Origin of the sequence: Sphingomonas panacis, assembly GCF_001717955.1 — a bacterium.
Lineage (GTDB): Bacteria > Pseudomonadota > Alphaproteobacteria > Sphingomonadales > Sphingomonadaceae > Sphingomonas > Sphingomonas panacis.
Genome location: NZ_CP014168.1, coordinates 4,248,229 through 4,362,372, shown reverse-complemented (window position 1 = coordinate 4,362,372; position 114,144 = coordinate 4,248,229). Strand labels below are relative to the sequence as shown.

Sequence of the window (114,144 nt, the reverse complement as noted above, 5' to 3'; positions counted from 1 at the left end):
GTGGCTGGAACCACGGCTGCGACCTCTACGCGCTGATGGATGCGGCCGAGGATCTGGTGCGGCCGCTACAGGATCGGCCGGTGCGCGTCGATCGCGAAACGCTGACGCTGGGCTATGCCGGGGTTTATTCCAGCTTCCTGCGCCATGCCGAGAAGGCGGCGCACGATTATGGTCTCGATACGCGCGCCATCCTGACCGAAGTCGGCCGTCGAAAGATGGTGGGTGGGCAGGAAGATATGATCGTCGATGTCGCGCTCGACATGATCAAGGACTGAAGACTGAAGTCGGAGGCCGGCGCGGGTGTTGCCGCGCCGGTCTTCAATGCTGGCCCGGGCCATCCGCGTTGCGGTTCGTCAGCAGTGTCGCAGCCAGCAGCAGCGGCCATGTCGCGATCGTGATCGCCAGCAGGCCAACCCGCAATTCGCCGGTTCCGGTCGTGAGGATCTTGCCGAGCTCGCTGGCGGCGAGCGGACCGACGCCGTAGCCGAGCACCGAGATGATGAGAAAGTTCATGCTCACCATGCGTGCCCGCATCTGCGCGGGTGTGTAAAGCTGGATCGCGATCGGCGTGAGGACGGCGAACGCGGTTCCGGCGAACATCCCGCCGGCGAACCCCGCAAGTTGCAACGTCGGAGAGTTGCTGATCGCGCCGACGACAAAGCATGGCCCCGCAATTCCTGCAGCCGGCACGAAGCTGCGCAGGACACCGCGCCGCGCGTCGCGGCGCTGCAACCGCGTTCCGCACCACTGCCAGAAGAAGTTTCCGAGCAATCCCGCCGGCACGCCGACCATGCTGATCAGATAACCGGCGCGGGAGGCGGTCATGCTATGTTCGCGGATCAGGACGGTGGGCAGCCAGATCACCGTCGAGAGACTGAACAGAGCGTTGAGTCCGGTGAGGCTCAGCAACGGGCCAAGGAACGCGAAGCGCTGTTGAAAATGTTCGATCAACGCGCGCATGCTGACATCCGGAACGGTGTTTTCGGCCGCTCCCCCGCGCGCGGGCACGGTGGCGGTCAGCGCGAAGATCAGCGCGAAAGCCAGTCCGGGAACGCCGACCAGGATCAGACTCGTCTGCCACGCGGCCAGCCCGGTACCCGGACTGATCGCCCCGGCAACGCCGATCGCAACCGCCCCCGCGGCGTAGGAGCCGATCGTCATGACCCCGCCGATCGAGGCGATGACGGCGACCGGCAGACCGCGGCGTTCCTGCGGAAACAGATCTCCGATGAGCGAGATCGCGGCGGGCATCAGCACGGCTTCACCGATTGCTACCCCGCACCGTAGGACGAGCATCACTCCGAACGACGCGGCGAAGGCGCTGAGAATCGTCGCCACACTCCAGGTGACGATGCCGACCGTGACGACGACGCGGCGGCTGCGCGTATCGACGAAATGCCCGAGCAGCAGGCCCCCGACGGCATAGAGCAGTGCGAAGCCGAGCCCCAGCAACAGCGCCATCCGCCGATCATCCAGGCCAAGCGCCTGAGAGACCGGCTGCGCGAGCAAAGCCAGGATGTTCCGGTCGATCCAGGAGATGATGTAGAGCAAACCCAGCAGCGTGACCGTGTACCAGGCCCGCCGCCGTGACGGCCACGAGACGGATTTGGGTGCGTCGGCGGCGGGGCGATCGAGGTCAATGTGCGACACGCTGGAACTCCGTGGCGATGAACGGGATATGAAAGCGGCAGGCGATGGGTGGCGCTGACGCGGCTGTTGTTGCCTGACGGCAAGTGCCGCTCACGGCGCTTGCAGGGTCGATTGCAGATGGCTTGTCACCGGATAGCCGCAATGGTCGGGGATCGAGACCCACGGTTCGCCATCTGCATCGTGATGAACGCGCGGCGAGATGGGACGACAGGGAATGGTCGCCAGATGCGCCGCGGCGGCGTCGAAGCGCGGATAGGCCGCCAGCCGTTCGAGATTGCAAAGCGTCGGGAAGATGACCTTCGCGCGCTCGGCCTCGGCGTCACCGAGCGCTTCCGTAGCCGACAGCCAACGCGCGGCCCCGACCTCATCCACGTCCGTGCAGACCGCGTGATCGCCATCGTACCGGGCGATGTAGAATTGCGTGTCGAACCGGCGATGCGACAATCTCGGGTGCCATTTCGCCCATAGCAGAAGCGCCTCCATGTTCAGCCGCGCCTTCGCGTCGCGCAAAAGGCGGCTGAACGGGGTTGCGGCCTTCAACGCCGACTGCATCGCGCCGGCGTCGATCACGGTCCTGAAGGCGATCGCAACGCAGGTCTCCTCGAGGGTTTCGCGGATCGCGGCGACGCGATGCGCGCGTTCGATCGGATCGCCGGCGCCGGCATCGACCAGACCGGGATCGGCCGCGATCAGATGATCGTCCGCGTCCACCTGCCCACCGGGAAACACCAGCGCGTTCGGAGCGAAGCGCATCGTTGCACTGCGCTGGATCATCAGATGCCGCGCGGGGACGCCGGGGCGCTCCGAAAACAGAATCAGCGTGGCAGCGGCCACACCCGGAGCCGAATCCGCGGCGCCGCTTTCATCGCTCATCCTCATCCTCCCGGCGGTGCTCGCCGCATTTGAGTGTCGGGAGTAGATCAAATGACCTAGCGGCACCAGACAAACGCGCTCGTATGCGCGGATAACCCTTGGAACTTGTATGATTTCCATATAAGCGTTGTTTGGTGCCGACATCGACACGGCGCTTTACCTTTCGCTCCCAGCCTCGATTATGCCCACGCAAAGAAGGCCCGTGGCGTCGACATTGCGGGCGGAGAGGAAAGATCATGCTGGATACCCGCAAGCGGACCGGGTTCGATGAGAGCCACGAGCAGTACCGGGAGACGGTGCGCAAATTCATCGCCAGGGAGGTCGAGCCGTATCTGGATACGTGGGAGGCGGACGAAATCACCAGCAAGGCGTTCTGGCGCGCCGCCGGAAACGCCGGCTTGCTGTGTACCAGCATGCCGGAGGAATATGGCGGTGCCGGCCTCGATGTTTCGTATGATCTAATCTTTCAGGAAGAGTTGTTCTACGTCAACGCGCCGGTCGGCGTGAGCCTGCAATCGCTGATCACCGCGCCCTATTTGCTGCGGTACGGCTCCGACGAGCTGAAGGCGCGATATCTGCCGGGCATGGTCAGCGGCGAGATCATCAGTGCGTTGGGGATGACCGAGCCCGGTGGTGGCTCGGACGTGAAGAGTCTCCGCACCACCGCGCGGCGCGATGGCGATCATTATGTCGTCAACGGCAGCAAACTTTACATATCAAATGGATTGCTGTGCGATCTGGTCTTCCTGGCGGTACGAACCGGTGAAGAGGGCGCGAAAGGCGTGTCGCTGCTTCTCGTCGAGGCGGATTCGCCCGGCTTCGAGCGGGGGCGCAATCTGGACAAGATCGGGCTGAAGGGCGCGGACACGTCCGAACTGTTCTTCAACGACGTCCGGGTTCCGGTATCGAACCTGCTTGGCGAGGAAGGGCAGGGGTTCCGCTACATGATGTCGGAACTCGGCCAGGAGCGTCTCGGACTGTCGATTGCCGCGCAGGCGCAGGCGCAACGCGCCTTCGACGAGGCGGTTCGGTTCGTGAAGGAGCGCAAGGCGTTCGGCACGCCTGTCTTCCAGTTCCAGAACACGCGTTTCACCCTCGCCGATATGTCGGCGCGCTTGCAGGCCGGTTGGGCATATCTCGACTGGGCGCGACTGCAACTCCTGCAAGGCACGTTGACATCCGAAGAAGCGGCTGCGTCGAAATTGTGGCATTCGGAAACGCTATGGCATATCGTCGATGCGGCGCTGCAACTGCATGGCGGCGCAGGCTATATGAATGAATATCCGATCGCGCGGCTGTGGCGCGATGCGCGTATTCATCGCATTCATGGCGGCACGTCGGAAATCATGAAAGAAGTGATCAGCCGCAAGATCTGACGTCAGGCTGTCTGCGGTCACGGCAATTTGGAAGGGGCGGGCGTGAGCGGCTTCATCGACGTACATTCACATGTTTCCCCGCTCGTCTTTCCACCCGCGCCGCACGGCGGCGTCGCTTCGCGCTGGCCGTGCATGCAATGTCAGTCGTCGGTCGAGGGAACCTTGCTGATCGGCGAAACGCCGTTCCGGAAGCTGGATGCCCGGTCGTGGGACGTGGCGCGCCGCATCGAGGATATGGACCGCGACGAGATCGACGTTCAGGTGCTGTCGCCGATGCCGGAATTGTTGTCCTATTGGCTCGATACCGCCGACGCGATGGTGCTGTGCGACGCCACCAACCATCTGATCGCCAGCATGGTCCACGCAGCGCCATCGCGTTTTCGCGGCCTCGGTCTGGTGCCGTTGCAGGAACCGGAGGTCGCTGCGCGCATGGTGCCGCGGCTCAAATCGGATTTCGGGCTGCTCGGTGTCGAGATCGGCAGCAACATCAACGGCGCCTTGCTGGGGTCTTCCGAGTTCGATCCCTTTTGGCAAGCGGCGGAGGCGGAGGGCATGGCCGTGTTCGTCCACGCGCTGCACCCGATCGCCGCGAAAGGGATCGTGCCGCCCGACCCAAGCTACACGGGTTTCGCGCTGTTTCCGGTCGATACCGGTATGACAGCGGCGTCGATCATCATGGGCGGGGTGCTGGACCGCTTTCCACGTCTGCGCATCGCGTTCAGTCATGGCGGCGGCACGCTGGGCGCTATGCTGGGACGACTGCAACTGGGCTGGTCGACGACCAGCGGCTTCGATGGCAAGAGTCCCACCGCCCCGGCAGATCAGGCGCGGCGCTTTTTCTACGATACGAACGTCTATGATCCCGACTACCTGACATATCTGGCAACGCGCATGGCGCCGGGGCAGGTTTTCGGGGGCACCGATTATCCCTACCTCATCATGCAGAAGGACCCCGCTCGCTGGGTCCGCTCGCTCGGACTGCCGTCGGATGTGGAGCACAGCATCTGTTCCGGCGCGGCGGGCCGCTTTCTCGCCGGGGCGTTGTAATCCCGGATCGGCCGCAATGATGGAGCACGGCGGAGCGTGACATCCCCGCGCGTCGGTACGCTGATGCTCTACGCGCAGGGGCTGGGCGCGTCCGGCGATCTGCTCGATCCGCGCGAACGGGCGTAGGCCCGCGAGAAGGATTTGGCGAGTCTCCCTACGCGTCCGCAGGCCAATTAGCGCCCTTATGGCAGACTCTGCGACGCGGCGAACTCGCCCATTGGCAGGGCCGAAGAACGTTCGTATTAAAACAGGTGAATAAAAGTAGCCGCCTGAGCGCACGCGTTGCGTGCCCGCGATGGCCGAAGGAGAAGATGACGATGGCTGACGACGCGAGCCGTGGCTCTCTTGCCGGTGTGAAGGTGCTGGAGTTCACTCAGATGGTGGCAGGTCCGCTTGCGGGCACGATGCTTGCTGATCTGGGTGCGTCGGTCATCAAGCTGGAGGGCCTGAAAGGCGATCCCCTCCGTTTCGTGCGTCCGCAGTATAAAGGGATGTGCGCCCATTTCTTCGCGGTGAACCGGCAGAAGCGGAGTATCGCGCTCGACCTGAAAACCGAGGAAGGTCGCGACGTGGCGCGCCGGCTGGCTACGGAATGCGACGTCGTGGTCGTCAATGCCCGCCCGGCGGCGATGACCCGGCTTGGCCTCGACTATGAGCAGCTCAAGGCGATCAATCCCAACATCATCTATGTCATGATTACGGGATTCGGGCTCGACGGACCATATGTGGACCGACCCGCCTACGATCAGGTCATCCAGTCGCTCACCGGCGCGATGACGCTGCAGTCCCCGGAAGGCCCGCCCGCACCGCTGCGTTCCATGTTCGTGGACAAATACGCCGCCACGGTCGCGGTCAGTGCGGTCAACGCCGCGCTGTTCCATCGCGAGCGCCATGGCGAAGGGCAATTCATCTCGGTTCCGCTGATGAAGTCCTTCGCGTTCTTTTCACTCGTCGATAATTTGCACAATCAATGCTTTGTCGAGGGTGAGGATCGCACGCCCATCATCAACATCACCCGTCCCTTCCGAGCCTCGGATGGGACGTTCATGGGGCATGTGCAGACCGATGAGCAACTCCGACAGATCAGCCATGCGTTCGGTCTCGAGGATCTGACGCAGGATGAGCGGTTCAACTCTGCGGTGAAGCGTGTCCAGAACTACCAGGCGCTATGGCAGGAACTCGAGAAGGGGTCGATCCACCTGACATCCGCCGAAGTCGAAGAGATGGCGACGCGTTACGGACTGCCCATCGGCAAGGTGAAAACCGTCGACGAGTTTCTGGAAGATCCGCAGGCGATCCATCTGGGATGCGTCAAGCGCTACGATACCGAGGAATATGGCCCCGTCCGTGCGGCCGCTCACCCCGTCGATTTTTCGAAGACGCCGGCAGATACTGATGGCGTCGCGCCACGTACAGGCGAGCATACCGTCTCGATTTTGCAAGAGCTCGGTTTCGACGACGAGCGCGTCGCTGCGCTGCGTCAGGCCGGAGCGATCCAATGATTTCGGCGAAAAAGTACCGCATTGAAAGGACGACATATCATGGCTGACGTTTTGGTCCTGGGGATCAGTCACTATCCGATGTTGATCTGGCCGGACAAGGCGATGTCCGGTCTGCTGCAGAAGATGCTGACCAATCCGAACCTGCCCGAGGCGTTGAAAACGCCAGCCGGCTGGCCGGAGGCGATGCAGAAGGAATGGAGCGACGATCAGGGCGAAGCCGCCGCCGCCAAGCATCGTCAGGAGATGATGGACTGGACGCGGCAGGCGCGACAGGCGCTCGACGAATTCAATCCGGATTTCGTGTTGATCTGGGGCGACGATCAATATGAAAACTTCAAGGAAGACATCATACCGCCCTATTGCATCAACGCGTATCCCGAATTTCGTTTCCACAATTTTCCGAACAACATCTGGGGGGAGCCGGTCGAGAAAGAATTCGTTCTGCCCGGCGTTCAGCAGGCGGCGAAGCATCTGACGACGAAACTGATCGAGGCCGGGTTCGATGTGCCCTATTCGTACAAGCGGCTGCATCACGCGCTGGGGCACGCTTTCACGAACGCGATCTTCTATCTCGATTATGATCGGAAAGGATTCAACTATCCGATCCTTCCGATCTCGATCAACTGTTACGGCCGTCAGGTGATCGCGCAAAAGGGCGGCCTGCCGAGCTTCGACAAGGAACTGTCCGAAGATCAGCTCGATCCGCCGGCGCCGACCCCCGGCCGCCTGTTCGATCTGGGAGCGGAAACCGCGCGTATCCTGGCGGAATCGCCCCATCGCGTCGCGCTGATCGCTTCGTCGAGCTGGTCACACGCCTTTCTGACGAAGAAGACGCATTACCTGTGGCCCGACATCCCGGCGGACAAGGTGCTGTTCGATGCGATGGTCGCGGGCGACTTTGATGTCTGGCGGAATTACACGTCCGCGCAGATCGAGGACAGCGGCCAGCAGGAGGTGCTGAACTGGTCGTGCCTGGTTGGTGCGCTGAGTGCGCTGGGCCGCACCAAGCCCGACATCGCGGGCTTCGTCGACACCTGGATCTTCAACTCGTGCAAGGCTTTCCTCGTTTCGAAGCCCTGAGCGTTCGCAGCGCGTCTCGGGTCGCTTGGCCGGCCCGAGACAGTTGACAACGACCGATTCCACGGACACATAAAACAAACGTACTAATATTATCCTCCGCCGAGTCGATGCGGAGTGCGCTTTTCCCGGAAACGCGGTGCCGACCAGATAATCGCCGGCGAACAGGCCGCGCCACATGGAGAGATGTGATGGACTTCAACCTGCCTGCTGACGACGATCCCCGCCGCCTTGAGGTTCGCAAGTGGTTTCGCGACAATCCGAATGCGTCTTACGAGGACTTGGCGAAGCGCGGCTATACGGTGCCCCACTGGCCCGCGCCGTGGGGCCTGTCGGCCGATCCGGAAACGCAGTTGATCATCGAGGAAGAGATCAAGCGTTCGGGCATGGCGCATCCGATGAGCATCAATGCGATCGCGGTCAACCAATGCGGTCAGTCGCTGCTGGTTCATGGCACCGAAGAGATGCGCCAGAAATTCCTTCCGCCGGCTCTGGCGTGCAAGGAGATCTGGACGATGCTGTTCTCCGAGCCGTCGTGCGGGTCGGATCTCGGCGCGCTGCGGACGCAGGCGCGACGCGATGGTGACGATTATATCATCAACGGCCAGAAGATCTGGAACTCCAACGCGCACATTGCGCAAGTCGGCGTGGTGATCGTCCGTACCGACCCGAGCGTGCCGAAGCATCGTGGCCTGTCGATCTTCCTCATCGACATGAACGCGCCGGGCGTCGAGGTCCGTACCATCCTCGACATGTCCGGCCACGCGCCGGAATATAACGAGGTTTTCCTGACCGACGTTCGCGTTCCCGCGAAAAACCGTATCGGCCAGGAGGGGCAGGGCTGGCAGATCGTTATCGAGCAGCTTCAGACCGAGCGCATGAGCATGTCGAAACCCGGCGCCGTGTGGGGGCAGGGCCCGACCGCGCACGAACTGGTGAGCGGGTTGATCGAGACCGGCAAGATCAAGGACCCGCTGATCCGCGAGGAAGCGGCGCGGCTGTATGCGGAGGGTGAGGTGTTGCGTCTGTTGAGCGCGCGCAATCTCAGCAATCGCATCAACGGCACGCCGGCGGGGCTCGAGGCGAATCTCGGCAAGATGATCTCTTCCCCCCACGGTCAGGCACTCTCCACGCTCGCCAAGCGCGTCGAGGGCGTCCGGGGCATGGTGCGGGACGATGATGAGCTTCCGCTGCCCAAGGGCGATTACAGCATGTGGGATACCTGGGATTATTGTTATTGGTTCGGCCCCGCGTCGTCGCTCGGGGTGGGCACGCAGGAAGTCCTCAAGAACACCATCTCGGAACGCGTGCTGGGCTTGCCGCGCGATATCGATCCGACCGTGAAGATGCCGTTCAACGAAATCAATCGGCCGCAGCTCAAGGCTGCCAGCTGACCTCCGCAACCGGCGATCGTCTGCGTTGTCGAGCCGCGACGATCGAGCACGAAAGATTATGCCATGAATTTCACGCTTAGCGATGAACATCTCGCGCTCAGAGAGTCGGCGCAGACGTTTCTTTCGAAGGAAGTCAATCTTGAGCCCTATCTGCGCCCGGATGCGAACGTGCATCCGGTCGCGCGCGACGGGCTGTGGCAGTCGATCCAGGGACTAGGCTGGCCTGGCATCGTCATCCCGGAGGCGTATGGCGGGCTCGGAATGAGCTATATCGATCTGGTCATGGTCGTGTCCGAACTCGGCCGCACGCTGGCGCCGTCGCCGTTCTTCGGAACGCTCGCGGGGGCATGGGCGATCGAGCGCTGCGGCAGCGAGGCGCAGAAGCAGACGCTTCTGTCTCAGGTTGCGTCGGGCGAGTTGACGCTGGCGCTCGCGGTCGCGGACCCCAATGGGGACGTCAATGGCCTGTCGGCGGGCGCGAAGGCGACGCGGCAGGGCGATGAATGGAAGATCGCCGGCGAGAAGTCTTTCGTCGTCGAAGCGGGGTCGGCGGACAAGATCGTCGTGGTCGCGGACGTCGATGGCACGCAAGGCTTTTTCGTGGTGGATGCGAAGGCGGCGGGCGTTCAGATCGAGCGGTTGGACTGGCGCGACATCACCCGGGAAGTCGATGCGATCACCTTCAAGGATGTCGCGGCGGAGCGGCTCGATCAGGCGGACTCAGACAGTTGGCTATGGATTCGCGACCGCCTCTATCTTGTCCTTGCGGCGGAGAGTGCCGCGGGCTCGGAACAATCGCTGGCGGACGCGGTGGCATATGCCAAGGAGCGCGTCGCCTTCGGTCGGACGATCGGCTCATATCAGGCGATCAAGCATGCGTTGGCCGAACTGGCCGGTGGCAACGAACTGGCTACCGCAGGAGTGCAATATGCCGCCTGGGCGCTGACCGAGAATGATCCCGGCGCGCGCAAGGCTGCGGCGATCGCACAAAGCTATGCGAGCGATCAGTACCGTGCGACCACCTTCCGCAATATTCAGGTCTTCGGCGCGATCGGCTTCACGTGGGAAATGCGCAACCACCTCTTCTACAAGAGGGCGCGCGCCAATGCCGAACTGCTCGGTACGCCCGAGGACCAGCGGGAACAGCTGATTCAGTTGCTCGAAGCGGAGCATCGCGCCGCTGCATAGTGACGCCAGGCGCCTGCGCGGTGCCGGAGTGAGGATGGAGAGTGTTGATGGCTTTGCTGAAGTTCGTCGATTTCGGTGGTGCGGAAGCCCAGGTCGAGATTGACGACGGGTTGTCGATCATGGAAGGCGCGGTCGGCGCGGGTATTGACGGGATCGATGCGGATTGTGGTGGGCAATTGTCGTGTGCCACCTGCCATGTCTATCTCGGCGAGGACTGGCTGGATCGCGTCGAGCCGATGAGCGAGGAGGAGGATGCGCTCCTGGACTTTGCTGTCGATCGGCGACCCACGTCGCGCCTCTGCTGCCAGATCACGGTTCATCCCGAAATGGACGGCATGACTATCCACATCCCCGCCACGCAGGCCACGGCCTGATCCGACAATTGTGTAGCTGGTCGGCCCCCGAACTCGGCCGGCAGCTTCCCCTGTTCCGTTTTAACGACCGGGCGCGTAGGAGTGTCGTCAGCAAACGCCCGTTGCTGCGGGCCAAAAGGATGGACTGTCACCCGATGGCAACTGCTCGTAGCGCGATTCAAGATCTGGACGACCGCATCGATACGCGCAGGAACATCAAGGTTGCCGCGCGCAGATTGTTCGCTGAACATGGACTTGAAGCGGTCACCGTCCGGGAGATCGTTGCCGCCGCCGGTGCGAAGAACGGCGGCTCGCTCAACTACTATTTCAAGTCCAAGGACGGTCTGATCCTCGAACTCATCAACGAGGTGTTCACCGATCTGAGCAAGGTGTGGCTTGAGCGTATCTCCGAGCTGGATCGAAAAGGCGGGCCGACCAACGTCAGGGAAATCGTCGATATCATCGTCCGCGCGCACGCATCGGATGCGTTTTCCGATCCGTCGCCGACGGTGAACCGGTTCCTGGCGGCGGTGCTGTTCAAACGCCGCAAGGAGCTGTCCACCTACCTCGAGCAGATGAACATTCTCGTCTTCCGTCGCTTGCTCCAGATGATCAGCGATCTTTGCGAGGATGTGCCCAAGCCAGTGATGCGACAGCGCCTTATCTTCCTGGCGTGGTATCTGTTATCCGTGAATGCCGCGCACGAGACTTGGCGCGTCAGCCGTAAGCGAAGCGATGTCTGGACCGACACCGATCCACTGGTAAACCTCGTCGACACCGCCACGGCGCTGCTCAACGCCGAGGTGAGCGACATGACGATCGCGCTGCCCGAACACCGCCCGCGCGGCACGAAGCGCGCGACCAGGTCCGCGAGCAAGGTCGTCGGTTCCGGCGCCTGACGGAATCATTCCAGGGCCGGCCGCGCCGCGACCGGCCGCTCGAACACGGTGGCGGCGTAGGTCGATCAGATCGCGGCCGACGCTGACCGGCCGGCCAGCATTCCGAAGGTGGATGACGACGACAGCGAGGTGCCGCTGAGGTATCCGGCGCCGTGGAACCCGCCCACCACTTCTCCCGCCGCGTACAGGCCAGGCACCGTCTCGCCCAGCCAGTTGATTACCGCCATATCGCCATTGGTGGTGATGCCGCCGTAGGTCGACGTCAGTGCATTCGTCGTCGCCGCGATGTAGTAGGGCGGTGTATCGACCGCCAGGAGGTTGTTGGTGCGCCCGAAATCCGGATCGCTGCCATTACGCACGTGTGCATTGTAACGCTCGATCGTTGCCTCAAGCGCGGCGGGATCGATCTGCATCGTTGCCGCAAGATCTGCGATCGTGTCGGCAGTGCGGATATATCCGGCGTTGATCCCCTCGGGATAATTGTTGACCGAGCTGTCGTCGAACGACTTCTCGAACACTTTGCGATCGAAGATCTGGAAGGCCACGCCATTGGTCTGCCTCATGCCGGCGCCGCCGAGCGCCTTGTACGTCTGCCCCTCGTTGACAAAGCGCTGTCCTTCGAGATTGACCATGATGCCGCCGGACATGAAGCTGAACAACAGCGGCGGCACTTCCTCGGCGCCTTGAACGCCGTGCGGATAGTTGCGGATGGCGCCACCGAACGATCCTGAGACATATCCCAGATCGGCCAGGCCGGCACCAAGATCACACGCCATCATCAAGCCGTCGCCCGTGTTGGCGACGCCGCCATGTTTGACACCGTTGAGCAGTTCGGGCGCGAATACCCCGATCAGTTCGCGCGATCGGGAGAAGCCGCCGGTCGTCAGCACCACGCCGCGGCGCGCTTCGATCGACATGATCTCGTCGCCATAGGCGACGAGGATCGCATTGACGCGTCCGGTGTCGCTGTCGCGGGAGAGTTTCATCGCGGCGCATTTCGAGGCGAAGGTAATGTTGGCATGCGCCTGCGCGGCCATGTGCATGTTGGTGATGACCCGCCCGGTGCCCGTTTCGTGGAGGCAGCGATCAGCGCCGTTCAGCCGGAATTTCGCGCCGTGCCGCTTCAGCAGCGCATAGGCTTCGAGCTGGTGGCGGACGAAGGCGTCGACCAGCACCGGATTGTTCTTGTTCTTGCCCGAGGCGAACAGACGTTGGCGAAGGTGCTCTGGCCCGTCGTTGATGCCGGCTTCGTGCATCAGGTCGGTGCCGGCGAAGATAAAGCCGCCACCCGCCATCGCCGAGCTTCCACCCGCCTGGGAGGCTTTTTCCAGGAACAGGACTTGCGCGCCCCGCTCCGCCGCTTCCAGCGCGGCGCAATGTCCGGCAATGCCTGCCCCAAGCACGACGACGTCGGTCGAGGTCGGGATCTCACCTGTTTCACGCATCATGGTCGTTCTCCCGTTCAGGCGTGAAAGCCGCCGCCGTGGCCCGTGGCCATGCGGGCGATGTCGTCGGCGCTCGTCGGCGTGCCGCGACCACGCCAGGCGATGTGCAGGTCGGGCCGAAGCAGGAACACCGAACCCTTCAACACCGCGCGGACATGCGGCTCGTCGAGCCGCACCACCTCCAGCGGCGTCCCGACCGCCGCGAAAGCCGCTTCCAGTGCGGCGCTGTCATATGTGCCTTCAAGATCCAGCAGCGTGTAGCCGTTCCCAAGCCGATCCTGAAGCGCGGTGCCATCTTCCAGCCAGAAATGCGGAATGCGGACTCCAGGGCGCCCGTGCGGCACGATCCGGCTGAATTCCCAGTGCGGCATATTGCCGGGTTCATGCGCGACGATCGTCGATCCGGCATAGGAATAGCAGGTCTCCGCGCCCACCATGCCATGCATCCGGCCATGCTCGCGCCTGAATGTCGCGGCAAGGCGTTCGCGTGCGGCGTCGCCCGCCGGAGTCAGTTCGTAAACCTCGCGCGTGATGGTCTGGGGCCAGAAATTGGCGCCATCCGCCGCCCAGCCCGATGCTTCGATATTGCGTTGCGCGACGGGGCGGCGCTCGATCTCGTAAGAGTCGAGCAGCGCCGGGCCGCCCCATCCCTGAATCGTACCCGCCAGCTTCCACGACAGGTCGATCGCGTCGCCAATACCGGTGTTCATGCCCAGGCCGCCGGTCGGGATCACGAGGTGAACGGCGTCGCCCGCCATCAGCACGCGCCCCTCACGATAGCGCTCGGCGAGGCGCAGGTGCGGGCGCCAGGTCAGCACGTGCTCGACGTCGATCTCGCAATCGAAGCCGATCAGGTTGTGCAGAACCTTCTTGAAGTCCGTGTCTTCGGGGAGTGGCGTATGAAAGGTAAATTCGGTCCGGGACCCCTGCGCCACCAGCGCTCCGCCGGACAGGAAGCTGTAATGCCGTCCCTTCGGCGCGCCCATCCGAGCATACAGATCCTTGGATTTGAAGATCACCTGCCGCAGATCGGCCGGGGCCGACACGCCGGTCAGGTGGATGCCCAGATGCTTGCGCACGGTGCTGCGGCCTCCGTCGCAGCCGACAAGATACTGGCTGCGGAAGGTCTCGATCGTATCGCTGCCGTCGGTTCGGCGTGCCCTTACCGTCACGCCCGCCTCGTCCTGCTCGAAATCGACCAGCTCCAGTCCGTAGCGGACGGTCGTGTTCGGCGTCTCATGCTCGGCGACCTCGCGCAGCAGGGGCTCGATCGCATTCTGTGAAACGAGTTGATACGGCTCCAGCGGTATCGTCCCGTCGTTGGTGGCCGCGACCAGCGCGCGCTTCTCATCGACCGACGCGAACGGAATGTTCGCGATCGCCGGCTCGTTCATGGTCCGAACCAGCAGCACGTCCATGGGGTTGTCGCCGGGGTAGCCCAGCGCGCGCACGCGATCGACGATGCCCAGCCGCCGATAGATCTCCATGGTACGCGCGTTGGAGCGGTCCATCTTCGGCCAGGGCGCCGTGCTCGGGTCGCGCTCCATGATGAGCGTCCGGATGCCGCGACGACCGAGGTCGATCGTCATGGTCAGGCCGACCGGCCCCGCACCGGATATGATGACGTCAAAATCGAATGCCCCGTTCATGCCGATCCTATCCTAAAGCTCTGGTGTTTGACGATCAGCGTGCCGCCTTCCGCGCGCTGGTGGCAGTAACATTTTTATCAAACCCGGTATGCGCCAGCGTATCATGACGGCCATCCGGGCGTCGCGAATGCCCAGCGCCGGCGTTGCATCGCTTTTCACATCGGCGGTAGAACGTACCGATAAAGACGCGGGCGTGATGGAGTACCGAGAATGCGTTATCGCTTGCCGTCGCTGAATGCGCTGCGCGCCCTGGAGGCGGCGGGTCGGCGGGGAAGCCTGTCGGCGGCGGCGAAGGAACTCGGCGTCTCGGTCGGTGCGGTCAGCCGCCACATCACCTTGCTGGAGGGGCATTTCGGTCGCACCCTGCTTCGGCGGCAGACATCCGGCGTCGAGCCGACGCCGGATTGCGCCGCCTATCTGCTGTCGCTGGGCCGGGCGTTCGAGGAAATCGATATTGCCAGCCACCGGCTCGCCACCGAACGACAGCAGGACAACAGGTTGCGGCTGCGCTTCTATTCGACCTTCACGACCGAATGGCTGTCGGGGCGGCTTGCCGGATTCCGGTCGCTGCATCCCGAAATTCACCTCGACCTCAGTCTGTCGATCAAGGATGCCGAATGGCGCGACGATGATTTCGATATGGCGCTGACCGGACGTCCACCGCTCGGTGACGACTTTCGCTGCGATGCGTTGTTCGAGACCTATCTGGCGCTGGTGTGTTCCCCGGCGTTTCTGGACGGGCGTGACCGGATCGCGCCGGAGGATATCCGGCGCGAGATACTGCTGATATCCCCGCGCGAGGCGGAGTTGTGGCCCCCGCTGCTTGAGGCCCTGCGGGTGCCCGACCACGACAATCAGCAGCGCATCGTTTTCGACTCGCTCAGCATGACCTATCAGGCCGCCCGGCGGGGCGCCGGGCTGGCGATGGGCAATTTATTCCTGATCGCCGACGATCTGCGCGAAGGGCGGCTGACGATACCGATGGATCACATCCTCGCCGTGCGTCTCCCGCACTATGTCGTCACGCGCAGGGGGCGACCCGACGGGCCGGCGCTGAACGCGTTCCGCCACTGGCTGCTCGAATCGACGCACGAAGCCGCGGCGCACCTCGACGAGTTCATGAAGTGCCGCACGATACAAACCCTGCCATTGGGTCGCGGGGCATCGCAAGCCTTGGCGACCGAGGTCTGACGCGCACAACGGCACCGAAGGCCAATCGCATCGCGGTATTCCCGAGGAACCGTCGCCGGACCCTCATTCGCGGCGCGTCATCCGTGGCCGCCGCTACAGGTCGTCCGTCGATGCGATGTACCGTTAGCGGACCGACACCGGCACCAATCTGCCTTCGCGTGTCCAGTCGTTCAACACGAACTTCTGGATCTTGCCGGTGGGGTTCATCGGAAAGATGTCGGTCTGCGCCCACAGCGCGGGCACCTTGAAGCCCGCGAGCCGATCGCGGCAATGCTGATGCAGGTCTTCGAACCGAAGTGGACTGCCGTCGATCGACTGCGCCACGGCAAGGACGATTTCGCCCCATTTGTCGTCCGGAAGGCCAATCACCGCCGCCTGGGCGACCGATGGATGTTCGAAGAGCACGTCCTCCACTTCGCGCGGATAGATGTTGATCCCGCCGCGGATGATCATATCCTTCAGCCGACCGGTGATCGACACATAGCCACGTTCGTCGAGCATCCCGAGATCGCCCAGTCGCAGCCAGCCGTCCGGGGTCATGGCCGAGCGGGTTTCATCTTCCCGGCCATAATAGCCCAGCATGATCTGCGGGCTCTTGATGCACATTTCGCCCATCTCTCCGGGCGGCAGCGTGGCGTTGGTTGCAGGATCGCGAATTTCGAGCTGCATGCCCGGTAGCGGTCGGCCCAGCGTGTTGGCGAGTTCGTGCGGCCCGTCCCCGGTCGCGGTGTTGCTGATCGGACCGCCGGCCTCGGTCTGGCCGAAGCAGATCATCGTCCGGCAGCCGATGCGCTCGGTCAACCGCTCGGAAAGCGCCGGCGGCACCGGCGCCGCCCCGGCGAGAATGAAATCGACAGTCGAGAGATCGTGATCCGCGAACGTCGGATGATCCAGCATCGCCACGATCATCGTCGGCACTAGCAACATGCCGTTGCAGCCTTCGGCCTCGATCAGTTCGAGCGCCAGACCCGGGTCCCACTCCCGCATTTGCACGAAGGTGCCGAGCACCGATATGGTCGCCATCAACGATACGACAGCGCCGCCGATATGGTACATCGGCATCGCGTTCAGCCACACGCCAAAGCGCTTGAACCCGCAACAGACGGCGACGTTGGCGGGCGGGTGAATCAACCCGTGGTGCAGCATCGCGCCTTTCGGACGACCGGTCGTTCCCGAGGTGAACTGGATGATGACGGGGTCGCGCGGTTTCACGTTCGGCAACGGCACTGGTTCAGCGCCGCTCGCCAGGAACGTGTCCCAGTCCGAAAAGGAGATCAGCGCGAGATCGGGCATCAGCGTGTCACGAATCGAAGCGGCGATCGCACCCACGGCGCTTGAGCGCCACGTATCGATGTGGAAGAGCGCCGTCGCCTCGCAATCCTGCAGGATCGCTGCCAGTTCCGCTTCACGATATGCCGGGTTGGCCGGCACCATGATCATCCCGGCGAGCGCCGCGCCGAATTCCAGAATGACCCATTCGGGGCAATTCGCCGAGCAGACCGCAATCCGGTCGCCCGGTTGGAAGCGACGAAGCAGGGCATAGGCGACCGTTTCGGCTTCGCGCAACAGCTCCGCATAGGTCCAGCGCCGCCTCAGCGCCCGATCGGCAACACCATTCACGAGCGCGACGCGGTCTCCCGACTCGCGCGCCGCTTCGCGCAACAGTTCACCCAAAGTTACATCGCGCACGGGCGGGTAGGATTGCTCGCCGGTCGGCGGAATCGGCTGTTGCACGCCGGATACCTGCGGCTGATAGGCAACATCCTTCGCCACCATCACTCTCCTGATTTCTGCACCGTGCCATGGAAACCGGCAGCGTGTCGTTCATCTTCCCGATCGCTACCATGCGGATGTTCGATGCAAGACAAAGATGCCCGTCGGTCGAAATCCTATGGCAACTTCTTCCGTATGCTCGGGCAATCCGGTGTCGACTGTCAATTAAGCCTGCCGAACTACCGCATATCCGGCAGTTTCCCGTTGAACTCGTCCTGCATGACGCGCGCTGATATCGATGCGCGCTGAGGTGTCGCCGTGATGAAACTTTTTGATATCGCCGGGAAGGACGTACTGATCACCGGCGGGGCGCAGGGGCTGGGCCGCATGATCGCCGAGGCGTTCCTGCGTGGCGGTGCAAGCGTGACGATCACCTCGCGAACCGCGGAAGTCAGCGAAGAGGCTGCCAGAAGCCTGCGTGCGCTGGGGGATTGCACGGGTCTGGTGGCTGATCTGTCGACGCCAGGCGGAGCCGTCGCGCTTGCCGATCAGGTCAAGGCGCGCGGACGCACCGTGCATGCCCTTGTCAATAACGCCGGCAAGAGCGCTGGCGGGCGCATCGAGCAGTTGGCGGACGCCACCTGGCCCGATCTCATGGCGATCAACGTTCAGTCGCCCTTCACGCTGGTGCGCGAGTTGCTGCCGATCCTGCGCGCGGCTGCGACGCCGGACGACCCCGCGAGAATCGTCAATATCGGATCGTTCGTCGGCCACGCCGTCCCGCTGCGGCCGACTTTCTCCTACGGTGCCAGCAAGGCCGCGATCCATCATCTCACGCGGATGCTCGCCGCCGAGCTGGCCGGGTCGCACATCTGCGTCAATGCGGTAGCGCCCGGATACTTCCCCACGCGCATGACGGCCGCGATCGACAAGGCGCATATGGCGGAAATTCCCAATCGCGTGCCGCTCGGGCGACTTGGCAGACCCGAGGACGTAGCGGGCGCGTGCATCTATCTCTGTTCGCCAGCCGGTGCCTATCTGACTGGCACCATCCTGCCGGTCGATGGCGGCCTGAGCGGATGCCGTTGAGCGCGAGCGCTCGATCTTCGACTTCGCGATCCATTGAGGAGAGGACAATAATGAACACGACGCGCGAACCAACGTCGCTCACCTATGTCGAGCGGCGCGGTCCGATCGAGATCATCACGCTCAACCGGCCGGAGGCGCTGAACGCGATGAGCCCCGAACTGGCGGATGAGCTATCGGCCTATTTCGGCGGCTTGCAGGCGCGCCGTGATGTCCGGGTCGTATTGCTGCGGGCCGAGGGCAGGGCGTTCTGCGCCGGCGGCGATCTCGACTCGCCGGCTTTCGCTGCGCCGGGGCCGGGGCGCGTTCAGCGGCAATATGATATCCAGATCCGTTATTCGAACGTCATCCGGACGATGCGTTCGTGTCCGCAACCGATCATCGGGCTGATTCAGGGGCCGGCGGCGGGTGCCGGCTTTTCGGTGTCGCTGGCGTGCGATGTCCGTTACTGCACGCCGCAGGCGAAGTTCAACGCCGCCTATATCCGGATCGGTGTCGGCGGGACCGACATGGGCTCGGGATATTTCCTGCCGAAACTGGTGGGTCTGTCGGCCGCGTCGGAATTCCTGCTGACCGGCCGCTTCATTCACCCGGAACGGGCGCTCGCGATCGGGCTGGTGAGCGAGATTGTTGCCGCCGAGGACTTGCTGGACAAGGGGCTCGAACTGGCCAACGACATGCTGCGCACCGCGCCGATGGGCCTGCGGATGACCAAGGAATCGATCAACGCCCAGGCGCAGCTCGGCAGTATCGAGGCAGCTCTCGCGCTTGAGGACCGGCAGCAGATCCTGTTGATGGAAACGGCGGATCACCGCGAAGCGATCGCCGCCTTCAAGGAGAAGCGCATGCCGAGCTACACCGACAGCTGATCTGCTGCGGGTGCGGGACGGCGGGCGCGCGACCGGCGGCCGCCCCGCCGATCCGCACCTGGCCTCAGATCGCCAGCGCGAGCCGCGTAGCCTGATCGATCGCGCGCACAGCGTCGAGTTCGCCCGCCACATCCGCCCCGCCGATAATGTGGACGCTGGGCACGGCCGGGTGGCCGATCAGCGTGTCGTACAAGGACCGTTGCGATTCCTGTCCCGCACAGACGATGATGGTGTCCGCCGCGACGGTGCGTTCCACGCCCTCGATCGCGATGACCAGCCCCGCCGGTTCGATCCGCCGATACTCGACGCCCCCCAGCATCTCGACCTGCGCATTTTGCAACTTCGTGCGGTGTATCCAGCTGGTCGAGACCGCCTGCGCGATACCGGACGGACGTGATGGTTTCCGCTGCATCAGCGTGATCCGGCGACGCGGTGTCGAGACCTCCGCGCGCGTCAGTCCACCGGGTGAACGCAGCGTCCTGTCCAGCCCGTATTCTTCCGCGAAAGCATCGATCAGCGGGACGTCGCCCGGTTCGCCGAGCAGATACTCCGCGACGTCGAACCCGATTCCACCCGCGCCGATGATCGCGACATGTGCGCCGACAGGCTTGTGATCGCGCAAAACCTCCGCGTAGCTGAGCACGCGCGGATCATCGATGCCCGGGATGTCGAGCAAACGGGGACGGACCCCGGTTGCAATCACGATCTCGTCATAGCCACCGGCTGCGAGTTCGTCCGCCGAGACGGTATGGTTGAGCCGAACGGTCACATTGTCCACGTCGAGGCGGTTCTCGAAATAGCGGAGAGCCTCGTTGAATTCGAACTTCTCCGGCACCTCGCGGGCCATCAGCAACTGCCCGCCGAGACGTGAGCCGGCCTCGAACAGGGTGACCGCATGCCCGCGCGATGCCGCATTGAACGCGAAGTTCATGCCCGCCGCGCCGCCGCCGACCACCGCGATCCGCTTCGGCTCGCGGGCAGGCGTCAGCACGAGATCCAGTTCGTGCCCGGCGCGCGGATTGATCATGCACGACACTCTCTTGCCGCGCAGCACACGGTCGAGACAGGCTTGATTGCAGGCGATGCACGTCGCGATACGCTCGGCCTGGTTCGCCTTCGCTTTGGCTGCAAAGCCGGGATCGGCGAGCAACGGACGTGCCAGCGAGACGAAATCCGCGATACCGTCCGACAAGAGCCGTTCGGCGACATGGGGGTCGTTAATTCGGTTCGATGCTATGACAGGCACGTTCACCGCCTCTTTCACCTGTCGGATGGCGTAGGACCAGGCCGCGCGCGGCACCATCGCAGCGATCGTCGGTATGGCCGATTCATGCCAGCCGATGCCGGTGTTCAGCATGTTCGCGCCAGCCCGCACGACCTCGATCGCGAGGTCGCGCGTTTCTTCCAGCGTCGCGCCGCGCGGCACCAGATCGACGGCCGAAATCCGGTAGATGACGAGGAAGTCGTCCGGCACGTGCCGCCGCACGGCAGCGACGATCTCACGGGAGAAGCGCCCCCGCTTGTCGGACGAGCCACCGAATTCGTCCGATCGGTCGTTCGTCGCCTCGGCGGTGAACTGATTGATCAGATACCCTTCCGATCCCATGATCTCGATGCCATGATAGCCGAGTTCACGGGCAAGCCTCGCGGCCTGGGCGAAGTCCTCCACCGTCTGCCATACCCGCTCCGTCGATAAACGGGTCGGCGCAAAGCGGTTGATACGCGCCGGCTGCGCCGATGCGCCGACGCAATCGGTATGTTTGGCGTAGCGACCGGCATGAAGCAGTTGCAGACAGATCTTCGTGTTCGTGCCGCGCACGGCCTCGACGCTGGCGCGGTGCCAGGCCTCGTCCTGTCCGGGGGCGAGATAGGGATCCGCCAGATCCATCCGGCCCTCCGGGTTCGGAGAGATGCCGCTGGTGATGATAAGCCCGATACCACCCTCGGCACGTTCGCGGTAGAACGCGCGGATACGGTCTTCCGGCCGGTCGAGATGCTCGATGCCGGTGTGCATCGCGCCCATCACCAGCCGGTTCGGCAGCGACAGCGCTCCCGACTGCCAGGATCGGAAGAGGTGCGGAAAGGGCTCGTCGGTCAACATCGCCTGGTTTGCCTTCGATTGCTTGCACGGTGCGCGGGCGCCGACGATGCGGGATCGGGATGCGGTCGCTCGGCCGGCGGCGGAGATCGATCGCGGATTGGCCGGTCTGGTGCGATCACGTCGTTACGACGACGCGCACCATCCCCGCCGGACGCTTCTCGAGAACGTCGAACGCTTCTTCGACATCCTCCAGCGCGAAGCGGTGGCTGACCAGACCCGCCAGCGAGAGGCGGCCGCTGCCGACCAGCTCCGTCACCGCGCGCAGATCGTCGATCGTGGACGAGTAGCTGCCGACGATCTCGATCTCGCGGGTCATCAGCCCGGTCCACGTGGTCGCGAGCGAAACCTTCTCGTCGCGCACCGAGCCGAGCACCAGCCGTCCGCCCTTGCGCAGCATGCGGATCGCCTCGCTCGGCGCGGCCTCCGCGCCGCTGAAATCGATCGCGGCATCCATCGCGCCGAAGCGGTCCCGCATCGCGCGTCCCGCCCCGTCGAGGCCCTGCACTACGGGAATGCCTAGCGCTTCAATGCGTTTCGCGGTGCCCGCACTGTGCACCACGGCCGCGATCGTAACGTCTGGATCGATCGCGCGGGCGATCTGCAGGACGTTCGTTCCCACGCCGCCCGATCCGATAACCGTCAGCTTGCCACCGCGCGGCAGGTTGGAGCGGCGTAGCGCATGATAGGCGGTCGCCACCGCATCGGGCAGCAACGCGGCGTAATCCGGATCGAGCGCGTCCGCCGGCACGAGCCGATCGGCGCGCCAGATCATTTCCCGCGCCAGGCCCCCGGCGCGATGGACGCCGAGCATCTCCGCCGATGCGCAGTGGTTTTCGCGCCCCGACAGACAGTCGTCGCAACCACCACAGGGCAGCAGCGGATGCAGCACGACTCGGGAACCCGGCACGAAACCGGAGTGAACGTCCGCCTCGATCACTTCCGCCGACACTTCATGGCCCGGATGGACTGGATATTCCGCCCCCAGCGGCATCTTCATGCCGTGGAGCAAATGGAGATCGGTGCCGCAGATGCCGCAGGCCAGCACTTTCAGTCGCACCCAGCCTTCCGGGCGCGGCGCGACCTCCGCGCGTTGAAGCGACAGGCTTCCGGGTGAGATCGTCAGACGGAGATTATCGCCGATTGTGGTCATGGGTTCAGGGTATCGCAAACCCGGGTGGCAAGCAGCGCCTAAGGCGATTGGCCGGGCGATAACGGGTTTGTGTTATCGGGGAAGGGCGGCGGGTGATCGGCATCAACGCCGTTGACGCCAGCGCCCGATTAAAACTAGCGTTTTCATCAAGGCGATGGTCGCTGGGCGACGTGCCCCGTGCTGTGCCCGTATGACGCGGGCCGGACAGCCGGCGACCTGAAAGCGATCATGGAGTGGATGGCGATGAGCAAGGTGATCGATCTCGACAAGTTTCGTGAGTTTTTTCTGACCGAAGTCGAGGAAGCGTATCCCGAAGTGGAACGTACCGATTCGCTGCCCGAGGCTATACACAAGCGGGCGGCCGAGATCGGGTGTTACCGGCTTACCCTGCCAGTCGAATACGGCGGCTACGGCATGAGCGTGACCGAGTATCTGCCGTATCTCGAAGCATCGGCGGAGGGGCCGGGCGTCGGCCGCATGCTGGTGCATACGACCAACGGGATCTGGCGCCCGGTCCACAATTTCGGCAACGCGGAGCAGCGTGCGCTCCTGCCGAAAATGGGGGCGGGCGAGACGGTGATCGCTTTCGCGCTCACCGAGATGACAGGCGGCACCGGGCGCGACCTGAAATCGGTCGCCAGGCGCGAAGGCGACACCTGGCGGCTGAGTGGCGAGAAGCATCTCATCACCTGGGCGGACCGCGCCGACTGGTTCCTGATCGTCGCGGCGACCGACGATGGCAGCGCGAAGGACTCGCTTACCGCGTTCCTGATCCCGCGCGACATCGAAGGATTCGAGATCGACGCGACGCAGCATACGATGGGCCTGCACGGAACGGGCCACGCGTTCCTGCGGTACAAGGACATGGTCGTTCCGGACAAATATCGTCTCGGCGAGGTCGGGCAGGGGCTCGAGGTCGCACTGTTCTTCCTCGATTACAGCCGCGTCTCGCTGTCGACCACGATGGTCGGTCTGGCCAAGCGTGCGCTGGATGAATCGGTGAAGTTCGCCAAGCGGCGCGTCACCTTCGGCAAGCCGATCGCGACCCGCGCGCAGATGCAGACTCATCTCGCGATGATGCACGCTGATATCGAAGCGGCGCGCTATCTCGTCCGCCACGCCGCGAAGCTCTGCGAGGACGGCAAGGATTTCACCCCGCAGGCGGCGACCGCGAAGCTGTTCAACCTGAATATGGTCGGACGCGTCACCGATCTGGCGCTTCGCGTCCACGGCGGCTGGGGTTACACCCGCGAAGCGCCGATCGAGCGAATCTATCGTGACGCCCGCGGCTATTGGTTCGAGGAAGGCACTGCCGAGATTCAGCAGCTCGTGGTCGCGCGCCACGTCCTGGAAACCAGCGCGGCGGCCTGACGCCGGTGGCCGGCTTCGGCGACACGCGATGTCGGCGCTCATCCGGGCGCCGGCACGGCATCGCCGACGTGATCTGAAGAGGGAGCAGTGGAGTGAGTGGCGTAGAAGCGCTCTTTCAGCCGTTTACGCTGGGTGATCTGACACTGCGGAACCGGATCGTCATGCCGGCCATGACGCGGCATCGTTCTCCGGACAATGTCCCCGGCGACGATGTCGGCGACTATTATGAGCGCCGCGCCGCGTCGGCGGGATTGATCGTGACCGAGGGCACGTGTGTCAATCATCCCGCCGCCAACGCGTATGAGAAGGTGCCGTTTTTCTACGGCGAGGAGTCGCTGGCCGGCTGGAAGCGCGTCGTGGATGCGGTTCATTCGGTGGGCGGACGGATCATGCCGCAGTTGTGGCATACCGGATCGGCGCGCCACCCGGGCGCTTCGCCGGACCCGTCGGTGCCCGCTTTCACCCCGTCCGGCCTGACGCAGAAACTCGAGCCGGGGTGCCACGAGATGACCGGGCGGGATATCCGCGACGTCATCGACGCGTTCGCCATCGCGGCGGCCGATGCGGTGCGGCTCGGCTTCGATGGCGTCGAGGTGCATGGCGCGCACGGCTATCTCATCGACGAATTCTTCTGGGAACGCAGCAACCGGCGCACCGATCACTACGGCGGCAGTATCGCGAACCGGGCGCGCTTCGCGGCGGAGATCGTCGCGGCCATTCGCGAACGGGTCGGCCCCGACTTCCCGATCATCCTGCGGTGGTCACAGTGGAAGCAGCAGGATTATCGGGCGCAGTTGGTGACTGATCCCGCATCGCTGGAGGCTTTCCTCGATCCACTCGTTGCGGCGGGAGTCGATATCTTCGATTGCAGCACGCGCCGCTACTATCAGCCGGAATTTCCGGGCAGCGACCTCAATCTTGCAGGCTGGGTCAAGCGGTTGACGGGCAAGCCGACCATCACCGTCGGGAACGTCAGCCTCGACAGCGATTTCGTGTCCGGCAACGACACCCGCGTCACCTTTCAGGCAGCGAAGACGGGATCGCTCGACAACTTGCTGGAACGGCTGGCTGCCGACGAATTCGATCTCGTGGCGGTGGGACGGGCGCTGCTCGCCAATCCGGATTGGGCGGACCTCGTTCGCACCGGCCGGATGGCGGCGTTGAAGCCGTTCGAAAAAGAGATGTTGCGCCAGTTATATTGATCTAAACGCCCGCGGTTTTGTGCGCGGGTACGCGGTGTTGCATCGTCGGATGCACCCGAACCCGGCGCCGATACGATTGATCGATGGCGATATTACGATGATGACACAGTGCGATTTTGCAGGAGACGTGAGGTGAGGATTGATCGGGGCGCGGCGATCGTTACCGGCGGAGCATCGGGCCTCGGCGCGGCGACCGCGCGGATGCTGGCGAGGAACCGGGCGAAGGTCGCGCTGTTCGATCTGAACGCGGATGCTGGCGAGGCGCTGGCGCGTGAGATCGGCGCCCGTTTCTTCAAGGTCAACGTCACGGATGAGGTCAGCGTCGGCGAGGCGCTCGGGGAGGCCGAGGCGGCAAACGGCCTTGCACGGATTTTGGTCAATTGTGCCGGCGTGGCCCCGGCGATCAAGACTGTCGGCAAGGAGAATGTTCCGCATCCGCTTGATGCCTTCCGGCGAGCGATCGAAATCAATCTGATCGGCACCTTTGCGATGATCGCGCAGTTCGCCGCGCGGCTCGGGGCTGGCGAGCCGATCGGAGAGGAGCGCGGTATCGTCATCAATACCGCTTCGGTCGCGGCGTTCGACGGGCAGATCGGGCAAGCGGCCTATTCGGCATCCAAGGGCGGTGTCGTCGGCATGACTCTCCCGATCGCCCGGGATCTGGCGCAACACCGCATTCGCGTGATGACCATCGCGCCGGGAATTTTTCTGACTCCGATGCTGATGGGCCTTCCGGAGGCCGCGCAGAGCTCGCTCGGACAGCAAGTACCGCATCCAAGCCGTCTCGGCCATCCGGATGAATATGCGCAGCTCGTCGAAAGCATCATCGCCAATCCGATGCTCAACGGCGAGGTGATTCGCCTGGATGGTGCGATCCGGATGGCGCCGCGCTAAGAGGCTCGCGGGCTGCCCTCGTAATCCGTGGGGTAGTACCTGTAGTGTGCAGTATCGGTCATCCGTTGAAGTCTGTCTGGCCGCTGTACTGAACGTGACATAAACTATTCTTTGAGTATGCTGATACGGCGATGAGTCCATAAGGGCATGCCGTTCAGCTTTTCGTCGAAAACAAGCATTGGGAGATGCGGGCATGGCCTTAGACGGCGACATGAAGGTCCATGAGGCGACCTATCACAAGGTGATCGGCCTGCTGAAATATGGCGCGGTGGCGTGCTTCCTGCTCGTCTTCGTCATCATCTATTTCGCGCTCGCCCCCGCCAGCAAGTGAAGATCGCAATCCTGAGGGAGAGCGCTCCAGGTGAGCGCCGCGTTGCCGCGACTCCGGAAACCGTCAAGAAATTCATCGGCTTGGGCGCGAATGTCGCGGTCGAAGCCGGCGCCGGCCTTACCGCCGCGATTGCCGACGCCGAGTATGCCGCCGCGGGCGCAAGCGTCGGGGACCGCGCGGCCACGCTCGGCGGCGCCCGCATCGTGCTCGGCGTGCAGGGGCCGGACCCGGCTTCGCTCGCCGGAGTCGCGCCGGGCGCCTGGGTGGTCGCGAGCCTCAACCCGTTCGGAGAGCGCACGCGAGTCGACGGCTATGCGGCCGCCGGTCTCGAAGCGCTGGCGATGGAGTTCATGCCGCGTATCACCCGCGCGCAATCGATGGACATCCTCTCCTCGCAATCGAACCTGTCGGGCTACAAGGCGGTGCTCGACGCCGCGAGCGAATATGGCCGCGCCTTCCCGATGATGATGACCGCGGCGGGCACCGTCTCCGCTGCGCGCGTGTTCGTGATGGGCGTCGGCGTTGCCGGCTTGCAAGCCATCGCTACCGCGCGGCGGCTCGGCGCGCAGGTCTCGGCGACCGACGTCCGCTCCGCCACCAAGGAGCAGATCCTGTCGCTCGGCGCCAAGCCGATCTTCGTCGAGAACATGAAGGGCATCGAGGGCGAAGGCGCCGGCGGTTACGCGGGTGAGATGAGCCCCGAATATCAGGCGGCGCAAGCCGAACTGGTCTCGGCGCACATCGCCAAGCAGGACATCGTCATCACGACGGCGCTGATCCCCGGTCGCCCCGCCCCCCGCCTCATCTCCGCCGCACAGGTCGCGAGCATGAAGCCCGGCAGCGTGATCGTCGATCTCGCGGTCGAACAGGGCGGCAACGTCGAAGGCGCGGTCGCGGGCGAGGTGGTCGAAGTGCGCGGCGTCAAGATCGTCGGCCACAGGAACGTGCCGAGCCGGCTGGGTGCAGACGCGAGCGCGCTGTTCAGCCGCAACCTGTTCAACTTCCTCAGCGCCTTCTGGGACAAGGACAAAGCCGCCCCGGTCCTCGACGAAGAAATCGGCGACGCCGTGCGCCTGACCAAGGGCGGCGCGGTGGTGAACGCGCGGCTCCTGTCATGATCCTCCCCGGCACGGAGTTCCGGGGAGCAGCCATGACCTGTCCTACACGGCGAGGCGCCAGTACCCTCGCCCGGCCCGAATCTCACGCGCGATCGGCGCGAATTTTATGTGCCGCATGGGCGAGATTAGTGAAATTCTAGAGGATGCGCTGACATGGACTTCATTTCGATCATGTCGATCTTCGTCATGGCCTGCTTCGTCGGCTATTATGTCGTCTGGTCGGTCACGCCCGCGCTGCACACGCCGCTGATGGCCGTCACCAACGCGATCTCGTCGGTCATCATCGTCGGCGCGCTGATCGCGGCGGCGGCGGTGGGGATCGGCGCGGGGGGCGCGGTGTCGAAATGGCTCGGGCTGCTCGCGGTGGTGCTGGCGAGCGTCAACATCTTCGGCGGCTTCGCCGTCACCGCGCGGATGCTCGCGATGTACAAGAAGAAGGACCGGCCGGTGGCCGGCAAATAAGGTCGTCGCCGCGGCGCGGGCTCCATCAGGGTACGACTTTGATGGGAACCCGCTGGCCGGGGCCGCGCGCGGCTCTGTTTCCGCGCGCGCAACGGGGAAATGCCGGCCCGAGCTGGCATGACGAGGTAGGGGAAGTATGGAACACGTAAGCGTAAATCCGTGGGCGGCCTTCGCCTATCTCGTCGCGGGCGTATGCTTCATCCTCGCGCTGCGCGGGCTGTCGTCACCCGCCACCTCGCAGCGCGGCAACCGCATGGGCATCATCGGCATGACCATCGCGGTGGTGACGACGCTGCTGACCCACGTTCCCAGACTGGCGATGTACGTCCACGCCGACCTGCCCGACGGGAGGCTCGGAGCGGCGCTGTTCGTTCCCGATTATCTCACCATCGCCGAAATCCTCGCCGCAATCGGCGTGGGCGCGGCAATCGGCCTCCTCACCGCGCGGCGCATCGCGATGACCGACATGCCGCAGCTCGTCGCGGCGTTCCACTCGCTGGTCGGCCTCGCCGCGGTGCTGGTCGCGGCGGCGGCGTTCCTCAATCCGCAGGCGTTCGGCATCGCCGACATGGTGATCCCGCTGATCGGCAAGCCGTTCTTCGCGATCTACCCGCAGAGCCGCATCGAAATGGGCCTCGGCATCGCGATCGGCGCGATCACCTTTTCCGGCTCGGTGATCGCCTTCCTGAAGCTCAACGGCAACATGGGCGGCGCGCCGATCCTGCTGCCCGCGCGTCACATCATCAACCTCACCGTGCTCGCCGCGATCCTCGGCCTCGTCGCCTATTTCACGCAGGATCAAAGCCCGTGGATCTTCTGGACGATCACCGTCTTGTCGTTCGCTATCGGCTTCCTGCTGATCATCCCGATCGGCGGCGCGGACATGCCGGTCGTGGTGTCGATGCTCAACAGCTATTCGGGCTGGGCGGCGGCGGCGATGGGCTTCACGCTCCACAACACCGCGATGATCATCACCGGCGCTTTGGTCGGCTCGTCGGGCGCGATCCTCAGCTACATCATGTGCAAGGCGATGAACCGCAGCTTCATCAGCGTGATCGCCGGCGGCTTCGGCGCGGCGGCGGCGAGCGAGGGCGGCGCGGCCAAGGTCGATCGCCCGTGGAAGCGCGGCTCGGCCGAGGATGCCGCCTTCCTGATGAGCCAGGCCGAGCAGGTCATCATCGTCCCCGGCTACGGCATGGCGGTCGCGCAGGCGCAGCACGCGCTGCGCGAGATGGGCGACAAATTGAAGGCGCGTGGCGTGCGCGTCAAATATGCGATCCACCCGGTCGCCGGCCGCATGCCCGGCCATATGAACGTTCTGCTCGCCGAGGCGAACGTGCCCTATGACGAGGTGTTCGAGCTGGAGGACATCAACGGCGAGTTCGCGCAGACCGACGTCGCCTTCGTAATCGGCGCCAACGACGTCACCAACCCCGCCGCCAAGACCGACAAGACCTCGCCGATCTACGGCATGCCCGTGCTCGACGTCGAAAAGGCCAAGACGGTGCTGTTCGTCAAGCGCTCGATGGGCGGGGTCGGCTATGCCGGCGTCGACAACGACGTCTTCTACATGGACAACACCATGATGCTGCTCGCCGACGCCAAGAAAATGGTCGAGGAAATCGTTAAATCGCTCGATTGAACGCTGGCTCAGTCGACCGGGTCTTACAGAAGAGCCCTTCACTGGCCAGCGCTGTTCGCGGCATGGTTGCTGCACGATCCGCAGGCCGCGCACCAGATACCACATCCGCAGAATATGGTGCGCGTCCGACTAGGTCACTTGTTTTAGAGTCGAAGTCCCGACAGGTTTCATCTGAACCGAGTCCTTCAAGGGGCCGGCGTGACAAGAGGATGTCCGACCATGGAAGCGCTTTCACTTCGGAAAGGGGCCGGCGAATACATCTCATTCTGCCGGATTTGCACCGCGGGTTGTGGCACGCGCCTGACCGTGGACGAGCGGGGTCAGATCACGCGCATCGTCGGAGACGACCGGAATGAACTGTCGTCCGGATATGCGTGCTTCAAAGGGCTTCAATCTTCCCAGGCGCACCGCGACCCACAGCGCATCCTACGGCCCTTGAAGCGGCAGCCCGATGACAGCTTTAGCGAGATCGGGATCGAACAGGCGCTGGACGAGATCGCCGCGCGCATGGGCGAAATCATGGGCGAATCCGGTCCTGACGCGATCGCGCTGTTCGCGGGCAATGGTTCGATGATGAATCAGACGGCGGTCGGAATGAACCGTCATTTCCTGCACGCGATCGGATCTGACCAATATTTCACCACGATCACGATCGATCAGTCGGGCAAGATGGTCGCAGCGGGCCGAACCGGTAGTTGGGCGGCCGGGCCTCTGGACCTCGTCGATATGGACGTATTGATGTTGTTCGGGGCGAACCCGTTCATCGCCCACTCGACGATGTCGGTCCTCGGCGTCGATCCGGTCAAGCGGCTGAAGCATGCGAAGCAGCGCGGGTTGAAGCTGATCGTTGTCGATCCGCGCCGTACCGAGACAGCGGCCCATGCCGATCTCACGTTTCAACCCTATCCGGGCGAAGATGCGGCGATCGCTGCGGGACTCATCCGTCTCATTCTCATGGAGGGCTGGCACGACGCGGAATTTTGCGACCAATATGTCGGCGCGGACCGTTTGGCCGCGCTGCTGGAGGCGGTCGAACCATTCACGCCAGAGGTTGCGGAGGCACGTTCCGGGCTGGAGTCGGAATCGATCCGGGCGATCGCCGAGATGTTCGCACACCAGAACAAGCGCGGTCACGTGATGACCGCCACTGGTTCGAACATGGCCCGCTATTCCAATCTTGCCGTTCATATGGTTCAGCTACTCAACATCATCTGCGGGCGTTTCCCGCGCGCCGGTACGAGAATTACCTCGATCGACATGCTCAATCCGCCGAAAGAGGTGTACGCGGAGGTCAATCCAGCGTCGCGGCCGTGGGAAAACCATCCTCCCAGCCGAATCCGGGGTGCCGGCAACTTCTTTGGCGAGCGCGTTTCGGGCACGCTAACGGACGAGATTCTCACGCCGGGGCCGGGCAAAATCCGCGCACTGATCGTCGATGGCGCCAATCCGATGACATCGCTGCCCGATCGCGACAAGGCCCATGACGCTTTGCGTGCGCTCGACCTGCTCGTCGTCATCGACACCTGGCCCACCCCGACGACCCAGCTCGCCGATTACATCCTGCCCGCCAAGCTGCAATATGAGCGACCCGACATGTCGCCCGCGCATCCGGCGCTGAAATTCTATCCCGGTGCATGGGCGCAATTCACCCCGGCGATCGTCCCGGCGCCGGAAGGCGCGGACGTGGTGGATGACTGGTACGTATTTTGGGCGTTGGCCAAGCGCCTGGGGATCACCATCAACTTCGCCGGCATGCGCGCCATGGATGGCGACGAGCCACCCACCACCGAGGATTTGATCGAGATCCTGCTGGAGCGCAGCCAGACGTCGCTCGACGAGTTGCGCACCCATCCACACGGTCGGCAGTTTCCGATGAAGGAAGATTTCGTCAAGCCGCCACCGCCGGGGCGTGATGCGAAGTTCGACGTGATGCCGGCCGATGTGCTCGGCGAGTTGAACCGCTATCGGAACGAACCCTTTGCACAGCATCGTGCCGGGCCAGGCCGTGACTTCACGCACTTGTTGTCGTCTCGGCGCATGCGCGATCTGTACAACAGCTATGGCGTTCTGATGCCGACGGTGCGGAAGCGCAACAAGTATAACCCGGCGTATCTCAACGGCGAGGATATCGCCGAACTCGGCCTCGAGTCGGGCCAGTTGGTCGAAGTCGTATCGGCACACGGCCGTACCAGGGCCATTCTCGAGCACGACGATACGATGCGGCGCGGCGTGGTGGCGTTGAGTCAAGGTTGGGGCGGCACGCCGGGGCAAGAAGACATCATGGTCGATGGCAGTTGCGTCAACGCGCTTGTCGATACCGACACGCGTTTCGAGAGCATCAACGCGATGCCGCATATGTCGTCGGTTCCCGTGCGTTTCGAGCCGGTTCGCTCAGCGACGACCATTGCGGCATGAATCGGCGTCACGCCGCGCAACTGAAGTGGCTGCTTATCGCAGCCACGTGGGCTCATGTTGACCGCATCGGCTTGAGCAAAGCCCTTCGCGGTCTGGCCCGGCCGGGAGAGGCAAAGCAACTTTCACCTGCCTGCGGGGGCGATTGTCGCGGTACCGCTGTTAATCTTCTGAGCCGGTCAATAATATGGGTCCGGCACCCCGTCTCGCCTCCACAATTAAGGTAAGATCAAACGCCGGAACCAAATCGCAGGAACCGCATCTTGCTGCAAAACTGTTTCCTGCACGATGATCTCGTGCTTCAGGGGCGAACCGTCAGCTTCAGCAAGATTTCACGGCCACGTGAGATCGGTCCCTCAAAAGCTGACAGAACACCGACATTTGTGCCAGCGCCGCTACCAGTACCGGGCGTCTGGAAGCCGGAGATCGGATAATATTTGTTGGTAAAGTTCCGGCCCGATAAGAGCGACTTTTAATAAGCCAGACTTCGGTCCTACCGAAATGGAACTATCGACGAGGAATCTCCGTCCGGCAACGCCCGCCGGGTGCTGGCGACATTAAGTGCATTATAATGGCAGTAATTCCACTGAGCTGCTTTTTGTTTTGTGTTCCGCAGTATTGGCCTTTTCTGAAATATTTTCGTTGATCAGGTCCGGATCTGAAAAGGTCGGAAACAGGCGGGATGAATCCAGGAATCCGCCAGAGGGTACTTGGCGTTGCTGGGGCAAATCGTCGATGCCGCCCCTGAGAGCGCCTGAGCGGCGGGATCAGGCGGCCTACACTCCTGCGGCGTTTCGCGACGTCGGCACAGCTGAATTGGCGGAGGCCTGTGATGTCCGACCGAATGCTGAACCTCGCGAGCAGCGATGAGGGCTCGCGAATATGCGAGCCGATCACTTTGATGCGATCGATCTTCCGCTGAACCGGGCTGAGTAGACTGCTTTGCAGTTGGACCCCAACACGGTTGACGCGCCCGTATCGCAGGACAGAATGGTGCTGTCATCGATTGCGCGAGCGGTAGATATGTCCAGTATCCTGGCCTCCGGCTCATCAGGCGACAATGAAAGGAGGTCACCGCTGACCGATTCACTCTCTGCAGTTCACTCACCTGGATCGAATGGCGCGCGCCGATCGGCACCCATATCGAAGCGTTCGCCACGCTTTGGAGGCGTGCAGTGAGGTCGCTCTTGGTCCGGCCAAAGCGCTGCTCGAGAACTGCGACCGGATGAGATGAACGACGAATCTAGTAGCAGTTCGACGCCCGGGGATAACGAACAAGGGGACGAAAGGGGCGGCTCACCGGATTCCCTAGCGGAGTTGCTTGCTGTTCTCGAGCGGGAATATGCGACGCTGCTCATCAAGCTTTCGGCCCACCTTCGTTCGCCTGAGGCCGCGGCTGACGCACTTCACGATACGTACGTCAAATTACGATCGCTGCCTCCCATTCGCGACGTTCGGCAGCCAGTGGCCTATGTCTATCGCATGGCTATCAACCTCGCATTGAACCGCATGCGGAGGGACGCTCGCGCAATCTCGGTCCAGATGTCGCAGCTGGAAAACTTGCCAGACGGTATGCCGGATCCGGAGCGATCGGCCCTCGCGGTGAGGGAAATGGAGCATGCGTTCGGTGCGCTCAACGCTCTACCATCGAAGCGCCGCGAGATCTTTTTGGCGCGGTGGCGCGACGGGAGGACCAACGAAGAGATCGCGGTCGCCTTCGGGATGCACAAGCGCTCCGTTCAGAAAGTACTCGCCCGGACAGAATTGCATCTCCGCAGCTTGCTTGGGCGGCAGAAAAAAGGCTGATTACCGCCCGGCCGCGCGGCAGACATATGGTGAGACTGGGTGGGGGTACGACAAAAATATTTTCTGGGCGAGGGCGCTCCTGAGGCTGCCCAGGTGTCACGTTGTTGGGAATAGAAGGACTTCCTCCCAAACGCGCCGCAAGCATTGGACCAGTGGCGGAGGCGGGTGGTGGTCAATGAGGCGGTGCGCCGATCTCCCACGGCGTGGAAAGTCCGCCTCCCAACATACGGGGGGTCGCCATGGCGACAGAATACGTATGACAGCGACCGCAGTCGCCGTTCAATGTCCGTCTCTCGCGCCGGCGGCGGACAGATTTGGGAAACCAGGGCGTCCAAACAGCTCTCGCTCGGATCATCGTCCCGTACTGGCGCCCTGGCAGGTCAGCATCGCAAAGGGCTTTATGCTCAGGCAGCTCGCCAAACCGCCGCATGTGTCCGAACTTGCCCGAATGTGCCGGCTATCCCCGGCCTATTTCGTTCGGGCGTTCGCTAACACCGTTGGCGTGGCTCCCTACGCATGGCTCCTGAAGCGTCGCATCGCTCAGGCGGAATACCTACTTACCAACAGTAGACTGCCTCTCGCGCAGATTGCCCTTGAATGCGGCTTCTCTGACCAGGCCCATTTCACCAACGCTTTTAGCAAGGCGACCGGAGCGACGCCGGCGCGTTGGCGCAAGGCGCAGCTAAAGCCGTCAAGCGATAGGAGGCAAACATCTTGAGCATCTGGAGCCCCGTTCCTTCCTGACCAGCGACGACGCCCGTTTCGTCACCGGCCAGACCCTTGTGGTCGATGGCGGCTGGCTCAGGCTCTAACATGGCCGGCAACACCCGCGGCGGGGCGGCATGCGGGCCTAAATCGCGGATTGGACCGACCGGATCGGCGTTCGGTCAGTGGCTCCGGGTGCTGACCCGCATACTAAAGGTGGCGGGCGCTGTTCTCGTGGTGGCGCCGCGCACCGTCGTCTGGGCAGCGTCGCTGCTCTCCGCCATCGTGGTCGGGGTAGCCCTCACGCGACTGATGGTGTTCGGCGGCAACTGCCCGGCCGGGCTGATGCCTGACTTGAACGCGCAAATATCGACGCCAAAATGCCCTCGCGAGCCTGGCCCGGCGTGATCCAAGGCGATTTCATACGACGGTCGGGCTAAATGCCCTTCCCTGCGCGCGCTTTGGCTCGACGCTGAGCGGTTTCAAGCAGGGCAGGGTCGTGCTCCGGCCGATCCCAACGGGCTGCGCTCTGCAACGTCAAAAGGTCCTCCATGCGGGTGAGAAACGTGAAGACCCTATTGACCACCTCTACCATCAGGGCCTTCATTTCCGGATCCGAAATCCGCGATACCTCTGCCCAGGGGATTTCCCCAAAGGGTGTGACAACCTTCACGTCGCTGTAGTCGCCAGACAGACTTTCCGGCACTTTCCCCGCGTGAAAATCCTCAAGGCGAGTGTTCCGCACGCACTGCTCTACCAGGGCGAGGGCGATCCGCCGCGCGGCTCGATCGGAAATTTCTTCTGCCACCGGGGTATCCTCAAAGCCAACAAACGGCTCGTCCATCATTTGCGGTAATACCTGTGCGGATTCCGACGATGCCGCCCGCCTAATCCGAGATGATCGCGCCCAGCATTCCGGGATGATCGCGCCCACCTGAAGGGTCGTTTGGTCGATGGTGCGTGGTTGGCATTTTTGGCGGTGGAACGTCAACCTGCGGCGGTCGGCTTTGCCCGGCGCAAGGAGTCCCCGGTGAGTTCGATACGGTGGGCGTTGTGAAGGAGCCGATCCAGGATCGCGTCGGCGTAGGTTGGGTCACCGATGGCGCGGTGCCAGGATGCGATGTCGAGCTGGCTGGTGACGATGGTGGATTTACGTCCGTAGCGGTCCTCGAGGATTTCGAGGAGATCGTGGCGGGCCTGAGCGTCGAGCGGCTGAAGTCCCCAGACGTCCAGGATCAGGAGCTCGACCTGGCCAAGGCTCTTGAGCTTGCGCGCGATGCGACCATCGCCGCGCGACAGCGCCAGCTCGTCAAGCAGGCGCGGGAACCGGGTATAGAGGACCGAACGATTGTCGCGGCAGGCCTTGTGGCCGATCGCACAGGCAAGCCAGCTCTTGCCGATCCCGGTCGGGCCGCAAAGCGCTAGATTGTCGTGTGCGTCGATCCAGTCGCCCTTCAGCAGCTTTTCAACGAGCCGGCGGTCCAGCCCACGCGCGCTACGATAATCGATGTCCTCGGGGGCGGCATTGTGCCGGAGCCTGGCGTGGCGCAGCCGCGCGCCGAGCCGCTTGTCGTGGCGATGGACGATCTCTCGGTCGAGCAGCAGACCGAGCCATTCGGCGTGCGCGAGTTGCGGTGTATCGCCGTGCTTGCCGAGTTCGCCGAACGCTTTGGCCATTCCGTACAGGCCAAGGGCATGGAGTTGGTCGAGAGTAGGATGGGTCAGCACGACAGGTCTCCTCAGTGGTAGTAGCTGGAACCGCGGATGTTGGGATGGTCGATGCCCGCTTCGTCCGGCGCGCGGGGCTCGTGCAGCGGCTGGCCGTCGAGCTTCTTCTCGAGGATGGATTTCACCGATCCGTAATTGCGCACGCCGATCTCGAGTGCGCGTAGCGCCGCGGCATCGAGGCGGGCGGCGCCGTAGGCTCGTGCCAGTCGCAAGATCCCCAGGCACGACCGATACCCCTGTTCGGGATGCGGGCGATCCTGGAGGATCATTTCGCACAGCAGTTTCACCGAAGGGCCAAGCCCCGCCGCCTCCGCGACGATCCGCTCGATCGTCCAGTCCGCGTAGCGCCGGTGGCTTGAGGGCATGTGATCGTTGATCGTGGTGTGGCGGCCATTGCCGGAGCCGCGCATGTGCGCCGCGATCCGTTCGCCGGCAGCGAAGATCTCGATGGTTCGTGCCGTCAGCCGCACCTCGACCGCCGCACGGGCGTGGCGATAGGGCACCGAGTAGAAGTGCTTCTCGACCTCGACATGATAATCGAGCCCGACCCGGGCTCGGCGCCACTGCGCCAGAACATAGGCCGTCGTCGGCAGTGGCTTCAGGTGTGGCGCGTCGATCTCTTCGAACAGCTGGCGGCGCGTCCGCCCGAACCGCCGCAACACACGCTCGTCATTGAGGCGCGCGAGCAGGTCGGCGATCGCGGCATTCAGTTCGCCCAGCCCATACCAGACCCGGTAGCGAAGCCGCCCCAGCAGCCACCGCTCGATGATGCCGACGCATGCCTCGACCTTCGCTTTATCGCGCGGGCGATACGGCCGCGCTGGCAGCACAGCGGTGTCGTAATGCGCCGCGAGTTCGGCATAGCTGCGGTTGACCTGCGGATCGTACAGGCACGCCTTGATCACCGCGACTTTGGCGTTGTCTGGTACCAGCAGGCGAGCGGCACCGCCAAAGAACGCGAACGCCCGCACGTGCGCGTCGCTCCAGTCCTGCAGCGTCTCGTTCCACGTCGCGAACGCGAACGACAGGCTTGATGCCGCCATCACCGCCACGAAGATGTGCGCGTCGCGGATTTCCCCGGTCAGCCGGTCTACCACCACCGGCACTGTGTCGCCGGCATAATCGACGAACAGCCGATCGCCGCCGATGTGGTTCTGCCGCATCGTCACCGGCAGCCTGGCTTCCCAGCCGCGATACAGTTCGCAGAACCGGCTGTAGCGATAGCCGTCGGGATGAAGCTCGATATACTCGTCCCAAAGCACCTGCAGCGTCACGTGCTTGCGCTTGAGCTCTCGGTTCACTGCCGCCCAGTCAGGCTCCGCGCGCCATCGATGACCCTGCTTCGACCCCGCCGGACCATACAGACGGCTCTCCAGCGCCGTATCGTTCAACCCCGGTGGCAGCGGCCATTCCATCCCCGACGCATCGAACCGACGCACCGTCTCCCGCACCGTCGAGGCCGCCACGCCGAGCTGGCGGGCAACCGCGCGGGCCGGCATGTCCGCGTCACGGATCAGCCTCAATATCTCGCGTACACGACGCATGCTCAGTCTCTCCGTCGGCATCGGACCTCCCCAAAAGGAGCGATCCTCGACGACCGAAACTGACCTTCCAAACACCGCACCAAGTGGGCGGCATCATTCCGGAATGATGGGCGGCATCATCTCGGAACGGTGGGCGGCATCATCTCGGAAAGCCGGGCGCGATCACCCCGGAATCCGCAAATACCTGATTATGCCGGCCAGATATCACGTCACGAGGTCCCACGCAGGCTGTGGCGAAGATGTCCTTCGATCAGATCGATGATGGACGTTTGGTGACGCAATTTGGCGCGAAGGTGACGCGAGGTCTCGCGTTTGGACCGGAGGCGTCTGCTCGCAAGCCCCCGGTCCCATCGCTCACGCGTTCAGTTTGTCCTTGACCGCCTTAGCGGGAGCGAAGGTCAATTTCTTCGATGCGGCGATCTGAATGGTTTCGCCAGTCGCGGGATTGCGGCCTTCCCGGGCCGGCGTGTCCTTGACCTTGAACTTGCCAAAACCATTGAGAGAGACTTCTTCGCCGGCGGCTGCTGCCTGTGCAATGGCAGTGAACACGGTATCGACCGTTTTCCGGGCATCGGCCTTGCTGACTCCGGTCTCGGCAGCCAGCTTGTCGGCGAGATCGCTGTTATTCATTCGCAAAACTCCCTTCTTGGAACGATTTATCTTGCGTAATTAAACGCCTATAGCTTGGCCTTCCATTCAGCCAGCTTTTCCACGCAAAGTTCGTTGACGATTGTACCCAGAAGCTCGACGCGCTCGGAGAGGTAGGTAAATTCTTCTTCCGACATATTGAAGTGGTCGGAGTGTCGGGCTTTTACATAGGCATCCTTCAACTTGAGAAAACGTGCCTCAAGCTTACGGGTGTCGCGCGGCCAGACTTCGACCAGCCGAGGTGATAGCTTCTCCGCCTGCTGCCGGAGAAATTTGAGATTATGGCTGTATGGCGTGTAGAACGTGAAAACGAGCAGAACACAGTAATATAGTCGTTCGCATGCCTGTTGAAGATTGTAGGCGGCGTCCGGATACAGTTTGTTGGAGTAACAGAATTGGAAAGTCATCCGTGAGGATACTGCCAAGCCAAACCACTGGTCATAGTAGCCCTTTGCCATGTCATAGGCCTGCTGTGGCGTCTTGGGCTTGGGCTTGTGGAGCTCGCTGTCGTCGGCCTGGTAGAGCGCGATGCCATCGCGTGCGATGTCCATAAAGAAATACCGACCGTGCGCCAGCCCGTCGTTCACCTCTTGGAGAGTGTGAATGATGAAATTGACAGGAGTCCGCAGCCGGTTGAGGATCATGGTCTCAACGTTGATGCGCTCCTCGGCCTTGTCCCAATATTCAAGACGGTTGGTCAGCTCCTTCTGGTTGACGATGATGAGCAGGTCGAAATCCGACCGATAGCCGCGCTCGGTGTGAGGCTCATGCACCCAGCGACCCGTCGCATAGGAACCGTAGAGGATGATTTTGAGGATGCGGCCGAGCTTGCGCTCACCGGTCGGGTTGCCATGGGCATCGTCGAATTCCTCGAACAGGATCTGAATGACCCGATCAAGCTCGCGTCGTTTGTTGGCAGGAAGATTGTCGAGTTCGGTCTTCATTGCAGCGTTCGCTCGGTCACGTCAGAGGAAATCTGGTCGGATCGTCTTCCCAAGGATTGAAAATGGGTGCGCCGCTGTGGCGCGTGTCCTTCAGGTTGCGGGTGACGAGGCAGATGTCATGTTCGAGCGCGGTGGCGGCGAGTAGCGTGTCGATGACGGGTGGAGCCTGCCCGGTCGTGCGTTTGACCTCGCCCGATATGACGCCCCAGCGATAGACAATGGCGTCGTCGAGCGAGAGTAGCCTGTCGCTGAAGCGATGCGCGAGTGCATCGCGCGCCGCCATGTAGCGGGAGCGATCAGGATGATCGGGCTCCAGATTGTGAATGCCCTTGTCGAACTCGGCGAGAGCCAGGACGCTGAGGTACATTCGATGTTCGGGCTGCCCGCTTGCCCAGGTCTTCACGCTCGGTGCGCCGTTGGGGCTCGCCAGCGCTGAAACAACATGTGTATCGAGCAGCCAGCCTTTCACAGAGCGACATCCCGCCCAAGATCGACATCGCGCTCAAGGGTGAGGCCGTCCAGCCCGAGGCCTTCGAGGAAAGGGACGAATGCGGGTTTGCTAGGGTCCGCAGGGAGCAGGCGATCGAGCTCGGCGACGCTGATCACGACGACGGCGTCGCGGCCGCGAACAGTGACGCGCTGCGGTCCTTCGCTCTGTGCACGCCTGACCACTTCACTGAATCGAGCCTTGGCGTCCTCCAGCTTCCACGCACCGAGCAAGCCGGATTTTTCCTTGCTTCCTTTGCGAACGGCGCTGCCCACTTAATCTCTCCTGACTAGCTAGTCAGCTATAGCAGTGAGAGAACGGCCAGGCAAGCGTTTGGGTGTCCTATCGCGTGAAAGTCTTCGACGCTGCTTTACGACCACGAAAGTCCATCCGAGCTAGGATGCCACGCTCAACCAAAAAACATCGGCCTGCTAAATCGTAGCTGTGCAGTCTTCCTATCGGCCTCAACTTCTTCCATTCTGCCACGCTGCGGTGATCATGCCAGAACAATCGCAGACAATCTGTCGGGATTGCCGTGCATAGCTTGATGGTCGGATGCTTCCCTGCCGGCCGGTCTACACCTATGATGGCGCCATGAAGCAGAAGGGCGATTCGGGTCAGGGTTCGCTGTTCCTGGACCGTGAACTGCCCCTAGTAGAGCAGGGGCGAGTGCCATCGTCCAATAACGCTCCGGTTGCCCTCCCTGCGGAGGCGCCAACCGAGCCTGTGCGCCTTCATCTTCGCCGCCGGTCTGAGAGCCGATTTCCGTTTGCACGATGGTGGCGTGCTCTGGTTGGCGGCCGCTAGCGTACGCCGAATATGGCTTGAGCGATGGTTCAGGGCTCGACAAATTGCTTCCCAAAGTGATGGGCGAGCACAGTCGCCTGCGCAGCGCCGATCGCGATGCCTTTGATCGTTGTCTCCGCAACAGCGTCAGCGGCTCGGTCAAAAAGTGCTATGCAGCGCTGATTGTCGAATCTGGACGTGTAGAGGATGCCGTCCGCGGCGGTCATTGAATGTATCTCTGCGCTAAGGGCCCAGGTCCGGATATAATCGGCGCCGTGAAGATCGGTGAAGGACAGGCCGTGCGCGGAGACCCCGGCATCGACTAAAGGGTAGAGCTTTAGCGGCCTTGTCGTCGCGAGTTCGCTACGTATCCGGGTTCCGACGCTCGGGGAGAGGACGTACGGAACCTCCGGCGTGCGCACGAGCGTCTCACCGAATGCCGTTTCCAACGTTCGTGCTGCATAAAGAACTTTATAGCTGCCGTCGGGCGCATCGTAGCGGGACTGCGGTGCATCGCCGGAGGGCCCGAAGAAGATGGGGGAATGCGTCGCGCGGTGGATGCGATGGAGGCGAACGCCGGTCTCGACGCGCCGTAGTCGAACAGATGTCACTGTCGATCAGGCCGTCCAACTCGCAGCAAGACCCGCGAGACGTTTCACAACGATCGTATCCGGCCGTTTGGCGAGCGTCTGGAAGATTGTCTCGGGATGGGATCCGAACCCCTCAAGCGGCGTGGTGAGCATCATCAACTGCTCCCAGGGGTTCATGTCCGCAAAACCCTCCAGCACCACCTTGAGGCTTGGCAGTACCTCGCCATCGCCAAATTGCGCGGCGGGGTAGCGGATTTCCGCGCCGTACGGGACGCCCAGTATCTGCTTGCGCTGACGCTGCTTATCGATCGCGGCGGCCGACACGCCTAGCATTTCCGCGACATGGCTGCGATCGAACATGCCGCCGGCACGCTTCGCTATGTCTTCCCGAAACTGGCCGGTCCGCTCACGCGCAGCCTTGAGCGCCTCTAGATCAGCCGGCGCTTCCGGGGCGATGTCTCGCGGCGCGACCACCAGCGCATGCCGCAAGTCATGAGAGCCTACGATATCGGCCAACGTCTCATCGCTCGCGGACTCCACCGCCTTGGCGATCGCGAGGGTGAGTTTCTCAAGGGCCTTCCGGCGAAGCGTGTCTGCCGCAGAAACAACCGGACGAGCCGACGTTCGCCGAGCGGCTCTGGCGAGGGAAGCGTTGCTGGCCATATTCGTCCTTTCTGTCCCGATGATAGGGTGTCGGACACAAAAGACAAGGTGCGTGAGTGATTTTTCGATGACGGGAAGCGCCGGATATGCTATGCGACGCCCGAAAGGATTTCCCGATGGATGCCACCGTCGACAGCCAGGAACAGGGTGACCCCGCCAAGCATCCGCAGCTGTCTGCGTGGCTTTGGAAACCGTCGTATGCGAAGCTCTGGTGGTCCTTCATTCCACTATGGTGGGCGGGTATGGCGATAGCAACGCGTGTGGAGGTCTTGGAGTCCTTTTATCGCACCGGTTTCGCGGGCTATCTGAATGTCCTGTTCTTCCCGATGACAGCGCTCATGGTGCTCGGTATCGGCTACGTTCGCGAACGGTTGGACAGCTTCGTCGGCCAAGGAGGTGCAACCCCGCAGGGCAACGCCGGAGCTTCGGATGCGACCAAACGCATATGGGAAGAGTACGATCACGCGATGGAAGACGTAGCCGCTACGACAGACATGTTCGACCCGCGGTCAGGTGCGCTCTGGATCGGCAACCCGCTGAACCCGAACAATTCGGGTTATATCGATCCACATACGGGCAAGCACCGCTAACGCTTTTTGAACGCGCTGTCGCCGTCGCCAGGGCTGCCTTTGATATCGTTCGAGAAGCTCCCCTTCGAAAGAACGGAGTTTTGCTCAAGTGAGGTCAACGGGCCCGTAATATCGAAAGTCGCACGGCCATCATCCGCATCCTGGAGGTAGCGATTGCGCAAGCCTTCCCCACCAAGAATGCGTTTCGACAGCTCAAGGGAAAAAGTTGCGGCGGGATCGCTGGAATGCGCCGCCGCACGCTCCGCGCCGGCGATTGATTCCCGCACATCATAGTTGACGATATCCAGCGTTGAACCGGCAGTTTCACCCGTCGAACCAGTGTCTCTACTGCTAAATCCGATGCCTGCGTTGATCCGCCCGGACGTCGATAGAGCGTTTCGTGGCCCTTGAGATCGCCCGCCCTGAGCTCCGCTGCTGGCTCCTCCAAGATCTTCGTTCTCAGTCACTCCGACCGATCGCCCGACATCGATTCCGACGTTGGTTCCCATCGTGGTCTGATCCTGCGCAGACCGTGACAGTGTCCGCTGCCAACCCGTCTGAGCCATGATCGCCTGTACGTCGCGCTGGAGCGTGTCAGCGACCTGCGGTTTCAGGCGCCATTCGCCCTTGCGATCCATCTCGAACCCGCCGCGCAGCCAGTTGGAAAGCATGGCTTGGCCCTCCGCTCCGCCGCCCATGAAATGCTCGATCGTGTCTGGACCCGCCTGCTTGCCCGCCTCGAACCGGGTGCTCGTGTCACTGCGCGCCGAGCGGCTGAAATCCGTCCCGCTCGAAACCAGCAGGTCATTGTGCGCGAAGCTGAAGCGCGCATGCCCGCCATTGGCGATCGCGCCAAGCTGGCTTTCGTTGATGAGCCCCGCTTTCCACATCGCGGCGGCCGCCGCGGGCGTGAGATTGAGGCTGAGATCGCCATTCTGATCCATGGCGATCTGGCGCTTCGACATCTTGATGCCATTCTCAGCGAGCAGCCCCTGCATGCGTGTCAGCCGCTCCCGATCGACGATGGAAGTAAGCCGCTCGTTGCGCGCTCGATCGGCGACGCCCCCGGCGCCGCCCTCCGCCATATCAACCTGGTTGGCGGCGGTGCGGCTCAATGCCTGGATGAAGCTGTCGAGGCGCGCTGCCTCTCGCGTGGAGACGCCCGCTGCCGCCGCGCCCTCGGCAAAGCCGAAGTTCTCAGACTGCCGCCGCTGCTCTCCGATCCGCGCGGCGCTTCGCGTGCCCGATGTTCCGACCTCGTGCTGCGCATCGAGTTTGCCGGAACGCTCGGCAAAGTCGTAACCCGATGCCTCCCGTGTGCGCCCGTAGACGCTTGTGCCTTCAAGGCCAGCCTCGGCAGTCGCGCCATCGGCGGTCCCGACCTGCACGGCCGCATTATAGCGTTCGAGCGCCCCCTCGACCTGCGCCTCATTGCGCCCGGTCGCGCGGGCCAGTTGCGTGATCGCGGAGCTGCGTGCCTCACCGGATAGCGCATTGATGAATCCGATCTGGCGCGACGTTTCGTCGACCGACAGGCCGAGCATCGAGGCAGCCTGGCGCTGGCCATGATTACTGCCGCTGCGCCAGCCCTGCTCGGTCGTGACGTTGGTCCGCTCGACCCCTGCGACATTGACGCCGGCATAATCGCGGCGCCCTTCCATTGCGCCGACCTGGACCTGCGCGGAAGTGAGGTCGTTCCGCAGCATCTGCTCCTGGTCATAGGTGTTGGCGATCAACTTGGCGAAGGTCGGATCGCTCTGGGCCTCACTGATCACGCCGGAGGCTTTGAGCGCGGCATCGCTCGGCGAATATCCGGCCCGCTCGAAGTGGCGGCTCGCACCTTGCATCATCATGTCATAGGCCCGCTGGTCCCCGAAAGCCCTCCATTGGACGAGATTCTGGCTGAAGGCCGCGAACGCTTTCTCGCCCGTTTCGCCCTGTCCGAAATAGCTGGTGCCAAGGCTCCGAAGTGCATCCTTCTCGGCAAACTGGTGGATCGCCGAGGTCGCCGCATTAGCCTGGACCGCACGCGCGACGGCCGGATCGGCAAAGTCGCGGCCACCGAGCGCGGGGGCGAGGCTACCCAGTTGGCGCGAGCCTTCGATGCCGCCGAGCGCGAACGCGGTCCCGCCTGGTGTCCCGGGGCGCTCTCCGAGGATGTGGCCCGCCTCGCCATAGGTGCGGTTGGCGTTGAACGTGGAGCGCTCCCCAAAGTCTCCGAAGCTCGAAGCCGCCGCGACGCGGGCACGGGTGCCCGTTGCAGACGCCTGCGCCTCAAGCGCGGAGGCCCGCCCTTCGACGGTGCCCATCGGGGCGGCCGCCGCCGTTCCCTGGCTTGCAATCCCAAGGGATCCCGAAGTGAGCGAGGTGAACACATTGCCGCTGAAGCGGAAGACCGTGAAGACGAAGGCCCCGGCGAGGCCGGCGGCCGCCGTTCGGAAGCTCCCAAAGATCGCAAGCGCCTTCATCGCGGAGGATGGAGCCAGCAGCCAGACGTTGGCCGCCAGCGCGTTCGAGCGAAGCTCGGCAAGGGTAGCGGTCGCCCGTCCAAGGGTGAGCTGGTAGATGCCGGCGTCGATGACGCCCCAAAGCGCCACGAAGACGAACATGCCGAGCGCGAAGCTCGCCACGCGCAAATTGACCGGCGTCAGGATGAACAGCAGCGCGATCGGGATCATGAAGAGCATGATCCCGAACACCGTCGCGCGGATCGTAGGCATCCATTCGTTCGCGACCGCCATGGTGGCTAGGCCGTTCGAGATCACGGCGCGGTTGGCCATGACCCTGGCGGCGCTGGCCGGCGAGTCCTCGAACAGGACATCGCCGACCGTGTTGCCGAGGAGGATGTGGGACAGGAAGGCTTGCGCGGTTAGCGGTCGGCCAAGCATCATCTGGCCCATCTCGCCGAGTTGCCGGCGGCAACGCGTCATCTGCTGGGCGTCGCCGATATTGTAGCCGGTACGCGCGCAGATCTGGTTCGTGTAATTGTCGAAGAGCGCGGGGTCGGACAGGCGATCCGAGATATGTGTCCAGGCGTCGCTGCAGCTCACCGTCGTGCCGCCTTTGTCTGCCTCGGTATAGACGGTCGAGAAGGTAGCGGGGCCAGCCATGGCCGCGAACGATGCCGGCAGATCGGTAGAGGTCCGGAACAGCTGATCGTCGTCGACGCCGTAAGCGGCGGACACGCGAGCGACAGGATAGCATTGGCGGACATAGTCCTTGATCGTCGCATCGAGGAACACATCGGTCATGGGGCCGCGTGGCGAGACGGCGTTAAGGAACAGGTCGAAACTGTGACCGCCGGCGCCGAACTCTATCTTCGCATTGGGATCGAGCGTGTTGTCGTCGATCGTCTCAACCATCGCTCGCTCGATCATATTGGTCGCGCCGGCGACAAGTACGAGCAGGTTCGGGACGCCGCCCACCGGCTGATAGGCATTGCGCACGCGGTCATAGACATGGACCGTACCCGTCGTGGCGATCAGCCCGACAAACAGTCCCACGCCGACCAATATCTGGAAGCCGAAGGCGACGAGGCCCATGCCGGTGCCGCGTACGCTGGCGATGATCGCGCCAAGACCGATGCCGACGGTCGCGACGATCATCACCAGTGTCTCGTAGCGCGGATCGCCGAAGATCATCGACACGAGACGGAAGGCGTCGACCGTCTCGGCGAACCCGTCATAGGTGTGGAAGCTCGTCTCGACCGCCAGCGCGGGCGAGGCGAGCATGAGGGCGGGAAGGGCGGAAAGAAGCCTCAGAAGCCTGCGCATGGCGGTTTGATCCTACTGATTTCGGGCAGCAGCACCGGCGGCGTCGCGCGCATCGCGATCGCGCTCCCGCAGGAGGCCGGCATAGCTGGTGGAGAGGTTCGCCTGGTTGAGGGCCGCCATGTAGCTCTGCCGCATCTGTGCGCGCTGCCGAAGCACTTCGTCCCTGAGATCGCGGAGCTGCTCGATCCCCTTGGAGAGGATCCGCGTTTGGCAGACATTCTTGTTATTGCCGTCAGCCGAGCCAGCGACGGTTGCTCCGCGCTCGGCATTGGTGACGGTGAAGTCGATCGTACGGGTGAGGTCGTTCAGCATCTGATAGGCGAGGGTAAGCGCCACCAGTTCGTCGGTGTCGGCAATCACGGAATCGACGACGCCCTGACGGACGCCCCATTCCAGCATGCGATAGACCGGAAGTGTGCGGACATTCGCAACGAACTGCTTCTCGTCGGCCGACAGTGCCGCGCGTGTCCGGATCTTGGTGGCGATCGACTGCATGCGCTCGCGGGCGAGCACGAGGGCGCCACGACCTGATCCGTCCTGCGCGCAGTCAGCGCCGGTTGGCGGGAAGTTGAGCGTCCGGCGCTGGACGCGGCCGGTCAGGAAATCCTGCGCGCTTTCGGTGTCCTGCGCCGCGCATTGCGGGATCGCCGTGAACAAGGGAACCCGGTCGCCATCATCCCAGCGCATGTAGACGTCGCCGACCCGCGCACGCATGACGCTCGCCCAGTCGCCGGCGCCGACGCGCGAGGCGGCATGGGACAGCAGCGAGCCGGTGCGGAAGATGTCGGTCACCTCAGCCGGGCAGTTGGCGAGAGCGTCCTTCAGGTCCTCGGTCGGATTGTTGTTGTTCGCTTCGATCTTCTCGCGGCTTTGCTGATAGCTCTTGGCGAAGCCCTGTTTGACCGAGCGATAGCCGGTCATCTCCTCGATGATCCCGGACATATTATCATCGCCCTTGGCGATCTGGACCATGCGATTGGCGAGCCGGCAGTCGTTGACCTGGATCGAGTTCAGGAAATTGGTCGCTGCCTCCATTTTGGAGATAATGTTGCCCATCTTCTCGTCGAGCGTCTCGAGCAGATACTGGAATGCCACCGCCGGCGCCGCCTGGAGGATGCTCTCGAGCTTCTGAACCAGATAATCTGGATCGAGGAACGACATGCCGCCCAGGAACATGTCGATGCCGCCACACCCTGCTTTCACCTTGGGCAGGCTCACCGACATAAGATAATCATTGTGGACGTCGACCCGGCCGGACATGCCGCCGGCCGTCACGTATCCGCGGGTCTGATCCTCGAAACTGCCGGGTGATGTATAGGTGACATTGTCGAACCAGCTCTCCGCCCAACTCTGGGCCTGAGCAGGCGCCACGGACAGGCCCATGGCGATGATGAGAGCGATCAGCGCGCGGAGCGCTGCACGAGGCCTGACAGACATGGCGGACTCCGGACAATCTGAGATGAGGGGGGAAAGGCTGAGGCCGCCATCGCTCAGCGCTTTCCGGTTCGGGTCGCCGGCAGCCCCACGATGCCGGTGAACTTGGACATGGCCCGCACGCCGACGGCGGGTCTAACGCCAGTCAGCATCTTCGCAGCCAGGTAGAGATTGCGCGCAAGATTGGGCGCATGATCGGTACCGATCGCCACGGGTATGACGCGGCTATCGTCCGAGACCGGCCGCACCCATGCAACGGGATGCCCGACCCATGGGAGGCCGAGCCGCCCCGATCGGATCATAGCCTCCTGAGCGCTGATCGTGCGGACCTGCCACCCATAGCGCACGCCCAGTCCCGTCAGCTTCGTCCAGAGATCGCCGCAGGGGACACAGCCGGGCGTCGTCATCTCGATGACGAAGGCTGCGCCATGGCCTCTCAACGTCGCCGTGAAATCATCGGGAAACTCCCGCGTCACGGGAACACGCGAAAGCCAGGCCTGCATCGTTTTCGCGTCGCCCACCGGATGGATCGCGGCACGCATTGCGTCGTCACGGGCGACGGTCTGCGCGGAGGCAGACCCCATGCCGATGACAAGCCCCGGGATGCCGAGGAGGATGAGCGCGCGCATCAGGGTTTCGCTCCAAGGGAGGCGTCGACCAGATCGCCACCGAGTGCGCGGGGGTCAGTCGCGGATACCGGGCCATTGCCCAGCGCATCGAAGAAGCCCGCGTCTTCGCCCGGTCCGGTCATGAACTGCTCCGGCCGGATATCTCCGCGCAGCAGGCGCACGCCCTGATAGGCCATCTGCGCGAGGTTGGGGTAAGCCTCGACGCCGGATGCGATGATCATCCGCTGCTGGCTGCCGCGCCGGATCAGCATCGTCGTCGGAGTGATCTCGACGCCGAACCGCGCGCTAAGGTCGGGACGCTTGTCGAGGTCGAGAAGCGTGACCTGCCAGCCCATCTCTTCCTGGAAGCGCTGGATGATCGGCCACTGGACCCGGCAATAGCCACAGGACGAGCGCGAGAACATGACGAGAGCAAACTCGTTTGCCCTTGCCCGGAGATAAGATCGCCGGATCGCGTCTTTCTCCGCCGACATTTCTGACCGGGCATCGCCAACCATCGGGTTTGCGGACTTCGAGTTGAGCTCGGGATGTTGCAGCATCGCAATCTGCGTGACACCAGCGAACGCACGCGCCTTGCGCCGCGCGAAATCCTGAAGCCGCCAGAAATCAGCAACGGCATCAACCGTCAGCACGGTCGCCGCATAGTCGCGCTGCTCCTCGATAAGCTTGCGGATCTTCGGCGGCGTCCAGGTCGCCAGTTCCGCCATCGGCGGGATCACCGGTTTAGCGAGCGCGTCCGGCTCGGCTTTATCTTCTGCCTTGGGCCTGGGTGCTTCATACCACCAATAGCCCTGCCTGGATGGGTTATCAGGCGGAGTTCCCTGCGCACTGACCGCTGATGGAAGCGTAAAGAGCGTCGCCAAGGTGAAGCTGACGACAGCGAACCGACGGCGTGGTTCGTCGATGTGTATTGACATTGTCGTGGCAAATGACCAAATATCGCGAAGGAGTTTAGCGACATGGCACAGCACGCTCATACCGATCGAAGCGCCTCCGGGCGCAAGGACGATGTCATCCAGATCAGGGCCGCTGCGGAGCTCAAAGCGATGCTCAGCCGAGCCGCTTCCTTGCGCGGGCAGAAACTGTCCGAATTCATGCTCGCGAGCGCGCGAAGAGAAGCCGAGGCCGCGATCCTCGATCAGCGCACCTTTTTCCTGGATGCCGAGAGCCATGAGAAATTCCTGGCTATGCTCGATGCGCCACCCGCTCCATCGCCAGCTCTTGAAAAGTTGATGAAGCGCGAACCGCTCTGGAATCGATGATCGAACGCGTCGTTCGTTTCCATGTCCACGCGCCGTGTCACGCCCCCCGAACGCCTGAACGCCGATCACGAGGTCGCCACGTTCGACAATGGGCGTCACGCCTCGCTCAACGACTGGCTCGTTGAACGTGCGCTCGCCAGCGAAGGCGCCTCGGCACGAACTTATGTGGTCTGCGATGCCGAGCGGCCCCGTCAGGTGGTCGGCTATTATACGATTACCACCGCCATGGAGGAGCGCGCGGCGCTTCCAACCGCAAGGCTGCGTAAGGGCATGCCCGACAAGGTACCCCTGCTGTTGATTGCGAGGCTGGCCGTCGCGTCCAGCTTCCAGGGGCTCGGGCTTGGCGCTGATCTGCTCGTCGATGCGCTGCGCCGCTGCGCCGCCGCCTCGGAGATTGCCGGGGTTCGCGCAGTCGTCGTCCACGCGATCGACGATGATGCGGTCGGCTTTTACGCGCGGCATGGTTTTATTGGCTCGCCGCTGGGCGAGCGCGTTCTGCTCATGCCCATCGAAGCTGTTCGGGCCCTGCAAGGCTAACCACATTCTGCACTGCTTGCAGCCTGGCGGGATCGTTCGCGGATCGCAGGCAGGCCTGGGTTCCTGGCGGCGGCTGGTGAGCCTTTCCTGATCGCGCGCGCTCACAGGATCCGCTCCATGCGGATGAGGCTGGAGATCGGCAGCAGCCCGAAATAGCGACTGTCGAATCCACGCGGATGCGTCGAGCCGACATAGGCCATGCCGGCGGGGATGATGCCGCTCCACTCCATATGGGTGAGCTTCAGCCCGTTATGGGCTTGGGGCAGGCTCACGCCGAGCAGCTGCCCGTTGCAATAGTAATGACCGTCCCAGCTGTTGGAGGCGAGCGGTGAGGGGGTCTCGAACATGGTCAGTCGGTCGCCCGGCAGGCAGAGCGCATGCTTTGTGACGGAGACCGGCCTTGGCCCGGCGATCGGGTGATGCAGCGTGAACATCACATAGTCGCCGCGGGCAATCGGTCCGGAGCTTTTGCGCACGGCGAAGGCCTCGATCGACGGGCTCATCACCAACGTGACCTGTGGCATCACCAGCGCCGCGACCAGGGCCAGTGGCAGCACCACCAGCATGGCGCGCCAGAGGCGGTCGGGCCGGGCGGGCTGGTCCGCGCCGGGCGCGCCCAGTGCCATCGCCGCCTTGCGCGGCAGACGGCGCAGGCGTGGCCAGAGATTGGCAATCCACCTAGCGAGCAAGCAGAAGAGCCTGAGCATGGCTGACCTCCTCCTTCCCGCCGAGGCGGGCATATTCTTCGAGCATTCCGGAAAGAGCGCTGTCGCCGAAAACGACATGGGCGGCGCGGGGACTATCGTCGTCGCGCTCGCAATAGGCTTGGGTCGGATCACCCGGGAGCATCGCAAGCGCTGGAACCTGCGTGATGCCGTGCTGCCGGAACACGATGGGATCGACGATCAGTTGGACGTCGCGCATCACGCAGTTCGGGCCCTCGCACCCCGGATCGAGCCGAAGGATCTGCGCGGTGAGCTTTGCCATCGGCCCCATCCTCTTGAGGCCGCCCGGAACGCCGCGAAACGCCATCACTCCGTGCGCACGCTCCAGTTGTGCCGCATAGCTGCGCAGCGTTGGGATCGGCATGGACGAAGACACGAACAGCACTGGTACCCAGCCCTTGGCGGCGACCGCCGGCGCTGACTTGGCGAGGGCCTGTTCCTCGGCGGGCTCGAGTCCGAGTGCCTGCCGAAGCGCCTTGGCCTGTCGCTCCCTCTCCGCGGCAAGGTTGGCTTCGCCCTTCGCCTGTGCGGCACGGGCCCGCGCTTCCATCTCCGGCATAGGCACGCGCTCGCGCAGGCCTTCGAACGCACGCCGGCGATCGGCCGGATTGTCGGTGCGGGGCAATTGTGGATCGGGCATCCGCCCACCGGTGTCCTTGGCGCGCGCAACCGCATTCTTGAGCCGGTCCATGGATATCTGCCCTTGATCGGCGGTGGATTGCCTCCCGCTGCCGGACCGGGCATCAGGCGCGGCATCCTGCGCCAACGCGGCGGTTGCCGCACCCATGAGCGCGAGAAGCGCGGCGTTACGGATTGACGGCTTTGAGATACGCATTGACGCGCTCCCCCATGTCTATCTGGATATCGGATTGGGCGCGGGCTTCGATGTCCGCATAATATTCAGAAAGGTCGATCTTGCTGAAATCGAGCGCCTGGAACTCCTCCGGCGTGAACCCGCGGCACATCGGATGCTTGGCCGTTCCCCACAGATTACCGTTGAAGGCCTTGAGCTGAGGACGACCCTGCTCCTGGATGATCCGACCCAGCTTGGTGTTGAAGCAACAATGGCCGCGAGCCTTTTGCAGGCAGATTCCGAGGAAGCTCGAGGTGCAGTAGCTGCCGATCTCATGGCACATGCCCGACGAACGGAGCATGGCGATTTCCATGTCCTGTTGGTCGCAGCCGGCGAACAGGAATTCCATCATGAAATTGATGGCGAGGCTGACCGCGATCGAGGTCGGATCGAGCCCGACGATCAGCGCATGGGCGCCAGCGCTCGCTGCCTGGCTTGCTGTCGCGCCGGCCTTGAAGGCGACATAGGCGGCCTTCATGCCGGTGAACACACCCTTGGCGACAGCGATCTTGGTGCCGATCGAACCGATCGACGAGCCCATGCCGTCCTTGACGATCTTCCCCTTATCCTTGCAGCAATTGGAGAAGGTGGTCGAAAGCCCAGGCGGCCGGCAACGGACGCCGCGGCCTGAGAAGATTTCGATCTGCCCGAGGCAATTGCCGTCGGCGTCGATACCGCCGTTGGGCTCGCTGCCCGGATCGTCGATCGGCGGCTCTTCGACGATGGGGTTGGTCGCGAGATCCGCGCACTGATTGGGTGAGCAGGCCGGCGGACCGCCGGTGCTCTTGACCACGCAGGCATATTGGGCGCCCACCGGGCAGCTATATTGCCCGGCAGCATCCGCTACGCAGTCGACCTGCTGGATCGGGCAGAGCCAGGCGCCGCTGGTCGTGGCGAGGCAGCTTGCCTGCTCGCCTTCATCGGCGGCATCGCCATTGTTGTTGAGATCGGCTGCGCAGATTTGCTGTGCGCTGGCGATACTGGGGCAGGCGAGGGAAAGCCCCATGCCGAGCACCAGTCCAAGCGCCGCGCCGCGAAGATCCAGGCGCCGGTGCCTTGTTGTGGCCGGGCGGATCATTGCACGCTCCCCGTGCAGACCATGTCGGCGCCGGCGAGCCGGACCGTCTGCATCATCACGACGGCTTCAGGAAAATCATCGAGGCAGCCGCAGGCGGACACCACTTCCTCGCCGGGGCCCGCCGGGCACTGATTGTTGGCGGTGCAGGCGTGGAAGAAGGTGTCGTAGCCGGTCGGCACATTCTGCTTCGCGCCGACCACGCCATCTGGCGCAGCCTCGTTGTTCGCTTTGGGCGCGCGCGTCTTGCACACCGGCTCGCATACCGGCACCGAGCCGCGATCCGGCAGGCTGAATGGGCGTGTCGAGCTCGCGAAGCTGCCGTCGCTCTGCCGCGACCGATCCGCCAGCATCGTTTCGGTCGAATGGTCGATGATATAGGTGCCGCGGCTGGTGTCGGGCTTGGCGACATCATCGACCGAACAGCGATAGGTGCGATCCTTCAGGAAGAAGCCGCGGGTTAGGTCGGTTGGGCAGGCCGGGCCGCCGAGGATGCGGGTCTGCGGCAGGGGCTTGAGGCCGGTGGCGACGCCATTGATCCAGGTCTGCACCCCATCGACCAATTCGCTGTCGAGCTTGCATTGCGGATCGGACGCGATCGAACCGCATCCGTCGACCAACTGCTCCAGAGTCCTGCAGCTGTTGTCGACATCGACATGGATCTGCGCAAAGCCCTCGCCGCCTTCCGCGACCGCTACCCGAAGCCAGATCTCGTGATCGCCCGCGGTAAGCCAGGGCTTCAGGTCGAGGTTGGGAAAGGCGTAGAAGGTCCTTTTGAGCTCGCATTTCGAAGGCGGCAGACCCATCGACGTCCAGGGCGAGGGGCCCGATCCAACGAGTTGCCCGTCGATGCGTACCTGTCCCCAATCATCGGCGAAGAATTCGGTAAGGTGTGCTGCAACGATCCGGTCGGGGTCGGTGACGTGCAACGTCATCCGGAAATCGATGAGCGTGCAACTCCCACCGGCCAGACTGTTGTCCGCGGGCGAGCCCATCAGAAAATCGAACGAGGATCCATTCTGGATCGTCGAATAGCCGCCAGAGGTCCGACTGATGATGTCTTCGGCGGCAGGCTTGAGCACCGTCACCCGCCGCTCGATCGTGCAATGCCGATATTGCAGCGATGTCCCTGTCCCAACCGAAGATCCCTTCAGCGCCTGGAACACGGCGCTGCCGGTCGAGGCGGCATATGCGTCGGAGGCGATGGTCGCGGGATTGGACCGATAGGCGGTCTGGGGCAGATTGGGGTCGGAGGAGCAAGCGGTCGATTGCGCGCCGACATAGCGGATGGCCGGACCATCGATCACCGCCTCGGCCACGCCGTAACGCGGATCGGCGGTCGTCAGCGCGCCAATCATGCCGCCGCCCAGATCGCGCAACACCGAGGGCATATTGCCCCAGGCGAGATTGGCGCCGCAGCTATTGTTGATGCAGTAGCAGCCGGCGAGCTTGGGCATGTCCACCGCCGTCAGCTTCAGGGCCTTCGCGGCATCGACATCCCAGCGGTAGAAGCTGCAGCCATTCCAGCTACCGGGCTGGCAGGACACCACACCATTGGCGCAGATCCCCGATACCGGAACCGGCAGCTTGTACGTGCTGTCGACGGTCCCATCGAGATCGGTGTCGCGGGCGATCGTGACCGTGCCGAGATCGCCGGTGCCGGACGGCTGGACCAGTACCTCGAGCATCGTCGCCGTCTTCTGGCACGCGATATTGGGCGCAAAGGTCCGGCTGTTGTCGACGGTGGAGATCGACTGGCCGGCAAGTCCTGGCGTCACATAATTCTTCTGAAGCGCATCACTGTCGCTGGTCTTGACGCGAGATGCGTCTGCCGCAGCCCGCGCACGCTCCTCCATCGTCTGAGCCGAGGCCGACGATGCGAAAGGAAGAGCCAGCGCGACCGCGACGATGGAACAGGCGGAGAGGATACGCCAGTCCCATCGAGGGGGCATTGCGGCCGCGCTGGCCGGGGGTGGAGCGACGCCGCCAGGGTGGCTCGGCAGCGCCGCTCCTGTCCCGCGCAGCAGCCCTCGACCGTAGGGGCCTTGGCGGACAGACCTCCGGATGGATGGGTTGTCGTGCGCGGGAACGGGGGAGGGTGATCGGCTCATGGCACGGGTATCCCGGCGCAGCAGATCACCTTTTCGAAGAGCATGAACTGGGCATTGTCCTTGCCGGGCGCATGCTTGGCCGAGGACCACAGCGAGCCGGGTCGGCCGATATTGACGCACTTGCCGCCCTTCACGGGCTCCATGATCTGGAGCTTGTAGCGCGACTTGGTCCAGACGGGCTGGGGGACGAACGAGCAGCCGTCGGCCGAGCTGATGGTGAGCGCCCCCAGGCGTCCCATCATGAACGCGCCGCGCGCGGCAAGCCCAGCCCAGGCCTCGACGCTGTCGTCGAAATGGATGTCGCCAGCGATCGGATAGGTCGCGCCCCAACTCCCCATGCACCAGAAGAGCGGGTCGATGACCTTGCCGGCCGACGCGGCCGCGCTGTCACCCATGCAGGCAAGACCAGCGGCAGGATTGCCGAACAAGATGCCTTCGGGCTGGATGATCGCGCCCAACGTGCCCGACTGCCAGGTCGGCAGCACCTCGGTCATCAGGGCGACATCGAAGCCGTCATTTTCGAGGCATGGCAGGTCGGTGAACATGTCGAGCATCGCCCAGACCGGCGAGATGTAATAGTGCATCTGCGCGAACATCTTGCGCGTGTTGGTGCCGTCCGCGATTGAGGACTGGCTGCCTTGCAGCTTGCCGCCGGTCGGCATGAGATCGGCGCCGAGCGCCATCATGCAGCCAGGCTCGGTCACGACATCGACCATCCGGTTGGGCGACCAGTAGGAGACCTTGACCCCGAACCAGAACTGGACGCCCTTGCGGCAGGCACAGAGCGGCTTGGACGCGGATTGCGCGTCGAGCGCCTTGTCGAGTCTGTCGAAGCTCCCCACCCGAATGCCGCCGATCGTGATCGGGAAGATGCAGGTCCAGCGCACCTTGGTGATGGGGTTGAAGACGGTGCCTGCCTCGCACTTGGAGGCGTGTGCCTGGCTCGGCCAAGCAAGCGTCATCACGAGACCGATCAGCAGTCCGACGACGAAGACGGGGAGGCGACCGATCATCGGGTGGCCCCTTTCGCTGCGGTCGTGATCGCCCGGCTCTTCGGCCCATATTCGGTCAGCACGAGGCGCGTGCCCGACTGCTCGACGATGACCGGTGCCACCGTCAGCCCGAGCCGCTGCTTGACCCGCTCCTCGAGGATGAAGATCGGCCGCCCGGTCTTTTCGGACAGGTCGATCGCATCGCCATTCTGACTGCCCAGCGCCGAGAGCAGGATGAAATCGCTGGCCCGAGCGTTGTGCAGTGCCCAGCCGAGGTCGCGGGGATGCACGACCACGAGGCGCTGCGGCAGCTTCACATAGGTCAGCGGGTTGAAGGTGAAGCCCTTGGGATAGAGCGTCTTGCCGTCCGGCAGCGTGATATCGAAATCGAGCGTGTAAAAGGGCACGACGCTGCGAACGCGGTCGGCGCTGGCGACCCCAAGCGGCGCGGCCTTGAGCGCGGTCCATTTCTCGCGCGGGCCAAACGCCTTGCTCATGTCGCTCGGCAGCGTCGAGACCTTGGCTTCGATCTCCGCCAGCGCGTCCGGCTCTGCGATCGGCCAGGTCCGGCCGATCGTGCTGCGAGAGGCGATCGAGCCGGTGGGAGCGGCGAGCGCCATCGTGCCGGCAACTGCCAAGGCACTGCCAGTGGCCAGAATGGCGAGGATCTCGACGATGGGGCCGCGGCGAATCCCGCCGACAAGACTATCGCCCATGAAGCTGCCTCCAATGCGCTTCAGGCGGCTCGGGAATGCCGATCAGGGCGGCGAGGAAGGCCGCGGCAGCCAGGGGCGTGAGGATCCAGATCAGCAGGCCATTCTCGGAGCTAAGCGAGGACGACATCAGCAGGAGCCCGCTCTGGACGAGCAGCAGCAGGAAGCCGCTCACCGTGAGCCGGATCGCTGAGGCCGACGGGGTCGACGAGGTGAGTCCGTTCATCGCCGCCTCCACCGCCGCAGGCGGCTCATCAGCTTCGCGGTGCCGGCCGAAAGGCTGAGCAGCAGCAGACCGGTCGCAAGGCAGGAGCCGGCGACCAGCAGAGAGGCGCGCAGCACCATCATCATCGGCTGCTTGAGCAGGAGCCCCGCCACGAGCACCAGCGTGCCCATCATCACGGTCTCAATCATCACCAGCCGGAAGCGCCACTGGAAGGATTCCGCCTCGAAGCGCTCGGCGAGCCGTTGCTCTACAATCACGTCGATGGCTTCGTTGTCGGACCAGTTGAGCGGCAACTGATCGGGGTGCGGGGTGAAGCGCGCCATGGCGATCACGCTCCCACCAGACCGGGCGCAGCCGGTGCGCCCAGGATCTCGGACGGGTCGACGCCAGCGAGCCGGCAGATCGCTTCGAGCGGCGAGAGACCCTGGCGCATGAGCGCTTCGAAGGCCGCCACCTCATCGGGTGCCGAGGTGTTGATCCAGTAGGAAAAGGGATCGACGACCAGCCGGGCAATACCGAGGCCCAGCGGCGAGTCGATGAAGACCTCACTATAGTTGGGCTTGGAATTGCGGACCGACTTCAACAGATCGAGAACGAAGCCCGAATAATCGAGGATCTTGTTGTCGACGGCGCGGTCGTAGGTCGAGCCCTGCAGCAGGAAGCGGGTCGCGGCATTTTCGAGGATGACCTGGCCTGTGCCGCCGAACAGCGTGAGGTCGTTCATCGACTGCAGCACGATGCCGAACGAGCCGCGATATTTGCGGGCGCGCCGGTAGCCCTGGCCGAAGGCCTCGGCGAGACGCGAGAGGTCCTGTCCGTCGGTCCTCGTCATGAACTGCGCGGCTTCGTCGCAGAGCACGAAGCGGGGCTTGTCGCGCGCCGAGAGATAAAGTTCCTGCGTGACCGCGTTCACCACCACCATGACGATGACGTTGAACAGGTCGGGCATTGCCTTCAGGCGCTCGAGTTCGAGCACGACGAACTCGTCGTGGCGGATGTCGAGCGTCGAGGGGCCGTTGAAGTAATGGCCGTAGGCGCCTCCCGACCCGAAGTCGCGCAGGTTGAAGGCGAGCTCGCGCGATACGGGTACGAGATGGTCCACGCTGTCGAGCGCGGTCTCCACCTGCGACGGATAGGTGCCGAGCCATTCGCGCACGGCATCGATGCCATGGTCGGCACGGCCGGTGTCGATCGTCCACTGGACCGCGGACTTCAGCAGATTCCATTCCGAGGTGGTGACGCCCTTGCGGGTGGACGCATTCGCCATCTCGGCGACGATCGCCACCGCCATAGTGATCGCCGACTGCTTGTCGTCGCCATCGAGCGCCAGGCCCATGTCGAACGGATTGAGGACGAGATGCTCTTCGCCGATGTCGATATAGCGGCCCGAGCAGAGCGTGCAGAGCTTCCTGTAGCTGCCGCCGATGTCGATGATCCGGATCAGCGAGCCTTGGGCATAATATTGCTGGCAGAGGTTATTAAGCAGGAAGCTCTTGCCAGCACCACTCTCGGCCGAGACGATGAAATTGTAATTGTTGATGCGGGGATCGAATACGTCGAGCGTGACGAGCTGGCCCTTGCGTCCGGCATAAAGCAGCGCCGGGCGTCCACCGCCGCGGAAATCCGTCTGGATTGGCGCCATCAGCACCGCGGCCTTGACCGGCATACGGAAGTCGCGCTCGAGCAGGCGTAATGTCGTGCGGTCGGGGTAGAGCCCGAAGGGCAGGCTCATCACCAGCAGGGTGGGATTGAGATAGCTCTCCTCCTGCATCGAGAAGGGCAGGGGCTCGCCCTCCCATAGCCGCTTGGCCCGTGCGGCCAGGTCGCGGGCATGCGCACGGTCGCGTCCGAACACCCAGATCGTCGGGATGACACGAACGAACTTGCTGTTGCCCGCTTCGTCGAGGATCCAGCCGATCTCTTCGATCTGTTTGCCGACCTCGACCGCGAAACTGCCCGCGGCTTTTTGCGCCGACAGTATCTGTGCGCGCTTGTGGATCTCGAACTGCGAATGATCGAACAGGATGTTGAGCGTGTAGAGAAACGGCCCGCCGATCTGGTCGCTGTCCTCGGACGCGCCGCGCATGCCGCCCATGAAGCGATTGGCCCGCTCGGCTGTAATCCGCCGCGCCGGCGCCTTGGGCGTCAGGCAGCGCGCGACCTGGTTGCCGAGAAACACCTCCGCGCCCTCGAACACGAGATCGGGCCCCGCATCGATGATCTGTTTCGCGATTGGAGGCGCGCCGACGGTGGTGCCGTCGGCAAACACGCCGGGCGCCGGGTTTGCCACACCGTTGAAGATGCGGCGATAGAAGGCGACCATCTCTTCTGGCGGAAGCCGGCGGATGCCGAGCTTGGACAATTGCTCCTCGACCTGCCGGCGCAGATCCTCGCCCAGCGGACGTCTCGTCTTGATCGACAGCAGCGTCCGAAAGTTGCGGACCGGAATGCCGTGCAGGGCCTTCAGGCCATGACGGCCTTCGCTCAGATAAGCGTGGGTATGGCGCGCCGAAGCCTGAATCAGCGGATCGTCGCGGGTCTTGAGATCGAGGAAAGCGTCGAGCGCGTCATCGATCAGCGGGTCGGCAAAGGTGTGAAGCTGCAGGACCGTCCCATCAGGGAAATGGACGTTGAGCAGGCCCTGCAGCGCGCCCTGAACATGCGCGAACATATAGGCGGACGGCACCAACTCCCAGGCGTGACCCCAGGTGTCGTCGATGCACAGGAACGCCTCCGTCTCCCCGTCCCAGGCGACGAGCGGCAAGTGATCCGAGAAGCTGTCTCGCCGGACCGCGCTGCGCAGCCGCGCGTAGCTGAGCCCGCTCATGGCTTCTGCTCCGGGGCAGGCGGGATGATTGCCGGGGGAGCAGGAACCGTTACGCTCTCCGGCGCCGACGGGGGCTCGCCGTCGGGTGCCGTGGAGTCACGGACTTGGCCGAGGATCGGGGCCTGCGAGGCGCGATCGGGCGCGGCGACGAACGCGCCGCCGACCACCCAGACGGGCTTGTCGATCACCGAATAGACGTAGCGCGGCATGTAGAGGCGATCGGGCCGCTGCCGATCGGCATAGGGCAGGATCAGCGTGCGTACCGTGCGCGCCGGCTTCAGCATCGGCGTCACCGGCGCCTCAATTAGGCCCTTGAGCTCCTGATAGACACTGTCGCGGTAGCTGCCATAAGCGGTGCTCGCGGCATTGTTGCCGGATCTGCCCTTGGCCTTCTCCTTGTCGGGGGCTTGGTCACGAAGCATGGCGCGATCATTGGTGACCCTGGGGTCCGACTTCGACGCAACGCCGGCAACCGCGTCCTCATAGGCCCGGTCGGGATGAATGCACTGGCCGTGGTCGCTATTCTTACAGTCGAACTTTTCGGAATAGGGCGACATCATCGAACCTACGGCCGCGCAGCCGCTGAGTGCTGCAAGCAGGCCCAGCGAGAGTAGCGAGCGGTGGAGAGACGGACGGGACACCGGCTGCATGGCGGGACCTCCTTTGGGGCGGGGCGTCGGGCGCATCAGAATTTGCTCCCGACCGACGGCTTGATCTCGAGGGCGAGGCCCTCCTGGATGACGACCACGACATCCTTGGCGGCGCCGACTTCGACGACCGGTCCGGCCTGGCGGGCGAGATCGAGGTAGAAATCGGTGAGCTTGTCCGACGATTTGGAGAGGCCGCCGGCAATGCCGGTCTTGACCGCGTCGCCGGCATCGAGGCTGCGCACGCTGCCGAGCGCCGAGGTTGAAAGGCTCCCGAACGATCCTTCCACGCTCTGCGAGATGCCGGCGATCGTGCCCGCGATGAACGAGCGGGCAAGCGTCGCCCCGGCCCGGGTCACGACCTTGCCGGAAAGCCCCTTCTTGCCGTCAGCATCGACGAAGAAGCCCTTGATCGCCTGGTCGACCACGGCATGGCTCTCGAAATCCACGCAGGAAATCGACACCAGCTGGATCTCGACCCGCTCCTTGGCGAGGCTTCCGGTCGCATTGCCGATGACGAAGCAGCCGGCGAGATTGGCCTTGACCTCGTTGGGAAGCACGGCGGGTGCCTGGACCCTGGCGATGATCGGTTCGGGATTACTGGTCGCGTCCCGGCTCGCCAGCGCGTCGATGCCGGTCAGCAGCCGCGCCTTCATGAAACCAGGCGGCAAATAGATCGTCCGCTTCCCTTTTTTTGATGCAGCCCCGCTGCTCGCGCCTCCCTCCGCAACCTGGGCTGCGGTCGCGGCACCGATCGCGCCGATCTGGCGCTCCGTGGGCGGAGCAGGCGGTGCCGGGGGCGCGGAAGGCGGGGTCGGCGGCGCTGGAATTTCGTCCGCCGCGCCCTTCGCCTCGCGCGGAGCCGGCGGATAGGCGGGCGCCTCGCCCGGGATCGCGGGCGGGAGATCACCCCCGTCGCCCGCGGCGGGCGTGTGGGAGCCAGCGCCGCCGCCGGGAACGACCTTGCCTTCCTCGATCGCGGTGACGCGGTCCCCCAGCAGGGTCTGCCCGTCGAGGATCTTCTGGAGATCCCCGCGCAGCTTCACCTCGAGGCTGTCACCGCGAAGCCCCGCGCCCATGTCGAGATTGCTGGCTTGGGGCGCCTTGGGCGCCTCCTTCTTTCCGCTCGAGCTGGCGGTGTAGAGGCCGAGGCCGAGCAGCGCGATCGTGGAGACCACGCCCAGCTGCTTGGCGCGCAGCTTCTGATCCGAGGTCAGCTTCGACCATTGCGCGCGCATATCGAGCAAAGCGGGCCGGGCCGTTGTGTCGATCGTGGCATCGTCCGCGCCGACTCCCGGCGCTGCGGTCGGAGAGACTTGCGGGCTGTCTTCTGGTGTCGTCATGACTGCACGCTCCGGCGGACGACGATCAGCCGGGCGGTCTCGTTCGGACCCAGTGTGAGGCGATCGATCGTGATGGCAAAGATGTCGGCGCCGAGCGCGCTATCGAGGAAGTCGCGCTCATCGAGCGTGATGGCAACGCTCGCCCGGACGAGATATTCGCTGACAGAGAGGCCGGCACCCTCGACTTCGAGACGCCGCCGTTCCGACAGCGACGCGGTAGGGAGGTCGGCAAGCACAAGCCGATCGCGCGAGGGCGCCACTTCGGAGAAGGACGCGGGTACCCGATCCTGCAGGATCGCGAGCGCGATCCCGACAGCCCGCTCTTCCTCGACCAGCGGCCCGAGCAAAGCGTCATTGGCGTGGGCGCGCTGTGCGCCACCGGGCGCCAGCGTCACGGTCTGCGCCGGAATGTCGGCGGGCTCGGCGTAGAGCGGGTAGATCGCGCCATTGCACGACACGAAGAATTCCGAAGGCGTCGTCACATAGGTGCGCGTCTTGCCGGCTCCGCCCGCAACGTTGGGATCCTCGGTTTCGAGCACGAGGAACTTGATCCAGGCGTCGGCGCCACCGCGTTCGACCGCGAGGCCCTTCTCGGCCGAGAATTTGACGTCCTCGATGTCACCGCCGACGCAGACGACGTGATTGACGTCGCGGTTGGAGAGCCGGATGCGGCTCGTCTGGTCGGGCAACGCCGTGATGGCCTGAGCCAAGGAGGGCGGAGCGGCGGGAACGGACGCGATGAGCGCCCCGGCGAGGCAGGCAAGCCTCGCCCGATTACCGGACATCGGCACTGAAATTCTCCTCCTGGAGGGCGGTCAGCCAGAAGCGGCCGTTCTCGAGCGCGTAGCGAATGCGCAGATTGCCACGGAATTTGCGGATGACGCCGCCGATCACGCGCACCTTCTCGACGGGAACGAGTATCTCGCTCCCCGTCCAGGTGACGGGCTGATCTCCGCGGATGTAAGTCGCGATCGAGAGCGTCGGATTGTTGCCGAGCTCATCGAGCAGGCGGTTCAGGCTGTCGCGCAGCCCGTTATAGGCGCTGGGGTGCGCGATGCGCAGCAGTTCCTGGAACTGCCGATCGGCTGAGTAGGCGGAATAGGTGCCCGCAAGGCCGACGATGTTGAAGGTGATCGCGCGCAGATAGGTCTCAGACGGCTTGTTGCCCGTCACATAGAGGTCGCCGTCCGCGCCGAACGGCACGATCACGGTGCGCGTATTCTGGTGCGAGGTGTAGATGACCGTTCCGAGTACCGCGGTGATGCCGAAGAGGCCCGCGATCGCCACCTTGAGCAGCCGATTCTCCTCGAAGAGATTGGCCGATCCCTGCAGGTAGCGGTGCAGGTGCCAGCTCGGCCGCATATCGCCGATCATGTCGGCCTGGGGCTTGCGCCTGAAGGGGTTTGCCATCGCGCCTACTCGAAGAAGCGGGTCTGGGTCGGACCCGGATAGTGGCGGAAGCGGGCGAGGCCCCAGCGCCAGGCCAGATGCGGGATGAACCCACGCGGCTTGGTCCGCTTCCAGGGAATGAAGAGAAGAAGGGCGCCGATGAGCAGCCAGCCGATGATCCCGCCGACGATGACCGCGACGAAGATCGTGGACATCACGACGATGAACTCCTGGCTGTCGAACCAGAGGATCTGGGTCGGCTTATGCAGGAACTGCGGCAGACGTTCGTCCACGCCCTTCTCCCTTGCTTCACCACGTTGTTGAACGTGGGGTCCGGAAGGCGCCCATCGCCTTCCGTCTCGTGAGGGCGGCCGACCCAGCCGGCGCGCCCGGTCCCGGTCTCAGATCACCATGCCGAAGGTCCGGAGAATCGAATCCGCCTTGATGAGGCAGACCGCCGCCACGATCGTCGGGATGCCGATCATGATGTTCGAGAAGAGCCGCGAAACGCCGAACAGGAAGGCGGCGACGCCGCCCACGAAGCCGAGCGGTCCCTTGACGCCCTGGTTCACGACGATGTCGTAGATGTCGTAACCAAGGTCGCCAGCGGCCGGCGCCTGGAAGGCGTAGGCGACGCTCGTGCCAGCGATCGCGGCCAGGAGGAAAAGGACTGCCGCGTCGATCGTGCGGAACGTCCTTCCCCGAAGCGAAGTCAACATAATCAGTCTCCTTGTCGTCGGAGCCGTCCGGATCATGCTTGCCGGTACCGATCGGTGGTCGAGTCCGGCCGGCGATCGCGCTGGACGGCCCCTGGAGGCGCGCTCCCGCCGGCATTCCGGTCCCGGCGGCGCGTTAGAGCGCTCACGCGGTCCGCCAAAAATCGTCTCGGACGCCTCTTAAGGGCTGGGCTTGGCCTTACGGCTCTGCGCGTCGATAAAGGCTTCGAGCTCGGCCTGCTGGAAGCCCGACACGAGCTTCCCATCCACAAAGAGCGTCGGCGTGCCCGACACGCCCATCTTGCGGACCGTCTCCGCGTCGCGCGCCACCTTCTCGGCGCCCGCCCGACATGTGCGCAGCGATGCGGGCTGTGCGCCGGCATAGATCGCCTTGAACGTCGCCTGCGGATCAGGAGAGCAGAGAATGTGCTCAGCCTTGGCGGCTGCCTGCGGATGAATGCCGCTCACGAAATATACGAGGCGCTGGACCGGCTTGCCCTCTGCCTCCTTCGCCAGCCAGAACCGTTCGAGCGCCTGGCAATAAGGGCAATCGGGATCGGTGAACTCGATTACCTTTGGGGCGCCCGGAGGGCCAATCACCAGCGCCTCGGCAGGATTGACGGCGCCCAGGCGTTTCCTCGCGCTCGCGTCCTGGGCAAGCGCCGTCAGATTGACGCCGTTCTTGTCGTAGACCGCGGCAAAGAGGAGATGCTGGCTTTCGGGGGCGTAATAGATGACTCGTCCGCCCGCGATTGCCTGATATATTGGGCCTTTGACAGGCGCCGGACCGAAGTCCTCGAACGTCAAGTTCGTGAAGGTCTGGTGTAACTGGCGCTGAGCCTCCTCCGCTGCGATCGTGAGCGGCTCGCCGCTGTTGTCCTGGGCGTAGGCCGGCGCCGTTGCGAAGAGGAGCGCTGCCGCGACCAGCTTAGCGTTGCGTGACATGGGCGGGCTCCGGGCGAACGAGGGAGGTGGGTGCGAAAAGTCGGCGGTCGAGGGTGAGCGAGTTGCCGATCTTGATTGCGGTCGCGGCGGCTGGAGCCGTGGGCGAGGACGCCTTCTCGCGGATTGAAAAGCCGAGATCGTTCTGCACGATCGCGAGCTGGGCGTGGCGAGCGCAGGGGTAAGCCTCAGCGTCTGGATCATAGCTCTGAGCGTTGGCCGGCACGGCGCCCGCGCAGAGCAGGAGCGCTCCGGCAAGCGTGGGCAACGAGCATGGAAAGTCCATGGCACACATCTCCTCGTGGCGCCGCGTGGCGCTCAGGCTTGGGGTTTGAATGGGCCGGACAGAAGGCCTGGACTAAGTCCGTGGTGGCCGTTGATCCGGTGTGTCCCAATGCATGACGATCACGAATGTTGACCGCAATAGGGAGGGCACTGAAGTGCCGAAGCGGCGAAACAAAGCATCTTTTGAGCGAAGGTAGCCAGATGATCCCGGCAAGCGTTGAAAAGAGCAGGTATAGGCAGAAGCGGCACTATAATGCCGCTTTTGCCTCCATTGGTCGTGGGAATGCGCCCGTTCGAATTCGCGGACGGGTCTAGCAATCAGTAGTTCAGGCAGGAGAAGGAGTGATGGGCCGAGCTAGACGCAGCTTCAAGCTCCGGCTTTCGCCGGCGGGCCTCGACGTTCTCATCGACTCACATTGCCATCTAATTCGCGTGACGCGTTCGCTGATCGCCTGGGGCACCACCCTTCACGTTGGGATCGAGCATCTCAGCACACTGCCGACCAGCGAGATCATAGAGCAGTTGAAGGTGCACGAACCTGAATGTCTCGGAGGCGCTGAAGAACACCACGTCGGAGCGTCAATTCGGCTATGGGATATCGCCACCAGTATCACCGAAAGGGTTCAGGAGACATGGCCTGGCGGACGCCAACCCAATCTCGGTAACATTTATCTGCTGGCGCTGATCCAGATTCCCAAAGCAGGCAGATCAGACTTGATGAGCGCCTTTGATCGCGCTTTGCAGTCTGGAGCGCGAACACCGGCCGCCGGTGAGGTTAATGATTTTGCTGGGTAACTTACGACAAGTTGGCCGAGGTTGTATCTTGATCTGGTGGTAAGTACACCTTAGCACTCGACTTACGGAATTGCCTTGGCGGGCGGTATCTCCCGTAAGGAGACGCGGACATGTCGCACTGTTTAGCGACTTCCGTTGCCGAAAGTCCAATTCTGTACGTCAAAGTGCAGTCGGGGCGACAAATTGAAGAGGCACGGAAGAAGAGGCGCCTGACGCAACGCGATCTGGCGCGTGAGCTTGGTATGGGTGTTCGCTGGCTTCGCGAGATCGAAGGCGGCAATCCTCGTTCACGGTTGGACGATCATCTCGCCTGCGCCTACCGCCTGGGCCTCTCTACGGGTCATATCCTCATCCCTCTGCTCTTCGCTGGCCAGAAGATGTGCTTTCCCCGCCAACTGGCGATGGGCGATCTCAGCGACCTCGAGCGGATGTGTATCGAGCTGATTGCTCGACGCAATCTCGATCATCTAACGCAAGCCCTGACGCCGGCGTGGCCGACTGCGAATGTTTCAGAAGCCACCAATCTATGATGTCGGCGATGGATCCTCCTCTTCATGAGCGTGTCTACGGGGGGCTGAAGGCCGATTACCTCGCCGGTCTTTTCGTGCCGGGGAAGAAGATTGATATTCAGGAACTCGCGACCCGGCATCGGTCGAGCAAGACACCGGTGCGAGAGGCTGCGTTTACTATGGTGGGCGAGGGGCTTCTTACCCATCACGCGGATGGCGGATTTCTCGTTCCAATTCTCGCTCCCAAAGAACTCGTCGAGCTTCTTTATTGGCACATGCAGTTGTTGATTACAGTCCTAGCGACGGTCAAGGAATCTACGCTTCGTCAGGCCCTGCAGCCCTACGCGGTCTTTGATCAGGAAACATCAGCAGTTGGCATCGCAATCCGGACGAATGAGATCTTTTTAGCAATGGCCGAGGCGACGGGAAACCGCGAAGCAACTTTGGACGTCCGAAGGCTTAATGATCGTCTTCACTACAGCCGGATCGCAGAGGCGACGGCGCCGATCTACTCGGCGAAGGAGCTGGCAATATTCACCAGCATGGAAGTCGAGAGTTTCCGTAAAGCAACGCGACGGCGGGTCGAAGCCTACCACGTGAGGAAAATCGATCGTCAGCTCCAGGTTATCCGCAGTGAACGGCAAATCTAGAACCTTCGGTATTTCAGCCACTTGTGGCCAGAAGTTATCGGGAGAAAACGGCAGTCCGACAGCAACAGCGTCCATGGGGGAATATCGGGTCAATCTGTCGCGATATATTCGCCCCATGCGCTGGTCCACCCGAGCTACCTTTGACCCGCCGCGATTTTCGCGGTTGTTGAAGAGGAGAATTGTCATGGAACGTAATGAGGATCGCAACGTCGACAAGCTGATCGACCTTGGCTCGGTGGTCGCCGAGACGAAGGGCGGCGCGAACAGTGGCGACGACAGCTTCCTCCAGCGGCAGCCCAATGGGATCGGCCTGGAAGACGACTGAGTCGGTGGCGCGCGCCGTCACTGGCGCGCGTCATCCACAGAGGGGCTGCCAATGCGCTATCGATTAAAAGAGGGACTCTACCACTGCATCGCAGGCCGGAACGTTATCTTTCTTGACCTGTCCAGAAACCGGTATTTTGCCTTGCCCTCGACCAGTACTGTGACGTTCCGGCAACTTGTGGCCCGGAATGGTGAGACAGTCGCCGGGGCTGAGGCGGCATTGTCATCACTGATCGACGCAGGGTATCTGTTGGAGGCGGCGGATTCCGACCTGAGCTTCAAGGTTTTGGAAATTGAGGCTCCAGCTGGCGATGCCTATAGCCGCAATGAGGTTCCCCACAGGTTGTGGCCACTTCTGGTCGCCGTATATTCTGAGTTGCGTACTTCACTGAGGATACGGCTGTTCCCGTTGCATTCGGTGTTTGCACGCTCCGCAATTTCCAGACGGGTCATAGGTCGCGATGAGCATGAGAGGAAAACCGAGGTCGACCTGTGGGTGTCCGCATTCGAAAGGGCAGCTCTGATCCTTGGCCGGTCAAATCGCTGTTTGACGCGGTCTCTAGCAATGTTTTCGGTTCTTCGTGCGCGCGGCGTGACTGCAAATCTAGTTATCGGGGTAAGGTCAGAACCGTTCTCCGCGCATGCCTGGGTGCAATATGAAGGCACCGTTTTGAACGACACGTTCGGGCAAATCAATAACTACTCACCAATTCTGGTGCTGCGGTGACCATAGCTTTTTTGGCGAGATTGAGCCGTGATGCGCAACCTGCTCGATCCTTCGGCGGGGGACCTCCTTCGCCGCTACGATGGTACCGCATCGCGGAGCATTCATTGTTGGCGGTAAATGACCCGACGGCTGTTATCGTTCTTCCAGGCGGTGCGGGATTCATCGTTGGGACACTTTTTCACCGTTATGGGCCATCTGAGCCCGTTTTTCGACTCGAGGCTAATGACGCCGAGGCGATCGAGAGGACGCAGGGTCAACATTTAGTTGATCGCTTCTGGGGGCGCTACGTTGCCGTCATTCGAACGCGCCGGCAATTGCTGGTGCTCCGGGATCCGTCCGGTGCGCTACCCTGCTATTACTCCGTATCACGTGACGACCTCGTACTAGCCACCGACCCTTCCATGCTTTTCGCGCCAACCGGTAGGGAACCTGAACTCGACCGCGCGCAATTGGCCAGAGCGCTCGCACTTGGCGGCTTTCCTGAGGAGCGGACGGCACTCGAAGGAGTAGGGCAGATTCTCCCGGGAACCGCTTTGCGGGTTCTTGAGACCGAGATTTCGACGGACACACGTTGGAATCCCTGGGAGTTCGTCGTCGAGCAGTTGGATAGCTCCGCGGAAGAGCATGCTGAGAAGCTCCGCCGATCGACGCAGCTCTGCGTAAGCGGATGGTCCAAAGTCGCGGGGCGGGCCCTCCTAGGCGTTTCCGGGGGTCTGGACTCTTCGATCGTAGCCGCCTGTCTTCGATCATGTGGTAATGACTACGCCTGCGTGACGCTGGCTACCGATGATCCGCTTGGGGATGAGCGTTCGCATTCGCGCGCCCTCACGTCACATCTGGGCTGCACCCTTTTCGAAGAGAGTTATGCCCTCGAAGACGTTGATCTAGACTCTTCGTCAGTCCGCCATCTCGCGAAGCCATTCGGACGCCCGGACCTTCGAGCATATGACAGGGCGATCCTACGCGCCGCGAAGCAGATCGATGCCCAAGCAATCTTCACGGGAAACGGCGGGGACAACGTTTTCTATATGAGCCATTCGGCGCGCCCGTTGGCCGATCGTTTCCTATCGAAAGGATGGTCGCTCGGGCTGCTGAAGACCATTAGCGATATATCGTTAATGACGGGCGCGAACGGCGCCAACGTCATCTTCCACGGTGTCCGGGCTTGTCATGGATACCCCAACGGATACGTTTGGAAGCCCGAGCTCGAGTTTTTAACTGATCCAGTCATAGAGGCATTGGCTTCAAATCCGATTTCCCATCCCTGGCTTGAACAAGCAGGAAGATACAAGCTGCCTGCAAAGTCCGCCCACATCGCGATGCTCATCCGCATGTATCACTCGCTAGATGCCTATCGCGAACGTGATGGTATCCCGATATTTCATCCTCTGACCTCTCAGCCTTTGTTGGAGACTTGCCTTCAGATCCCCGCTTGGTTGCAATGCGAGCAAGGCTTTGACCGATCCGTGGCCCGGAAGGCCTTCCGCTCGGCTCTCCCTGACGTTGTAGTAAATCGGAGGACCAAAGGTGGTCCGCAAGGATTCAGCTTCCAAATCTTTTCTAACTTTCGAGAAGAGATGAAAGATAGACTGATGAATGGCTTTCTCGCAGAAGAGAGGATTGTTGACAGACGTGCAATCGAAGCGGCCTTTGGTCCGAGCGTCAAGTCAAGAGCGGGTGATATTGCACGGTTGTTGATGTTGGTCGACGCGGAGGCGTGGATACGTCATTGGCGCGGAATGCGCCAAGGTCCAGGCTCAATGTCACGTGACATACCTGGCATCGGAAACGATGGAATTCGTGAAACGCTCCCCTGAGCCGCCTAGCGAAAGCCAGCAGTAGCTAATTGTCTGACTGCCACTCGCGTCCGTCGCCAATTCCTCTCAGCCAAAAGTCGAACCAACGAAGATTTCGTTCGTAGGCTGCCAGCTTGTGAGCCGGTTGCCATTTTACGTGATGTTCGTTCGGAAAAACGAAGAGCGCGACCGCGCGCTTGGCCTGTTTGAGAGCCGTATAGCTAGCAATTGCGCCCCTGAACTCATCGTCGGATTGCTGTATCAATATAGGAGCCGCAATTCTGCGCGCATTTTCTACAAGGGATATGTGCGACCAGAAGACGGAGTTGTAGTTGATCAGTTCTGGCCAACCGCTCTGGTGGTATGCCTCGGCAGCCCCCGGTCCGACGATCGCATCCTGATACGGGTCCCAGCAGCACCCACTGACTGAGGCGGCCTTAAACATCGAGCTGTTAACGAGTGCGAATTGGACTGTGGACGATCCATCGCTCAGACCGGTGATGCCGATCTGACGAGGATCCGCGATGCCTCGGTCGATAAGGCTCTGAACGCCAGTTTCAATCGATGACAGTACGTCTCTTCGGTCGGCAAGCTTCGCTTTTGATCGATCGTCCTGTGCCTTTTCCGTGATGGACGCGCTTGGGAGAAGGTTTCTATCTGGGCGTTGAACACTTAGGACCGCGTAGCCTCTGTTCGCGAAAGCCTGAATGGGAAACTCATCGCCAACGCCTCCTCGGAGAAAGCCACGCGAGATGTACTGGACAACCACTAATGGATAGGCATGCCCGCGCACATATCCAACGGGATATACGAGATCGCCGAAAGTTTCGGTTCCAAATTCGTTGCGCCAGTGCAGACGCTCGATTTTGCCCAGGGATCGCCGGCGAAATTCCTCATTTGGATCATAGATAGTCCTGGCTTTGCCGCTCCTGGGATCCAGAACAATGATATGCCGTGGGTCCGCCGATCGCTCACGGGCGCAAACCAGCCGATCGTCCACCGGCTGACAGTCGATAAGCAAATCTTGTGTAACATATAGGCGCTTTGGATGTGCGGCGCCCGGTTGCCACTCATAAATGGCTGTCTCGTCGTTGCCCCAACCCTCCCGCCGAATGAACCGCACGCGATTTCCGTCCTTGGTCCACCAGACGGCCGTTGGACCCGAGCATTCCAATGAGCTGCAAATTTGCTCCAGGCCGTTCGCCAGCCTGACAGCAACCCTTCTAGTGCCGTGATCGGATTCAGATATAAGGGCGGTCTCACCCGTTCGGGATGTAACTGCGAACCCCTTGCGGACGATCTGGACTTGCCTGTCGAAAGACGCAGCTTCAATTATTGTTGCGTCCCGAGCGAGATCGGTTCGGAGGTCAATCACTCTCGTGGTCGGCTTCGTGACTGACTGCTGCGGCCTGTCATCGAAGAGCGGGACAAAGCGTGTGTCGTATTTGAACCCCCTCAAATACTCCGCTCGAAGACTGGCTTGGAGATCGGCGTCCAATCGGCGTGATGTGTAGGTCAGCTGGTCGCCATATTTGGAAATGATAAAATCGTCCACCCCCTCTGCGTCGTGAGTGACGGCCACACTACGACCGCCGCCTAACGCGGCGCGCCATACCTGTGCGGTCGTTCCGAACCTTTTGAGGAAATAGACCCAAGATCCATCCGGCGACCAGATGAGTGGGGTTGCGGCCGCGTACCCCGTGCTTACTGTTCTTCCCCCAATCCCACTAACATATTGCAGCGCCACATCACCGCCTTCGTCTATTGTCCTCGGGGCATCGCGAGAGCTGAGGTCTATAACGTCGATACGAATTCGGTATCGGTTGATTGAAGGATCTGCTGTCCTCACCTGTACCGCTGCAAATCGCTTATCGGGGGACAGGCCTATAACATGCTCGCCCGGAGCGGGAGAGGAGGGGCCAAGATCCGATAGGCGGACGAGATCGTCAGCAGTTACGCCAACTTTCGACTGGGTCGGCACAATCGTTGAGCTCGGCGCGACGTTGCTCCAGAATAAGCCGCTGTAGATCGCGAGGCGCAAGCCGCCTAGCGACGCGGCGTCCAACACACGGAAAAGTCGCATTAGAAGCTCTTGGCAATCGTGAGGCTAAGGAATCTGCCTGTAATCGGATAGTTGCTAGCATCGTAATGGTACCCACCCTCGCTCGTGGTGCGGATGAACGCCGGCTTTTCATTAAATATGTTCAACGCCGAAACTGAGATGCTTATATTCGAGAACGGCCCTAAAGTGGCGCCAGTCTCATATTGAGCGATCAGATCAAGCGATTTATAGGAGCCGACCCGCACATGAGGGGGCACTCGATTGTCGAGCGAGCCGCCAATGTAGGACAGGACCCCGGTCACTGACAGACTGGAGTGCTGCCACTCGATCGAGGTGGACCCCCGCCAGTGAGGGGGCCGATACAAGATTCCCGCGAGTTGTACGATCGGTTGAGTGGCGCTTAGCTGCTGCTCGCTCTCGAGATAGCTCGCTGAAGCGTGCAAATTGACGCGGTCCCGCGGCCCGGCCGGCAAGCTATAATCCATCGTGAGATCGACGCCATCGATCTTTTGAATAGCTGCATTTTGCAAATAATTGGTGACGATCGCGACGACGTTCGCGGTCCTCGGATCACCACCGCCTTGATCGAAGAGTGTGGTTATTCCGGCAAGCGCAGATATGACCTGCTCTCTGCTGGGATTCTGCGTTACATAGGCGCTGTAGATCGGATCGAATGCCAGCGAGTTTTGTGGGATCGGTGACACGGCGCGCGACCGATAGTCAATTCGGAAATAGCTTGCATCAATTCGCAGTTTGTCGGCGATTGAAGGGGTCAGAGATACCGTGGCCGTCCAGCTTGTTGCGCGCTCGGGCTTCAGATCGGGATTGCCTCCGGACACGTAGAGCACGGTGCCCGGCGCGGGGCTGGGAGGAAAATAGGCTGTCTCGCCGATCTGAGAATAGCCGCTCCTGGGGCGGCTGGACTGATATTGCGTAGGCGCTTTGAAAGACTTACCCCAACTAAACTTAAATGCGATGTCGCGGATTGGAGCATAGATCACGCCGAATTTGGGTGTAGCAACCTCACCGACATGTCCTACGTTCTCATAGCGTAGCGCCGCCGTGAAACTCAAACGACTTACAAAAGGTACATTGTTCCTCTGCGATATGACCGGAAGAGATATCTCGCCGTAACCGTAGCCGGTGGTTCTGTCGTTCACCAAATGCTGCACGGGGACAGCGTTTCCGTTCTCCAGCGACGCAATATAGAGGATGAACTTTGATTTTCGGACGCCGCCTCCCAAAGCAAGACGGGCGCTGCCTCCGGGCAAGCTGAAGAGCGGGCCCTCCGCGCTTGCCTCTATGGATTGCACGCGATTGGTGTAGATGCCCCTTTGCGCCAGATACGGCGATCCCCCCAGCGCGACGTCCGCGAGTTGCTCAGCTCGGCTCTCGCCAACGACGGAGCCAAGCCTGACATCCCATTTGTTCGGGAGGGCAAGCTTCAAGCTCGGCGAAGCTGTCCAGGAACGCGTATGGATGTGTATGTCGGCGCCTGTTCCATGGCAGCCGTCGGTCTCGGTGTAATTGACGCAGAGCCGGCTGGATCGGTCGTTGAACTGTCCGTCGAACTCGAATGATAGTTGCTCCGTAATCCTTTGATGCCCGACGCCGACCAGGCTGTGCTGCCGTTCACCGCTTTGTAGCGTTTCTGACGGATCGTTGCTTTGCGTGTACGAGCGTTGTCTGGCCGTAATGGGGGTTACGTGTCGGAAATCGTAAGCGACCATGAGGCCGCCGCCGGACCATCGCTTACCGGTCACGATGTTATATTGTTGCTCAATGTCGCCGCCATCTGTCGAGCCGCCGAGCCGTGCGGATACGGTTGCGCCATCATAATCTTTGCGGAATATGACATTGGCCACCCCGCCTACTGCGTCTGAACCATAGAGAGCAGACGAGCCGTCCGTGACGATTTCCACGCGATCCAAGGCCGCGAGAGGGATCGCGGAAATGTCTACGCCTTGACTCATCGCATCATAAGCCACGCGATGGCCATTGAAGAGGGTGAGCGTTGCATCAGGTCCTATCCCTCGGAAATTCAAAGTCGAGGATGAGCTGACGTTTTCGGAAGTCCCCTGTCCGCCGCCTGGGATGCTTGGATTTTGACCGCCTGAATAGTTTTGAACCAAGCTGCGTGCGAATGTACCCAGATCGCTCATGCCCTGCTTTTCGATCTGGCTCCGCGTGGCGACCACGACCGGCGAAACCGGCTCGCCCCCGCGGATGCGTGATCCCGTCACCACGATATCAGTCGGTACCGCCGAGCGATCGGCTAGATCCCCCGACGGCTCGGATCGCCCCCGAATGATTATGACATCCTTGCGGAACTGCGCGACGAGATTGGAGCCGCGCAGCAACGCCCGGACGGCCTCATCTGCATTATAGGCTCCGTGAAGCGCGGGCGCCGTCCGTCCCAGTATTGCCTCGGAGGTGAAAATGATTTCCTTGCCGGATTGGCGGCTCACGGCCTTGAGGGCGTCACCCAAGTCCCCGGCATCAATCTGGTATTCGACGCGGCGCTGCGCTTGCGCAAATGCTGTGGCGGTCGGTGCCAAGGTTCCGATCGCCACAGCAGTCAGGAGCACACTACGAAACCGAGACCCCATCCGAACCATTCTCGCCCCCTTGGAAATTCCCGACAATCTGGCGGGACTTTCAGGGGGCATCGCAACAAAACAGCAATCTACGGGGTAGGGAGTAGAAGAATCTCCGGCTATTTTTTGTGGAGGGTGATTTCATCCGATTTGGTCCGTTCGACATCGAGGTCGAACAGCACCGCCAAGCGATCGGCAACCTGATCGGCATTGTCGACGCGGAACCGTCCGCTGACCCTCATCGTGCCGATGCTGGGATCTGCGAGCCGAATAGAAGTCGCGGAATCCCTGTTGGCCTCGGCAACGACAGCGGACAATGGGGTTCGCTCATACTCCCGGATGACCGGTTGTCCGGGGTTGAGCGCCGCTGGCTCGATCCCGGGTTTTCCCAAGCTGACTGGAAGGATCGTTGGCGCTACCGCTGCGAAACTCAGGACTTCGCCGGGTTCCAATCGCGCGACTGCGGCATTGTCTCGACCGTCTTTCGGGCCTTGCGGCCTCTCGACGTCAACCACCCCTCGCAGCAATCTTACGGTGACGCGCTTGTTGCCGCCAAGAATGACATCGAAGACCGTACCGCGTGCGGTGACGCTTCCCCCTCCGGCAAACACCACGAACGGACGTCCTTCATGCGCGACCTCGAATCGCGCGCGACCTCGCTTGAGGTTCAGCTCGCGTCTGGCGTTCGTGAAGTCCGTCGCCAGCTCACTCCCTTCGTCGAGATCGACAACCGATCCGTCAGCTAGGCGAATGTTGCGCCGACCACCGACCACCGTGTCGTAGATTTGCCGCTCCGAGGTGGCGGCGCCTTCCGATTGAGCCACCTGGACGGGCCGATATGCGGGGCTCCGCATCTCGCCGCCGAGGAACCAACTTCCAACACCGACGGCAATGAGAATGCTCGCCGCTAATCCGGTCCATCTCCATTTTGGTCGGACGGGCTCATTGTCGTTGGCCTCGCTCGCGCCCTCATTTCCCTGTGCGGCCAGAAACCGCCCAAGCGCAAAGATTTCGCCCGCCCGGTCGTACGCATCGCGGTGTGAAGCGCCGAGCGTGAGCCAGCGTTCGAACTCGGGGCGATAGCTCTCGGCATCAGGGCCGCGCATTCGGGCGAACCATAGCGCCCCTTCGCGCGTCAGCTGATCCATGCGAGGCATACCTTCCGGCTGTTTGTTGTCAGCCATTGGGGTTTCCGATGGTCTTGCCGATCCGCACAATGGCCTCCGCCACATGCCACTCCACAGTTCTAATACTGATGCTCAGCTGCTCCGCTATCTGCCTATAGCCGAGTTCTTCCACCCTATGTAGCAAATACACCTCTTTTGTCCGCGGCGGGAGACCATCGATTGCGACACGATAGCGCTCCCGCATCTGGTTCAGCTCCGCAGCTTCGTCTGGCCCGGCAACCTCCTGAGGGACCGGGCAGGAAACCGGGTCGAGAGATTGGCTTTTCGCCCAGGCTCGCACACGATCCGCGAGAAGGTGCCGAACGATTCCGTGCAGATAGGCGCCGGGATTGCTCCAGGCGCTTGCCGATTGTGAAGCTGCCAGCCTGGTGAAGGCCTCCTGCACCATGTCATCGCGGTCGTCTTCGAGCCAAATACGCCTTCGGAGGAAGGAGCGCAGTTTGGGCGCCTCCTCTCGATACAAGGCGACGAACTGCTGTTCCTCATAGATCGCGGCGGCTGGCGCGCCGGCGTCTTCGCATTGCTGCGCCTGAAACATGGGTTCAGGCGCACATGATGGGATCGAACGGCGCTAACGTGAAACCGCAGCTTTGAGCGAGAGACAGCATGATCGTACCACCCAAGGGTGGCGGGCATTGTCCAATACCTGCGCTCAACCGCCGTGGATGAGCCCGTCATCATGCCTGGAAGGATTAACCTACAGCCGGGCCCCAGCCTTTTCCCGAGCTGCACCCGAAATCTGCCTTGAATTCTCCCTCGTGACAAGAGGTCATACGAGGGTGGCTGCACGCTTAAATGCAGCATGGAAATCTTCATTTGGAATCGCATTGGCGGGCTGACGAACCAGCAGCCATTTCCACCATCCGATCAAAGAAGCGATCAAGCATGGCGCGCGTCTCCTCTCTAAGCTGGACGATGATCCGCCGTCCGTCGGACGGATCGCGGTGGAGGTCCACAAACCCACGTTCCGCCAGTCGATGGACAATCCGTTGGGAATTCCGCTCCGACGCACTTGAAGTGCCCGTGAGCGACGTCAAAGACCGCGGATGGATGCTCCTGTGAGTATAGAGATCGAGCAGCATCTCGAACGCAGGGATCGTGAAGAGCTCTTTTCCGAACTCGTCGGCCCGCAGGCGCTGAAGCTGTTCGGTCAGCTCAATCATGCTGCAGCGAGTGATCGTTGTCGCAATCTGGCGTCCCTCGATCATCGGTGCGCGCTCACTTCTGCCGATAGCCATGCTGTTCGCGGCGGACGGGCTTTCAATCTCGTGCGAGGGGGCATGAAGGGCTCCTTTCCATGAAGGAGGGAAACCCATCTGGCGCCGCTCATATTGTAAGTTCTTGCGCGTAAATTAGCCAAATTGAACTTACATCCATTTTGGATGGTAACAGATGAGAGCAGTAGAAGGGGCGGCGACACCCCAGCTTTGCAGGGGCTTGGCCGTATCGGCAGAACCTTGGATTGCATTTCCAGTCTTGTGTGCCGCCGACTTGCCCAGTTCTATAAATCCTGGAGCCTCTACAGGTCCAGCTGGCGTGCCTTATATTGTGCCTTCAACGCCTTGTCGTGTCTCGACTGTCTACGTCTGGAAGGGGCGACCAGACCGCGATTGAGGAGGGGAGTGGGCCGAGTTTGGTGTGGCGATCAGCGGGTCGCCCATCCAATGCTTGCCCGTCTCCGCTCTTGGGCGCTCCTCGCGTCGATGTGTCTTCATGGGCAACCTATTCTGGGGCATTCCCATGGCCAAGCTCACCAGCAAATATAATCCGGAACTTGAGGCTATCGGCTCCGGAATCGTCAAACGCCTGGGAGGCGTCTGGAAGCCGGGAGGCGCCATGTGCCTCTGCCCGGCCCATCCGGATCGCAGTCCCAGCCTTTCGGTTCGCGTCGGCGATCATGCGCTCGTCTTCAAATGCTTTGCCGGCTGCGACAACCGCGATGTCATCCACGAGATCCTTCGTCTCGATGAGAATGCGCTCCAGCACGTCGAGCAGGCATGCGTATCATCTCCAGGCATGCCTACGGATCTCTGGCGACGGCAGCAGGCCCTCCGCATCTGGGATGAGGCGCGGCCGATCACCGGCACGCCCGCCGAGATCTATCTGCGGCGTCGACGTATCGCTGTGCTTCCACGCGTCCTGCGCTTTCATCCGAAGACACCGCTCGGCGGCGGCGGCACCGTCGATTTCAGACCGGCGATGATCGCGGCGCTTCACGATGGGGGCCTGCATGATGAAGGCCGTTTCATAGCGATCCAGCGCACCTTCTTCGATCGGGACGATGCGCGGAGGGCCCGCGACTTGGTCGATCCACGCATGACACTTGGCCGACCCGACCGCGCTGCCGTCATGCTCGGCACGGCAACCTCCGTCCTGGGCCTTGCCGAGGGCATCGAGACCGCGCTCTCGGCGATGATACTCTTCGGCGTTCCCGTCTGGGCGACGCTGGGCAGCGAACGGCTGCACCAAATCGCGCTGCCGGACCGCGTGACGCGGCTCATTCTCTTTCCCGACAACGACATTGCCGGCGAGATCGGTGTGGCCAACGCCCTTGAAACCTACGCCATGCCGGGTCGCGATATCGCGGTCGAATTCCCGCCCTCGGGCTTCAAGGACTGGAACGACGTGCTTCGAGCGGGGGGAGGGAGTGGGGGAGTGGTGGCGGCAAGTGGCCTGATGGTCAGGCTGTCCCCGCCAGGAGACTATCCCATGACCCAACTTCCTATCCTCGTTCCGGCGGCGAACCTCGCCAAGTCGCCGAGCAACGTGCGCACTGTCAGCGATGCGATCGCCGACGCCCAGCTCGAGGCGAACATCGCCGCGAAAGGTGTGCGCCAGAACCTCATCGGCGTGCCCGTCTCGCGCAAGAAGGGGCACTACCGCATCATTGCCGGCGGTCGGCGCCTCGATGCCGTCCATCGCCTGATCGAGAAGGGCGTGTTCGATGCCGACTATCAACTCGCGGTGCTGGTTTTGGGCAACGCCAAGGACGCGATCGAAACCAGTCTCGAGGAGAATTTCTTCAACCTCACGATGAACCCGGCCGACACCTGCCGGGCCTTCCAGGACATCATCGAGAGCGAAGGAAAGACGCCCGAGGACGTCGCGAAGCGCTTTGGCCTTACCGAGCGCTTCGTTCGCAGTCGGCTTCGCCTCGCTGACCTCGCCGACCCCATCTTCGAGGCGCTGCGCAACGCCGAGATCACGCTGAATGTGGCCGTGGCCTACGCGAGCAACAGCGACCGGAGCCGCCAGGCAGAAGTCTTCGAACTGCTCAAGGATGGCTACTACCGGAGCAACGTCAACGAGATCAAACGCCAGCTCGCCGAGGACACCTATGTCGGCAGCGATCCCAAGGCGCTGCTCGTCGGACGGGACGCCTATATCGAAGCGGGCGGCCGCGTCGATCTCGACCTTTTCTCCGACTCGACCACCGAACGCTGGATCGACGGCGACCTCCTCAACCGTCTGGTTGCCGACAAGCTCGCCGCCGCGGCGGAAGCGCTGCGCGAACGCGAGGGGCTGGCGGAAGTCCGGGTCATTCCCGCGACGCATGTCACCTACAATGACACGTGGGATCTGCGCCCGCTCAAGGGCGACACGCCCGAACTCACGGCCGAGCAGCAGGCTCGCCTCGACGAACTCGAAAGTGAGATCGAGGCGGCCAACGAGGCCTGGGAGGAGGCGGACGAAGAGGCTCAGGCTGATCTGGCCAACCGGGTTGACATGCTCGAGGCGGAATATCGCGCGATCGAGAACCAGTCGCCGATCCTGACCGAAGAGCAGAAAGCCGGGGCGCTTGCCTATGTCGTGATCGGTCATGACGGAGAGCCCCGCCTCCACGAGCAGCTCTACGTCGCGCCGGTCGAGGACGAGACCGACGAAGACAGCGTCCAGGAAACCGGGGATGACGAGACGGTCGGGACCGGGGCCGGCACGGCTCCTGGCAAGCCCGCCTACAGCCAGCGCCTCTCCCAGGAACTGGCCGAGATGAAGAGCGAGTTGCTGCGCGTCCATATCGCCAGCGATCCGCGCTTCGCGCTCGACCTGGGCACGTTCTGGATGGTCGACAAGGCGACCCGGCATTCGGGCGCCTATGACCTCGCGACCGAGCTCAAGGCAGACAAGCCCTGGTCGTCCCTCTCCGGCTTCCAGAGCGGTACGCTTGCCGCCGAGGAATGGGGCAAGATCGACGAAGCGCTCGACCGCAGCTGGACCGAGGCGGGCGACACCTGCCAACGGTACGATGCCTTCTGCGCGCTTCCCGACGAGGCCCGTGCTGCCTGGCTTGCCTGGGCGGTCGCCCGAACGCTGCACGCGGTCACCGCCGACAGCAAGGCGGTCGCGTTGATCAACCATCTCGGCACCAAGCTCGACATCGACGTTGCGGCCTGGTGGCGCCCGACCGCGAACAACTATTTCGATCGCCTGAGCAGCAAGGCCGCGATCCTTGCCCATCTCGACGAGATTGGCGGGAAGGAGCTGTCGAGCCGTTACGGGGCGTCGAAGAAGCATGATCTCGCGACCTCGGCAGAGAAGATCTTCGCGGGAACCGTTCCGATCGAAGCGGAACTCCGGGATGCGGCGCTCGCTTGGGTGCCGGACGTCATGCGTTATGCCGAAGCAGCGCCTGACGTTGTCGAAGTCGAACCGGTGGCTGTGAACGACGAGGACCACGGTCCGACCGCCGACGAGCTGCCGCAGGCCGCCTGATCGGCGACAGCGTCCCCGGGGCCGTGGCGATGCGCCGCGGTCCCGGGCCTTTTCCCATGTTCCATCAGCTATGACTCAGGGAGACATCTCGTGGCCGATATCACCCAGCTTCCCGTCATGACGGCGAGCGATGCCGAGGTCATCGGTTTTGCCCGCTTCAACGACGTACCCACTTTGCCGATCGACATCCCGGACGGCAATTTCACGGTCAGCGCGCGCACCAGTGACGGGCGGCGGATCACCTTCTTCTTCGGCGAGTACCAGCGTGGCGCGCCGCCGAGCTTTGTCGATATCCAGTACCATGACAGTGGCTCGGCCATTCCCGACGCAAATGGGGGAACGTCGCCGAGCTTCGACATGCTGACCATCGGGCGTGGTGGAAGCCATGCCTATGACAGCCGTCGCCATCCGGCCAGTGATAAGCCCTCGATCGCGGTGATCCTTCTCGCGCCGTCATAGTTGGCAACCCGCCTGATCCTCCCATTCTCCCACCCCACTGTCTCAGGGCCTGGCCTCGCGGCATGGCCCTTTTATTCCGCCGCAGCTCTGGCGGGAGGGAAGGGGGAGCGGGTCTGACGGGCCGAGATGGTCCAGATCCAACCCGGAGTTTGACCCCATGTCCCACCCTCTGCTTGCGCTCGTGCCGCCCCACGAGCCCGAAAACACCAAGGCTGCTCACTTGTACGCTGTGGCCACCCGCCTCGCCGAGTTGCTCGGCCGGGGCCAATCGGTCCGCCGCCAGGACCTCACCCGTCTTATGGATGCCGCCTTTAGCGCATCCGATGCGAGCGGCGCCTGGTCGATGCGCGATGCCTATGACGCGCTTGAAGCCGCGCAAGTCCTCCTGCTCAGATCGACCACAAGCCCTTCGGCCTTTGCCCTCTCCGATGACGATGCGTTCGCTTCGCTCGTCCGCTTCGAGCGTGCGCTGCCTACCCAGACCTATCGTTCCGAGCATCAGATCGAAATGCAGCAGTTCAGCACGCCGATCTCCCTGGCCTGGCTCGCGGCGCGGGCAGCGCGGATCACAGGGCACGACCATGTTCTCGAACCCTCCGCCGGGACCGGCATGCTCGCGGCTCACGCCCTGCGCGCCGACGCGGCTAAAACCCTTAATGAGCGCGATCCGGACCGGGCTGCGCTCCTCGGCAAGCTGCTGGGCCAGCCTGTCACCTTGCACGATGCCGAGTTCATTCATGATCTCCTGCCCTTTGGTATCGCTCCGACCGTCGTCTTGATCAATCCGCCCTTCAGCCGGAGCGAAGGGCGGGGCAAGGATCGCTTCGCCGGTGCGCGCCACCTGCGCTCGGCTCTTCTGCGCCTTGCTCCCGGCGGGCGCTGTGTTGCGATCATGCCGCCGAGTTTCGCCGCCGACGGCACCGGCGCGTCCGGCTACGCGATGGTGTGCGAGACGGTCCAGCCGCGCGCCGAGATCACTATCCTCGGGCACCCTTATGCCAAGCACGGCACCAGCATCGCGGTTCGCCTGCTAGTCTTCGACAGGGGCTGGACGGGCATGACCGAGCGCCATACCGCCCAGACCATCGAAGCGGCCGAGGCTATCGTCCGCGCATTCCCGGCACGCGTTGCTGCGCCCGACCCTCAGCCTCCCGCGCCTGCGACCGTTCCTCTGCGACCACGCAAGCCGGCTCCGGCCGCCACCACGATCTTCGGCGGGATCAGCAAGCGGGTTCTGACAACTCCGGATCGGATCGCTGCGGATACCAGTCCAAGGCCGCTAATCTACGCGCTGCGGGAGACGCCGCTCCCAGCGGGCGATCCGGTCGGTCACTATGCCCCATGGCGTCCGGCACGGATCGCGATCGAAGGCGCGAAGGCGCATCCTGATCAGCTGGTGGAGTCGGTTGCCATGGCTTCGGTCTTGCCTCCCGCACCGTCCTATCGTCCGATGCTGCAGCCCCAGGCACTGGCCGCATTGTCCGAGGCGCAGCTCGAAACCATCATCCATGCCGGCGAAGCATGCGAACGGGATCTCAAAGGCAGCTTCGCGCCAAATCAGGCCGGCGACCAATTGCGCGAGGATCCTGAAGGCGCTGTCTATCGTACCGGCTTCTTCATCGCCGACGGCACAGGCGTGGGCAAGGGCCGTGAAGGCGCGGGCGTCATCCTCGACCAATGGAACCGTGGACGGCGCCGCGCCATCTGGATCTCGCGCAGCTCGGCTCTCATCGAGGATGCACGGCGCGACTGGAGCGCGCTCGGCGGTCTGCCCATCGATATCCAGCCGCTCGACGCCTTCCCGCTGGGCGAGGCCGTCGGCATGGACAGCGGCATTCTTTTTCTCACCTATGCGACCCTGCGTTCGCAACGCCATGACCGGGCGTCGCGCCTCCAGCAGCTGCTCGACTGGGCGGGTGCGGATTTCGAAGGGGTGATCCTGCTCGATGAATCCCATGCGCTCGGCAACGCTGCGGGTACCGAGACCGAATTCGGCGTGGCGAAAGGTTCCGAGCAGGGCTTGGCCGGAGTTCGCCTGCAAAATGCATTGCCGCGAGCCCGGATCATCTACATCTCGGCAACCGGTGCCACCAAGCCTGAAAACCTCAGTTATACGGCGGGGCTAGGCCTCTGGGGGCCGGGCACCGCTTTTCAGGACCGCGACGCATTCCTCGCAGCGATGGAGGAAGGCGGCATCGCGGCGATGGAGATCGTGGCGCGCGATACCAAGGCGATGGGCCTCTATACCGCTCGCGCCCTAAGCTTCGCCGGCGTCGAATATGACCCGCTCGAGCATAAGCTCACCCCGGACCAGATCGCGATCTACGATGCCTATGCGGACGCGTGGGCGGTGATCCATGCGGGTGTCGCCGCAGCGCTCGAGGCCGCCAATATCGTCGATCGCGCATCTGGCCGCACCCTCAATGCCATGGCCAAGGGATCGGCGCTCAGCCGGTTCGAAAGCTCGAAGCAGCGCTTCTGGTCTGCCCTCCTGATCTCGATGAAGATGCCGACCGTTTTCCAGGCCATCCAGACGGAGATCGCCACCGGCAATGTCGCGGTGGTGCAACTGGTCAGCACCTCCGAGGCGATCCTCGATCGTCGCCTCGCCGAGCTCTCGCCTGAGGAGCGCGCGCATTTGGATTTGGAGCTTTCTCCCCGCGCCACGATGATAGACTACCTGAAGAGCGCCTTTCCGACGCAGCAGATGCGCGTGTTCGCAACCAGCGACGGATCCCTGCGATCGGAGCCGATGCGGGACGAGGCCGGCAACATGGTCCAATGCGTCGAAGCCATCGCTAGGCGCGACGCTCTGATCGAAGAACTCTGCGCGATGCCGCCGGTCCCTGCCGCCCTTGACGCGCTTATCGCTCGTTTCGGCACCGCGAGGGTCGCCGAAGTGACCGGGCGTTCACGCCGTATCGTCATTGGCAATGATGGTTGCCAGAAACTCGAACGCCGTGGTGCACGCGCCAACCTCGCCGAGACACAGGCCTTCATGGATGGACAGAAGCCGATCCTGGTCTTCTCGGACGCGGGCGGCACCGGCCGATCCTACCACGCCGACGTCGGGTGCCGGACGGCTGACAAGCGGCGCATCCACTTCCTGCTGGAGCCGGGCTGGCGTGCCGATGTCGCAATCCAGGGGCTGGGGCGCACGCATCGCACCAACCAGAGCGTGCCGCCAGTGTTCCGTCCCGTGACCACCGACTGCAAGGGGGAGCGGCGCTTTATCTCGACGATCGCACGCCGGCTCGACAGCCTCGGCGCCTTGACCCGCGGCCAGCGCCAGACCGGCGGCCAGAATATGTTCGATCCGGCGGACAATCTGGAAGGTGACTACGCGCGCGAAGCGCTCACCCAGTGGTACCATCTGCTGCACGGCAAGAAGCTCGCAAGCGTTACGCTGGCCGAGTTCCAGGCAATGACCGGGCTCAAGCTCATCGAGGACGACGGTACGCTGCTCGACAAGCTGCCGCCGATCCAGCGATGGCTCAATCGGATCCTGGCGCTGCGGATCGCCACGCAGAACGCGATCTTCGACGAATATATGGGTCTTATCCAGGCACGTGTCGATGCCGCGCGCGAAGCCGGAACGCTCGACGTGGGCGTGGAGACGATCCGCGCCGAACAGGTGATCGTGCGATCCGAACAAACACTCCGCACCGATCCGGTGACCGGCGCCGAGACGAAATTGTTGCGGCTCGAACTGCATCTGCGTCCTCGCGTGATGCACTGGAAGCGGCTGATGCAGATCTGGGAGGGCACGAGCGAGATCGCCTATCTCTACAACCGCCGATCGAAGCGCGTGGCGCTCAAGGTGCCGTCCTGGTCGATCACCGACGAAGAAGGCCGGATCATTTCTATGTGCCAGCTCGTGCGTCCGACCGGCGCGACCCGCACGCAGGAGATCGCGATGTGGGCAAGCCTCTGGAAGGACATCGACCGCGACGAATTCCAGAGGCTCTGGGAGGCAGAGGCAAACGAGGCCGAGGCGAAGGTCGAGATCGAGACCGTCAATGTGGCAACCGGGCTGCTCCTGCCAGTCTGGCACCGGCTTCCACAGGACGACGTCCGTGTCTGGCGGATCGATGACCGCGAGGGCACCTCGATCCTTGGCCGGCTGATCCCACGGGAAGCGATGGCGGACCTGCAGTCCGCGTTCGGTCTCGACGGCACGGTCGAACTGACTGCCGCTGAACTCAGCGCGGCCGCGCAGAAAGAAACGGGCATCGCGATCCCTGGCCTGAGCGGTGCGACCCTGGCGACGGCTCTGGTCAATGGTACGCGCCGGCTCGAAATCCGGAATTACCGTCCCGACGATCGCGAGCGGCTCAAAGCGCGCGGCGTGTTCAGCGAGGTCATTCAGTACAAGACCCGGTTGTTCGTGCCCCTGGACCGGTCGACCGAGGTCATCGAAGCAATCCTCGATATGGTGCGGATTTGATCCACGCGGGCCGCCGGCTCGTCAGTCGTGTGGATCGGCCCGGGGCTCTCGAAGCCCCGGACCGTCTCGATCATTCCGCGGGCGCTGCCGCGTCTGGCGCAAGCTCAGCCGAAGCCGGCGTTCCGGCGGACGCTTTCGGCGCCCTGCTTCTCTTCGGCTTCGGGGTGGCATCAGCACTTGCCGCAGGCGTCGTGGCGACAGCGGCCTTGGGCGCCTTCGAAGTCTTGGTGGCCTTGGTCTTCTTGCCGTCCTTGATCGGTTTAGCGCTCTTCGAGGTCGTGCTCTTCGGCGCGTTGGCCACCGGCTTGGGCCCGGTGGTGACGGCCTTGGTTCGAGCGCGCCGCGCCGCCGCAGGTTTCGCTGGAGTTGCTTCCGCAGCGGGCGGCTCGACCGCTTCGGTAATTGGTTCTGCGGGCGCTTCCTCGGCCGCCGGCGCCGGAGCGCTCTTACGCTTGCCGCCAAGACCAAACTTCTGCGCGACCTCGCGCCGCGCCGCCGAGTAGCTCGGCGCCACCAGAGGATAATCGGCCGGGAGACCATATCGGGCGCGATAATCAGCGGGAGTCAGGCCATGAGTCGAAAGATGCCGCTTGAGTGCTTTGTAAGGCTTGCCGTCGATCAGGCTCAGTATCTGGTCTGGCGAAGCAAGACTTTCCTCAATGGATACCGCCGGCTTATATTCCGGCGCGTTCGGTTTCGCTTCAGGAGCCTCAGGCTCGACCTCCAGCGCCGGCGCGGTGAAAGAAGCTGCCCCGCCAGTATCGTCGGCAGACTTTCCTGGCGCCTCTGGTGCATCGCCGAGCAGAGCCCGTCGTGTTCCCTCGACAAGCGCCGGCAACTCGCTGCTCGGCACGGTATTGTTGGCGAAATAAGCGCTGAGCAACGTCACGGTCAAAGACATGACGCCCGAATTGTCGGCCTCGGCCATGCGGTATCCTTCTTCTGGCTGGAACTACCGGTCTTGAAGCAGGCTCACTTGCGTAAGCGTAAACGAACTCGTGCCTTCATTTCAGGCGCGAGTCAAAATGGAGGGGAGGAGGGCTTCCATGGATGTCGCGGCGATCAAGCTGCGCACCCGTCCCTGGAGGAAACCATGACCGACATCCCTACGCCGGGCACGCCGGCACGCCTGTACAGCCAGACCCATCATGACGAACGCGGTAACTTCCACTATCAAGGTGATCTCTACCGCGCCGGCGATAACCTCGCGACGCTGGCGGCCCGCATCGAAGGTCATCTGAAGTCCAAGTTCCCTGACACGCGCTTTGCGCTCAGGACCGAAAAATTTGCCGGTGGCCGTAAGATCATCGCCGAGATCCTCGATGCCCCAACCGATCTCACCCCGCGCGATACGCAAAATAGCTTCTTCGTCGAGGTGCGCGATCAGATGGAGCGCTTCGGCTTCACCCGGTCCAACCTGCTGCAGGACTTTCACTCCTGTTCGTTCTACTGCGAAGCACGCATCGGCCAGGCCTATTGGGCGGCGCTGGCCGCCCGCCGTGGCGCGAAGAACCCGGTCCAGGCGAAGGTGACGCTCGCGGCCTTCAAGAAGCAGATCCGGGCTGGTGACAGTTTGAAATTGATCGGCGCGCCCGCAGGACATCGTGCGCTCGGGACAGCCAGGGCGATTATCAAGGTTCGTTCTGGCGACGTGATCCTTGACGGGCGCTCCCACCTATCTTTTCCGCGCGCATCCGCGTTTGCCTGTGATGGCAAGCTCGTGTGGATATCCATCGGCTCGGAATATGATCCCGACGCTCACCTGCTCTACGAATGGCTCCGCCAGGACGCCGCCTGACGCCCCATTCTCTGTGCCAACGAGCCATGTGGAGGGAAGGGGGTGGGGATGGATTGGCCGGTTCGAAGCGGATCGGTCCTTTCCCTTAAGGAGATCCTCCCATGGCAACGCTTGCCCAGCAGATTGACGCGCCTCGAGTTTCCGGCGCGTACAAGGTCGATATCTCCCGCGGTCGCAACATTGGGCGGGTTTCGTCCGAATGGTTTTCGCGTCCCGATGACGAGAAGTTCTTGTCGCTCGATGAGCTCTACGACAGCGTCCGCCGCCGCGCCGACCGCTCCCGGACCCGCGTCGTCGAAAGCCGGGACGTGCGCGTCGAGGCGAGCATGGACAATGCCGAACGCCTCAACCTGATCGTTCCCGGCGAGGCCGAGCCGATCGCGCCGACCAATTGGTCCTTCGGCCAGTTGTCGAGCCTGGTCGGCGCCCCGGCGTCCTATCTGCGCAACCTGCCTGCCGCGCTCGCCGGCATCAATCTCCAGCACGGCCTGCTCAGCCATCGCGGCGAACAGGTAAAGCTCCTCAAGACCCATGAGGGCCGCGCCGAACTTCGCGCCGTCACCGGCCCCGATTACGGCCGCATCTGGGATCACGAACTGGTCGCCGCCGTCATGAAGATCGCGGGCAACGGCGTGTCGGACACGCGCTGGAAAGTGCCGGGCGTTCTCGACTGGGGTTCGATGCGCTATAACCCCTATGTCGATGTCACGCGCGAGACGACGACGCTCTATGCCTCCGATCGCGATGTTTTCCTCTTCCTGGTGGACGACACGCACCCGATCGAAGCCGGCAAACTTCCCAATGGCGAGCCCGATCTCTTCTTTCGCGGCTTCTACTGCTGGAACTCAGAAGTGGGTTCCAAAACATTGGGAATAGCTACTTTTTATCTTCGCGCGGTGTGTATGAATCGCAATCTATGGGGCGTCGAAAATTTCGAGGAAATCTCGATCCGACATTCCAAATTCGCCGCCAATCGGTTCGCTTACGAGGCCGCTCCGGCGCTCGAGACTTTTGCCGACTCCTCGGCGATGAGCTTCATCGAAGGCATCAAGACGGCGCGAAGCCGGATCGTCGCACGAACCGGCGAGGACCGCGAGTCCTTCCTGCGCAAGAACGGCTTCTCCAAGACCGACACCGCGAAGATCATCCAGTCGGTGACGTCCGAGGAAGGCCACCCGCCCGCCAGCCTGTTCGACTTCGTGCAGGGGATCACGGCCCACGCTCGGGCGAAGTCCAACCAGGACACCCGTCTCGAAATCGAGGGCAAGGCGCGCAAGCTCCTTGCCAGGGCAAATTGAGGAGGACGCCATGCCGACCTTCACCATCGAAAGCACATATCGTCTTCCGGTTTTTCGGCATCGAATCTACGAAGCGCCGACAGCGGAGAATGCTTGCCAGCTCGCAATCGGCGATGACGACTGGCAAAGTCAGAAGCAGGACCATGAAAGCGCCGGCCCGACCTATCTGACCGGCATCTGGCCTGGGATCGACACCGCCTATGAGGTGGCAGCGCTCCCGGTGCCGCCGCGTTTCGCAGAAGGCGAGAGACTGCGGGATACCGGCGCCGGCGATCTCCCGGCCACTGTGCCGAAGATGGAACCCGTGATGCCGCGGTGTCGGCATTGCGGCAGCGGGCAGATCAGCTGCGACGCCAATGCTTGCTGGGACGAGGAAACCCAGGCCTGGGTGCTGCTCGCAACCTATGACAGCCAGACCTGCGAGCGTTGCGGCGCGGACAGCAATCATCTGGTCGATTGGGTCCCGCTTGCCGGGCCGGGCTCGATCTATGCCTTCTTATGGGACGTGATCGAGGCGCTGGAGGCCCCAAAGCTGATCGGCGATGCGGCGTTCAAGGCCTTTTGCCGCGAGCATCAGAATGACCTCACCGCTGAGCAGGCCGCCGCCACATGGCGCAACCGCGCGCCCGGCTGACGACCGCCGCGCTGACTTCAACCCGACCAACCCCTTCGTGGCGGCTTCGACTTCGGTCGGAGCCGCCCTTTTCATATCGAAAGGATCTCATCATGAACCCTTCGTCCCAAGTCGCTCTTCAGACCTTCACCGTCGATGTCGAATTCTCGAGCGGCGGTGAGCCCTTTGCAACCGAACGCTATACGGTCGACGCCACCGACTGGTACCGTGCCCAGCGCGACGCGATCGAGATGTCGGTCTGCAGTCCCTACGACAACAGCCGCATTCCGGACCTCACGCGCCGCGCGATCGCGCGATAGCCACGGCTCCGCGCCTGCCTGATCGTCTCGATGGCGACGGGCCGGCGCGGGCATCCTCAAGAAGTGCGGACCTGCCTTATGCGACGCTCGATCGCTTGGCACGGGCCGGCGACGTCACGGCGCTCCTGCTGCTGCGCATGGCGGCGTGACGCTTACGACAGGTTCCGGGCGACCCGGGAGGGAAGGGGGTGAGGGCGTGCTGCCTGTCGATGGGATCGGCGCACAGGAGATGTCCCATGCCCAACCATGATGCCCGCGCGCTGCTCACCGAAGCGCTCGACTTCTTCAACGATCATCCGCGCTTTAGCCTGCGGCGCGACCGGCGGCGCAACAGCTATGATCTGGCTTCGCGGATCGAGGCATGCCTGTCTGCCGTCCCGGGGCCGGCTGATCCCGTAATCGCCGAAGCGCGCGATCGCTGGGCGTCGAGCGGCTTCCTGCGCATCGACGCCGACGAGCACGTCGTTACGCGGGATGCGCAAGGCTATTGGGTGCGCGCCTGGGTCCGGATCGACCCCGCCAGCATCGGCGAGATCGATGCGGTTACGGCCGAACGCTACGCCCGCGCGCTCGCGGCACTGCCGGATATCACACGATCCATTCTGCTCGCGCACCAGCAGGACGAGCAAAGCATTGCCCAGGTTGCCGAACGCCTCGGCCTCACCACGCAAGAGGTCGAGCGGCATATCGCCGACGCCCTCACGAGGATCGGGCGCGCGATCGGCCAGGGCTGAGAGCCTCGTTCCCCACTCCAGCGCGCAACGGTCGCCCCCGCCCGCGCGCCCTTCCGCTTTTTGGGAGATGATCATGACCAACCTCTCGCATCAGCAACTGTCCGCCATCCTGGCGCCGGTCGACGAGGCGACCATCCTCTTCGATAGCGAGGCGGACGTGCAGCCGGGCGCGCTTGCCGACCTGATCTATGCGAGCCTGTTCAGGTATGCCGACAATCATGAGAGCGACAGCTGGGAAACGCAGTCGCTTGCGTCCGAGCGGCAGGCCCTCAATCTCGCCAATGAACTATTGCTCGGCGAGGACGAAGCGCTCCACGCCCAATTGCGCGCCGCGGTCTTCGAGCATGCCCAGTGGCTCATTCCGGCAGGGCGCAGCCTGACCATCAGCGCTGACCGCAACACGCTTTCGCTCGCTCTGGCGCAGGCCGCCTAGGGCGACTGCTTCCCAACGCCTGTTCGCACACCTTCAAGGGAGAATTTCGATGCGCCATTCTGCGCTTCTCGTCTGTTCGACCGTCCACCTGCCCGTGTCCGAACGACATCACATCGACCGGCTGATCGCCACCGCCCCCCGAGCCGCCAATGGCCGTGTCGAGGCTGTTCATCCCGATCTCGTGATCGAGCCCTATGCCTATGGCTTCTTCGCCCACACGTGCGTCGTCGGCAGCGGTTCAGAGCGCCCGGACGACATCAGTGCAGAATTCTGGGCGATCCTGGTCCAGGCCTTCGAGAGCGACGTGTCCTGGGTTCTGTTCGATCGCGACGAGCCGGCCGCGTCGCACCTGCCCGTTTTTCCCGATCCTGATTGTCCCATGGAGCACCAGTCGTGACGCCCGTCTCGCCCATCGATGCGGCCTCGCCGAAGCGCGCGGCACTCGCCTCCTATGAGAACGCCTATGCGGTCGCCGTCCAGATGCGCCGCTCGACCGGCCGGCCCCACTTCGTCCTTCGGACGAACGATCCACTGCAGCCCTTCCGTGTCACCAGCATCGGCCCCGCCCGCTGCCAGACCTTGCTGACCTTGATCGCCTGATCGGCTGATCGCCGCGCTGAGGCGGCCATACGCATCCTGCCATCGCCTGGAGAATCGTCATGTTCATTGCCGAACGACCGCCGCTCGCGGCGGCGATCACTGCCTCGCGCCCAAACGTGTCGTTCGAAGCTCCCGTGGTTGCAGCATGGGGCGCGGGCGTGAACTCGACCGCGATGATTATCGAGCTCGTCCGACGCGGCGAGGCGCCCGACATGGTCCTGCTGGCGGCAATGCCCGAGCAACCTCACACGACGGCGCTCATCCCCGTCTTTCGCGCCTGGATGGATGCGCACGGCGTCGCCAACGAAATCGTCGAATATCAGGTGACACGCGTCAAGCACTGGCCGCCCTATAACGACCTGCTCGAAGCCTGCCTGACCAACGGCACATTGCCGTCGATCGCCTTTGGCCTCCACTCCTGCTCGGCGCGTCACAAGATTTCCCCACAGGACAAATGGGTCAAGCATTGGCCACCCGCATGCCGGGCCTGGGACGCCGGACAAAAGGTCACGCGGCTCATCGGCTACGATTGCTCGGCCCGCGACAATCAGCGCTACGCCCATCGCGATGGCCATGTCTCTGACCTCTACGACTATCGCTACCCGCTTCGTGAATGGGGATGGACTCGGGAGGATTGCGAGCGCTGCATCGCCGACGCTGGCCTCCCGCCATTCGGCAAGAGCAGCTGCTTCTTCTGCTCCGGCATGCAACCAGATGAGGTTCGTGCGCTCCCGCCCGAGCAGCTTCGCCTTATCGTCCTTCTCGAGGCGCGCGCGGCGCCACGCCTCAAAAGCGTCGAAGGGCTTTGGCGCCGTTCCACGCGGACGCGGCCAGGATCGATGACGGCGTTCATCCGCGCGGAGCACCTGCTCGATGCTTCCGACATCGACGCGATCATTGCATCCGCGCCCACCGATCTCATACGCTTCCAGGAGAGCGCGGCCGGGATCCCCGTCGAGCGCCGACCATCCATGCAATCCTGGCTCGACCGCTTCAACGATGGCGCGCGGCCACAGCCGGCCCGAGCGCGATCGCGTCAACCTGTCCGCGTCTCCGCTTGACTGTCGCTTGCGCGCGCCGTCTGTTTTGAGCCCATGCGTTTGATCGATCATCTGGCCGCAAGGCGCATCTACTACCAACGGCCGTTGCCGACTTTGCCAGATATTCTCCTGATCGATGTCCCATCCCAATTTTCAGGGCAGGGGCTTGCGCTTGACCGTTACTATCCGGTGATCGTCGAAACCGTTGCGGAAGCGCACGAATTCGAGGCATTTCTATGCGAACGACGCAAACGGCTGATCGCGCCAGCATTGCTTGATCGTCGCCCTTCGGCGCTACTGACAGAAGACATCATCTTCGCGCGCTATAGCCCGCCAGCACCAAACTGGCCCTGGCTCCAACTATGCTGCTGGCCACGCCATTATGTGGCACTTGCACTGGATCCAGAAGAGGGGTTCGCTCGCGGCGCCTTCACGATCGACGCCTTCGACGACGCTGAAAGCATTGGAGCCGCTGAAGCGAGACTGTTGGCGACCCTTGGTTCGACCGAGCCCCGCCTTGTTCAACCGATTCCCGCTCCCCTCGGTCGCGCCTGAGCTTTGCAAGCCTGGCGATTGGGCCCAATGCCTCGCGCGTCGATTGTCCCGTTCCGTGCCATAAGCGGTCTGGTGTTGGCCCTTCATTACCATAGAACGCTTTTTTTGTTCCATAACGGCTCCTGCCTAACCTTCAGGGTGCCGCACCGCACCCATGAACCTTGTTGCGCTGCCCTGTCATGCGTCGCTGATCAGCCTGCCAGGCAGGTACTGGCGGGATCGACTGGAAAAACGTGCCCAAGATAGCTCGGGAGCTTCACGTCCAGCTCTTCGGTGGTGAGAAACGCGGCAATATAGCCGTCCGGGCGGAGGAGCGCCCACTGGCCTGCTTGGAGGCCATAGGCGCCGCCTATATACCCACCATCGTCGATGATGTCGTTCCGCTCGCCGATCATGACGATGCGGATGCCGGCACGCGGAGCGGGTCGATCGGCTGCGGCATAGCCAAGCAGCGTCCATTGCGGGCCCTGAAAGACCGTAAAGAGCCGCGTCGGCTGTCCTGCCTGTCCTCGACACGGAGCGTCGGGTGCGCGATCGCCCGGCTGGATCCGCGCTCTGGCCGAGTTGGCCAACGACAGCGACGAGGTGCGATAGCCGAGATCGAGCTGGCGGGCTTCGCGATCGCGCCGCATCGTGCCTTGCTTCGCTTCGCCAAGCAGACGCGTTGCCAAACCAAGCATGCCGGCCGCGATCGGCCTGCGCTCCTCTTCATAGGTGTCGAGCAGCGCGTCCGGCGCGCCGCCCAATACAGCCGCCAGCTTCCAGCCGAGATTATACGCATCCTGAACGCTGGTATTGAGACCCTGTCCACCGGTCGGCGGATGCGTGTGCGCAGCATCGCCCGCGAGGAAGATCCGTCCGCGCCGATAGTGATCTGCCAGGCGCGCATTCATCGAATAGGCCGAGGACCAGGAGACCGAATGCACGGCGATGTCCGACCGGCCTGAGCGTTCGGTAATGAGCGCGGTCAGCCCGGCAGGCGAGAGGTCGACCTCGCCTTCTAGAGCCACCGGCGCCTGAACCTGGAACAGGTCTGTTCCAGCCAGCGGGCAGATCATCAGCTGGGTTGCCGGAGAGCCGAGCTGGAAGCGATGCCAGGCATCGCGATCGAGGCCGTCCAGTTGCACATCGGCGACAAGAGCGCGAATCCCCAAAGTCTCACCCGGGAAACCGATATCAAGGGCATGTCGAACGAAACTGCGGCCGCCATCGGTTCCGATCAGGAAACGGGCACGCAGGTTCCGTTCGCCGGAAGCATCTTCGATCCGGGCCGATACGCCGTCGCGGTCCTGTTCGAATCCGCTCAGCCGTTGGCCGAACCGGGGGCGATGGCCCAGCTCGGCAAGTCGCTCCCGCATCACAGCCTCTGTACTGAACTGGGGTAACATCAGCGGCGCGGCATAAGGTTCCGCCGGGCTCGAGGCGACATCCGCTTCGGTAAGCAGCGATTCCTCGGTCGTGCCGTCCGCGCGATAGTGTCGTATGGGCGGATATGGCCCACCGGCTGCCGCCATCCGATCGACGAAGCCCAGATCCTCGAACACCTCCATCGTTCGGGGCTGGATACCTTTGCCGCGCGAACCGCCAAACGGCTGTGCATTCTGTTCAATCAGCAGGAAGTCGATGCCGCGGCGAGCGAGATCGATGGCGAGCGTGAGCCCAGCGGCGCCAGCGCCGACAATCAGGACATCCGTGTCGAAGGACATTGGCAAATCTCCGAATCAATGTGTAATATGCACGTATATCCCTTCGACCCTCGAGGCAACAAAAAGCGTGAATAATGCACATAACTCTGACGTCCTGCGCGGGCTGCATGCAGCGATCATCGATCTCGTCGACGAGATAAATCGCCCTCGCCGCGACGACAGGCTGATCGAGGAAGCCGGGATTCCCCTGGATCGCGCGCTGTTTCCGTTGCTTGCGCGCGTATCGCGATATGGCCCGATCGGTGTCGTCGAACTGGCCGATCGCACAGGGCGCGATCACACAACGATCAGCCGGCAGATGACCAAGTTGGAGGAACTGGGCCTCATCAAGCGTCAGGCCTCGGTCCGGGACAAGCGCGTCCGGGAGGCCACGGTCAGCGCAAAGGGCCGCGAAATGGTCGCCGCGCTCAACGCGGCACGCGAGCGGTTGGCAAATCGCATCCTGGTTGACTGGACGGATGCAGACCTTGATCAGTTGCGGCAGCTTCTCCGGCGTTTCGCAGACGATCTGATGCGCTAGGGTGCAGGGATGGGGATAATCGGCACGTGCGCGCTACAGAAGACCGGCACGACCGGCTTCGAGCTAACCAAGATGGGGTCCGAAAGGCCGCACGAGGACTCAAGCCAGGCGAGTTCCTCTTGGACGCCGTCATCATGGCCGATTACGGCACGCGCTACGCAAGGTGCGATGTAGCCGTGCGCTATGTCGAAACCGGAAGGGGTGCAGGCGCATGAAGATGATCGGCCTGATCGGCGGCATGAGCTGGGAGAGTTCCGCAGAGTATTATCGCATCCTCAACGAGGGGGTGAGGGACCGGCTCGGCCCGACCGCATCGGCCCGGTGCCTCCTGTGGTCGTTCAACTTCGCCGAAATCGAGGATTTGCAGCACAGGGGCGATTGGCCGGGCCTGACGACGCGCATGATCGATGCGGCAAGACGCCTCGAAGCGGGGGGTGCGGACGTGCTGCTGATCTGCACCAACACCATGCACAGAATGGCGGCCGACGTTCAGGCGGCGGTAGGCGTGCCGCTTCTTCACATCGCCGATCCCACGGCCGAACGCATCAAGGCGGCCGGCTTCAAGACGGTGGGACTACTCGGCACCGCGTTCACAATGGAACATGCCTTTTACAAAGGCCGGCTCGCCGATCATCATGGCCTCAATGTCATCGTTCCAGACGACGAGGACCGCGCTACCGTCCACCGCATCATCTATGAGGAGCTGGTTGCTGGCAAGGTTCTGCCGGAATCGCGGGATGCTTGCCGCGCGATCATCGCCCGCCTGGTTGAGAGCGGCGCGGAGGCGGTGATCCTGGGATGCACCGAAATCATGCTGCTGGTTCGGTCGGAAGACAGTCAGGTTCCCATCTTCGACACGACCGCCCTCCATGCGGCAGCAGCGATCGAAACGGCTTTGGCTGACTGAAGGCGGCTCTCCCAAAAAGCACGAATTCTGAGGATGGCGCGGTAGCCTGATTGCTGCACGATCGATCCAGTCCACCCTCTTGCGTCGTCAGCCCGCATGGCCGATCAGAAGCGCCCCTGCCGCCACCACGAGGCAGGCGGCGATCCGATAACGGCTCAGGTGTTCGCGAAGGCAGACGCGTCCGATCAGGGCTGCGAAGACGACGCTTGTCTCGCGCAGCGCGGAAACCGGTCCCATCGCGCCACGCGCCATGGCCCAGATGACGATGCCATAGGCCAGAAGCGAGGCGAGCCCACCACCGGCCGCTACGAGCACCTCCCTTCGCCCCCGGACCAATGAGCGGGCATCGCGTAACATGATGTAGGTTGCTGGCGCGAGCAGACCCCACGACAGGCACATCCAGACCGTGTAGCCGAGCGCTGAGCCCGACAGCCGGACGCCGACGCCGTCGGTTACGCTGTAGGCGCCGATAAAGCAGCCGGTGCCGAGCGCGAAGAGCAAGGTCCGCCGCCCAATGGTCCGCCCTTGAAAGGCCAACGAAACGATACCGCCCGATACCAGCAGCACACCGGCCAAGCTGAACGCGTCGGGCAGCTCTCGCGCGAAGATCGCGCCACCGAGCGAAACCAGAAGCGGCGAGACGCCGCGCGCGATCGAGTAGGTCTGTCCGAGATCGCCTTGCCGGTACGTGCGGACGAGAAAGAGATTGTATCCGGTATGAAGCAGCGCCGAAAAGGCGATGCAGCCCCAGCTCGCGTCTGCAGGAACTGGCACGAAGGGCACCATCAGCGCGCATGCGAGCGCGATGGCGATGCACATGACCGTCATCGACCAGAGCCGATCGCTGCCTCCCCTCAGGAGGGCGTTCCAGCTCGCATGAAGGACCGCCGCGAGCAGTACGATGAGGCTGATGCCAATGGACATAGGCTTCACTGCCCCGCCGCGAAGCCGATCGCCACGCCGCTATCGCGTCGTCTTCGTTCGCGCGGTGAGCTTGTTGCCGTCCGGATCGCGCAGGTAGGCGACGAAAACACCGTTCGGGCGCTCGCAGGGTGGGTTTTCGATCGCGGTGCCGCCATGCGCGGTCCCAGCCTCGTACCATGCGCGGACATGGTCGGGGCTGGTCGCGGCGATGCCGATGGTTCCGCCATTGGCTGCGGTCGCGGGATTGCCGTCGATCGGCCGGGTGATCATCAGCCGGCAGCCCTCGTGGTCATAGATCAGCCGGCCTCTCTCGTCGCTCTTACCCAGCTTACCGCCCAGCGCCGTGAATGTCGCGTCGTAGAAAGCTCTTGATCGCTCCAGGTCGTTGCTGCCGATCATGACGTGCGTGAACATAGGTCGTCCTTCGGAAAATGGAGCCCCGGCAGCAGCGCGTTGCGGGTCGTGTCGTTCGCTGTTCCATCCGAACAGCTTTGAGGTTGCGAATGGTCGGCGGATGCCTCCGCCGACCCGAGACGGATGCTACTGCCGCTCGCCGTGATAGGCTTCTTCGGGGCGGATCGGCGTCAGCGTCGTCACTTCAACGAAGTAGCCGCCCTTCGCCCGAAAATAGAAGGACCATCCACCGTGCGCCTCGTGCGGTTCCTGCATCTCCCAGCCATCCTCGCTCAGGCGCGCATGCACGGCATCGACGGCATCACGGGTGGCCTGGATGAAACCGATATGCAGGATGTCGAGCTGCTTGGGGTAGTCGAAACCGTCGAGCTTGCTGTCGAAGTGGTTGACGATCAGCACCAGCCCGTCGTCATCTTGCATGATTGCCATCTTCTTGCCCCGTACGACGAGCGTGCGCAGGCCGAAATAATGCTCGAACATCGCCCGATCAGCTTCAGTGTCGTGGCTGTAGAGGTTGATGTGGTTCAGCTTCATGGTCGTGCCTTTCCGTTGGTGAGACGAACACGAGCCGATCGCGGTCAGACAACGACGACCGGCCACGCACGAGGCGAACCCTCGCTGTGTCCGGCCATGGCCAAGAGCGGCGTTACCCGCTCAAGCGTGACTGTCTCCGAGGAGACCGCAGGTTGTCACCATACCTGCATCGCTGTCTTTTTAGGCAGTTTGCAATTTAGACGGCATACCGACTGCGTCAAGCGGGAGACGTGTCTCCAGCAAACGAACGGCGCTCTTCAAAAGGCCGTTCGCTTTGATTTTGATCTGTCTCGTAGGGATGGTATTTCGGGATAGAGCATGACGCGGAGCCTCAATTAGGCTCTTCTTCAGGATTGTTGCGGTCGAACGCCGCCCGTGAGGCGCGGAAGCTATCGACGTTCCCAACGATCCACGTCCAAAGCGGAACGAGTCTGACCAAGAGTTCAAGGCCGGTGTCCGACAGCGAATATTCGACATGCGGCACGATCTCATCGAAGTCGTGACGTACCACCAGACCGTCGCGCTCCAGGTGACGCAGGGTGCGCGTCAGCATGCGTTGCGTGATCCCGTGCATGCGGCGGCCGATCTCCGCATGGCGAAGCTGGCCATAGACGCCAAGCGTGTGAATAACTCCGAGTGACCAGCGGTTGCCCGCATGGGCGAGCACCTCACGCCGCAGCCCATCGTCATCGTCGCGGAGGCCATCACAGACCGTCTGCGAGTATCGGAGGATGTCCTCCTGGCTCAAGGAATTAATAGCAGTATCACGCATGTACCTATCTTTCGTGCTTGCCCGCGGCTTGCCAGATCACCGGAAGCCAAAATGAAAACGAGCGAGAACGATGAACGATACAGCCTCCACCGTGAAGTCACGGAACATCCTCGTCCTGGGTGCCGGCGAGCTCGGCATGCCAGTGCTGCGCAACCTGGTGCGGCGCGCGAAGAACATCGAAGGCGCCAAGGTCAGCGTCCTGCTGCGCGAGAGCGCCATCGAATCAGGCGACCCGGCCAAGCAGCGAGACATTGCGGAGATCCGCGCGGCGGGCATTGAAATTGTCCTCGGCGATCTGGTGAACGATACGATTGACGAGCTGGCCGAGCTGTTCGCGCGGTACGACACCGTGATCGGCTGCGCTGGCTATGCGGCCGGCATCAACACCCCGATGAAGCTCGCCAAGGCTGCGCTGCAATCGGGCATTCCGCGCTACTTCCCGTGGCAGTTCGGCGTCGATTTCGAGGCGATCGGCCGCGGTGGGCCACAGGACATCTTCGATGCGCAGCTCGACGTGCGCGAGCTGCTGCGTTCGCAGAACAAGACCGAGTGGGTCATCATCTCCACCGGCATGTTCATGAGCTATCTGTTCGAGCCTGGCTTCGGCGTCGTCGATCTGGAGCATGGCGAGGTTCATGCGCTCGGCAGCCTCGACACCGCCGTGACGCTGACTACGCCGGACGACATTGGTGTGCTGACCGCTGAGATCGTGTTCTTCGAGCCGACGATACGCAACGAGATCGTCTTCGTCGCCGGCGACACCGTCACCTACGGCGAGGTCGCGGACAAGCTGGAAGCAGCACTCGGTCGCCCTTTCAAGCGGTCGGTCTGGACCGTGCCTTTCCTGATGGCCGAGCTGGCAAACGATCCGAAGAACATGATGCGCAAGTACCGCGCCGCTTTCGCGATCGGGCGCGGTGTGTCGTGGCCGAAGGAAGGCACGTTCAACGATCGGCAGGGTATTCTCGTCACCGACGTTGCAGCCCTGATCGCTTCCGATCTGCCGGCGGCGCAGCAGGACAAGTGATATGAATCGGGCGGCGCCAGCGCCGCCCAAACCCGCATCGATACGCTCAGGGCTATGGAGCTGGCGCAATCGATTGAGAAAATGTCTGGAGCGATTGTTGGCTGGCAGTTGCGTCGGCCGCCCGCATCGCCAGCGGTGAACACATTAAGTTAGCGCTTATGGAAAATGATCCCCATTCTACAGAACCCAGCCGGTACGAATAATGTGAACAGGCATCTCTGATTGCGAGCCGCTACAGGTAGGCATTAGACCACGACGTCGCCTTTGCCGAAGGCTTTTCGAACACGCTCGCCGCGCACTCAGTGCGTACCGCAGCATTTCTTGTACTTTTTACCAGATCCGCAAGGGCAGGGGGCATTACGGCCCACTTTCATACGCTTTGCGGTCGCAGAGCGATGAGGGTCGTTCTCCAACCGCCATTGGTGTAGCATCTCGACCCAGATCGGGATCAGATCGGGTGCCTCCCGGTCCCAGCGATCTTCCTCCGCTTCGGATAGTGTGAGATCGCCGGCAGCGAAATCCTTGAGGGTACGGATGCCATCAAGGGCCGCATGGCAGCCGGCATCATCGTCAGCCCGTATCTTCGCCCAACCGCTGGGCGCGAGTGCCATGGCCTGGGCAAAGCCGTCGATCCACATCTCCCACATCGTCTCGTTGCTGCGGGTATCGACCTCCAGCAAGGGCACATAGTCGCCCGGATATTTCAGCAACTGGAGGATCGCATGATAGTGCGTCATGATGAGATCGAGCGCGGCTTGAAATTCCGCGGCGGTTTCGAACTCGGGCTCACCATCGCCCTCATCCCCCGCCCAGATCAGGGGTATCCACTGGCCAGGCGTGATGAGGTCCGGGCTGACGACGATGCCGGTCAAAAACCCGTCCAGTTGCGATATCAGCATGGCATCGGGCTGATCGAGCAGCAGGCGGTCGAGTGTGTCGAGATAGGCTGGTTCGGAATCCATGGCTCAGACTAGCGTCCGTGCAAGGCGGCGTCACCGCGGATCGCGGTGGAGCAAGCCCTTCGAGACTATCGGGGCCTGCGGCAATAGATTGCCCTGACCTTACCGTCCAAGGATTGCCGCCACCGGCCGCGCCATATCGACCCGCTGCTTCATCAGCTCCGTGAGCCAGCACAGATGCGCGACCGCATCACCAAGCGGCAACTCGCACACCTCCTCGAAAAGCTCGCGCTGATAGTCCAGGTCTCGTTCGAGAATGTCCCTGAGTCGAGCACGGGCAGGACTGTCGTCATTCACGATCTCGGCATTGGCCTCCCGAGCCGCATCGAGCAACGCCTCGGCGAGTTCCTGAGCCTCATAATATCCACCGTTCAAACCTTCGGCCGCGGCCAGACTGGCCAGCCGGCGTCGCACCAGCGGCAAGTCGGGATCGACCGCCGCATCGTCGAGCGGAAGGTTGAAATCATAAGTGGCGAGAAAGTCGCGGATCATGGCTGCCTCCAAGGCTTATCTGGTACATAACAAGAACAACAAGTCAAGCCGGCGAAGGTCCGCGTTGGTCCCTGGCGAAGGCGTTCTCGCGCACGATCTTGCGGCGGTGCGACGTCCATCACGCATTCCGTGCGAAGGGCCTGGCCCAGCCTGTGGAGGCCATGGCGAAGAATGCGCGACATGCCCGATCTTCGACAGCGGGGCCATGTTCGTTTCGATACTATATCCGCGTCATGTCCCTCCCGGACGGGTCAAGTAAACTGCGCTCCAAAACTTGTTCCAAGGTGGTCGGACGCGATATGCTCGTTCGGATAATCATTATATGATGAGTCGCGCTGTAGTGGGGGACACATCATGCGACATTGGCTCTGGCTTCTCGTCATCGTTGGACTGGCAGGGATCGGCCTTTCGTCAAGCGAACCCGCAAAGGCCTGGGGACGCTATGGGCATCTGACCGTCTGCGATCTCGCCTATCGCAATTTCACGCCCGCGACACGGCAGGCGGTCAACACCTTGCTTCAGTCTCGCTCCGGCGGCATCCTCGTCAAGGGCAGGGGCCGTATGGCCGACCGGCGCTACACCGCCTTCAATCTCGGCTGTCTCGAAGAAGACGCCCTCCCGCGGCGTCATGCCGAAGACCATTTCATCAACGTGGCTCGCACCGTTCCTGCTATCGCGCGGGCGCAGTGTCCCGCCGGCGGCGAATGCATACTGGCAGGCATCGCGCGCGACCTTGCGATCCTCAAGGACAGCGCGCTTCCGCGTGAGGACCGGGTTTTCGCCCTGATGGCGCTGGGCCACTGGGTGGGCGACATCCATCAGCCGCTACACATCTCCTACGCTGACGATCGCGGCGGCAACGGTATCGATGCGAAGCTCACCGGCAAATGTGGCACCTCCTCCTACCGCGTCGACAATCTTCATGCGGTCTGGGACAATTGCCTGCTCGAAGCCGGCATGTTCGAGCGCGTGCGCAAGCGCGCGGACTTCAAGAAGAGCTGGGGACCCAACACGATTACCTACCGTGCGGTCGATACCCTTCAGGCGAACACGACGCTGACCCAAGAGCAGGCGATGGTCGGCGGCGAGCCCTGGCAATGGGCGCAGGAGTCGTACGCAATCACCCGCGATCCGGGCGTCTCCTATTGCTTCATCACCGGCTCGGCCTGCCGCTATTCCGACACGCAGGATGTGCTGACCTCCAGCGGCCCCAAGCGGCTCCAGCCAGTCAGCCAGGCGTATCTCACAACCTACGCGCCTGCTGCCGAGGCGCGCATTCGTCTCGCCGGTTTCCGGTTGGCACATCTCATCAACAGCGCGCTCGATCCCAACTATACCGGTCCGGTCCAGAATTCGACGCAAGCCCCCTGATGGCCAAGACAGCGGTCAAGGCCGACAGCATCGCGCCAGCCATCGAACTTCCCACCTTCACGGCCGAGCAGTTCGCGCTGGGCGCGCCGCCCGAATGCGACATGATCATGAAGGGGGGCATTACCTCGGGCGTGGTCTATCCCTACGCCGTCCTCCAGATCGCTACCAAATATCGCCTGCGTTCGCTCGGCGGCACTTCAGCCGGGGCGATCGCCGCCGCCTTCGCGGCCGCTGCCGAATATGGCCGGCTGCAAGGGCGACCGGATGCCTTCCTGACGCTCCAGTCCTATTGCGATGGGCTGCCCGATCGCCTGCTGTCCCTGTTCCAGCCGAGCGCGAACCTTGTGCCTGCGGCCGACAGCATCAAGGCGGCCATCTCCACCGGGGGGATCGGGCCAATTGTCAGGAAGGGGCTGCGGCGGAGCATATTGCCGGCGTTTGGCGGCGGAATTGCGCTCGGACTGCCCTCCTTCCTTCTTCAGTCGAGCCTCTATGCGACCGGCCTCGCGACAGTGCTGGGGTTCGGGGCCGCCGGTGTCCTCGGCTTCTACCGCTGGGGACGGCGTGTATTTGCCGACCCACTGCTTGATGCGTTCAACCAGCTCCCCGAGCATCATTATGGCGTTTGCACGGGACTGACACAGCCGGGCAATGACGCGCCGGGCCTCACCGACTGGATCTATAACGCGCTCCAGCACATCGCCTTTGGCGATCCCAACCATCCGGTCCCGCTAACGTTTGGCGACCTGCGCGGCCCCGATTCCGACAAGCCGGAGGTCGATCTCAAGGTTGTCACGACCAATCTTTCGATGCGGCGCCCGCACACCTTGCCGCGTCTGGGCGTGCCCGCGGCGTTCCGCGCCGCAGACTGGGACAGGCTCTTTCCCGAGCGCGTGATGCGTTACCTCTATGAGGGCGGGACGATCAGATCCGACCTTGAAGCCGGTGCGTGGCTGTTTCCCTTTGAGGACAAGCTCCCGGTCGTGATCGCGGTCCGCATGAGCCTCAGTTTCCCGCTGCTGTTCAGCGCGGTGCCGCTCAGGATCGAGGATAAGGAGCTGCCCTCGATCATCAGGTCGCTTGGCGGCGAGCCGGGCAAGGCCCCGCAGATCAGGACCGTCCATTTTTCCGATGGCGGGATCAGCTCCAATTTCCCCATCCATATGTTCGACGCGCCGCTGCCGACCCGTCCCACCTTCGCGTTCAGCCTCGAGGAATTGCTGTGCAAGGCCGACGAAGTCACAAGCCGGGTGGCGTTGCCCGCCACGGCCAGCGAGGGCATGGGCGTCCAGGTCAAGGAAGTGAAAAGCCCCGCCGACTTCGGCTGGCAAATCCTGAACTCGGCCAAGGACTGGCAGGACCAGCTCCTGTCGGAGATCACCGGCCAGCGCGAACGCGTCGCCCGCATCTTCCTCACCGATCGCGAGGGGGGCCTCAACCTCGATATGCCGCCAGAAGTGTCTCGCCAGCTTATGCGGTGGGGCTATGAGGCCGGCCGCAAGTTCACTGATGGCGCCTTCGATTTTGACGAGCACAGATGGCGCCGGCTGCTCGTACTCTACAAGCATCTCGAACAGAATCTGGAAGCTATGGACCGCGTGTGGAACGGCGGGTTCGCTACCTGGTACAAGGCTTATCTGCGCGACGTGAAGAGCTACAAGAAGCTGACCCTTGCTGACCGCCGCAGGATCGCCGCCGACATCCGCGAGCTGCTCGCCGCCCGACACCATGGAGACGGCGGGGCAATCGCGAAGCTGGATGAGAAACTTCCCAAGCGAGCCGGTGCGCTCAAGGTTGCTCCGAAATACTGACACACCGCCCGATCGAGGAGTGAGACTTGAACAGGTTCTTCGACCGCAATGAATATCGCCGCGGATTTCCGCGCCGGGCGTTTGCAAGGCTCGACGATATCGAACCGATCGCGCCCGCCCCGGACGACGACCTCACCTTCGTGCTCGACGCTGTCGATGCGGATTGGAAAGGGTTCGGTGAAGGCGGACCGTTCAACCTGTCCGATCCCGACCTTGAGGGTCGCATCGCCAGCTTTTGGCGTGGGCGCTTCGGGCGCGACGGCGGCGACGGGGACGGACCCGATGGCTATGAGGAGGTTCCGATCTATCGGCTCGAACTTTCACTGTCGCCCGGCCAGCGGTTTTTCGGCCTCATGCCGCGCGATGAAGAAAGCTGGCTCTCGCTCGAGCTGTCCGATGTGGTCAGCGAGACCCCGGTCGATGTCTATGGAGGGCTCTTCGGCGCGCCGACGCGGGCCTATCTGCATAGTGCCCCTGCGAGTGCGCCATCAGGCCCGCTGTCCACCCTGTTCGACATGACCACCTGGCCCGACGCGAGCCAGGCCGACCTGATCTCGGCGCTCCACCCGCAATGCGAACTCGAAGCTCTGGTCTGCTTTGACATCGGGCAGGGCTCAGCCTCCGCCCTGGTCTGCCAGTGTGGCAAGCCAATCTACTATTTCGACACCGGCCGGGGTTCGGGGCGCAACTCGCCGACCGCGCCGACGACGATCGATTTCTGCACCTGCTCCTCGCCCACCGTCATCCTCTCGCACTGGGATACCGACCATTGGGCCGCCGCCGCCGGCCATGCCGGCCTTGAGGCGCGGAACTGGGTAGTGCCCCGTCAGACGATATCGACCTCGCACACGACCTTCGCCAACGGCATTCTCAAGGCGGGCGGAAACATCCTCGTCGTTGCCCATGGGGCCGCCGCGCTCACCTGGTCCAGCGGGCGTCAGGACTATGACCTGCAGCGCGCGACCGGCACCGGGCGCAACGGCAGCGGGCTTGTGCTCATCGTCACGGATCGCCCCAGCGGGCGATCCTGGGTTCTGACCGGCGATGCGGGCTATGACCTCATCGCGCAGAGCGCGCCGTCGGATATCGCAGCCATGATCGTCCCCCATCATGGGGCCGATATGGGCGTCAGCAGCATTCCATTCGCCCGATCCCTAAACAGCTATGCGCGCCTCTTTTATTCCTTCGGCCCGGACAATGGTCATGGCCCCAAGACGCCGCCTGTTCGCCATCCCGTCGCGGCGGCCGTGACCGCACATCACAGCCAGAGCTGGGCTCATGGCTCCTGGAGCCCACCAACGGGCGGCCATTCGCTGGCCGGTGGCGATGTTCTGGCGACCGCGACCCATCTCACCACGCATCTCGACGGTGGTGCTGCAGGCTGGACCGGCGCGCCGATCTCGCTAGGCCATCTGTCCAGCTGCCCGAATGCCATGCGGGTGCCCCAGCGCTGAACAAAGGCAAGGTCGAACCCGGCCGCAACTGCGCGGCGCCGGCGCGGCGTCATTCAGTGCCCGCCGACGGACAAGTTTGACTCCGGGCTCGCGCGTGAAGTCCAACCGGACCTTGATCAATCAATCAGTTCCAGTCTCGGCCTCGCCGCTTCCACTGTTGGGCGCGATGTGCCCCAGCCACAGCGGCAGCTTGCTATTCTTGAAGTCCCAGTCGCCGAGCGGCGCGAACCATTCGGGTGCTGCCTCGCCATTGAACTGGATCACCTGGTCTCCGTCAACCGTCTGGGCCGCATAGTAGCGGCTGAAGATACGGCTGGCCCAGCCGATTCCGTCAAAGCCCTGATCGGATTCTTCCTCGGGACGCGCGACATATTCGACGCCTGCGATCTCGCCACGGTCCATCCGCGCGACTGGATCGTCGACCGGCCAATCTCCGAACAGGAAAAGGATCTCGGCCAGCCTGCGATCCATCGGATCGGCCAATTCCGTGTCGCCGCTATACATCCGCGCCGCGCCGATAATGAACTCCGCCAAGCCTTCCGGGCTAAGCTTGCTCGGCATCTTCCGGTCCGCATCGAGAATGAGCCGGAGGGGGGCTCTGGTCATGATGATGGTCTCGCCAAGTCTCCCGAACTCGTTGGCCATCACCGCATCCTGCATGGTCAGGCGCAGGCCGCCATCCGGGCGGCGAAAGCGCTCCGGCGACACGATCGTCCAGATATTCCAGAGCGACCAGAAGATTGCGAGCTTGAGCGGTGTGCCGACCATTTCCGCATAGATTGAAGCGATCTGAGATAGGCGGCCGACATCGTCGTGCTCTGCTTTAACGGCTTCTGGCTGCGGACATTCTTGACCTCTATCAGCCATTGCTCGCCATCGTTGAGAACCACCCGGAAGTCGGGCGCGCCCGCCTTCATCGCCCCATGCACGCGGCCGATATCCTCGGTCTTGAACATCTTGAAGCGCCCAAGCGTCAGCACCGTCGCCTCGAAAAGCCGCTCAGTACGCGAGCCATGTACGAGCGACATGTCCGCCAGCGCCGTCTCGAGCTTCGGCCTGGCATCGGCCATGAAGCGGTCGATCAGCGTTGGATCGTTGAGCGCGATCCGGTTGGCCTGCGCGAAGGCAGCGAGCGACGCCAGGAGATCGAATGCCTTTGGCGCAGGGCTACCCGACGGCTTCTCGCTCATTGGGTCCCTGCGCCCGGAGGCTCCACATCGGGAGGGCTCATATATTGCCGAAAACCCGCCAGATCCTCGTCGCTCGGATTTTCCGCCTCCGGAAAATGCCGGATCGTCTCCGCAATATCGCGCCGGGAGACATAGCCAATGATCGCACCGCCATTACTCATCTCATAATCCATCGAGCCGGTGTAGCGATTGGGGAGGGCTAGCCCCGGCGCGAAGGCGATCGGCTTCTTGTTGCCCTTCTTGCTCACCTCATGCTTCGCAAGCGCGACCCGGATGAACTCGAGCGTAGTGAAGCCCATCTCGGTCCGGCGCAGATCGATGTGCATCTGCTCCACCAGCTCGGGCCGCTCCTCCGCATCGCGCAGCTGTTGCGCACGAAGCTCACGGTCATAATGACGATAGCCAAGTTCCCGCTCGAGATGGGTCGCCTTCTGGCCGAAGCCCCCATTTTCCGCCAATCGGATGACTTCCTCGCAGCGCTGGCGCCATGTCCGTAGCAACTCATAGGCCGCAAAGATCCACATCGGTGAAAGCGCCTGAACCATGGCAAGCGTCGAACGGGGCGGATCGTCCTCGACCATTTGCTGTAGGATCTTCTCCTCCAAGCCGTTGAGCATATTGTCGACATGGCATAGCTGGCTCGCCTGCATCACCAGGAACGGATTGTCCGCAAAGCCGGCCAGCGACTTCAGCGCCTCGAACAGATCACTGCGGCCGATCTCGGATACGCTACGATAGCGGGGGCCATCATCCTCGGTTTCGAACATCTCGGACACAGCCTCATTCGCTCCCATAGGGCGGATTGGTCACGGCCAGCGGGAGTGGGTCGGCAAGGCCCCAAAAGCGCATCGCGGCGCGAACATAGCGCAGAAGGTCAGACTTTCGGATCCGCACATGCTCGCTCGCCATCGCCTCTCCCGGAAGGAGGTCATGATAGTCGACCGCCTTCTCGTCCCACAGGTCAGGCGCGAGCATGTTGAGCTTCTCGCACGCTTTCCCCTCTCCATGACGCACGACATTGGCGACGATGAACATCTGGGTCAGATCCCGCCCGAGTCCATCCGTCACGAGATCGATTTGGGCCTGCTCGGCGCAGCCCCCAAGCAGCGCTTCGAAACCGCCAAGCTTACTCATATCGGCAACGCCGGCGTCCTGTATCGCACGCGCCCACCGGCTCAACTGTCGCTCGAACAGACCCGCAAGGGTCAGGGTGAACGCCTTGGCTGCTTCGTTCGCGGTATAGTTGTCGACCTGCGCCGCGGCGCGGTCGAGAAACCGGTCAAGGCTGTTCGCTTCCCCGACCTCCAGCACCGCATGCGCTGGCAGGCCGTCCATGACCGGCTCGATCACACGATCGAAGAACCGGCAAAGATTGGCCTGAAAGATGCGCGGTAACTGGTCCACCATCGATGTCATCAAAGTCCCCGGCGCCGCCCCGTGCCAACTTCGAAAAGGATGACGCAAACGCTCACGGTTGCAAGTCACGATTGCCTCGCCGCCGCAATGACGATGCGATACAGTCCTTGGTAGATAATGGAGCAGGGGGAATGCGTGGCGCGATCAAAGGGCGATGCTCACCGACAATCTTCGAAAAAGCCGTACAACGAGCGCACCGATCTCGAGAAACTACAGTCACAATGGACCAAATTATCGGGGCTCCACGGTCGCGACGAGCCCTCTGCCGCAATCGTTCGCTGCGCCACCGCAGCGGAAATCGCCGCCAACTACGCAGTGCGCACCGAGTGGGGCAAGAAGACCCAGTTCGATGCCGCGATCATCGACCAGTTCCTTCGCTGGGCGAATGGTCTCCCTCTGAAGGTCGAACGGCTTTACGTGCCCGTCTTCTTCGCCACCCCCGGGACGAGCCCGAAAGCCAGAGCCCTCATCCGCTCGGCGGGCAAGATCAACAAAGTTCGCAATGCCGTCGTCCATCAGGGATCGTTCAGCAGCAACGACGAGGCTGAGGCAGTGATCGCGGAGGCGAGGGCGTTCATCAATATGATCGTCGGCCTGTCGATCGACGGTTTCGACATCGACGCTCAGGCGTCGCAAACTAAAACAGCGGCACCGGCCGAGGCGACGCCCGCATGACCGCCGGGCGGCCGAAACGGCACCATTATGTGCCCCAATTCTACCTCCGCCGCTTCGCGTGCGCGGACGATGCGAACAAGGTCCGCGTGGTCGAGCGGCACGGCGACATCGTCGCCATCGACCGCAAATCCATCGATCGCATCGGCTATGAGGACGCCCTTCACGCCTATGTCCAAGACGGCGTGCCCCGCTCGATCGAGGGCCCGATCAACCAGGCGATCGAGACGCCCTTCTCGAACAGCGCGACATGGAAGATGATTGCGGAGGGCTCCTTCGCGTCGCTCTCCGAGGTGGACAGGATACCGATCTACGGCTTCGCCCGGCACCTTCAGCGCCGCAACCTCGAAACACTGCGCTTTATCGAAGCGGAGTCCGCCCGCTTCGCAGATGGTCAACTAGACGGCGGCCTGACCGAGGATGAGCATGAAATGCACGCATGGATCGCCGCATCGGCGGAAAATGCGCACGCGCTGTTTCGCGAAGGCGCTTTGGATACGGCGATCCCTGAGGACGCTGGCGCCATCAACGTGATGGTGTGCCGTTCACCCATCCCTCTACGGACGTCGACGAACCCGACATGATGATCTCCGTCCCCGGTCGACGATCCGTTTTCGGCGACTTCTTCAACGATCTGCGAACCTGGTGGCTCACGCTCGACCGCACGTGTGGCGCCTTCATCGTCGCAGGTGGCCCGCCGGGCTTCAGCCAATCCGCCATGCCGCCAGATGCGGCGCGCATGATCAACCAGCAATATCTGGTCCAGCACGGCAATAGTATGACCGTCCGCTATCTTCTCGCCGACGATCCCTATCTCGACGAGGATTTGCGATGGGCAGGCTATGACTTCGAGCGGTCCACAACCCATGGCGCCCGCTGGAGGAAGCGCATCGGCGGGGCATAACCGCGCCGCCAGCGCCGGCGCGCCCGATGTCTTGCCGGCCAGCCGGATGCGACGTTCGCCCTACTGGATAATCCCGTTTGATGCTATGATCTACCTGACCGATGAACCGGCGGCGGCGGGCGCGCGGCCGTTGAGCTTCCAGACCCAATGAGGAGCGACATGGACGACGTGATGATCCGGGATGCAGCTCAGGCGCTGGCCCGGCGGCTCAAGGCGCTGCTCGATGAAAGCATGGCGCCGGAAATAAGGCTCTCCCGCGAGGAGGCCTTACTCGCGCAAGGGTTCGCCGAAAGCGTCGCGGATCTTCTCGCCGCAGAACTGGCGAAGGTTCGACCGCAATAGATGAAGCACCCTTATGTCCCGCAAATCCTGCTGCGGCGCTGTTCCAAAGAGACCAGCAAGCTCCAGAGCTTCTAGGTGGTTCGCGGGAAGGTGGTTTGCCGGCCACAGGCCCCGGAATATACCGGTTACGAGATCGCGCTATACGCCGTCATCGCGAACCTATTTGGCATCGACCAGGACCTTCTCAAACGGAGGTTCTTCAGTCTGATCGACAGCAGGGCAGCCGAAGCGCTCGCCAAAATGGAGGAGCACAAGCTACACGACAAGGATAGCAAGATTGCGCGACCTTTTCCTGAACTCGCCGCACACGCGTAAGCCTGACAGACTCGCGCATATGCAAATCGAGGGGGGAAGATGTTCGAGGGCTTCCTCGCGGTTAAACTGGTTAAATTTCGATCGGCTGCCGCAACGGCTTCTCAGGGCCCTGGTGGGCCAAGTTCCGTCGCTTGCCGAATCGAATGCTCTTGCCCACTCTCGATTTCGGGAGACGAGATAGCATAAGGGCGGGCATGAACTTCGACGAGTATCAGCTGACGGGGCGCGCAACCTATGCGGCGTTCGTGGATGCGGTCCGCACCATCCTGGTTTCGCTGGTCGACAGGCATGGCTTCACACCACACGCGATCACCGGCCGTGCCAAGGATCCGGTGTCGCTCAAGAAGAAGCTCGCGAAAAATGGCATCGATCCGGCCGCGGCCATCGAGGAGGCGCTCAAGGATCTGGCCGGCTGCCGCATCGTCTTCCTGACGAACTCGCAGGTCGCGGCCTTCGGCGCGACCGGCGCGATCAATGAGAATTTCGATATCCTCAACGTCAACGAACACCACCCGGTGCCGGGGACGGAAACCGAGGACCGCCTCTTTGACAGCACCAACTATATGGTGGCCCTCAAGCCCGACCGTGCCGCTCTGCCCGAATATGCGAAATTCGCCGGGCTGAAGATCGAGATCCAGGTGCAGACCTTGCTTAACCATGCCTGGGCCGAGATGGGCCATGACACCATCTACAAGGAGCCGGACCTCAAGCATGTCGATCCGCGTCATCTGGAGGCGATCAACGCGCGCATGACGAAGGTGATGCGCGAGCATCTGCTGCCAGCCGGCTACGCCTTCGACAAGATCGCAAGCGACTTCAACCGCATCATCAAGGCCGACGCCGCCGCTGACGAGACCCTCGCGACGATCGCGAACTCCACGAACAATGACGAGCTGCTCGGGGCGTTCGAGTCAGCCGACACGCTGATCCTGCCGATGATCACAGATAATAGCGGAGTCTTTGTCGAACTCGTGCCGCAGATCGCCGAAGCGGTTGAGCGCGTGCGGGGGACCCAGAGCGCACCCGTCGAGTCGATCATGGGCAATTTTCCCGGCAAGACCGGAGAGATCGTCGCCAAGCGCGCCGCCGACCTGATCGGCCGTGGTCTCTATGTCGATCCAAAGCTCAGTTTCGAGACGATCACCCGCCTCTATCGGGGTGCCCTGACCGATGGCGAGCGCAAGATCTGGACCGATCTCGGCGCCCAATTTGCCTCCTACACTGTCGATGCATGGGAGAAGGTCGGGGCGGGCATCCAGGCGTTCATCGTCGAGCGGATCGGGGCTCTCGGCGCCGATGATCGGAAGGCGCTTGCCGGGCTGATCCTCGCGATGCTCGCCAAGGTGCTTTCCTATGAGATCAGCGGGGTTCGGCGTGGCGACTTCCGCACGGTCCTGTTCAGCACCGCGACGGTCCCGGCAAGCGACGGCCTCCGGAAGATCCACACGGATGCCTTCGACATCCTCGAGCAGATGCTCGACGCGACGGCCGACGATGCCGAGCGTCGCGACGTTCTTGCACCGCTGTGGATCGCGGCGACCCCGCCCAATGGCGCCAGCGAGGGCCTTCGCATCCAGGTCATGGCCGACGCGATCCGCCTTGCTGCGTTTCTGCAAGACCGCGTTGCCGGCTGGAGTCTGGAGCTTCGGCGCAAGACTGAGATCAAGGCGCTTCGCGTGCATCGCAACTTCCGCGCGGTCCCCGCCGGCATGGCCGAAAACAAGGAACTCGTCTCCACCCAGGAAAAGCTCGTCCCCGCGCTCCTTACGCTGCGCGACGCCCTCAACGCCGACCCGGAGTTCGTGCTCTACAAAACATTGATTGGCACCGATTCCGTAGCCCCCAAGGCGTGGGACGAGGCCGTGCCGGACTTCCGCGGTGTGGCCGCATGGCGCAAGGAGCGGTTTCCTGAAATCGCCGCCGAGGTTTCCCCGGAAAAGGCAGCGGAGTGGGTTGCCCGGCTGCGCGCTTTCCTGACGATGCCAGCGAATGCCGCCGATCGCTATCCGCTGACGGATTTCGTCGAAACGCTCGTGCAGGCGCATCCCGGTATCGGCGTGCACTTGCTCTATCAGATGGACCCCGACCTTCAGCCAGTCCTCGTGCGTCTCCTGCGCGGGCTCGACGCTGCGGGGGAAGGCGATGTCATCGCTCAGCACGTCGCGCGCTTCATCGGCGAAGGGCGGTTCTTGGCCAGCCTCGCGCTCTGGTTGGGACGCCGCGATCAGATCGACGTCGCGTCGCTTGCCACGGTTGGCGACCGGGCGCGCGAACTGGGCGATCCCGAAGCGGTGCTCGAGACGGTGAACGCGGCCGGTCACCTGTTCAAACGCGGGGCAGATCGGTCGCTGATCGACCGCGTGTTCCTTCCTTCCGCTGAATATTTCAGGGCCTCCAAGGATCCCTTCTGGAACGATCGTCTGATGGATGTGGTCGATGCCGCGATCGTGGAAGGCCTGGATGAAGCGCGGTCGCGCATCCTCCTCGAGCTGTTCGTACCTGTGCCTCAGATCGACTATTCCGGGGACTTGGTCCTCGCAGCGGTCGCACGACGCTTCCCCACGCTCGTCCTCGATTATTTCGGCGCTCGTATCGTCCGCGACGCCAGGTATCGCGCGGCGATCTGGGTGAGACATTAGCGGCGATCAGGATGAGACTCTGAGGCCGTGACGGGATCGAGATTGTCGCGGCGCGACAGGCAATGCAAGCCGAGATTGGAGTTGATCGCCGCTCCGCGACAGGGGTGTCTCAGGTTGATTGTCGCTGGAGAGCGGCACGACGTCGGTAGCTCTCGACGTTCATCTCGAAGATGGTGGCGTGGTGGACGAGGCGATCTACCGCCGCGAGTGTCATGGCGGGGTCCGGGAAGACTCTGGACCAGTCGCCGAAGGGCTGGTTGGCGGTGATGAGGGTTGATCGGCGTTCGTAGCGTGCGCTGATCAGCTCGAAGAGGACGGACGTTTCGGCTTGGTCCTTGGTAACGTAGGCGAGGTCGTCGAGCACCAGCAGGTGATATTTGTCGAGCTTGGCGATCGCGCTTTCGAGGGCCAGCTCGCGGCGCGCGACCTGGAGTTTCTGGACGAGATCGGAGGTGCGGGTGAACAGGACGCGCCAGCCTGCTTCGATGAGTGCCATGCCGATCGCAGCGGCAAGGTGGCTCTTCCCGCCGCCGGGTCCACCGATCATGATGAGATTGGCGCCCTTCTCGAGCCAGCTGTCGCCAGCGCAGAGCGCCATGATGTGCGCTTTGGAGATCATCGGCACGGCGGTGAAGTCGAAGGTGTCGAGGGTTTTGCCCGGTGGCAGGCGCGCTTCTGTCAGATGCCGCTCGATGCGCCGCCGGTCTCGTTCGGCGATCTCATGCTCGGCAAGCGCTGCGAGGAAGCGAGTGGCGGGCCATGCCTCCTTGTCGGCGCGGTCAGCGAACTGGAGCCAGGCCTGCTTGATAGCAGGCAGGCGCAGTTCGTTGAGGATGAAGGCAAGGCGCTGGGTATCGACGGAGGGGTTCATGCGGCCGCTCCCGTCAGCAGGGTGTCGTAGATGGCGAGCGAGGGTAACTGGACCGAGACGACCGGCAGGCTGGCTGGATCTGGTGAGAACCGCGCTCGAAGCTCCGCGAGATCCGGCAGGCGCCTTGCTTCGAGATCTTCTGTCAGGGCGGCGGCCAACTCTGCTTCGCAGCCCCGCTCATGGGCAAGCGAGAGCAACTCGACGATGATCTTGCAGGCGGTGCGCTCCGGCAACTGCTCGATGAGGCTGTCGAATGTCCGGCGATACGCTTCGCGCGGAAAGATCTGGTCGCGATAGACGAGG

General features: G+C 62.9%; 113 protein-coding genes and 2 pseudogenes (2 of these 115 cut by a window edge). 59 read left to right on the top strand and 56 right to left on the bottom strand.

The features are described 5' to 3' along the window. A protein-coding gene (dmpG, locus tag J0A91_RS20145; protein WP_069206394.1) for a 4-hydroxy-2-oxovalerate aldolase crosses the window boundary here: on the top strand, positions 1–275 show its final stretch. It extends 748 nt beyond the left edge of the window; only the last 275 of its 1,023 coding nucleotides appear in the window; the start codon falls outside the window, past its left edge; the stop codon is at positions 273–275. A 43-nt stretch (positions 276–318) separates the two neighbouring features. Here dmpG and J0A91_RS20140 read toward each other — a convergent pair whose 3' ends face one another. Next, complete coding sequence (locus J0A91_RS20140) at positions 319–1,650, bottom strand: MFS transporter (RefSeq protein ID WP_069206393.1); 1,332 nt, start codon at positions 1,648–1,650, stop codon at positions 319–321. A gap of 90 nt (positions 1,651–1,740) precedes the next feature. Then, the gene (locus J0A91_RS20135; protein ID WP_150127002.1) at positions 1,741–2,673 is read right to left on the bottom strand and encodes an NUDIX hydrolase; all 933 of its coding nucleotides are present in this window, start codon (positions 2,671–2,673) and stop codon (positions 1,741–1,743) included. Between the two features lie 86 nt (positions 2,674–2,759). Between J0A91_RS20135 and J0A91_RS20130 the strand changes: the two genes are divergently transcribed. The 8 genes from J0A91_RS20130 to J0A91_RS20095 all read left to right on the top strand — a co-directional run bounded on the left by J0A91_RS20130 (position 2,760) and on the right by J0A91_RS20095 (position 11,359). After that, complete coding sequence (locus tag J0A91_RS20130) at positions 2,760–3,899, top strand: acyl-CoA dehydrogenase family protein (RefSeq protein ID WP_069206391.1); 1,140 nt, start codon at positions 2,760–2,762, stop codon at positions 3,897–3,899. Between the two features lie 42 nt (positions 3,900–3,941). Continuing rightward, a complete protein-coding gene (locus J0A91_RS20125) occupies positions 3,942–4,946 on the top strand; it encodes an amidohydrolase family protein (RefSeq protein ID WP_083224992.1) in 1,005 nt (334 codons plus the stop codon). Between the two features lie 317 nt (positions 4,947–5,263). Beyond that, a complete protein-coding gene (locus J0A91_RS20120) occupies positions 5,264–6,448 on the top strand; it encodes a CaiB/BaiF CoA transferase family protein (RefSeq protein ID WP_169833188.1) in 1,185 nt (394 codons plus the stop codon). Between the two features lie 39 nt (positions 6,449–6,487). Then, entirely contained in the window at positions 6,488–7,528 is a 1,041-nt protein-coding gene (locus tag J0A91_RS20115) for a class III extradiol ring-cleavage dioxygenase family protein (RefSeq protein ID WP_069206388.1), read from the top strand. 188 nt (positions 7,529–7,716) lie between these two features. Next, positions 7,717–8,919, top strand: a complete 1,203-nt coding sequence (locus J0A91_RS20110; RefSeq protein WP_069206387.1) for an acyl-CoA dehydrogenase family protein — start codon at positions 7,717–7,719, stop codon at positions 8,917–8,919. A 63-nt stretch (positions 8,920–8,982) separates the two neighbouring features. Further along, on the top strand, positions 8,983–10,107 hold the full coding sequence (locus tag J0A91_RS20105; RefSeq protein WP_069206386.1) for an acyl-CoA dehydrogenase family protein: 1,125 nt from the start codon (positions 8,983–8,985) through the stop codon (positions 10,105–10,107). Between the two features lie 47 nt (positions 10,108–10,154). Then, on the top strand, positions 10,155–10,481 hold the full coding sequence (locus tag J0A91_RS20100; protein ID WP_069206385.1) for a 2Fe-2S iron-sulfur cluster-binding protein: 327 nt from the start codon (positions 10,155–10,157) through the stop codon (positions 10,479–10,481). A gap of 101 nt (positions 10,482–10,582) precedes the next feature. After that, positions 10,583–11,359, top strand: coding sequence for a TetR/AcrR family transcriptional regulator (locus J0A91_RS20095; RefSeq protein ID WP_150127001.1), 777 nt, complete (start codon positions 10,583–10,585; stop codon positions 11,357–11,359). Between the two features lie 65 nt (positions 11,360–11,424). On the opposite strand, the gene J0A91_RS20090 is transcribed toward J0A91_RS20095, so the two are convergent. Together J0A91_RS20090 and J0A91_RS20085 are read right to left on the bottom strand one after the other, a co-directional pair. Continuing rightward, positions 11,425–12,807: an FAD-dependent oxidoreductase gene (locus J0A91_RS20090; protein ID WP_069206383.1), complete on the bottom strand. Its 1,383-nt coding sequence runs from the start codon at positions 12,805–12,807 to the stop codon at positions 11,425–11,427. A 14-nt stretch (positions 12,808–12,821) separates the two neighbouring features. Next, on the bottom strand, positions 12,822–14,453 hold the full coding sequence (locus tag J0A91_RS20085; protein ID WP_083224811.1) for an FAD-dependent monooxygenase: 1,632 nt from the start codon (positions 14,451–14,453) through the stop codon (positions 12,822–12,824). A 210-nt stretch (positions 14,454–14,663) separates the two neighbouring features. Here J0A91_RS20085 and J0A91_RS20080 point away from each other — a divergent pair, with 210 nt between their 5' ends. Then, entirely contained in the window at positions 14,664–15,644 is a 981-nt protein-coding gene (locus tag J0A91_RS20080; RefSeq protein WP_069206382.1) for a LysR substrate-binding domain-containing protein, read from the top strand. 123 nt (positions 15,645–15,767) lie between these two features. Here the strand turns inward: J0A91_RS20080 and J0A91_RS20075 are convergent, their stop codons facing one another. Continuing rightward, the gene (locus J0A91_RS20075; protein ID WP_169833187.1) at positions 15,768–17,417 is read right to left on the bottom strand and encodes a class I adenylate-forming enzyme family protein; all 1,650 of its coding nucleotides are present in this window, start codon (positions 17,415–17,417) and stop codon (positions 15,768–15,770) included. An 84-nt stretch (positions 17,418–17,501) separates the two neighbouring features. Here J0A91_RS20075 and J0A91_RS20070 point away from each other — a divergent pair, with 84 nt between their 5' ends. The 3 genes from J0A91_RS20070 to J0A91_RS20060 are packed head-to-tail and all read left to right on the top strand — an operon-like array spanning position 17,502 to position 19,312. Continuing rightward, complete coding sequence (locus tag J0A91_RS20070; protein WP_169833186.1) at positions 17,502–17,666, top strand: hypothetical protein; 165 nt, start codon at positions 17,502–17,504, stop codon at positions 17,664–17,666. A gap of 12 nt (positions 17,667–17,678) precedes the next feature. Then, the gene (locus tag J0A91_RS20065) at positions 17,679–18,446 is read left to right on the top strand and encodes an SDR family oxidoreductase (RefSeq protein WP_069206381.1); all 768 of its coding nucleotides are present in this window, start codon (positions 17,679–17,681) and stop codon (positions 18,444–18,446) included. 50 nt (positions 18,447–18,496) lie between these two features. After that, a complete protein-coding gene (locus J0A91_RS20060; protein WP_069206380.1) occupies positions 18,497–19,312 on the top strand; it encodes an enoyl-CoA hydratase/isomerase family protein in 816 nt (271 codons plus the stop codon). Positions 19,313–19,376: 64 nt separating this feature from the next. On the opposite strand, the gene J0A91_RS20055 is transcribed toward J0A91_RS20060, so the two are convergent. Both J0A91_RS20055 and J0A91_RS20050 read right to left on the bottom strand, forming a co-directional pair. Next, positions 19,377–21,413, bottom strand: coding sequence for an oxidoreductase (locus J0A91_RS20055; protein WP_150126999.1), 2,037 nt, complete (start codon positions 21,411–21,413; stop codon positions 19,377–19,379). 115 nt (positions 21,414–21,528) lie between these two features. Next, positions 21,529–22,563 (bottom strand): zinc-dependent alcohol dehydrogenase, encoded by a 1,035-nt coding sequence (locus J0A91_RS20050; protein ID WP_069206379.1) that lies wholly within the window; start codon positions 22,561–22,563, stop codon positions 21,529–21,531. 243 nt (positions 22,564–22,806) lie between these two features. On the opposite strand from J0A91_RS20050, the gene J0A91_RS20045 reads away from it, so the two are divergent. From J0A91_RS20045 to J0A91_RS19995, 12 genes and pseudogenes are all read left to right on the top strand, one after another. Further along, positions 22,807–23,934, top strand: coding sequence for an acyl-CoA dehydrogenase family protein (locus J0A91_RS20045; RefSeq protein WP_169833185.1), 1,128 nt, complete (start codon positions 22,807–22,809; stop codon positions 23,932–23,934). 92 nt (positions 23,935–24,026) lie between these two features. Next, positions 24,027–25,136, top strand: coding sequence for an NADH:flavin oxidoreductase (locus J0A91_RS20040; protein WP_069206378.1), 1,110 nt, complete (start codon positions 24,027–24,029; stop codon positions 25,134–25,136). Positions 25,137–25,268: 132 nt separating this feature from the next. Beyond that, positions 25,269–26,030: a 3-hydroxyacyl-CoA dehydrogenase gene (locus J0A91_RS20035; protein WP_069206377.1), complete on the top strand. Its 762-nt coding sequence runs from the start codon at positions 25,269–25,271 to the stop codon at positions 26,028–26,030. A 193-nt stretch (positions 26,031–26,223) separates the two neighbouring features. After that, on the top strand, positions 26,224–26,361 hold the full coding sequence (locus tag J0A91_RS20030; protein WP_240502100.1) for an aa3-type cytochrome c oxidase subunit IV: 138 nt from the start codon (positions 26,224–26,226) through the stop codon (positions 26,359–26,361). Next, positions 26,358–27,479 carry an NAD(P) transhydrogenase subunit alpha gene (locus J0A91_RS20025; protein WP_069206376.1) on the top strand — a complete coding sequence of 374 codons (1,122 nt, stop codon included), beginning with the start codon at positions 26,358–26,360 and terminating at the stop codon, positions 27,477–27,479. Before J0A91_RS20030 ends, J0A91_RS20025 begins: the two co-directional genes overlap by 4 nt. A gap of 153 nt (positions 27,480–27,632) precedes the next feature. After that, positions 27,633–27,941, top strand: coding sequence for a proton-translocating transhydrogenase family protein (locus J0A91_RS20020; protein ID WP_069206375.1), 309 nt, complete (start codon positions 27,633–27,635; stop codon positions 27,939–27,941). A 136-nt stretch (positions 27,942–28,077) separates the two neighbouring features. Further along, positions 28,078–29,583, top strand: coding sequence for an NAD(P)(+) transhydrogenase (Re/Si-specific) subunit beta (locus J0A91_RS20015; RefSeq protein ID WP_069206374.1), 1,506 nt, complete (start codon positions 28,078–28,080; stop codon positions 29,581–29,583). A gap of 219 nt (positions 29,584–29,802) precedes the next feature. Next, positions 29,803–29,919: pseudogene (locus tag J0A91_RS25285) on the top strand (hypothetical protein); the annotation flags it as partial. A 99-nt stretch (positions 29,920–30,018) separates the two neighbouring features. Beyond that, complete coding sequence (locus J0A91_RS20010; RefSeq protein ID WP_240502099.1) at positions 30,019–31,998, top strand: molybdopterin-containing oxidoreductase family protein; 1,980 nt, start codon at positions 30,019–30,021, stop codon at positions 31,996–31,998. Between the two features lie 1,227 nt (positions 31,999–33,225). Then, the gene (locus J0A91_RS20005; protein WP_083224808.1) at positions 33,226–33,801 is read left to right on the top strand and encodes an RNA polymerase sigma factor; all 576 of its coding nucleotides are present in this window, start codon (positions 33,226–33,228) and stop codon (positions 33,799–33,801) included. A gap of 175 nt (positions 33,802–33,976) precedes the next feature. Next, complete coding sequence (locus tag J0A91_RS25135; protein WP_338056902.1) at positions 33,977–34,519, top strand: helix-turn-helix domain-containing protein; 543 nt, start codon at positions 33,977–33,979, stop codon at positions 34,517–34,519. 95 nt (positions 34,520–34,614) lie between these two features. After that, complete coding sequence (locus tag J0A91_RS19995; protein WP_069206371.1) at positions 34,615–34,914, top strand: hypothetical protein; 300 nt, start codon at positions 34,615–34,617, stop codon at positions 34,912–34,914. A gap of 28 nt (positions 34,915–34,942) precedes the next feature. Here J0A91_RS19995 and J0A91_RS19990 read toward each other — a convergent pair whose 3' ends face one another. The 9 genes from J0A91_RS19990 to J0A91_RS19950 all read right to left on the bottom strand — a co-directional run bounded on the left by J0A91_RS19990 (position 34,943) and on the right by J0A91_RS19950 (position 41,896). Next, positions 34,943–35,353 (bottom strand): hypothetical protein, encoded by a 411-nt coding sequence (locus J0A91_RS19990; protein WP_240502098.1) that lies wholly within the window; start codon positions 35,351–35,353, stop codon positions 34,943–34,945. Between the two features lie 140 nt (positions 35,354–35,493). After that, positions 35,494–36,234 carry an IS21-like element helper ATPase IstB gene (istB, locus tag J0A91_RS19985; protein WP_069206370.1) on the bottom strand — a complete coding sequence of 247 codons (741 nt, stop codon included), beginning with the start codon at positions 36,232–36,234 and terminating at the stop codon, positions 35,494–35,496. A gap of 11 nt (positions 36,235–36,245) precedes the next feature. Further along, positions 36,246–37,778, bottom strand: a complete 1,533-nt coding sequence (istA, locus tag J0A91_RS19980; RefSeq protein ID WP_083224991.1) for an IS21 family transposase — start codon at positions 37,776–37,778, stop codon at positions 36,246–36,248. Positions 37,779–38,132: 354 nt separating this feature from the next. Then, positions 38,133–38,408, bottom strand: coding sequence for an HU family DNA-binding protein (locus tag J0A91_RS19975; protein WP_069206368.1), 276 nt, complete (start codon positions 38,406–38,408; stop codon positions 38,133–38,135). Positions 38,409–38,455: 47 nt separating this feature from the next. After that, a complete protein-coding gene (locus J0A91_RS19970) occupies positions 38,456–39,370 on the bottom strand; it encodes a HEPN domain-containing protein (protein ID WP_069206367.1) in 915 nt (304 codons plus the stop codon). Positions 39,371–39,386: 16 nt separating this feature from the next. Continuing rightward, a complete protein-coding gene (locus J0A91_RS19965) occupies positions 39,387–39,839 on the bottom strand; it encodes a type II toxin-antitoxin system VapC family toxin (RefSeq protein WP_069206366.1) in 453 nt (150 codons plus the stop codon). Beyond that, the gene (locus J0A91_RS19960) at positions 39,836–40,132 is read right to left on the bottom strand and encodes a type II toxin-antitoxin system Phd/YefM family antitoxin (protein WP_069206365.1); all 297 of its coding nucleotides are present in this window, start codon (positions 40,130–40,132) and stop codon (positions 39,836–39,838) included. The genes J0A91_RS19965 and J0A91_RS19960 overlap by 4 nt, the downstream gene beginning before the upstream one ends. 561 nt (positions 40,133–40,693) lie before the next feature. After that, on the bottom strand, positions 40,694–41,254 hold the full coding sequence (locus J0A91_RS19955; RefSeq protein ID WP_069206364.1) for an RES family NAD+ phosphorylase: 561 nt from the start codon (positions 41,252–41,254) through the stop codon (positions 40,694–40,696). A gap of 6 nt (positions 41,255–41,260) precedes the next feature. Further along, the gene (locus J0A91_RS19950) at positions 41,261–41,896 is read right to left on the bottom strand and encodes a hypothetical protein (RefSeq protein WP_069206363.1); all 636 of its coding nucleotides are present in this window, start codon (positions 41,894–41,896) and stop codon (positions 41,261–41,263) included. Between the two features lie 116 nt (positions 41,897–42,012). Between J0A91_RS19950 and J0A91_RS19945 the strand changes: the two genes are divergently transcribed. After that, the gene (locus tag J0A91_RS19945; RefSeq protein WP_069206362.1) at positions 42,013–42,486 is read left to right on the top strand and encodes a hypothetical protein; all 474 of its coding nucleotides are present in this window, start codon (positions 42,013–42,015) and stop codon (positions 42,484–42,486) included. On the opposite strand, the gene J0A91_RS19940 is transcribed toward J0A91_RS19945, so the two are convergent. The 4 genes from J0A91_RS19940 to J0A91_RS19925 all read right to left on the bottom strand — a co-directional run bounded on the left by J0A91_RS19940 (position 42,483) and on the right by J0A91_RS19925 (position 49,218). Then, positions 42,483–46,238, bottom strand: coding sequence for a conjugal transfer protein TraG N-terminal domain-containing protein (locus tag J0A91_RS19940; RefSeq protein WP_069206361.1), 3,756 nt, complete (start codon positions 46,236–46,238; stop codon positions 42,483–42,485). The genes J0A91_RS19945 and J0A91_RS19940 overlap by 4 nt on opposite strands. A gap of 12 nt (positions 46,239–46,250) precedes the next feature. Continuing rightward, positions 46,251–47,621 (bottom strand): conjugal transfer protein TraH, encoded by a 1,371-nt coding sequence (locus J0A91_RS19935; protein WP_420852839.1) that lies wholly within the window; start codon positions 47,619–47,621, stop codon positions 46,251–46,253. Positions 47,622–47,728: 107 nt separating this feature from the next. Beyond that, on the bottom strand, positions 47,729–48,301 hold the full coding sequence (locus tag J0A91_RS19930; RefSeq protein WP_069206359.1) for a thioredoxin domain-containing protein: 573 nt from the start codon (positions 48,299–48,301) through the stop codon (positions 47,729–47,731). Then, complete coding sequence (locus tag J0A91_RS19925) at positions 48,301–49,218, bottom strand: conjugal transfer protein TraF (RefSeq protein WP_150127118.1); 918 nt, start codon at positions 49,216–49,218, stop codon at positions 48,301–48,303. Before J0A91_RS19925 ends, J0A91_RS19930 begins: the two co-directional genes overlap by 1 nt. Positions 49,219–49,260: 42 nt before the next feature. On the opposite strand from J0A91_RS19925, the gene J0A91_RS19920 reads away from it, so the two are divergent. Both J0A91_RS19920 and J0A91_RS19915 read left to right on the top strand, forming a co-directional pair. Continuing rightward, positions 49,261–49,563 carry a type II toxin-antitoxin system TacA family antitoxin gene (locus tag J0A91_RS19920; RefSeq protein ID WP_069206357.1) on the top strand — a complete coding sequence of 101 codons (303 nt, stop codon included), beginning with the start codon at positions 49,261–49,263 and terminating at the stop codon, positions 49,561–49,563. 21 nt (positions 49,564–49,584) lie between these two features. Next, on the top strand, positions 49,585–50,100 hold the full coding sequence (locus J0A91_RS19915; protein WP_069206356.1) for a GNAT family N-acetyltransferase: 516 nt from the start codon (positions 49,585–49,587) through the stop codon (positions 50,098–50,100). A 101-nt stretch (positions 50,101–50,201) separates the two neighbouring features. Here J0A91_RS19915 and J0A91_RS19910 read toward each other — a convergent pair whose 3' ends face one another. From J0A91_RS19910 to J0A91_RS19830, 17 genes are all read right to left on the bottom strand, one after another. Then, the gene (locus J0A91_RS19910) at positions 50,202–50,807 is read right to left on the bottom strand and encodes a S26 family signal peptidase (RefSeq protein ID WP_069206355.1); all 606 of its coding nucleotides are present in this window, start codon (positions 50,805–50,807) and stop codon (positions 50,202–50,204) included. After that, positions 50,779–51,660, bottom strand: coding sequence for a type-F conjugative transfer system pilin assembly protein TrbC (locus J0A91_RS19905; RefSeq protein WP_069206354.1), 882 nt, complete (start codon positions 51,658–51,660; stop codon positions 50,779–50,781). The genes J0A91_RS19910 and J0A91_RS19905 overlap by 29 nt, the downstream gene beginning before the upstream one ends. Further along, entirely contained in the window at positions 51,632–52,756 is a 1,125-nt protein-coding gene (gene traN / locus J0A91_RS19900) for a conjugal transfer protein TraN (RefSeq protein ID WP_069206353.1), read from the bottom strand. The genes J0A91_RS19905 and traN overlap by 29 nt, the downstream gene beginning before the upstream one ends. Then, positions 52,753–54,609 carry a hypothetical protein gene (locus tag J0A91_RS19895; RefSeq protein WP_069206352.1) on the bottom strand — a complete coding sequence of 619 codons (1,857 nt, stop codon included), beginning with the start codon at positions 54,607–54,609 and terminating at the stop codon, positions 52,753–52,755. The genes traN and J0A91_RS19895 overlap by 4 nt, the downstream gene beginning before the upstream one ends. Before the next feature lie 251 nt (positions 54,610–54,860). Beyond that, positions 54,861–55,877 (bottom strand): TraU family protein, encoded by a 1,017-nt coding sequence (locus tag J0A91_RS19890; RefSeq protein WP_069206351.1) that lies wholly within the window; start codon positions 55,875–55,877, stop codon positions 54,861–54,863. Beyond that, positions 55,874–56,572 (bottom strand): conjugal transfer protein TraW, encoded by a 699-nt coding sequence (locus J0A91_RS19885; protein WP_069206350.1) that lies wholly within the window; start codon positions 56,570–56,572, stop codon positions 55,874–55,876. Before J0A91_RS19885 ends, J0A91_RS19890 begins: the two co-directional genes overlap by 4 nt. After that, positions 56,562–56,795, bottom strand: coding sequence for a hypothetical protein (locus tag J0A91_RS19880; protein WP_069207505.1), 234 nt, complete (start codon positions 56,793–56,795; stop codon positions 56,562–56,564). The genes J0A91_RS19885 and J0A91_RS19880 overlap by 11 nt, the downstream gene beginning before the upstream one ends. Then, positions 56,792–57,118 (bottom strand): hypothetical protein, encoded by a 327-nt coding sequence (locus J0A91_RS19875; protein ID WP_069207504.1) that lies wholly within the window; start codon positions 57,116–57,118, stop codon positions 56,792–56,794. The genes J0A91_RS19880 and J0A91_RS19875 overlap by 4 nt, the downstream gene beginning before the upstream one ends. A gap of 5 nt (positions 57,119–57,123) precedes the next feature. After that, positions 57,124–59,622: a TraC family protein gene (locus J0A91_RS19870; RefSeq protein ID WP_069206349.1), complete on the bottom strand. Its 2,499-nt coding sequence runs from the start codon at positions 59,620–59,622 to the stop codon at positions 57,124–57,126. Continuing rightward, complete coding sequence (locus tag J0A91_RS19865) at positions 59,619–60,272, bottom strand: TraV family lipoprotein (protein WP_069206348.1); 654 nt, start codon at positions 60,270–60,272, stop codon at positions 59,619–59,621. Before J0A91_RS19865 ends, J0A91_RS19870 begins: the two co-directional genes overlap by 4 nt. Positions 60,273–60,307: 35 nt before the next feature. Beyond that, positions 60,308–61,612 carry a TraB/VirB10 family protein gene (locus J0A91_RS19860; protein WP_069206347.1) on the bottom strand — a complete coding sequence of 435 codons (1,305 nt, stop codon included), beginning with the start codon at positions 61,610–61,612 and terminating at the stop codon, positions 60,308–60,310. Beyond that, positions 61,609–62,397 carry a type-F conjugative transfer system secretin TraK gene (locus J0A91_RS19855; protein ID WP_069206346.1) on the bottom strand — a complete coding sequence of 263 codons (789 nt, stop codon included), beginning with the start codon at positions 62,395–62,397 and terminating at the stop codon, positions 61,609–61,611. Before J0A91_RS19855 ends, J0A91_RS19860 begins: the two co-directional genes overlap by 4 nt. Next, complete coding sequence (locus J0A91_RS19850; RefSeq protein ID WP_206365067.1) at positions 62,387–62,986, bottom strand: TraE/TraK family type IV conjugative transfer system protein; 600 nt, start codon at positions 62,984–62,986, stop codon at positions 62,387–62,389. The genes J0A91_RS19855 and J0A91_RS19850 overlap by 11 nt, the downstream gene beginning before the upstream one ends. Positions 62,987–63,027: 41 nt before the next feature. Then, complete coding sequence (locus J0A91_RS19845) at positions 63,028–63,294, bottom strand: type IV conjugative transfer system protein TraL (RefSeq protein ID WP_017500137.1); 267 nt, start codon at positions 63,292–63,294, stop codon at positions 63,028–63,030. Positions 63,295–63,402: 108 nt separating this feature from the next. Then, positions 63,403–63,720 carry a hypothetical protein gene (locus tag J0A91_RS19840; protein WP_069206344.1) on the bottom strand — a complete coding sequence of 106 codons (318 nt, stop codon included), beginning with the start codon at positions 63,718–63,720 and terminating at the stop codon, positions 63,403–63,405. Between the two features lie 177 nt (positions 63,721–63,897). Continuing rightward, on the bottom strand, positions 63,898–64,662 hold the full coding sequence (locus J0A91_RS19835; RefSeq protein WP_069206343.1) for a DsbC family protein: 765 nt from the start codon (positions 64,660–64,662) through the stop codon (positions 63,898–63,900). Beyond that, positions 64,646–64,945, bottom strand: a complete 300-nt coding sequence (locus tag J0A91_RS19830) for a hypothetical protein (protein ID WP_069206342.1) — start codon at positions 64,943–64,945, stop codon at positions 64,646–64,648. The genes J0A91_RS19835 and J0A91_RS19830 overlap by 17 nt, the downstream gene beginning before the upstream one ends. A gap of 341 nt (positions 64,946–65,286) precedes the next feature. On the opposite strand from J0A91_RS19830, the gene J0A91_RS19825 reads away from it, so the two are divergent. The 6 genes from J0A91_RS19825 to J0A91_RS19800 all read left to right on the top strand — a co-directional run bounded on the left by J0A91_RS19825 (position 65,287) and on the right by J0A91_RS19800 (position 69,766). After that, on the top strand, positions 65,287–65,739 hold the full coding sequence (locus tag J0A91_RS19825; protein WP_150126998.1) for a hypothetical protein: 453 nt from the start codon (positions 65,287–65,289) through the stop codon (positions 65,737–65,739). 110 nt (positions 65,740–65,849) lie between these two features. Then, a complete protein-coding gene (locus J0A91_RS19820; protein ID WP_206364934.1) occupies positions 65,850–66,269 on the top strand; it encodes a helix-turn-helix domain-containing protein in 420 nt (139 codons plus the stop codon). A gap of 8 nt (positions 66,270–66,277) precedes the next feature. After that, complete coding sequence (locus J0A91_RS19815; protein WP_169833184.1) at positions 66,278–66,898, top strand: GntR family transcriptional regulator; 621 nt, start codon at positions 66,278–66,280, stop codon at positions 66,896–66,898. Between the two features lie 184 nt (positions 66,899–67,082). Next, entirely contained in the window at positions 67,083–67,223 is a 141-nt protein-coding gene (locus J0A91_RS19810; RefSeq protein WP_169833183.1) for a benenodin family lasso peptide, read from the top strand. Positions 67,224–67,274: 51 nt separating this feature from the next. Beyond that, positions 67,275–67,949, top strand: a complete 675-nt coding sequence (locus tag J0A91_RS19805) for a lasso peptide biosynthesis B2 protein (RefSeq protein WP_083224804.1) — start codon at positions 67,275–67,277, stop codon at positions 67,947–67,949. Between the two features lie 107 nt (positions 67,950–68,056). Beyond that, the gene (locus J0A91_RS19800; RefSeq protein ID WP_169833182.1) at positions 68,057–69,766 is read left to right on the top strand and encodes an asparagine synthase-related protein; all 1,710 of its coding nucleotides are present in this window, start codon (positions 68,057–68,059) and stop codon (positions 69,764–69,766) included. Between the two features lie 25 nt (positions 69,767–69,791). On the opposite strand, the gene J0A91_RS19795 is transcribed toward J0A91_RS19800, so the two are convergent. From J0A91_RS19795 to J0A91_RS19775, 5 genes are all read right to left on the bottom strand, one after another. Further along, entirely contained in the window at positions 69,792–71,828 is a 2,037-nt protein-coding gene (locus tag J0A91_RS19795; RefSeq protein ID WP_083224803.1) for an Atxe2 family lasso peptide isopeptidase, read from the bottom strand. Further along, positions 71,828–74,365 (bottom strand): TonB-dependent receptor, encoded by a 2,538-nt coding sequence (locus tag J0A91_RS19790; protein WP_169833181.1) that lies wholly within the window; start codon positions 74,363–74,365, stop codon positions 71,828–71,830. Before J0A91_RS19790 ends, J0A91_RS19795 begins: the two co-directional genes overlap by 1 nt. Positions 74,366–74,523: 158 nt before the next feature. Further along, entirely contained in the window at positions 74,524–75,588 is a 1,065-nt protein-coding gene (locus J0A91_RS19785) for a FecR family protein (RefSeq protein WP_069206335.1), read from the bottom strand. Then, positions 75,581–76,129, bottom strand: coding sequence for an RNA polymerase sigma factor (locus J0A91_RS19780; protein ID WP_069206334.1), 549 nt, complete (start codon positions 76,127–76,129; stop codon positions 75,581–75,583). The genes J0A91_RS19785 and J0A91_RS19780 overlap by 8 nt, the downstream gene beginning before the upstream one ends. Positions 76,130–76,403: 274 nt before the next feature. Then, positions 76,404–76,799: a helix-turn-helix domain-containing protein gene (locus tag J0A91_RS19775; RefSeq protein ID WP_069206333.1), complete on the bottom strand. Its 396-nt coding sequence runs from the start codon at positions 76,797–76,799 to the stop codon at positions 76,404–76,406. Positions 76,800–77,331: 532 nt separating this feature from the next. Between J0A91_RS19775 and J0A91_RS19765 the strand changes: the two genes are divergently transcribed. The 3 genes from J0A91_RS19765 to J0A91_RS19755 all read left to right on the top strand — a co-directional run bounded on the left by J0A91_RS19765 (position 77,332) and on the right by J0A91_RS19755 (position 85,210). Further along, on the top strand, positions 77,332–80,304 hold the full coding sequence (locus tag J0A91_RS19765; RefSeq protein ID WP_240502097.1) for a DUF7146 domain-containing protein: 2,973 nt from the start codon (positions 77,332–77,334) through the stop codon (positions 80,302–80,304). A gap of 90 nt (positions 80,305–80,394) precedes the next feature. Continuing rightward, entirely contained in the window at positions 80,395–80,763 is a 369-nt protein-coding gene (locus J0A91_RS19760; protein WP_069206332.1) for a hypothetical protein, read from the top strand. Between the two features lie 157 nt (positions 80,764–80,920). Beyond that, the gene (locus tag J0A91_RS19755; protein ID WP_069206331.1) at positions 80,921–85,210 is read left to right on the top strand and encodes a strawberry notch family protein; all 4,290 of its coding nucleotides are present in this window, start codon (positions 80,921–80,923) and stop codon (positions 85,208–85,210) included. 70 nt (positions 85,211–85,280) lie between these two features. Here the strand turns inward: J0A91_RS19755 and J0A91_RS19750 are convergent, their stop codons facing one another. Further along, complete coding sequence (locus tag J0A91_RS19750; protein ID WP_069206330.1) at positions 85,281–86,138, bottom strand: Ros/MucR family transcriptional regulator; 858 nt, start codon at positions 86,136–86,138, stop codon at positions 85,281–85,283. A 165-nt stretch (positions 86,139–86,303) separates the two neighbouring features. Here J0A91_RS19750 and J0A91_RS19745 point away from each other — a divergent pair, with 165 nt between their 5' ends. From J0A91_RS19745 to J0A91_RS19700, 10 genes are all read left to right on the top strand, one after another. After that, positions 86,304–87,008 carry a hypothetical protein gene (locus J0A91_RS19745; RefSeq protein WP_069206329.1) on the top strand — a complete coding sequence of 235 codons (705 nt, stop codon included), beginning with the start codon at positions 86,304–86,306 and terminating at the stop codon, positions 87,006–87,008. A 101-nt stretch (positions 87,009–87,109) separates the two neighbouring features. Continuing rightward, positions 87,110–88,306: a DUF932 domain-containing protein gene (locus tag J0A91_RS19740; protein WP_069206328.1), complete on the top strand. Its 1,197-nt coding sequence runs from the start codon at positions 87,110–87,112 to the stop codon at positions 88,304–88,306. A 10-nt stretch (positions 88,307–88,316) separates the two neighbouring features. Then, the gene (locus tag J0A91_RS19735; RefSeq protein WP_069206327.1) at positions 88,317–88,940 is read left to right on the top strand and encodes a hypothetical protein; all 624 of its coding nucleotides are present in this window, start codon (positions 88,317–88,319) and stop codon (positions 88,938–88,940) included. A 92-nt stretch (positions 88,941–89,032) separates the two neighbouring features. Next, positions 89,033–89,239 (top strand): hypothetical protein, encoded by a 207-nt coding sequence (locus J0A91_RS19730; protein WP_069206326.1) that lies wholly within the window; start codon positions 89,033–89,035, stop codon positions 89,237–89,239. Positions 89,240–89,475: 236 nt separating this feature from the next. Further along, a complete protein-coding gene (locus J0A91_RS19725) occupies positions 89,476–89,973 on the top strand; it encodes an RNA polymerase sigma factor (RefSeq protein WP_069206325.1) in 498 nt (165 codons plus the stop codon). Between the two features lie 73 nt (positions 89,974–90,046). Next, entirely contained in the window at positions 90,047–90,406 is a 360-nt protein-coding gene (locus J0A91_RS19720; protein WP_150126995.1) for a hypothetical protein, read from the top strand. Between the two features lie 49 nt (positions 90,407–90,455). Next, complete coding sequence (locus tag J0A91_RS19715) at positions 90,456–90,803, top strand: DUF5983 family protein (protein WP_069206323.1); 348 nt, start codon at positions 90,456–90,458, stop codon at positions 90,801–90,803. After that, the gene (locus tag J0A91_RS19710) at positions 90,800–91,006 is read left to right on the top strand and encodes a hypothetical protein (RefSeq protein ID WP_069206322.1); all 207 of its coding nucleotides are present in this window, start codon (positions 90,800–90,802) and stop codon (positions 91,004–91,006) included. Before J0A91_RS19715 ends, J0A91_RS19710 begins: the two co-directional genes overlap by 4 nt. A 173-nt stretch (positions 91,007–91,179) precedes the next feature. Further along, the gene (locus J0A91_RS19705; RefSeq protein WP_338056991.1) at positions 91,180–92,067 is read left to right on the top strand and encodes a hypothetical protein; all 888 of its coding nucleotides are present in this window, start codon (positions 91,180–91,182) and stop codon (positions 92,065–92,067) included. 33 nt (positions 92,068–92,100) lie between these two features. Further along, positions 92,101–92,601 (top strand): hypothetical protein, encoded by a 501-nt coding sequence (locus J0A91_RS19700; RefSeq protein ID WP_069206320.1) that lies wholly within the window; start codon positions 92,101–92,103, stop codon positions 92,599–92,601. Between the two features lie 191 nt (positions 92,602–92,792). Here J0A91_RS19700 and J0A91_RS19695 read toward each other — a convergent pair whose 3' ends face one another. Beyond that, positions 92,793–94,307, bottom strand: a complete 1,515-nt coding sequence (locus tag J0A91_RS19695) for an FAD-dependent oxidoreductase (protein WP_069206319.1) — start codon at positions 94,305–94,307, stop codon at positions 92,793–92,795. 67 nt (positions 94,308–94,374) lie between these two features. On the opposite strand from J0A91_RS19695, the gene J0A91_RS19690 reads away from it, so the two are divergent. Further along, positions 94,375–94,827: a MarR family winged helix-turn-helix transcriptional regulator gene (locus tag J0A91_RS19690; RefSeq protein ID WP_069206318.1), complete on the top strand. Its 453-nt coding sequence runs from the start codon at positions 94,375–94,377 to the stop codon at positions 94,825–94,827. Positions 94,828–95,038: 211 nt separating this feature from the next. Further along, positions 95,039–95,734: an aspartate/glutamate racemase family protein gene (locus tag J0A91_RS19685; protein WP_069206317.1), complete on the top strand. Its 696-nt coding sequence runs from the start codon at positions 95,039–95,041 to the stop codon at positions 95,732–95,734. An 87-nt stretch (positions 95,735–95,821) separates the two neighbouring features. Here the strand turns inward: J0A91_RS19685 and J0A91_RS19680 are convergent, their stop codons facing one another. From J0A91_RS19680 to J0A91_RS19665, 4 genes are all read right to left on the bottom strand, one after another. Beyond that, positions 95,822–96,658 carry a DMT family transporter gene (locus J0A91_RS19680; protein ID WP_069206316.1) on the bottom strand — a complete coding sequence of 279 codons (837 nt, stop codon included), beginning with the start codon at positions 96,656–96,658 and terminating at the stop codon, positions 95,822–95,824. Positions 96,659–96,697: 39 nt separating this feature from the next. Next, entirely contained in the window at positions 96,698–97,072 is a 375-nt protein-coding gene (locus J0A91_RS19675) for a VOC family protein (RefSeq protein WP_069206315.1), read from the bottom strand. Positions 97,073–97,198: 126 nt separating this feature from the next. Further along, positions 97,199–97,606, bottom strand: coding sequence for a VOC family protein (locus J0A91_RS19670; protein ID WP_069206314.1), 408 nt, complete (start codon positions 97,604–97,606; stop codon positions 97,199–97,201). A 331-nt stretch (positions 97,607–97,937) separates the two neighbouring features. Further along, positions 97,938–98,378: a winged helix-turn-helix transcriptional regulator gene (locus J0A91_RS19665; protein WP_240502096.1), complete on the bottom strand. Its 441-nt coding sequence runs from the start codon at positions 98,376–98,378 to the stop codon at positions 97,938–97,940. A 70-nt stretch (positions 98,379–98,448) separates the two neighbouring features. On the opposite strand from J0A91_RS19665, the gene J0A91_RS19660 reads away from it, so the two are divergent. After that, positions 98,449–99,405, top strand: a complete 957-nt coding sequence (locus J0A91_RS19660; RefSeq protein ID WP_069206312.1) for an aromatic alcohol reductase — start codon at positions 98,449–98,451, stop codon at positions 99,403–99,405. 299 nt (positions 99,406–99,704) lie between these two features. On the opposite strand, the gene J0A91_RS19655 is transcribed toward J0A91_RS19660, so the two are convergent. Further along, the gene (locus J0A91_RS19655) at positions 99,705–100,367 is read right to left on the bottom strand and encodes a UPF0149 family protein (RefSeq protein ID WP_069206311.1); all 663 of its coding nucleotides are present in this window, start codon (positions 100,365–100,367) and stop codon (positions 99,705–99,707) included. A gap of 99 nt (positions 100,368–100,466) precedes the next feature. Beyond that, positions 100,467–100,856, bottom strand: a complete 390-nt coding sequence (locus J0A91_RS19650) for a hypothetical protein (protein WP_069206310.1) — start codon at positions 100,854–100,856, stop codon at positions 100,467–100,469. A 354-nt stretch (positions 100,857–101,210) separates the two neighbouring features. On the opposite strand from J0A91_RS19650, the gene J0A91_RS19645 reads away from it, so the two are divergent. From J0A91_RS19645 to J0A91_RS19635, 3 genes are read left to right on the top strand one after another with little or no spacing between them, the layout of a single operon-like run. Beyond that, positions 101,211–102,227, top strand: coding sequence for a S1/P1 nuclease (locus tag J0A91_RS19645; protein ID WP_069206309.1), 1,017 nt, complete (start codon positions 101,211–101,213; stop codon positions 102,225–102,227). Next, positions 102,227–104,038, top strand: a complete 1,812-nt coding sequence (locus tag J0A91_RS19640) for a patatin-like phospholipase family protein (protein ID WP_069206308.1) — start codon at positions 102,227–102,229, stop codon at positions 104,036–104,038. Before J0A91_RS19645 ends, J0A91_RS19640 begins: the two co-directional genes overlap by 1 nt. Positions 104,039–104,064: 26 nt before the next feature. Next, positions 104,065–105,492 (top strand): ComEC/Rec2 family competence protein, encoded by a 1,428-nt coding sequence (locus J0A91_RS19635; RefSeq protein WP_069206307.1) that lies wholly within the window; start codon positions 104,065–104,067, stop codon positions 105,490–105,492. Between the two features lie 120 nt (positions 105,493–105,612). Here the strand turns inward: J0A91_RS19635 and J0A91_RS19630 are convergent, their stop codons facing one another. The 4 genes from J0A91_RS19630 to J0A91_RS19615 are packed head-to-tail and all read right to left on the bottom strand — an operon-like array spanning position 105,613 to position 108,017. Next, positions 105,613–106,200, bottom strand: a complete 588-nt coding sequence (locus J0A91_RS19630; RefSeq protein WP_206364932.1) for a hypothetical protein — start codon at positions 106,198–106,200, stop codon at positions 105,613–105,615. After that, positions 106,155–106,682 carry a hypothetical protein gene (locus tag J0A91_RS19625; RefSeq protein ID WP_206364931.1) on the bottom strand — a complete coding sequence of 176 codons (528 nt, stop codon included), beginning with the start codon at positions 106,680–106,682 and terminating at the stop codon, positions 106,155–106,157. The genes J0A91_RS19630 and J0A91_RS19625 overlap by 46 nt, the downstream gene beginning before the upstream one ends. Next, entirely contained in the window at positions 106,679–107,449 is a 771-nt protein-coding gene (locus J0A91_RS19620) for a hypothetical protein (protein ID WP_069206306.1), read from the bottom strand. The genes J0A91_RS19625 and J0A91_RS19620 overlap by 4 nt, the downstream gene beginning before the upstream one ends. A 13-nt stretch (positions 107,450–107,462) precedes the next feature. Further along, positions 107,463–108,017: a hypothetical protein gene (locus tag J0A91_RS19615; RefSeq protein WP_240502095.1), complete on the bottom strand. Its 555-nt coding sequence runs from the start codon at positions 108,015–108,017 to the stop codon at positions 107,463–107,465. A gap of 216 nt (positions 108,018–108,233) precedes the next feature. Between J0A91_RS19615 and J0A91_RS19610 the strand changes: the two genes are divergently transcribed. The 6 genes from J0A91_RS19610 to J0A91_RS19585 all read left to right on the top strand — a co-directional run bounded on the left by J0A91_RS19610 (position 108,234) and on the right by J0A91_RS19585 (position 112,970). Further along, positions 108,234–108,773 (top strand): hypothetical protein, encoded by a 540-nt coding sequence (locus J0A91_RS19610; RefSeq protein WP_069207501.1) that lies wholly within the window; start codon positions 108,234–108,236, stop codon positions 108,771–108,773. After that, complete coding sequence (locus J0A91_RS19605; RefSeq protein WP_083224800.1) at positions 108,770–109,354, top strand: DUF4238 domain-containing protein; 585 nt, start codon at positions 108,770–108,772, stop codon at positions 109,352–109,354. Before J0A91_RS19610 ends, J0A91_RS19605 begins: the two co-directional genes overlap by 4 nt. Next, complete coding sequence (locus tag J0A91_RS19600) at positions 109,354–109,674, top strand: hypothetical protein (RefSeq protein WP_169833180.1); 321 nt, start codon at positions 109,354–109,356, stop codon at positions 109,672–109,674. The genes J0A91_RS19605 and J0A91_RS19600 overlap by 1 nt, the downstream gene beginning before the upstream one ends. A gap of 159 nt (positions 109,675–109,833) precedes the next feature. After that, positions 109,834–110,016 (top strand): hypothetical protein, encoded by a 183-nt coding sequence (locus J0A91_RS19595; RefSeq protein WP_069207500.1) that lies wholly within the window; start codon positions 109,834–109,836, stop codon positions 110,014–110,016. A 75-nt stretch (positions 110,017–110,091) separates the two neighbouring features. Then, on the top strand, positions 110,092–110,331 hold the full coding sequence (locus J0A91_RS19590) for a hypothetical protein (RefSeq protein ID WP_069206303.1): 240 nt from the start codon (positions 110,092–110,094) through the stop codon (positions 110,329–110,331). Between the two features lie 245 nt (positions 110,332–110,576). Next, positions 110,577–112,970 (top strand): RelA/SpoT domain-containing protein, encoded by a 2,394-nt coding sequence (locus J0A91_RS19585; protein ID WP_169833179.1) that lies wholly within the window; start codon positions 110,577–110,579, stop codon positions 112,968–112,970. 115 nt (positions 112,971–113,085) lie between these two features. Here the strand turns inward: J0A91_RS19585 and istB (J0A91_RS19580) are convergent. Then, positions 113,086–113,841: pseudogene (istB, locus tag J0A91_RS19580) on the bottom strand (IS21-like element helper ATPase IstB); the annotation flags it as partial. Continuing rightward, a protein-coding gene (gene istA / locus J0A91_RS19575) for an IS21 family transposase (protein WP_069206300.1) crosses the window boundary here: on the bottom strand, positions 113,838–114,144 show its 3' portion. It continues 1,202 nt past the right edge of the window; only the last 307 of its 1,509 coding nucleotides appear in the window; its start codon lies off the right edge, out of view; the stop codon is at positions 113,838–113,840. The pseudogene istB (J0A91_RS19580) and the gene istA (J0A91_RS19575), both read right to left, overlap by 4 nt.

Coding starts and splice junctions, on each gene's coding strand:
- J0A91_RS20130 (WP_069206391.1), top strand. CDS start 2,760: ATGCTGGATACCCGCAAGCGGACCGGGTTCGATGAGAGCCACGAGCAG.
- J0A91_RS20120 (WP_169833188.1), top strand. CDS start 5,264: ATGGCTGACGACGCGAGCCGTGGCTCTCTTGCCGGTGTGAAGGTGCTG.
- J0A91_RS20115 (WP_069206388.1), top strand. CDS start 6,488: ATGGCTGACGTTTTGGTCCTGGGGATCAGTCACTATCCGATGTTGATC.
- J0A91_RS20110 (WP_069206387.1), top strand. CDS start 7,717: ATGGACTTCAACCTGCCTGCTGACGACGATCCCCGCCGCCTTGAGGTT.
- J0A91_RS20105 (WP_069206386.1), top strand. CDS start 8,983: ATGAATTTCACGCTTAGCGATGAACATCTCGCGCTCAGAGAGTCGGCG.
- J0A91_RS20100 (WP_069206385.1), top strand. CDS start 10,155: ATGGCTTTGCTGAAGTTCGTCGATTTCGGTGGTGCGGAAGCCCAGGTC.
- J0A91_RS20090 (WP_069206383.1), bottom strand. CDS start 12,807: ATGATGCGTGAAACAGGTGAGATCCCGACCTCGACCGACGTCGTCGTG.
- J0A91_RS20085 (WP_083224811.1), bottom strand. CDS start 14,453: ATGAACGGGGCATTCGATTTTGACGTCATCATATCCGGTGCGGGGCCG.
- J0A91_RS20080 (WP_069206382.1), top strand. CDS start 14,664: ATGCGTTATCGCTTGCCGTCGCTGAATGCGCTGCGCGCCCTGGAGGCG.
- J0A91_RS20070 (WP_169833186.1), top strand. CDS start 17,502: ATGCAAGACAAAGATGCCCGTCGGTCGAAATCCTATGGCAACTTCTTC.
- J0A91_RS20065 (WP_069206381.1), top strand. CDS start 17,679: ATGAAACTTTTTGATATCGCCGGGAAGGACGTACTGATCACCGGCGGG.
- J0A91_RS20060 (WP_069206380.1), top strand. CDS start 18,497: ATGAACACGACGCGCGAACCAACGTCGCTCACCTATGTCGAGCGGCGC.
- J0A91_RS20055 (WP_150126999.1), bottom strand. CDS start 21,413: ATGTTGACCGACGAGCCCTTTCCGCACCTCTTCCGATCCTGGCAGTCG.
- J0A91_RS20050 (WP_069206379.1), bottom strand. CDS start 22,563: ATGACCACAATCGGCGATAATCTCCGTCTGACGATCTCACCCGGAAGC.
- J0A91_RS20045 (WP_169833185.1), top strand. CDS start 22,807: ATGAGCAAGGTGATCGATCTCGACAAGTTTCGTGAGTTTTTTCTGACC.
- J0A91_RS20030 (WP_240502100.1), top strand. CDS start 26,224: ATGGCCTTAGACGGCGACATGAAGGTCCATGAGGCGACCTATCACAAG.
- J0A91_RS20020 (WP_069206375.1), top strand. CDS start 27,633: ATGGACTTCATTTCGATCATGTCGATCTTCGTCATGGCCTGCTTCGTC.
- J0A91_RS20015 (WP_069206374.1), top strand. CDS start 28,078: ATGGAACACGTAAGCGTAAATCCGTGGGCGGCCTTCGCCTATCTCGTC.
- J0A91_RS20005 (WP_083224808.1), top strand. CDS start 33,226: ATGAACGACGAATCTAGTAGCAGTTCGACGCCCGGGGATAACGAACAA.
- J0A91_RS25135 (WP_338056902.1), top strand. CDS start 33,977: ATGAGGCGGTGCGCCGATCTCCCACGGCGTGGAAAGTCCGCCTCCCAA.
- J0A91_RS19995 (WP_069206371.1), top strand. CDS start 34,615: ATGGCCGGCAACACCCGCGGCGGGGCGGCATGCGGGCCTAAATCGCGG.
- J0A91_RS19990 (WP_240502098.1), bottom strand. CDS start 35,353: ATGATGGACGAGCCGTTTGTTGGCTTTGAGGATACCCCGGTGGCAGAA.
- istA (WP_083224991.1), bottom strand. CDS start 37,778: ATGCGTCGTGTACGCGAGATATTGAGGCTGATCCGTGACGCGGACATG.
- J0A91_RS19975 (WP_069206368.1), bottom strand. CDS start 38,408: ATGAATAACAGCGATCTCGCCGACAAGCTGGCTGCCGAGACCGGAGTC.
- J0A91_RS19970 (WP_069206367.1), bottom strand. CDS start 39,370: ATGAAGACCGAACTCGACAATCTTCCTGCCAACAAACGACGCGAGCTT.
- J0A91_RS19950 (WP_069206363.1), bottom strand. CDS start 41,896: ATGGCCAGCAACGCTTCCCTCGCCAGAGCCGCTCGGCGAACGTCGGCT.
- J0A91_RS19945 (WP_069206362.1), top strand. CDS start 42,013: ATGGATGCCACCGTCGACAGCCAGGAACAGGGTGACCCCGCCAAGCAT.
- J0A91_RS19940 (WP_069206361.1), bottom strand. CDS start 46,238: ATGCGCAGGCTTCTGAGGCTTCTTTCCGCCCTTCCCGCCCTCATGCTC.
- J0A91_RS19935 (WP_420852839.1), bottom strand. CDS start 47,621: ATGGGCCTGTCCGTGGCGCCTGCTCAGGCCCAGAGTTGGGCGGAGAGC.
- J0A91_RS19930 (WP_069206359.1), bottom strand. CDS start 48,301: ATGCGCGCGCTCATCCTCCTCGGCATCCCGGGGCTTGTCATCGGCATG.
- J0A91_RS19925 (WP_150127118.1), bottom strand. CDS start 49,218: ATGTCAATACACATCGACGAACCACGCCGTCGGTTCGCTGTCGTCAGC.
- J0A91_RS19920 (WP_069206357.1), top strand. CDS start 49,261: ATGGCACAGCACGCTCATACCGATCGAAGCGCCTCCGGGCGCAAGGAC.
- J0A91_RS19915 (WP_069206356.1), top strand. CDS start 49,585: ATGTCCACGCGCCGTGTCACGCCCCCCGAACGCCTGAACGCCGATCAC.
- J0A91_RS19910 (WP_069206355.1), bottom strand. CDS start 50,807: ATGCTCAGGCTCTTCTGCTTGCTCGCTAGGTGGATTGCCAATCTCTGG.
- J0A91_RS19905 (WP_069206354.1), bottom strand. CDS start 51,660: ATGCGTATCTCAAAGCCGTCAATCCGTAACGCCGCGCTTCTCGCGCTC.
- traN (WP_069206353.1), bottom strand. CDS start 52,756: ATGATCCGCCCGGCCACAACAAGGCACCGGCGCCTGGATCTTCGCGGC.
- J0A91_RS19895 (WP_069206352.1), bottom strand. CDS start 54,609: ATGGAGGAGCGTGCGCGGGCTGCGGCAGACGCATCTCGCGTCAAGACC.
- J0A91_RS19890 (WP_069206351.1), bottom strand. CDS start 55,877: ATGATCGGTCGCCTCCCCGTCTTCGTCGTCGGACTGCTGATCGGTCTC.
- J0A91_RS19885 (WP_069206350.1), bottom strand. CDS start 56,572: ATGGGCGATAGTCTTGTCGGCGGGATTCGCCGCGGCCCCATCGTCGAG.
- J0A91_RS19880 (WP_069207505.1), bottom strand. CDS start 56,795: ATGAACGGACTCACCTCGTCGACCCCGTCGGCCTCAGCGATCCGGCTC.
- J0A91_RS19875 (WP_069207504.1), bottom strand. CDS start 57,118: ATGGCGCGCTTCACCCCGCACCCCGATCAGTTGCCGCTCAACTGGTCC.
- J0A91_RS19870 (WP_069206349.1), bottom strand. CDS start 59,622: ATGAGCGGGCTCAGCTACGCGCGGCTGCGCAGCGCGGTCCGGCGAGAC.
- J0A91_RS19865 (WP_069206348.1), bottom strand. CDS start 60,272: ATGCAGCCGGTGTCCCGTCCGTCTCTCCACCGCTCGCTACTCTCGCTG.
- J0A91_RS19860 (WP_069206347.1), bottom strand. CDS start 61,612: ATGACGACACCAGAAGACAGCCCGCAAGTCTCTCCGACCGCAGCGCCG.
- J0A91_RS19855 (WP_069206346.1), bottom strand. CDS start 62,397: ATGTCCGGTAATCGGGCGAGGCTTGCCTGCCTCGCCGGGGCGCTCATC.
- J0A91_RS19850 (WP_206365067.1), bottom strand. CDS start 62,986: ATGATCGGCGATATGCGGCCGAGCTGGCACCTGCACCGCTACCTGCAG.
- J0A91_RS19840 (WP_069206344.1), bottom strand. CDS start 63,720: ATGTTGACTTCGCTTCGGGGAAGGACGTTCCGCACGATCGACGCGGCA.
- J0A91_RS19835 (WP_069206343.1), bottom strand. CDS start 64,662: ATGTCACGCAACGCTAAGCTGGTCGCGGCAGCGCTCCTCTTCGCAACG.
- J0A91_RS19830 (WP_069206342.1), bottom strand. CDS start 64,945: ATGGACTTTCCATGCTCGTTGCCCACGCTTGCCGGAGCGCTCCTGCTC.
- J0A91_RS19820 (WP_206364934.1), top strand. CDS start 65,850: ATGTCGCACTGTTTAGCGACTTCCGTTGCCGAAAGTCCAATTCTGTAC.
- J0A91_RS19815 (WP_169833184.1), top strand. CDS start 66,278: ATGGATCCTCCTCTTCATGAGCGTGTCTACGGGGGGCTGAAGGCCGAT.
- J0A91_RS19810 (WP_169833183.1), top strand. CDS start 67,083: ATGGAACGTAATGAGGATCGCAACGTCGACAAGCTGATCGACCTTGGC.
- J0A91_RS19805 (WP_083224804.1), top strand. CDS start 67,275: ATGCGCTATCGATTAAAAGAGGGACTCTACCACTGCATCGCAGGCCGG.
- J0A91_RS19795 (WP_083224803.1), bottom strand. CDS start 71,828: ATGCGACTTTTCCGTGTGTTGGACGCCGCGTCGCTAGGCGGCTTGCGC.
- J0A91_RS19785 (WP_069206335.1), bottom strand. CDS start 75,588: ATGGCTGACAACAAACAGCCGGAAGGTATGCCTCGCATGGATCAGCTG.
- J0A91_RS19780 (WP_069206334.1), bottom strand. CDS start 76,129: ATGTTTCAGGCGCAGCAATGCGAAGACGCCGGCGCGCCAGCCGCCGCG.
- J0A91_RS19775 (WP_069206333.1), bottom strand. CDS start 76,799: ATGATCGAGGGACGCCAGATTGCGACAACGATCACTCGCTGCAGCATG.
- J0A91_RS19765 (WP_240502097.1), top strand. CDS start 77,332: ATGGCCAAGCTCACCAGCAAATATAATCCGGAACTTGAGGCTATCGGC.
- J0A91_RS19755 (WP_069206331.1), top strand. CDS start 80,921: ATGTCCCACCCTCTGCTTGCGCTCGTGCCGCCCCACGAGCCCGAAAAC.
- J0A91_RS19750 (WP_069206330.1), bottom strand. CDS start 86,138: ATGGCCGAGGCCGACAATTCGGGCGTCATGTCTTTGACCGTGACGTTG.
- J0A91_RS19745 (WP_069206329.1), top strand. CDS start 86,304: ATGACCGACATCCCTACGCCGGGCACGCCGGCACGCCTGTACAGCCAG.
- J0A91_RS19740 (WP_069206328.1), top strand. CDS start 87,110: ATGGCAACGCTTGCCCAGCAGATTGACGCGCCTCGAGTTTCCGGCGCG.
- J0A91_RS19735 (WP_069206327.1), top strand. CDS start 88,317: ATGCCGACCTTCACCATCGAAAGCACATATCGTCTTCCGGTTTTTCGG.
- J0A91_RS19730 (WP_069206326.1), top strand. CDS start 89,033: ATGAACCCTTCGTCCCAAGTCGCTCTTCAGACCTTCACCGTCGATGTC.
- J0A91_RS19725 (WP_069206325.1), top strand. CDS start 89,476: ATGCCCAACCATGATGCCCGCGCGCTGCTCACCGAAGCGCTCGACTTC.
- J0A91_RS19720 (WP_150126995.1), top strand. CDS start 90,047: ATGACCAACCTCTCGCATCAGCAACTGTCCGCCATCCTGGCGCCGGTC.
- J0A91_RS19715 (WP_069206323.1), top strand. CDS start 90,456: ATGCGCCATTCTGCGCTTCTCGTCTGTTCGACCGTCCACCTGCCCGTG.
- J0A91_RS19705 (WP_338056991.1), top strand. CDS start 91,180: ATGATTATCGAGCTCGTCCGACGCGGCGAGGCGCCCGACATGGTCCTG.
- J0A91_RS19700 (WP_069206320.1), top strand. CDS start 92,101: ATGCGTTTGATCGATCATCTGGCCGCAAGGCGCATCTACTACCAACGG.
- J0A91_RS19695 (WP_069206319.1), bottom strand. CDS start 94,307: ATGTCCTTCGACACGGATGTCCTGATTGTCGGCGCTGGCGCCGCTGGG.
- J0A91_RS19685 (WP_069206317.1), top strand. CDS start 95,039: ATGAAGATGATCGGCCTGATCGGCGGCATGAGCTGGGAGAGTTCCGCA.
- J0A91_RS19680 (WP_069206316.1), bottom strand. CDS start 96,658: ATGTCCATTGGCATCAGCCTCATCGTACTGCTCGCGGCGGTCCTTCAT.
- J0A91_RS19675 (WP_069206315.1), bottom strand. CDS start 97,072: ATGTTCACGCACGTCATGATCGGCAGCAACGACCTGGAGCGATCAAGA.
- J0A91_RS19670 (WP_069206314.1), bottom strand. CDS start 97,606: ATGAAGCTGAACCACATCAACCTCTACAGCCACGACACTGAAGCTGAT.
- J0A91_RS19665 (WP_240502096.1), bottom strand. CDS start 98,378: ATGCGTGATACTGCTATTAATTCCTTGAGCCAGGAGGACATCCTCCGA.
- J0A91_RS19660 (WP_069206312.1), top strand. CDS start 98,449: ATGAACGATACAGCCTCCACCGTGAAGTCACGGAACATCCTCGTCCTG.
- J0A91_RS19655 (WP_069206311.1), bottom strand. CDS start 100,367: ATGGATTCCGAACCAGCCTATCTCGACACACTCGACCGCCTGCTGCTC.
- J0A91_RS19650 (WP_069206310.1), bottom strand. CDS start 100,856: ATGATCCGCGACTTTCTCGCCACTTATGATTTCAACCTTCCGCTCGAC.
- J0A91_RS19645 (WP_069206309.1), top strand. CDS start 101,211: ATGCGACATTGGCTCTGGCTTCTCGTCATCGTTGGACTGGCAGGGATC.
- J0A91_RS19640 (WP_069206308.1), top strand. CDS start 102,227: ATGGCCAAGACAGCGGTCAAGGCCGACAGCATCGCGCCAGCCATCGAA.
- J0A91_RS19625 (WP_206364931.1), bottom strand. CDS start 106,682: ATGAGCGAGAAGCCGTCGGGTAGCCCTGCGCCAAAGGCATTCGATCTC.
- J0A91_RS19620 (WP_069206306.1), bottom strand. CDS start 107,449: ATGTTCGAAACCGAGGATGATGGCCCCCGCTATCGTAGCGTATCCGAG.
- J0A91_RS19615 (WP_240502095.1), bottom strand. CDS start 108,017: ATGGACGGCCTGCCAGCGCATGCGGTGCTGGAGGTCGGGGAAGCGAAC.
- J0A91_RS19605 (WP_083224800.1), top strand. CDS start 108,770: ATGACCGCCGGGCGGCCGAAACGGCACCATTATGTGCCCCAATTCTAC.
- J0A91_RS19600 (WP_169833180.1), top strand. CDS start 109,354: ATGATCTCCGTCCCCGGTCGACGATCCGTTTTCGGCGACTTCTTCAAC.
- J0A91_RS19595 (WP_069207500.1), top strand. CDS start 109,834: ATGGACGACGTGATGATCCGGGATGCAGCTCAGGCGCTGGCCCGGCGG.